The sequence below is a fragment of the Flavobacterium pectinovorum genome (assembly GCF_006438875.1).
In the GTDB taxonomy this organism is placed as follows: Bacteria; Bacteroidota; Bacteroidia; order Flavobacteriales; family Flavobacteriaceae; genus Flavobacterium; species Flavobacterium pectinovorum_A.
Genome location: NZ_RCZH01000010.1, coordinates 57,672 through 173,014, shown reverse-complemented (window position 1 = coordinate 173,014; position 115,343 = coordinate 57,672). Strand labels below are relative to the sequence as shown.

Sequence of the window (115,343 nt, the reverse complement as noted above, 5' to 3'; positions counted from 1 at the left end):
ATTAGAGGAATCGAAGAAGAACTTCATCCGCATGGTTATCAGGTTATTATCTGCCAGACTCATGAAGATCCAAAAAGAGAAAATGAAAATCTATATACCTTAATAGATGCCCAAGTAGACGGAATCATCATGTCAGTTACTGATGTGACTAACGAAAATGATGGTGCGTTTCATAATGTTTTACAGAAAAATGTTCCGTTAATCTTTTTTGACAGAAGCAAACATATTGAAGGTGTAAGTTCTGTAACGATTAATGATTTTAAAGGTGGATATATTACTACCAAACATTTAATTGATGAAGGTTGTAGATCTATTGCCCATTTCTCTGGAGATCAATCTCTTGAGATATTCAAAAATCGTTTTTTAGGATACAAACAAGCTTTATTGGATAACGGAATGACTTTCAAGGAAGAATATGTTATTCGTACTAAAAGTAGTGTTGATGCCGGAAAAGAAGCGATTGATACTTTATTAAAATTAGAAACGCCGCCTGACGCTCTGTTTTCTTCGAGTGATTTCGCAGCTTTAGGCGCTATTCAGGAATTAAAAGAAAGAAATATCAGTATTCCGAATGAGTTTTGTGTAGCGGGTTTCAGTAACGAGCCTTTTACAAAATTCATGGAATTATCCATAACTTCTGTAGATCAGTCTCCGCTTGAAATGGGTAAAATGTCAGCTCGTGTTTTCTTAGAACAAGTCGATAAAACCAATACAATCAAAATCGAAAAAAAGGTAGTTCTCGCTCCCGAATTACACATCCGTAAATCTTCGTCGCGAACTAACTTCTAATGTTTTTTCACCATATAAGTGATATAAGAAAATATAAGCTTTGTGTCTTTTTTGCCACAGATTTATGTATTGCCTTAAAAAAATAGCCACGAATTCACGAATGATTGCGCAAAATTGATTGGAATAATTCGTGAATTCGTGGCTAAAAAAACTTTTAATCTCCGGCAAAAAAATAAGCCCATTCTTAAATGAGCTTATATAACTTATATGGTAAACTTTTTATTTATGCGTAAACCTTTTACAATGAAACTCCTCGCTTCCAAGGGATAAAATCGTTTTGGTTTAGGATTGCAGCTTTGGTTTTAATGGTTCCGCTCGCAACATCTATTATAAATTCCAGCATTTCGTCTGCCATTTGATCGATTGTTTTTTCGCCTGTAATAATTCCTCCTGTATCGATATCGATAATATCCGACATTTTTTTAGCTAAATCAGAGTTGGACGAAATCTTCACAACTGGTGCAATTGGGTTTCCTGTTGGAGTTCCTAAACCTGTTGTAAACAAAACCATATTGGCTCCAGAACCAACCATTGCAGTTGTACATTCAACATCATTTCCTGGTGTACAAAGCAAGTTTAATCCCGGTTTTGTGATATATTCACCATAATCCGAAACACCTACAATTGGTGAAGTTCCACCTTTTTTTGCTGCTCCTGCAGATTTCATGGCATCTGTAATCAAACCATCTTTGATATTCCCCGGAGACGGATTCATATCAAATCCCGAACCAGCATCTACAACGGTTTTCTCGTACCATTTCATTAATTCAAGGAAACGCTCCCCTCCTTCATCTTCAACACAACGATTCACTAATTCCTGCTCTACTCCACATAATTCTGGGAATTCAGAAAGTATCGTAGTTCCGCCTAATGCAGCCAATAAATCTGAAGTTACACCCAATGTTGGGTTTGCCGAAATTCCGGAAAATCCATCAGATCCGCCACATTCTAAACCAATTTTTAGTTTAGACAATGGCGCAGGAGTTCTCTGTAATTCGTTTGCTTTTTTAATCGCTTCAAAAGTATCTTTTACAACGCTGCTCAACATGGCTTCAATAGTCCCAATTTGCTGCTGATCATAAATCAAAACAGGCTTTTTACTATTTGGATTTATCTCATCCATAGCATCTTTAAAGATCTGAATTTGAAGATTCTGACAACCTAAACTCAAAACTGTAGCTCCCGCAACATTCGGATTGTTTACATAACCAGCCAATAATTTAGCTAGACTATGCGAATCCTGACGAATTCCGCCACAACCACCTTGATGCGTGATGAATTTTACTTCGATATTATTGAATAAATTAGAATCATTAGAAGCTGCTTCATTACCAATACCACCACTTTCCGATTTTACCAAAGAACGAAGCAATAACTGGTAATCATTCTCTTTTGGTTTCATTAATTCCTTTTCGAAAATATCTTTCAGGATTTCGATATTTCTGTTTTCACAGAAAACCAGCGGAAAAAACAACCATACATTTTCAGTTCCAACTTGACCGTCTTCTCTATGATAGCCCAAGAAAGTTCTGTCTTTCCATTTATCAATATTAGGTGCCGTCCAGCCAATAGTTTCTGTTTTACCAGTTACTTTATCGCTTTCGTGTTTTACATTTGAAGTCGAAAGTAAACCTCCTTTTTCAATTCTGGCACTTGCTTTTCCTACCAAAACACCGTACATAATAATCCTGTCTCCTACATTAAAAGGAACCATTGCAATTTTATGTTTCATTTTCACATCAGTTTCGATAGTGATGTTTTCACTTTCAAAGTTAATTACTTCTCCAGCAGTTAGATTCACTAAAGCAACCGCTACATTATCAGTAGGATTAACTTTTATTAATTGTTTTTGAGTTGCCATAACTATAGTATGTGAGTTCTTTATTTTATTTGTTTTTCAAAATTAGCGAAGCCTTGCTCCAAGCCGTTTGCATCAATTTCTTCTAAGGCTTTTGCTATTGCATCTGTTAGTCCGGGAATTGCTGTTAAATCTTCATCCCAGAAATTTTTATTCTGCAAAGTGAGTCTGGCAATTTTATTATAATCATCAGATTTCCAAAGTCCGTCAAAGAAAGCTACAATATCTTCACTATCATTTATCGGTAGATTTTTGCCTTTCCATGTACCTTTATAAAAACGAATTAAACAGGCAAATGCAAATGTCAAATGAGCCGGAAGTTTATGATTAATATCAACATATCCTGTTAAACTTGGCAACACTCTTACTTTAAATTTAGATATTGAATTTAAAGCAATTGAAGACAATAAATGCTTGATAAACGGGTTTCTAAAACGGTCTAATATTTCTTCGGCGAAACTGGTTAATTCCGCTTTATCCATGTTTAAAGTTTCATTAATCTCTTCAAAAACAGCTTTATTTACAAATTCTCCTGTAAAAGTATTATCAACAGTTTCTTTAACGGTTTCATTTCCATAAAGCAATGAAAACGGTACCATTGCAGTATGCGCGCCATTCAGGATCCTAACTTTACGTGTACGATACGGCTGCATATCAGCTACTATTTTTACATCTAAATCTGTTTTTTCAAACGGAAGTTTGGCTTTCAATTTATCATCGCCTTCAATTACCCATAAAAAGAAACTTTCGGCACTTACAATCAAATCATCTTTATAATTTAACTGACTGTTATATTCTTCAATCTGATCTTTTGGATATCCCGGTACAATTCTGTCCACTAAAGTATTATGAAATGTACAATCATTTATCAACCAGGATTTAAACTCCGGTTCTAAATTCCAATCTGCACAATACTTCAAAACAATTTCCTTCAAAGTATCTGAGTTATAATTTATTAACTCACATGGAATAATCGTTAAAGCTTTTGATTTATCACCTTTAAAATGCTTAAATCTTTCATATAAAAGTACGGCTAATTTTGCAGGAAATGAAACCGGTGGCTGCATTGTTACGCGATCAGATTCAATATATTCTATTCCGGCTTCTGTTGTATTTGAAATTATAAAGGCCAATTCTTCTTCTTTGGCTAAAGCCAAAAAATCCTGAAAAGAAGCATAAGGATCAACTGCTTTTACAATATTGGTAATCAATTCTTTTTTCTGAATTTCCTCCCCTTTTTTTACCCCTTTCATGAATAAAGTGTACAAACCGTCCTGAGCATTGATCATATTGACCAAACCTTTGTCTATAGGCTGCACAACTGCAATTCCGGCATTAAAATCTGCTTTTTGATTTAATTTCTGAAATGCATATTCTACAAATGCTCTTAAAAAATTACCCTCGCCAAATTGTATTATTTTAATTGGAAGTTTCTTTGAAAATTCCGTGTTTGATCTGTTTATTTTTTCCATTATAATTTCTTTAAAGCGTTTTAAATAACCACAATAAATACCTTATTCGTTTTTCTATTAAAGGATTTTGAACTTGTAAAAGAAACATTACACTTGTTTATGATAAAATAGAAACTTGCTGTGAGGAATGACAAGCTTTATTTTGCAAGCGTAATGTTCAATTACAATCTCTAAAATCTAAAAAAAACGTAATTAAATAAGGAATTGGCATGATTACTCCTTATTTATTTTTAATATTATTTATGATGTCAAGAACCTGACTTACTTTCGTTTTTAATCCTTCAAAATCATTATTATCCAGAATATCTTTTGATATTAATTGCGACCCGATTCCAACGCAATATGCACCTGCATTAAACCATGAAGTCAAACTTTCTATCGTTGGCAAAACGCCGCCCGTAGGCATAATATTCGTCCACGGACAAGGACCTTTTATTGCTTTTATAAACTCTGGCCCATAAATATCTCCGGGAAATAATTTTACGACTTCACAACCCAATTCTTCGGCTCTGGCAATTTCTGTTAATGTTCCGCATCCCGGCGACCATAAAACTTTACGACGATTACAGGCAATTGCAATATCTTCTCTAAAAACCGGCGTTACGATAAAATTAGCTCCTAAACTCATATACAATGACGCTGCGGCAGCATCTGTAATCGAACCAACTCCCAGAATCATTCCCGGCAATTCAGCCAACGCATATTTGTTTAAAGCTCCAAAAACTTCATGAGCAAAATCTCCTCTGCTGGTAAATTCCATTAATCTGGCGCCTCCGTCATAACAGGCTTTTAATACTTTTTTGCTAATTTCTAAATCCGAATGAAAAAAGAGCGGAACCATTCCGTTTTCCTTCATTGTTAATGCCACTTCTATTCTTGAATATCTTGCCATATTATACCCGTTTTATTTATATTTTAGTCCAATGTCTTCCGGTATAATGCCGATGTAATATGAAAATAGTACAATGCAATTGGACTATATTGAATATACAATCGGTATTATATTAATTATCTTGATACTAATCCTGCCGAATTACCATCAATCATATTTTCAACTTCTTTTAAGGTTACCAAATTATAATCTCCTGCAATAGTGTGTTTTAAACAACAAGCCGCAACTGCAAAATCCAATGCTTTCTGCTTGTTATTTTGATATTCCAACAATCCGTAAATCAATCCTCCCATAAAGGCATCTCCACTTCCTACCCGATCTACCACGGGCGTAACTTCTTTTATTCCTGCATGATAAAGCATCTTTCCGTCAAACAAAACACCGCCAATTCTTTGGTGTGAAGCGCTTACAGAATAACGTAATGTAGTCGCAACGGTTTTCAAATTCGGAAGTAAATCAAACAGTTTTGAGTATAAAACAGGCAGTGATTTCTCATCCTGATAATTCGGATTTACTTTTGGGATTCCCAACATGAAATAGGCTGTATCAATATCTCCCAAAATAACAGTACTGTATTTCAACATTTCAGGCATTACATCACTTGGTGTTTTGCCGTATTGCCACAATTTTGATCTGTAATTCAAATCGCATGAAATAGTGATTCCTAGTTTATGAGCCACTTTTATAGCTTCTAAACAAGCCTCAGCAGCGGTTTCTGATATTGCAGGAGTAATTCCGCTCCAGTGAAACCAATTTGCGCCTTCCAAAACTTTTTCCCAATCAATATTTCCTTTTTCAATAGTTGCCATTGAACTGTGCGCACGATCATAAACGACATTACTTCCACGTGTTCCTGCACCGGTTTCCAGAAAATAGATTCCTAAACGTTCGCCTCCATAAATGATGTTTTTAGATTCAACGTTCATTTTTCGCATTTCTTTTAATGCCGAAATTCCAATTTCATTTTCAGGTAATCTTGTTACAAACTCTGCGTTTACACCGTAATTTGCCAAAGACACACAAACATTAAATTCGCCTCCTCCATAAGAAGCGTCAAATGCTGTAGATTGTGAAAAACGCAAATGCCTTTCTGTCGATAGGCGCAACATAATCTCGCCAAATGCAACTACTTTACTCATATTGTTTTATTATTTTTACCAGTAAAATTTTTCTTTTTCTACCATTAAGAAATTAAGAAAAATTAAGCTTGATGCTTTTTATTTTGCCACAGATTATCATGATTAAAAGATTTTAAGCCTCAGTACTAAAATCCCCTCTTCTATGTTCTATGTTCTTTCCTCTTTCTTCTTTCTTCTTAACTAAAATTTGAAATATTCTTTTGCGTTGTTGTAGGAGATATCCTGAACCATTTTTCCTATCCATTCCATGTCGGTTGGAAGTTCGCCGCGTTTGATTTCGTCTCCTAAAAGATTACATAAAATACGTCTGAAATATTCGTGTCTTGGGAATGATAAAAAGCTTCTTGAATCCGTTAGCATTCCAACAAAACAGCTAATTAATCCCATGTTTGAAAGGGCGTTTAATTGCTTTGTCATTCCGTCTTTCTGATCTAAAAACCACCATCCGGACCCAAACTGAACTTTTCCTCTAATGCTTCCATCATTGAAATTTCCAATCATGGTTGCCATCACTTCATTGTCAGCAGGATTTAAGTTATAAATGATTGTTTTCGTCAATTTATCTTTACTGTCTAATGCATTTAAAAAAGAAGATAATTTTTGTGCCTGCGGAAAATCACTAATAGAATCCCAACCTGTATCCGGTCCTAAAATCCTGTGCATACGCGCATTATTATTTCTTAAAGCTCCTAAATGAAATTGCTGTACCCATCCAAACTCATGATAAGTCTCTGATAAAACCAATAAAATTGCGCTCTGGAATTTCAGTCCTTCTTCTGGACTTATAGTTTGATTTTCTCTTTTCTTTTTAAAGATGGAATTGATTTCACTTTCTGTAAAGTTTTCAAAATAAATCTGATCTAAACCGTGATCACTTAATTTACAGCCATTTGAATGAAAAAATTCAATTCTGTTTCTTAACGCATTGCATAAATCTGAATACGTGTTAATTGCAATTCCGGACACATCCCCTAATGTGTCCAGATATGCATTATAACCATCATTAGAAATTAAGATGGCTTTATCAGGTCTGAAAGCCGTACTCATTTTAGTTCCAATTGGATTTTTTGCCAGTTTCTGGTGAAACTCTAAACTATCAATGGGATCTTCGGTGGTACAAACTACTTCAGCGTTTACTTTTTTAAGGAGGTTTTGTGTGCTGTAAGCTTCAGAGTTTATCTTTTCTGAAGTTTCGATATAGATTCTCTCTGCCGATTTTTCGTTCAATAAATCGTAGATATCAAAATAACGAGCCAATTCTAAGTGTGTCCAGTGATACAAAGGATTACGCATCGTGTATGGAACGGTTTTTCCCCAATTTAAGAACTTATCTTTATCAGAACCACTTCCGGTTATAAATTGCTCATTTACACCCAAAGTACGCATTGCGCGCCATTTGTAGTGATCTCCATTGATCCAAACCTGTGTTATATTGTCAAAAATTTTATCTTCGGCAATAAACTGAGGATTCAAATGATTGTGATAATCTATTATAGGCTGATTTTTAGAATAGTTATGATACAATTCTTCAGCAAATTTATTTTCAAGTAAAAAATTATCGTTTATGAAGGTTTGATTTGCGCTCATGTCTTTTTAATATAATTGAGATTATGCTTCGTTTGATGGTTTACCAATTGTTGCCAGGATTCCACCATCTACATATAAAATGTGACCGTTTACAAAGTCACTTGCTTTTGAAGATAAAAATATCGCTGCTCCCGCTAAATCACCCGGATCGCCCCACTTTGCAGCAGGAGTTCTACTGATAATGAAATCATTGAATGGATGTCCGTCAACTCGAATTGGTTTCGTTTGTTCCGTTGCAAAATATCCCGGGCCAATTCCGTTGATTTGTACGTTGTATTTTGCCCATTCTGTTGCCATGTTTTTGGTCAGCATTTTCAAGCCTCCTTTAGCTGCAGCATAAGCGCCAACCGTATTTCGTCCCAATTCGCTCATCATCGAACAGATATTGATGATTTTGCCTTGTCTTCTTTCGATCATTCCTTTGGCAACATGTTTTGAAACGATAAAAGGAGACACCAAATCAATGTCAATTACTTCTTTAAAATCAGCAACTTCCATTTCGATTAACGGAATTCTTTTGATAATTCCGGCGTTGTTAATCAGGATGGCAATGGGTCCAACTTCACTTTCAATTTTCTGAATAGCCGTAATTACTTCTTTTTCATCGGTTACATTAAATTTATAACCAACAGCTTTTATTCCTTCTTGTTTTAATTCGTTTACAGCATCATCAATTTTTTGCTGAGAAGAATTTCCGTTCACTATAATTGTTGCTCCGGCTTCGCCTAAACCTTTTGCCATTGCCAGTCCCAGTCCGTGTGTACTTCCTGTGATTAGGGCAATTTTTCCTTTTATATCAAATAAATCTATCATGATTCTTATCTTAAATCTGTGATTTTACAAACGTCCATATCTCCGTAGTCTAAGTTCTCACCTGCCATTCCCCAGATAAAAGTATAATTACTGGTTCCTGATCCTGAGTGAATTGACCACGGCGGAGAAATAACTGCCTGATGATTGTTCATCCAGATATGTCTGGTTTCCTGTGGTTGTCCCATAAAATGACAAACTGCTTGATTTTCCGGAATATCCAAATAGAAATAAACTTCCATACGACGATCGTGAACGTGTGCCGGCATGGTATTCCAAACACTTCCCGGTCTTAGTTCTGTCATTCCCATTTGTAATTGACAAGTTGTTACAACACTTCCAATAATCATTTGGTTAACTGTTCTGTGATTTGCCGTTTCCATAGCTCCAAGTTGTAGTTTATTGGCTTCAGCCAAACTCACTTTTACCGTTGGATACGTTGTATGTGCCGGTGCCGAATTAATATAAAATTTAGCAGGATTCTTGCTGTCATCGCTTTTGAAGACTACTTCTTTATTTCCGCTTCCGATATACAAAGCGTCTTTAAAACCTAGTTCAAAAGATTTTCCTTCGACAACAATAGAACCGCTTCCGCCAACATTGATAATTCCTATTTCTCTTCTTTCCAGAAAATAACTCGCTTTAAGCGGATCAATACTTTCTAATGTCAAATCGCCCTTTACAGGAACTGCAGATCCGGCAATATATCTATCGTAATGAGAATAGGTTAATACAATTTCATCTGCCTGCATTAAGTCATCAATTAAGAATTCAGATCTTAATTCCTGAGTATCGTATTTTTTTACAGCTTCGGGGCTTGACGCGTATCTTGAACTATATTTTGTCATAATTTTATTTTAATGTAATCGATTGCACAAAAGTAAATTATTATTTTAAAATACCTTTTAGATTCGTTATAAAAATTTGCGAAATCTTATAAATCCGTTATTGGTCTGTATTTAGGTACTAATGCTTTCATCACGCACCAACCAGTTAAGTAACAAACGGCGCAAATGGAGAAAATGATAAAGTATCCCGCTTCAATACCTTTAAAGCCCATGAAAGACATATTGGTTTCTTTGCTATAGTCGAATAACAAACCTGATCCTTTATTGATTATAGTAGAACCAACACCTCCGGCTAAACCGCCAATTCCGGTAATAGTTGCGATTGCTTTTTTAGGAAACATATCGCCTACTGTTGTAAAAATATTTGCCGACCAAGATTGATGTGCTGCAAGTGAAATACCAATAATAATTACTGGTAACCAATAGCTTATATATCCAAGTGGCTGTGCAAATAATGCTAATATTGGGAAAAACGCAAAAATCAACATCGCTCTCATTCTTCCTTCGTACGGATTCATTCCTTTTTTCTCCACAAAATAAGTGGGTAACCAACCTCCAATAATAGAGAGGAGTGTAATCAAATACAGCACGAATAATGGCAAAGCTGATTGGGTTGAATCCATTCCGTAAACCGAACTTAAATAGGCAGGTGTCCAGAATAAAAAGAACCACCAAACACCATCTGTCATGAATTTACCAAAAGCAAAAGCCCATGTTTGTTTGTATTTAAAACAATCTGCAAAGGATACTTTTGCATCTGTTTCAGGCACATATCCTACTAATTTACTATCTGCGATAACATCTTGTTGTATATATTCTAATTCAGCAGCTGAAACTTTTGAATGTTTTTCCGGTTTATCATACATAAAAACCCAAAATCCCATCCAGATAAAACCAAGCGCACCAATTATAATAAATGACATTTCCCAACCAAAAGATTTCGCAATAAAAGGAATTGATATTGGAGCTGCCAATGCGCCTACAGTAGCGCCGGCATTGAAAATACTAGTAGAAAAAGCTCTGTCTTTTTTAGGAAAATATTCTGCTGTTGTTTTGATCGCCGCAGGAAAATTTCCAGCTTCACCAATTGCCAAAACAAAACGGGCAAAAATGAACAATGTAACACTTACATTAATTACCAATCCGGTGTCTTTTATCAAATGAATAGCATCTTTAGCCACTTCAAAACCAATAAACCAATTTCCTGTAATATATCCTGCTGTTGCAATACCGCAAAATGCATGCAAACAAGCTCCGAAAGACCAAATCCCGATCGCCCAAAGAAATCCTTTTTTAGTATCTAACCAATCCACAAAGCGTCCCGCAAACAATAAAGAAACCGCATAAAATATAGAAAATAATGCTGTGATATTTCCATAATCATTATTTGTCCAATGAAATTCAGGTGCAATAAAATCGCTCCATGTCAAAGAAAGCACTTGTCTGTCTAAATAATTGATTGTGGTTGCAAAAAAAAGCAATGCGCAAATACTCCAACGGTACTTTCCTGTAGTTTTTTTAGTTTCGCTCATAATAACTGCATGTAATTGACTCATGGTACTGATTTATTATAAAATTTGTGGTTTTTGGTCTTTCAATTTCATTATTTCTTCAAAGAATAATTAAATCCATAGATTCAAATTCAATAAAAAAAGAAATAATGTAATCGATTGCACAAATATACTTTTAAATCTTTATATTCCAAATAATTTATATAAAAAATTAATTTAAGTCAATAAATAAACACATCACACAAAAAAATTAAACCATAATTACATATTAAACAATATATTTGTTAAATCGTATTTTTTATAAAAAACCATATTTATCCTTGAAAAACAGTGTTAAAAGCAAGTCTTTTGCAAGCTCTTTTTGATTTGTTTTTTAATATTCGAAAAATGAATTTATTTTTAAAGATTTTACAACTTAAATCAACTTTTATAAAGTAAATTACAACCCGATTGCAACAACCCTAAATACTTTTAAAATTGAAAAAATTAAAAAACCAATTATTCAAGAAAGCACTACTAATTCCGACACTGTTTTTAGCACTTATGAATTCTTTACAAGCACAAAATTTTCAACCAATACCACTTTGGGATAAAATTCCAGGAGAAATTGAAGATTTAAATTATCGGGAAAATGTTGGCCTAAACATTTCGAATGGAACAATAGAAAGCATTAGTTTGGTTAAAACTCCAACTTTAACTGTTTATCTTCCTAATAAAACAAAACCTAATGGAACCTCTGTAATTATTCTTCCAGGCGGAGGATATCAGCATTTGGCTTATGATAAAGAAGGAGTTAAAGTAGCTGAATGGTTTAATAGTTTAGGTATTACAGCATTTGTTTTAAAATATCGTTTACCAAGTGATTTAATCATGACAAACAAAAACATTGGACCATTACAAGATGCCCAGCAAGCAGTACGCTATGTACGCCAAAATGCTGCAAAATGGAATATTGATCCAAATAAAATTGGTGTTTTAGGATTCTCTGCAGGCGGACATTTGGCTTCGACTCTAGCAACTCACTATGACGATAAAGTGTACGAATCAACATTAAAAGTAAGTGCAAGACCAGATTTCTCTCTTTTGATTTATCCTGTAATTTCTATGCAAAATGACATTACCCATAAAGGTTCACAAACAAGTTTATTAGGCAATAATCCTTCACAGGAATTAATAGATTCTTTTTCTAATGAAAAAAAAGTAACCGCACAAACGCCGCCAACTTTCCTGATTCATGCTACAGATGATACGGTGGTTTTGCCCGAAAACAGTATTAACTATTACTTAGCGCTCAAAAAAAATGGAGTTTCGGCAGAAATGCATATTTACGAAAAAGGCGGACATGGTTTTGGTTTAGGCGTTAACGATAGCAGTAAATACTGGACCAGAGATTGCGAAGAATGGCTGAAAACTCATGGGTATAAAAATTAACATATAAATGATTTTGCCACTAATTTCGCGAATAAACACGAATTAAATTAGTGTAAATTGGTGGAATTCGTGGCAACAATTTTACACAAATAACAATCCATAAAATCATTTTATCCCGATAGCTATCGGGAGTGGCTAAAAACAAAAAAGGGTTTTTAGAATCAGTTAAAAAACCAAATCTAAAAACCCTATAAAAATTAGACAGTGTTGTACTCTTGCAAATTTATACAAACCTACCCACGATCAAATGAATACGCCCAATTTTCATTGTAATAAAAAAATTGTTTCTCCAAAAACAGTTTTAACCATAGAATCAATATGATGTTTAAAAAAGGCAAAAACATTATATCCTCTGATTTCTATACCACAAAGCTACAAGCTACTTTTATGACTTCATTACGGCTTTCCTCATTTTACTAAAAAAAATCACTTTTTTATCTCCTAAAAAATATAATCTATTGTTTGCGATTTAGTTAGGAATATTTTTTAACAAAAGTTTATTTTTTGTTGCACTATGCCGATGCTTCAGTACTTAGGTTCTAGGTTACTAAGACTTTAACCTATTGTTAATTTAAATTCCTAAGACTAACACGATAGCTATTAAGACCAAGATTTCTTGTTCCAGATTAAGTTGAAAACTATAACTTCTGAAATACATTTGCTAAATAAATTATATGTTCTTTTTAAGGTTGCTAAGATTTGTCGCAAAGATTTCTTGTTCTAGATTAAGTTGAAAACTATAATTTCTGAAATACATTTGTCAGGTAAATTAGTTTTTTTTAGTTACTGAGTGACTAAGTTACTAAGGCACTGAGTTTAAAAATCGACAAAAGCTCAGAATCTTAGAAACTAAATAAGAACTTATTCTAGATTAAGTTTAATTGGTTTTATAAATAATAAATTTGTCAAGTAAAATAGAAGTTCTGATAAGATCTAAAAAGATTAAAAACTTAGCGACTCAGTATCTTAGAAACTTAGAATCTTTTTTTTAAAGAACCTAAAAAATGAAAAAAATGAAAACATTTGAATTCTTAATACTCGGAAAAAACCAGCCTATTTTGGAGATCTTACTTAGATTGGTAAATGCATACGAAAATTGGAATGCAGTTGACTTTAGTGACGAAAAGCTGGCGGAAGAATATTTTCAAAATCACAAAATCGATATTGTTCTATTGAGTTCCGGAATCGAAGATCATGTCGAAAAAGAGTTTACCCTTTTCTGTTTAAAAGAACAACCCAATGTCGAAGTTATAGAACATTTTGGCGGCGGAAGCGGTTTACTAAAATCAGAAATCGAACACAGATTATATCTTAAAGGAAAAATTTAGGTACCCAAATTTTTCACATCAATGCCTTTTTATTAACACATTTACGAAGATCGCCTAATCGTTGACGATATATCGTTAAAATCACTATTGCCTTTTTTTAAAAAATCGTTTAAAATCAACGCCTTACAAACAAGGCACTGCTTTTGAACGCAATAAACTGAAAATCAAACTGAATACAAATTTTAAAAACCTTTTTAATAACAAACAAAATTACATTATCATGAAAAAATTAATCTTAACAGCAGTTTTAATAGTAGTAACATTTATTGGCTTTGCCCAAAAACCAAGCCCGGCATTATTAAGTCCAACAAACCATACTTTGGTTCTTATTGATTACGAAAGCCAAATGGCATTTGCCGTAGGAAGTACTCCAATTGACCAACTTCGCAACAATACCGCTTTGGTAGCCGGGGCTTCAAAAATATTTAATGTTCCCACAATTGTAACAACCGTAGCCGAAAAATCATTCAGCGGACCTGTTTTCCGCGAAATTGAAGAATTTTATCCACAAAAAACTTCAAATTATATTGACCGTACCTCAATGAATACCTGGGAAGATGCTCCTGCATACAAAGCCATCACTGGAAAAGGCAAAAAGAAAATCGTCTTTGGAGGTTTATGGACAAGCGTTTGTATCGTTGGACCAACATTATCAGCAATCAGTGAAGGTTATGATGTTTATGTAATCACCGATGCAAGTGCAGACGTTTCTAAAGAAGCGCATGAAATGGCGATAACTCGTATGGTTCAGGCAGGTGCTCACCCAATAACTTCATTGCAATATTTACTGGAATTACAACGCGATTGGGCACGTCAGGAAACTTATGTAGCCGTTACTGATCTTGCTAAGAAATATGGTGGTGCTTATGGCGTAGGTATTCAATATGCTCACGAAATGCTTAAACATTAATTATAAATTAAAAATTGAGAATTAAAAATTAAAAATCTGCTAAATCTGCGTGACAAAATTAAACACATAGAAACATTTTAATTTTTAATTCTCAATTTTTAATTAAATCTACCCAAAACCTTATAAACCCAAGATCATGAAACTAAAAACCATATTACCAGCATTACTTTTAATTCTCTCCCTTCCTATTTTTGCTCAAGGCAAAAGTGCCACACTTATCGTTCATCATGCTGTTATTCATACGCTTGACGACAAAAATACAATTGTCGAAGCTATGGCTGTTGCCGATGGAAAAATCCTGAAAATCGGAAAAAACAGCGATATTTTAAAATTAAAAAACAAAAACACAACTGTAATTGATGCCAAAGGAAAAGTGATCATTCCGGGAATATTTGATTCTCATATGCACATTATCCGTGGCGGAAGATTCTTTAATACCGAATTGCGCTGGGACGGCGTTCGTACTTTAAAAAGAGCTTTGGCTATGCTAAAAGAACAAGCACAAAGAACTCCAAAAGGACAATGGGTTCGCGTTGTAGGCGGATGGAATGCCTATCAGTTTGAAGAAAAAAGATTACCAACTTTAGCCGAAATAAACGAAGCTACAGGCGATGTTCCAACATTTGTCCTTCATTTATACGGTCACGCTTATTTGAATAAAGCCGGATTGGAAGCTTTAAAAATTGACGCCAATACTCCAAATCCAAATGGCGGACTTGTAGAAAAAGATGCCAACGGAAACCCAACCGGATTATTAGTGGCAGAACCAAATGCTTTTATTTTATACTCGACACTTTCTAAATTACCGGAATTAACTGCTGACGAAAAAATAAATTCGACTAAACAATTTATGACCGAAATGAATCGTCTTGGCGTAACAGCCATTATTGATGCCGGCGGTGGATTTCAAAACTTTCCTGGCGACTACGGCGTGACAAACGGTTTGTGCAAAGACGACGGACTTACGATTAGAATGCCGTATTATTTGTTTGCTCAAAAAGCAGGAAACGAATTGAATGACTATTCAAAATGGGTCAGCACGGTAGAAATTGGTGAAGGTTGCGACGATCACGACGAAAATAAAGTAGAATATCACGCACAAGGCGCGGGAGAAAATTTGGTAATGAGTGCCGGAGATTTCGAAAATTTTGATAAACCAAGACCAGAATTAAGTCCGGCAATGGAAGGTCAGTTAAAAGAAGTTTTATCTTTATTGGTTAAAAACAGATGGCCCTTTAGAATTCACGCAACTTATAATGAAAGCATTACCCGTTTTTTGAATGTTATCGAAGACATCAATAAAGAAACTCCACTAAAAGGACTTTTATGGTTTTTCGATCATGGAGAAACAGTTTCTGACGAAAATTTAAAACGTATCAAAGCTTTAAACGGAGGTTTGGCAATTCAGCATAGAATGGCGTATCAGGGAGAAAGTTTCATCAAAAGATATGGTAAAACCGCTGCTGCAAATACAGTTCCGCTAAAGAAAATCCTTGCAATGGGAATCAAAGTCGGAATGGGAACTGACGGAACTCGTGTTGCCAGTTACAATCCGTGGGTTGGTTTATATTGGTTAACTACAGGAAAAACTCTCGGCGGCATGAAATATATGGCTGACGAAAATATTCAGGACAGAACTATGGCGCTAAAGCTTTTTACTTACGGAAGTGCACAATTGATTAATTTAGAAAAAGATCGCGGAATGTTGACAGCAAATAAACTAGCTGATTTTGCCATACTTTCTGATGATTATTTCAACACTGCCGAAGAGAAAATCTTAAACATCGAATCAGAACTTACGGTTGTCAACGGAAAGGTAGTTTATGCAAATGATACTTTTAGAACATTTGCTGCACCAACTCCAAAAGCAATTCCGGATTGGAGCCCAGTAAATTATTTTGGTGGATATCAAAAAAACTAATTATTATGAAATCGCCACTAAATAGATTTTTGCGAAAGCAAAAACCATTAAATAAAAGGCGATAACATATAAGACCAATAACAAATAACTTTTACATATATGAAAACATTATTCCGATTATTGTTGCTTTTGGGAATTATTTTTTCTGCAAATGCACAACAAAAGCCAGTTTTTCAAAAGCTGCGATATGACGATGATTTGACTTATCTAAAGGATTCTACCAGAAATTGGTACGAGAAAATCAAGTATATTCCGTTAGGAAAAAATGACCATTATTACGCTACTATTGGCGGTGAAGCGAGATTACAATATACCTACACCGTAAATGACAAATGGGGCGATGATTCTGATGAAGGCGACGGTTATTTACTTTCCCGTTATCTGCTTCATGCGGATGTTCATTTGGGAATTTTCAGAACTTTTGTTGAATTGCAAAGCAGTTTAGCCAACAGTAAAATTGATCCAAGTCCTGTTGACGAAAATCAGTTGGACTTTCATCAGGCTTTTTTAGATATTGATTTTATAAAAAATCCAAACGAACGATTTACATTACGTTCCGGAAGACAGGAAATGTCGTATGGTTCGCAGCGTTTAATAGCTGTTCGTGAAGGACCAAACAGCCGACTTGCTTTTGACGCAGTAAAGCTATTTTATAAAAAAAACAACTGGCAAACTGATGCATTTTACACGCACCCAATTGCTAATAAAACAGGAACTTTTAATGATAATTTCAATGAGAATGCTCAATTCTGGGGAAGTTATACTGTAATTCATAAAGTGCCTTTTATTCAGAATATCGATTTCTATTATTTAGGTTTATGGAAAAGAAGGGCCGTTTTTAATGATGCTATTGGCGAAGAAAACAGACAATCTATTGGAACCAGAATCTGGAAAAATAAAGGAAGCTGGAAATATGATTTTGAAGGATTATACCAATTCGGAACCATAAATCAAAAAACAATTTCAGCCTGGACACTTTCTTCTTTTGCTTGTTATACTTTCGAAAATATAAAATTCAGTCCCGAAATCGGACTTAAAACAGAAATTATTTCAGGAGATAAACATTCAGATGACAATCATTTAGAAACCTTTAATCCCTTATATCCCAGAGGCGCTTATTTTGGATTGGTTGCTTTAATTGGTCCATCCAATTTAATTGATATTCATCCTTCTATTAATTTTACTTTAACTGAAAAATTAGGACTTGGATTTGATTATGATATTTTTTGGAGACAATCTTTAAGTGATGGTTTATACGCTCCAAATATGCAATTATTGTATTCAGGAAAAGATACGACAGAACGTTTTATAGGTTCTCAATTAATTGCAAATTTAGATTATACCGCAAATGATTTTCTATCATTCACATTAGAAACCGGCTGGTTTGATGCCGGAGCATTCTTAAAAGAAGTTGGTACAGGAAAAGATTATTTTTATGCAGCTTTGACAGCACAGTTTAAATTTTGATTTTAAAGAATCGCAGATTCGGTTTATTTTGTAGGGACGGATTTTAATCCGTCCATTATGCGCAAAGATTATTTTATGCAGCTTTGACAGCAGAATTTAAATTTTAGAAATCAATGAATTGAATCTTGAGCCTAATATTGATTAAAAAATCGCGCAAAGTCGCAAAGACGCCCAGTTTACATACATTTTCTTTGCGACTTTGCGACTTTGCGCGAGATTTTATTCGGCAATATTCCTTTAACTTAATGACATTGAGCTAAAGCTGGGAGGCTAGTCAATAAATCAAATACTCAAAAACTTGGCAAGTTTTTAATCACAATAAGTATAAAGAGCCTTAAGACGTACCGAGGCTTCGGGATCAATCCGTCCATTATGATTTATTTACAGAGATGGATTTTAATTTGCGTGCATCGATTAATAAGAAATTTATAGTATTTTTGAGATAACAAATTTAGACCAATACCTCAAAAATAAATTTCCGAACATGAAAAAAAGTATCCTTGTATTATTAGTCTGTTTCTCTTTTCAGATAGGAACCTCACAAAAAATATATTTTGATAAAAACAACTTTAAAGATAGCTTGACAGTTAGCAAAAGCATGCCTTTATTAGCAAAGAAATTACTGCCGATTTATAAAAACGATAATAAAGCTACTTTCTTAGACAGTTACGCAAGAATACAGTTTGTTGCAGGAGATTACAAAGCAATGCAGCAAACTTTGGTTACCTATTCACAAGAAATATTAGGCGATAGTATCGTGAATAGACCTTTGGGATTTATCTATAAAACATATGCCCGAACAATTACAAAAGAACCAAAATCAAAAACAGATTTTGAAAATATCTATACTTCTGAATTTTACAAATTATACAACAGTTTTGACGATGATGGAAAAACCTGGGCCGAAGGTTATTATGAAATAAAACTGGACGAAATAAAAAGCAATTACGAATCTAAATTAAAAACTGCTCAAACAAACGACAGTATTAGTATCGAAGATGCAGCCGTTTTATGCAGACAATATTCCCGTTATTTTATTTACAGTAAAACACTTTCTATCGCTAGCAAAATAATTGCAAAAATAGAATCTGACACTTACATTATTGATAAAAACATCATTATAACATTACCAAACGGAAGCACAGTTTCTGGTACGATGGTTAAAAATAAAAAGGTATCTGAGCCACAACCCGTGGTCATGAGGTATAATATTTATGCCGGAAATGAATTAAGTCAATGCAAAGAAATTGCCAATATGGGTTATGTTGGTTTTGTGGCAAATACAAGAGGTAAACGTCTAAGTAATGATCCAATTGAGCCTTATGAACATGATGGCAATGATGCTTATCATATTCTGGATTGGATCAGTAAGCAATCCTGGTGTAATGGCAAAATAGGTTTATACGGCGGAAGTTATCTGGGATTTGCGCAATGGAGTGCCATGAAGAAAGTACATCCTGCATTAAAAACAATTGTACCACAGGTTTCTGTTGGTGCGGGAATCGATTTTCCTATGCAAAATGGTATATTTATGAGCTATGCTTTAAGATGGATTCATTTTGTAGCTAATAATAAATTAACAGATTTCAACGATTTTCAAAACAGTAAAAAATGGGATGAAGTTTTTACTCAATATTATAAAACAGGCAGTAGTTTTAGAACTCTCGATCAAATAGAAGGCAATCCCTCTCCATTGTTTCAAAGATGGTTAGATCATCCTGCTTATGATAAATACTGGCAGGATATGACGCCTCAAAAAGAAGCTTTTGCCAACATCAATATTCCAATTTTGAGTACTACGGGATATTATGATGACGATCAGCTTGGTGCAATGTATTATTATAAGCAATATCAGAAATACAATAAAACAGATAATTATTATCTAATTATTGGACCTTATGATCACGGTGGATCACAAAGATCTCCAAAAAAAGAATTAGGGGGATATACCTTAGATGAGGCCGCTATTATTCCGATAAATACAATTGTTTTTCAATGGTTTGATTATATTTTAAAAGGCGCTAAACGTCCCGAGATTTTAAAGGATAAAGTAAACTTTGAAATCATGGGTAAAAACGAATGGAAAAGCGTTCCGTCATTAGATAAGATGCACAATCAGGATCTTACTTTTTATTTGGCGAATAACGATAAGAAATATTCGCTGCAAAAAACAGCACCTAAAAAAGTGACTTCTTTTGATCAGACAGTTGATTTTACAGATCGTTCAGAGATTAATATCTATAGTGATGATTCTGTAAATGGCTTCTCAAGTGTAATAGATTCTATTTTAAAGCCTGAAAAACAACTGTTAGTTTTTGAAAGTGATCCAATCTCAGAACCTTTAATTATTAGTGGTTCATTAAAAGCTTCTTTAAAAATAAGCATCAACAAAAAAGATATTGATATGCAGGTGCAGCTTTATGAAAAAACGGCGAATGGCAAATATTTTGCTTTAACCAACAATATACAAAGAGCGAGTCTTGCCAAAGACAGAACCAAAAGACAATTATTGACTCCGAACAAAATTGAAACAATCGACATTAATCAAACCTTTATTATTTCTAAAGAATTACAAAAAGGAAGCTCCATTGTAATCGTAATTGGCGCAAATAAAAATCCAAATTGGGAGGTTAATTATGGTTCCGGTAAAGATGTTAGTTCTGAAACAATTGCTGATGCCAAAGAACCTCTTAAAATAAAATGGTATACAAACAGTTCTATTACGCTTCCAATTTTAAAATTGTAATTAATGATGAACGATAAGAAAATAACTCGTGTATTCAAATTATTATTAGGATGCTTATTCATGATTTTTCTTTCATGGTTTTTTAGCTTTTTAGTAAGGTACTTTGATCTTTATAATAGTGATTTTGCTCATTTCATATATTATATATCTTATTTTGCAATTATTATATCTTTTTATTTAGGAATTATATTATTCCTTTTTTTAATCTATTTAGTAATAAGGAAATTCATTTCAAAAAAGACATAGATCCGGATCGGAGCAAAACTATTTTCTAAGCAAATCAATATAAAATGGAAAAGAAATATTCTATCGTGATTCATCCTTCTCAAGCTGTAATTGATTTGATCAAAGAAATGAAAGAATTTTTGGCGCTTAAGGTTGGTTGGTTTAACAGTAAAAATTCTGTGGCGCATATCACGATTTGCGAATTCAAAATTGAAGAATCTCAGATAGATAAATTCAAACAGAAAATCATTAAAATCTGCGATACATTTACGCCATTTCCAGTACATTTAGATCATTATGATTCTTATGACAACGGCGCTTTTTTTATTTCTCCAAATGAAGATTCTAAAATGAATCTAAAACCCATAATGAAAAAAACTCAGGACGCATTGCAGCTTCCAAACCTAATAAAAAGCAATGATCCTCATATTTCTATCGGACGAAAATTAACGCCCGAAAGTCTTAAAATAGCGAGCCATATGTTTACCACAATCGATATGGACTTTTTGTGTGATAATATTGTTTTAAGGGAATTTGATCCAATTAAAAAGCAGTTTTTTGTAATTGATACTTTTCCATTTGGCAGTAATCCTCAGCCTGAGCTTGTTCAGGGGAGTTTGTTTTAGTGATTTTGCCACGAAGACACTAAGGCGCAAAGTTTTTTTAATAAAGAACAATGCAAATAAACTTTGCGCCTTAGTGTCTTCGTGGCAAATAAATCAGCGTGAAAAATTTTTCGTATATTTGAATTTTACAATTTACTCTTATGAAATCACTAGATTCATTTTACGAAGAAATCACCCAAGGCTCAACTATTGAACCAAGTTCCTTATTACCCAACGACATTAAAAAAGAAATAGGTCACTTTAATGTTTTTGATATAAAAGAGCTTTATGAAAGACTAAAAGAAAAACCTAGTATGCCTTATGACCGACGAGCTTATTATAAAATAAGTTTGATAAAAGGGAATAACAGAGCCGAATATGCAGACAAAATAATAGAAATTGAAAAACAAGGACTTTTATTTGCAACTCCAAAAATCCCCTATAATTATTTGCCGCAAGACACCAATCAATCGGGACAATTTTGTGTGTTTACCAGTGAGTTTTTATCGAAAAACAAAAGCGGAATCGACTTAGATGAACTTCCAATTTTTGCTTCAGACGGATATCCGATTTTTCAGCTTACAGATGAAGAAGTTGCAGAAGTAGAATTGATTTTCAACAAAATACAAAAAGAAATCAACTCTGATTATATCTATAAATATGATTTGATTCGGAATTATGTTGCTGAGTTAATTCATTTTGGACAAAAATTACAACCTATAACAGCATTGTATTCTAAACATAATTCGGCTACGAGAGTTTCTTCTTTATTTGCTGAATTATTGGAAAGGCAATTCCCAATAGAATCACCAAACCAACGTTTAGAACTTAGAACTGCCAAAGATTTCGCCGAAAGATTATCAGTGCATGTCAATCATTTAAACAAAGTTTTAAAGGAAAACACTGGAAAAACAACTACAGAATTAATCACTAACCGATTAACAAACGAAGCCAAGATCCTTTTAAAACAAACGGATTGGAATATCTCTGAGATTGCTTTTTCATTGGGTTTTGAAGAATTGGCGCACTTTTCTAACTTCTTTAAAAAACAAACAACATTTACGCCTTTAGCTTTTCGTAGTTAATTTTAGATTGTAGACTTTAGATTGTAGACTTTAGATTATAGATTGTAGATTATAGACTTTTTAATTTGGTCCCGAAGCTTCGGGATTAATAATTGGAATTTAATTTCCCCTGGTTTGAATTTTACAAACTTCGGTTTGATATTTACAACTCTCCAACACTACTTTGCTCCTACCTTTGTTTAATCAATTTAAAAGATCAAAAAAGATGAACTTATCAAACAACAAAATTTTAATAACAGGTGGCGCAACCGGAATTGGACTTGGGTTTACCGAAAGATTTATACAAGAAAACAATACTGTAATTATTATTGGTCGACGTGAATCTGCTTTGGAAGAAGTAAAAGCAAAATTCCCAACTGTAATTACAAAAGTATGTGACTTAGCAGTTGAAGCTGAACGTGTAGCTCTTTATGATTGGATTACGGATAATCACAGCGATTTGAATGTTCTGGTAAACAACGCAGGAATTCAAAAATGGGTTTCGGTTAATGATCCGGGTTTCTATAAAAGCGCAAAAGAAGAAATCGCTACCAATATTGAAGCTCCAATACATTTAACTTCATTATTTATTCAGTTAAAATCGCTTACTACGGTAATGAATGTAACTTCGGGATTGGCATTTTCGCCTTTTGCCAAAGTTCCGGTTTACTCAGCTACAAAAGCATTTTTTCGTTCGTTTTCGATATCACTTCGCCATTTATTAAAAGAGAAAAATATTGAAGTAATCGAAATCATTCCGCCGGCATTAAATACAGATCTTGGAGGTGTTGGTTTACATGACGCACATCCAAGTGTGAGTGATTTTATCGTATCCATTTTCGAACAATTAAAGGATGGAAAAAACGAACTTACTTTTGGAACCAGCGAAACAAGACTTAACGCAAGTGTTCCGGAATTGAAAGCATCATTTGAGGCTTTACACGGAAACTAATAATTTTAAACACATAGAAACATAGATTTAATTAAAAATTGAGAATTAAAAATTAAAAATATTTAGAAATCATGATATTTCAAAAGATGTAATATATTTATTTTGAGTCAAATATCTTTAAATTTTTTTACTCTATGTTTCTATGTGTTTAATTTTCTCTCGCAGATTTTGCAGATTGAGCAGATTTTTAAATCTATTTAATCTTCTAATCTGTGGCAAAAATTTCCATACAATTAATAATAATTAAAAAATAAAAAATGGCAATAAACACAAAAATAGCTTTGGTTACAGGCGGTAGCAGAGGTTTAGGAAAAAATATGGCAATCGCAATTGCAAAAAAAGGAATAGATGTTATCATTACGTATAACAGTAAAAAAGACGAAGGTGACTCAGTTGTCAAAGAAATTGAAAGTTTAGGACAAAAAGCAGCTTCACTTCAATTGAATGTTGCAGATTCGGGAACATTTGACAGCTTTTTTGCAGGTGTTTCTGAAACTTTAAAAAATACTTTTAAAACTGATAAATTTGATTTTCTGGTGAATAATGCGGGAATCGGAATTCACAATTCTTTCATTGGAACAACTGAAGCTGAGTTTGATCAATTGACCAATATTCAATTTAAAGGACCTTTCTTTTTGACGCAAAAAGCACTAAACGTAATGAATGACGGCGGCGGAATTGTCAATATTTCAACTGGTTTGGCAAGATTTTCTTTCCCAGGTTATGCGGCTTATGCTTCTATGAAAGGCGCTATTGAAACATTGACTAAATATCAGGCAAAAGAATTGGGTGAAAGAAAAATCAGAGCAAATGTTGTGGCTCCGGGTGCAATCGAAACTGATTTTGGTGGTGGAGTTGTTCGTGACAATGAGCAATTAAACAAAAACTTAGCAGCATTAACTGCTTTAGGAAGAGTTGGTTTACCGGATGATATTGGTGGAGTTGTTGCCTTTTTATGCACCGAAGATGCCCGTTGGGTAAACGCACAAAGAATTGAAGTTTCCGGCGGAATGAATTTGTAATTCAATTCTATTCTCCATTAAAACGGAATTAAACCCGAAAGTTTTACCCTGAAATAGTTCAGAATAAAACTTTCGGGTTTTTTTATGCTTAATTAAAACGTTTCATAAAATATCACGGACTTGTAACAATTTAATCCTACAGGCGTCTTATCTTAAACTAATCAAAATATGAAACCAAAAAATTTTGAAACTTCTCCTCAATTTTATGCACGAATAGCAGGATTATTATATTTAATTATTATCCTAATAGGCCTGTTCGCTGAAGTCTTTGTTAGAAATAAATTAATTGTTTATGGAGATGCGACCGCCACGGCAAACAATATTATTCATTCTGAGTTTTTGTGGAGATTAGGTATTAGCGCCGATTTAATTATGCATATTTGTGATTTGCCGGTAATGATTATACTTTATTATCTCCTCAAACCTGTAAATAAAAAGCTTGCGCTCCTAAATTTATCTTTTAACTTGATACAAACAGCCGTTTTGGCTGCCAATAAATTAAATCTTCTGGCAGCTTTATTCTTCTTAGGAGATTCCGAATATTTAAAATCTTTCAGTCCTGATCAATTGCATACATTATCTTATCTTTCGATAAAATTGCATGGCTACGGGTTTGGAATTGGTTTGATCTTTTTTGGCTTTGTATGTTTAATTGAAGGATACTTAATTTATAAGTCCGGTTATTTTCCAAAAACGTTAGGCTTTCTAATGGTAATTGCTGGATTTTGTTACTTAATAAACAGTTTTGCTTCAATTGTGGCACCACAGTTTTCCAATTTTGTTTTATTGTTTCCTTGTATTATTGCAGAATTAAGCCTTACACTATGGCTTATTTTTAAAGGCGTAAATCTCACAAAGTGGAAGGAAAAATTAGTCGTTTCGTAATCGTTTCTGATAAAAAATAAATACATAATTAAAAATCAAAACCCGACAAGTTTAAATAAACAAGTCGGGTTTCTCATTTTCAAATATATTGAATTAGTAAGTCTTCTTAATCTTTTTGAACAATGACATCAAAACCGCCGTTTTTATCAAAAACAACATCATAAAATTTTGAGTCTTTTTCTATACCAACTTCATAAGTGGTTTTGTTTTTATCGTCTACCACTACAGCAATTTCGCGAATAGCTTTTGGCGGATAATTTTTCTTTAAATAACTTTGAGCTTTCTGCGGAAGCATGCTTAACGGAATCTGCGTTTCAAATGCTTTTAAAACTCCCAGATTATCATAAACTGCCAACGACTCTGTATTTTCATTTGTTTTGAACTTTCCTTCATATCTGATTTCATCATCATCATCGCCAACATATTTTAAGGTCCAAACGGCAACTTTTCCCGGATATTCCTTTTGAAAAGTAAATAAAACTTTTTCCGGTGGCGTAACTACAGTATTTGGAGCAATTTGACTTTGCGCTGTTAAAAGGTAACTGCAAAGAAAAATTAAAATTAAAAATGTTTTTTTCATAAATCCGATTTTTACATTAATAATACTTTCAATAAAATTACGTTTTTTTTAACAGGAAAAAAGAACTTTTAAAGAATAAGCTATTTTTTTAATCTATCAGACAGCTCTCTTTTATAAGTAATACCTATTGGAAGCTTCTCATTTTTAATAATTACAAAATCTTTTTCTGTGGTATCAATTTTATCCAATGCCACTATATATGATTTATGAATGCGCATAAAACTCTTTTCGGGCAGGCATTTTTCTAATTCACTTGTTGTAATCGATGCCAAATATGTTCTTTTTATGGTGTGTAACTTTACATAATTGCCAAAACTTTGGGCAAACAAAAGCTGATCTAATTCGATGTCCATAAAATAACCATCAACTTTGACGCTTACAGAATTTACAATTGCTTCTTCTGTTTTTGCTTTTACAGTTTCAGTAGCAAAAAAACGATCGACTGCTTTCAAAAATCTAGGAAAATAAATAGGCTTTAAAAGATAATCTATCACACCATAATCATAACTTTCAAGAGCATATTCAGAATAGGCTGTTGTTAGAATCGTTTTAGGATGCGTTGGAATAATCTTTAATAATTCCATTCCTGAAATCTCCGGCATATTGATATCCAAAAACATCAAATCGACTGGATTTTCACGTAAATAATCCATTGCTTCGATACCATTATAGCCCTGAAAAACCAACTCTAATTGCGGATTTTGCTTGATATAATTCGCCAACACATAATGTGCTGCCGGTTCATCATCTACAATTATACATTTTTTAGGTTCTTTCATTCTACAAACTTTTTCAATTGCAATTTCAAATCTACAATATAAGTATTTTTATCGTCCTGAATGTCTAGTTTGTAGTCTTTTCCGTAGATGAGATTCAAACGTTCTATGGTGTTTTTTAAACCTATTTTAGTCGAAACAACATCTGTTTTTTTAGTCGGAATTGAATTTACAAGATGAAGATGTAATTGTCCTTTTTCGACCGTAATAAAAATTCTGACATAACATTTTTCAATCGCGCAAGTTCCGTGTTTAAAGGCATTTTCGATAAAAGCAATCAGCAACATTGGCGAAACTTTATAAGCATTTTCGTTATCGATTTTGCAATCATAAGTGATTTCGCAGCGATACCCTACTCTTTCTTTTTCAAGTTGTACATAACTGTTTATAAACTCGAGTTCATCTTCCAGAGAAACACATTTTTTACTATTACTTTCCAATTGATACCGCATTAATTGCGAAACTTTCATGATCAAATCCGGCGTTCTGTCCGGAAATTCTAAACTAATTCCGTAAAGCGTATTAAAGGTATTGAATAAAAAATGAGGATTCAATTGTCCTTTCAAAGAATTCAGCTGCATTTCGTTGAATAATAACGTTTCTTCCGTTTTCTTTCTGTGAATTCTGTAGAATTTAAAAACAATTATAGGACTTAAAATACAAACTAAAGTCCCCAAAACACTTGCCAATTGATAAACATAACTTCGTTGATGTGAGTTTTGATACAGGCGACAATTGCTAAACATATCAAACTTTGTAATTTCATATAAAATCAAAGAAAAGACAAATACTCCAAAAAGGGTTAAGAATATATAAGTAAGGGGACGTTGGGTCTTGAAAAGAATCGGCAACAGAAAAAATCGATTAAATTGGGCATGCATGTATAAAATAAAGTAGAAAAATATGCCCATTAAAATGGATACAAAAGAACTAAATAACATCCAGTCATTTTTTAATGTATAGATTGTAAATGAAAAGGCAACAACGGCAATTTCCTGCCACCATTTGTTGTCCAATATGTTATCAAATTTTTTATTCATTTTTAAAACTTAAATAGTTTACAAATTAAGCACAAATTTTTAGTTTTTATTTCCATTAAATGACAAATTCAATTGGTCATTTATAACCGTATTACATCATTTAAGAAGGCTTTTATCCGCGTAAGAGAAATAATTTTGGGAGATCAAATTCATACCACTAATTTTATGTACTTCAAAAAAATTACTTTGTTAGTTTTCTTGATTTTTGCTTGTGGTAGTTATGCACAAACTTTGTCTTTAAAAGAAGCTATTAAAACAGGTTTGGAAAACTACGGTTCCATCAAAGCAAAAAGCAATTACACCAATGCATCGCGCGAAACGCTCAAACAATCCAAGCGTGATTATCTGCCAAATCTTAACTTATCGGCACAACAGGATTACGGAACCATCAACGGTCAAAATGGTGCTCTTTATGGTTTTAACGGTTTAGGAACTGCTTCTTCCGGACCTGCATTGCCGGACCAAAACTGGAACTCTGCCTTTGGTGCTTTGTATCTAGTCAACATGAACTGGGATTTTTTCACCTTTGGAAAGATACAGGAAAAAATCAATTTGGCTAAAATCGACGTTCGAACTAAAGAAAACGACTTAAAACAAGAACAATTTCAACAAGAAATTAGAATTTCTGCCGCTTACCTAAATTTATTGGCAAGCCAGCGTTTATTGATTTCCCAGGAAAAGAATTTAAGCCGTGCCGAAGTTTTCAAGAAAACTGCCGTAGCACGTGTTAAAAACGGATTATTGGCGGGTGTAGATTCTACTTTGGCTACAGCCGAAGTTTCTAAAGCCAAAATTGCCTTAAATCTGGCTAAAAATTTCGTCAAGGAACAAAACAACAAATTAGTTGATTTGATGGGCGTTGCACCTCAGGATTTTGCTACAGATACTTTATTTGTAAATCAAATCCCGAGAGAAATTTTGACAGGAATTGCTTCAGATAGCTTGCATCCATTACTTCAATATTATAAAACAAAGATTGATTACAGCAATCAGCAAACGAAATTATACAAACGTTTTTATTATCCTACAATGAGCGCTTTTGGAGTTTTGCAAACGCGTGCTTCAGGATTTAATAGCGATTATGTTACGGATCAAAATTCTTTCAATAGAAATTATTGGGATGGTGTAAATCCGGATCGTACCAATTATTTGGTTGGAATTGGAATTAGCTGGAACCTTACAACTCCGTTTAGAGCAAGCAAACAGGTAAGTGGTCAAAAATTTGTATCGCAAGGTTTACAAGAAGAATACAATCAGGTTGATAGAGAATTAAAGTCTCAATTGGCATTGGCTGATGATAAGATAAAAATCACGCTTGACAATTTTGCCGAAGCACCAATACAGGTTGATGCAGCAAAAAGAGCGTACATACAAAAATCAACTTTATACAAAAATGGTCTGACTGATTTAACAGATATTACTCAAACCTTATATACGCTAAATCGTGCCGAAATTGACCGTGATATTGTCAACAACAATGTATGGCAATCGTATTTGCTAAAAGTAGCCGCGACGGGCAATTTTGACTTATTTATAAATGAATTTTAATTATAGATCCTAATGAATTTAATACGTTTTGCACTCCGCAAACCCATCTCCATATTAGTATTGGTTGCGGGTCTATTTTTCTTCGGAATTAGTGCCATACAGGACATCAAGGTAGATATTCTTCCTAAAATGAACTTGCCGGTTATCTATATTGCGCATCCTTTTGGAGGTTATACGCCAGACCAGATGGAAGCTTATTTTGCTAAAAACTACGTCAACATTTTACCCTTTGCAAATGGTGTAAAATCTGTTGAAACCAAGAATATTCAAGGGTTAATGATTATGAAATTAACCTATTATGAGAATACAAATATGGCTCAGGCTGCGGCCGAATTAAGTTCACTTTCGAACAGAATTCAGGCGGCATTTCCTCCGGGAACACAGCCGCCGTTTATTATTCGTTTTGATGCTTCTTCATTGCCAATTGGACAATTGGTTTTGAGCAGTAAAATCAGATCAAATAATGAATTGCAGGATTTAGCCAACGTTTATGTTCGTGCTTCTTTTACTTCGATTCCCGGTTTACTTTCTCCGTCACCTTTCGGTGGAAGCCCAAGAACTATTGAGGTTAACGTAGATCCGGATTTATTGCGTTCACACAATATGACACCGGATCAAATTGTTGAAGCGATTCGTGTAAACAACCAAACGGCTCCATCCGGAAACGTGAGAATAGGCGATAAAAACTACATTACGCCAACAAATAATACAATTAAAGAAGTTAAGGATTTTGAAAATATTCCGTTGTTTAAAGGAAGCGTTCAAAACTTAAAATTAGGTGATGTTGCCACTGTAAAAGATGGTGCAGATATTACGGCTGGTTATGCTTTGGTAAACGGAAAACGTTCGGTTTATATTAGTATTGCAAAAGCCGGAGATGCTTCGACCTGGGATGTGGTTCAGAAATTAAAAGCAGAGCTTCCTAAAATTCAAAGTACATTACCGGAAGATGTAAAATTATCTTATGAATTTGACCAGTCGGTTTATGTAATTAACTCTGTAAAAAGTTTAATTACTGAAGGTATTATTGGAGCGGTTTTAACGGGATTAATGGTTTTACTTTTCCTTGGTGACAGACGTGCGGCTTTGATTGTAATCATGACCATTCCTATTTCTATTATTTCGGGAGTTTTATTCCTGAAATTATTTGGGCAAACAATCAACTTAATGTCTTTAAGCGGATTGGCTCTTGCAATTGGAATTTTGGTGGATGAAAGTACGGTAACAATCGAAAACATTCACCAGCATCTCGATATGGGCAAACCCAAGGCACTCGCCATTTGGGACGCTTGTCAGGAAATTGCTTTGCCTAAATTATTGATCTTACTTTGTATTTTGGCTGTATTTGCTCCGGCATTTACAATGGTTGGAATTCCGGGAGCGTTGTTCTTGCCTTTGGCCTTAGCGATTGGATTCTCAATGGTAATTTCGTTTTTACTTTCTCAGACTTTTGTTCCTGTTATGGCAAACTGGTTGATGAAAGGTCATGAAAAACACCAGCATGGACCGGAAATTACAGATGACGAAGCTGAATTTAATGATTGTGGATTAACTCCCGAATCTGAAAAAGATCTGATCACTCAGAAAAAAGCATATGTAGAAAAAGACGATACAAATAACAACGGAAAAATTGGTGCTTTTGAGAAATTCAGAATCCGTTTTATGCGAACTCTGGATCGATTGTTCCCTTATAAAAAAGCAGCTGGTTTAACGTATTTGGTCGTAATTACGCTTTTGGCGGTTGTCTTTCTAAATTTCATTGGAAAAGATGTTTTTCCAAAAGTAAATTCAAGTCAGTTTCAATTAAGAATGCGTGCTCCTGACGGAACTCGTCTGGAACGTACCGAAGAAAAAGCAATTGTAGTTTTGAAAGAATTGCAAAAAATGGTGGGTAAAGAACACATCGGAATATCTTCTGTATATGTTGGTCAACACCCGTCTTTATTCTCGATAAACCCAATTTATTTGTTCATGGCAGGTTCGCATGAAGCCGTATTTCAGGTGAGTTTAAAAGAATATCATACGGATATGGACGACTTTAAAGACGAATTTAGAGCCCGAATTAAAAAAGCCCTTCCGGATGTAAAAATTTCTTTTGAACCAATCGAACTTACCGATAAAGTTTTGAGTCAGGGATCCCCTACTCCAATCGAAGTTCGAATTGCTGGAAAAGACAAAAAACGAAATGAGCTTTACGCCAATCAAATTGTCGAGAAATTGAAGAAAATCGCTTATTTCAGAGATGTACAAATTGGTCAGCCAATTCATTATCCGGCAATGAATATTGATATCGACAGAACTCGCGCAGCCGAACTTGGCGTTGACATGAACGACATATCACGATCATTGGTGGCATCGACCTCATCGTCAAGATACACAGAGAAAAATACCTGGGTCGACGAAAGAGCAGGATTATCATATGCAGTTCAGGTTCAGGTTCCGCTGAATCAAATGAAAAGTAAAACAGATATTGGAGAAATTCCGGTATTAAAAAATTCACTTCGTCCGGTTTTAAGTGACGTTGCCAAAATTACACCGGGATTTGTTAGTGGCGAAAATGACAATTTAGGGGCTATGCCATACATTACCGTTACAGCCAACATTAGCCAGACCGATTTAGGTACGGCAGTAAAAGATGTGGATGCAACCATCAGTTCGTTGGGAGAATTACCTAGGGGGTTATTCATCACTCCAATCGGAATGAGTAAAGTATTGGTAGAAACATTAAGCAGTTTACAAGTAGGATTATTGGTTGCCATATTTGTAATCTTCTTAATGTTAGCCGCTAATTTCCAGTCGTTCAAAGTTTCGTTGGTAATTTTAACCACAGTTCCTGCGGTAGTTTTAGGAGCGTTATTAATGCTTACGATTACTGGTTCTACGCTAAACTTACAATCATATATGGGAATCATTATGTCAGTTGGGGTTTCGATTGCAAATGCCGTTTTATTGGTTACAAATGCCGAGCAATTACGTAAAAAGAACGGCAATGCATTAGAATCGGCACGTGAAGCTGCGGCTTTGCGTCTTCGTCCAATTATCATGACTTCTGTAGCGATGATTGCCGGAATGTTACCAATGGCAATTGGTCATGGCGAAGGTGGCGATCAGGTATCTCCGTTAGGTAGAGCCGTAATTGGTGGATTATTATTTTCGACCTTTGCAGTATTACTTATCTTGCCACTTATCTTTGCATGGGCACAAGAAAAAACAACAACACAATCTGTTTCTTTAGATCCTGAGGACGAAGAAAGCATCCATTATATCTCATCATTAAATCCAAAAAATGAAAAATAAAATACAATTTAGCGCGCTGATTTTCGCAGCACTATTTTTCCTTAACAGTTGTAATTCTAAAAAAGAAGAAGCTCCTGTTGCAGAACTTGAGCCTAAAACAGAAACAATTTCTTTAGAGAAAGAAAAACTGAGTACCCAATTGCGTTTACCTGCCGAAATAACAGGTTTTCAACAAGTAGATTTATATGCTAAAGTAAGCAGTTTTGTAAAATTACTGAAAGTAGATATTGGTACCAAAGTAAAAAAAGGACAGCTTTTGATCGTTCTTGAAGCACCGGAAATCAGCTCACAATTGGCTGCAGCCGAATCTAGATTGAAATCTATGGAAGCTATTTATGCGACAAGCAAAAGCACGTACAACCGTTTGTACGAAACAAGTAAAGTTGAAGGAACTATATCTAAAAATGATCTGGAAATGGCAAGCGGAAAGAAAAACTCAGATTACGCACAATACCAAGCTGCTGTTGCTGCCCACAAAGAAGTGTCAATTATAAGAGGTTATCTTGAAATTCGTGCTCCTTTTGATGGAGTTGTAGCGGCAAGAAATGTCAATTTAGGAACATTTGTTGGTCCGGCAGGAAAAGGTTCAGATTTGCCTTTATTGACCATTCAGCAACAAGACAAATTGCGTTTGGCAGTTTCTGTGCCGGAATTGTACACAGGATATTTGCACAATGGCGACGAAATGAGTTTTAATGTAAAATCATTACCTGAAAATTTTAAAGCTACAATTACCAGAATGTCCGGAGCGCTGGATTTAAAACTTCGTTCAGAGCGTGTAGAAATGGATGTTAAAAATACAAAAGGAGATTTATTGCCAGGAATGGTTGCCGAAGTGCTGCTGCCGCTTAACGCAAAAGACAGCACATTTGTAATCCCAAAATCCGCTTTGGTGAGTTCTGCCGAAGGTCTTTTTGTGATCAAAGTCGTAAACCACAAAGCAACAAGAGTTGATGTAAAAAAAGGCAGAGAAATCGATGATAAAATTGAAATCTTCGGTGATTTGAACCTTAAAGATAAACTGGTAAAAATTGCCAGTGAAGAAACTAAAGAAGGCGATATCATAAACGAATAACCTGCGTTTAGCTTTCGATAGGAGTTTACCAAAAACTGTACGCTTAATGCGGCATTCAAAAATCTGAAAAGATCAGAGAATGTAAATCAAATTTTCCTTTAAAGGACGGTACTTGATATAGTGCCGTCCTTTTTTTTTTGTTTTTGTATTCTCGAAGAAATATCTAAAAATCTTATTTTGAATTAATTAAGTCATTACTTGTAAAGATGCAATGCCGCAAAGTTTTCGTTGTCTTTTTCCAGTTACAAAAAGCTTAAATAACTCTTGCTTTAGCTGGAGATTCTATAAATGTTTTCAAAAAGGCTTTAGCCAACCTTAATTTTGAATTAAAACAGGTATTTATACTGATTTATGCATCATAAATTTTCAATATATTTGAATTATTATGCTTGTTAAATTTCAGGATATTGTTTTAAGTAATTTAGATAACGATAATTATAAATCTTAAACTTTTGCTTTTTTATCTTTATATTAAATTTATTTAGTAATTTCATATATATTTACAACTGTTATAAATATAAAATATGGCAAGAATTACTATTCCATCTCAAATTTTTCCTGGCTTTAAAACTTTATCCGAATTAAATGAAGGTCAATTAGAATCTTTAACAAAGTATATTTCAATACTTCCACTTGATATAGAATATGCTGAAGTTGCAAATAGAATTAATGAGATATTACAAATTACTACTGGTAAACAAATATTACAAACGTTCTTAAGTTTTAGAAATCTATCAGAGGAAAATGATCTGAAAAACGAAAAACTTGCTACAAATCTAACCGATTCATATCTAGAATTGAGTAGTGATCAAATGTCGCCTAAGAAAAAGCTTCTTTTAAAAACAAATTTACAATCGATACTAAATAATTATTCAGGAATTAAGGCTATAATATCGGCAAGAGAAGTTCTATCTGCGAATGGTAATAATATTGAGGAATTTAGTTTAAATTCTGACATACGATTAATTTTTAATGAAGCAGATGATAATAAAAAACGATCTGCAATTATATTCCATAGAATGCAGATTGAATACAGCAAAAATGATTCTTTAAAAGATATCTGTTTTTCTTTAGATATCGATGATCTTAAAAAGATTAAAATTGAAATTGAAAAAGCGATCAAAAATGATCGAATAATTCGAGATGACTATAAAGATATTTTAGAATTTATTTTTTAATTATGGCAACAAGTGAATTAAAAAAAATAAGGCATCCACATCTTGGTAATAGTGATATTACTACCATCCCTTTATTAGATATGGTTCAATTTCCTGATGTTAATATTGAAGGTTGGGGAGTATTGAAGTCTGAAAAGATAAGTGACGGTTGGCTTTCTATTCCTGTTTCACACTCACCAGCGCTAATAAGATTTAATACAGGTTACAATTTATTAGACGATATAGTTTACAGGAATGCACCTATAAAAACAATTGAAGGTAATTTTTTTGTTGATGATAGAATAACTAATATTTACGATTCTATTATTGAATCTCAAACACTATCAAAATATACTGACAATTGGGATGATGACGGTGCAATTGGTTTTAAGGAAATTATTTATAATAGAGCAATTACAATACTAGCTAAATACTCTGCTGATTTGCTTAATTCATATGACACGCCTATTTTATCTCCTGAAATTAATTTAGCTAGAGATGGATCTATCGATTTAGAATGGAGAGTAAATAAAAATATATTATTGATAAATGTCCTAAATATAGATGAGTTAAAAGCTGATTATTATGCCCATAATATATTAACCAATACAATAGTAAAAGGGAGTCTTAATAGTTTTGAGATTAATGACGTCCTGTCATTGTGGATGAAATGTTTAGTTTAATGTGGCCAAAAGAGAATATTACTGATTTGTGTAAAGTTAATGTACGTGTTGCAGATACTTTTATTTCCCCTAAGGACGATCTTCCAAGAGCAGCAGCATTTCTTAATACGCCAAAAGAAGGCACAAACTTATCATGCGATTGGTGTAAATATGCTACAGTTGAAATAAGTAAGAATATAATAAGTAAACAAAAAAAAGGTAACGGAGACTTTAAGAATCCGGACATTTTCAGATTCTGGAATATGAATGTAGGTAGAATTAGGAACGAAATTACACCAAATCAAAAAGTTTTACACGAACCATTATATAGTAGTCCAGAACCTGATGGGGCACCAAATAATAGATCACACTCAATAATTGAGGGGGAGAAATTTGATAATAATGCTGAATTTCGAGTTTTAATATTGCAGATTGGTGAATGGGCTGTCTAATAAAAAACTCTGACAAATAAATATAAAACAATTAATTATATGTATTTTGTAAAATTTTTCTTATAAATTTATTATAAATCATCATCACCCACCGCGCGGATCCTTTCGTGAGTTTTACTTATATTAAAGATAAACTTTTCCATACTTTATTATAATATCTAGTAATGTAATTCATTATTTTAGGATAAAAATAAGTTGATAATATAATTTATTTCTGTTCTACGAAATTCAAATAGGACTTGCCACACGAAAGGATTCGTGCGGTAGCAATGGATAAGTACCTTATTATTAATAAAAACCTCGACTTCTAAAAAAATCGAGGTTTCTTATTTATTCAAATTCCAAAGAAAAATCTATTCTTTATCCAAATAAGGATTCAAAACCTCAGCCAATTCATTAAGCCAATAAAAGCTGTTTTCTAAGTTGTCTATTTCGTTTTTAAGGGTTTCATTTTTCCTCATAACTTCTAAAGCGAGCAAATAATTTACTTGTCTTATTGCTTTAGCCATATCATTTGGATCGATTGTATGGTTGAAAAAATTCATAAGCCTTTTTTCGGCTTCTTTCGAAAGGGTGTTTGTATTCAAAACTTCCATTTGAGTGAATATAAAACCTATGTTGGTAAATTGTATGCGCTATTAAAAGCGTCTGTATTGTTTGTAATACAGCAACTACACCACAAGGGCAAATTTTATTTCGTCTTTAATGTGAAGATTTAAGAATTACAAATATAAAGAAAAATCTTATAATTAATAAACATTATCTCATCAATAAAATAAGTTCTTTTAATTTGTCATAATTCGTATTTTCGCTTGACTTGAATTAATCAATTTTACAATTAAAAAAACAAAATAACCTATGGGTAAAATTAAAATGATGGCCTTGTTAATGCTTTTCATTATCATAGCTGGATTTAAAATTGAAAATAGCAGTATAGAAGGTTTGAATATAGAATTTAGAAAGGTTTCTGAAGATTATGTAAGACCTGGTGTGCCAATGGGACCAATGGGATCAACGCCAATACTAGCAGCAGATGGCATGAAATTTGTCAAATTGAAACTTACTTTGCGAAACGATGGCGAAAAAGATTGCGTTTTTGATTTTGAAGATGTATACATTTCAACTGAACAAGATAGTTTATATAGATTCTTAAAGTTCCAAGCCTATTTTACAGATACTAAAACGAAAATCAAACCAAAAAAAGAAATTGATAGAATTGTATTATTTGAGTTTCCCGATAATGCCAAACCTAAAGAATTATTTATAGAAGATAAAAGATACCAAATTATTGAAAACAAGTAAAACTAAATATTACAATAAAAATTTTATGGCTGAAAATATTGTTGAGTGGCAAGAAAAGCGAAAAATTTATTTAGCTGTAGCCATAATTTCTTTTCTTATTGGCACATACTACTTTATCCAAGTAAATAGTAAAAACTACATCATAAAACCATCAGAGCTTCAAGTTTATGAAAATCTCATAATTTCGGCAGGACCTAAATTCAAAGAAACAAAAGGTAAACATAGCAGAAGATGGATAGAATTTCAATGTGTAAATAACAGAAGTACTTTCGAAATTGCAAGTTATGATTATAGATGCATTAAAGACGATGATATACTAAATGGAATAAAAGTTGGAGATACAATTTCAATTGCCGTTTTAAAAAATGATATAACAGATTTTGATACAGAAACTTCTTGTGAAATTCACTCGCTTATAAAAAACAATAAAGAGTATCTAGACATGCAATGTCGAAATAGGGAAGATAATAATGATGGGAAAATGGGATTTATAATTTTATTTGCAATCTTTATTATGACAGGAATAGTATATTCTTTCTCTAAAAAACCCATTTTTTTTGATCACGTTGATCCAAGAGTTCCAATTTTTATTGTTATAATAGTGCTTTATTTTATGCTACAATAAAATTAAATAAAGATAAATACTCCCTGATGACATCACTAAAAAAATAATACATTTATATCCATTTAAAAACCTAAAACCTGCGCAATAAACTATGGATATAATCCTGACTCTTTTTGGAATAATGATGTTTCTCATCACATTAGTGCCTTTTTTGGCAATTGCTTTTTTAATTTTTTATGTGATAAAAAGATCTACAAAAAAGAAATCTCCTGAATTTTTACGAAATGAAAAAGTAGAAATGGAGCGAAAAGTAAATGAAATAAAAAATGATATCGAAAGCTGGAAAAATTATACTCCACAAGACATCACTAATTATATGACATATTCATTTAGAAAATCAATGTCAAATACATTAACAGGAAAAATTTATTCCAGCGATAATTCGCCTATAATTGCTTTCCAGAGAATAGACAGAGGACTTTATGCCAATGCCAGAATAGTTGCAAGTACTACTGATTTTAAAATCTATATTGAATATAGTAACAATGAAAAACTATTCTTTTTTGATGATGTTTATTTAGGTAAAATAATAAATAATTCGGTTATAGTAAATCCGTTACACGTACAAATTGGAACTTGCAATCGAGACAACTCCTATAACCAAACTAATTATACAATAGAACTACATTCAAAAAAAATAGCTGAAATAAACAAAAATTCAGATCGAAAAACCATTGTAAAAAGCCAATATTATAAGCCCAGTAGATCTGGCAGCAATTTTAAAACTACACTGGATTCTAGAGAAGTCGAACCGTCTTTCGCTTTAGTAAATTCGATCGATACGGGCGATAGCGAAGAATTAAAATGGATAATTTCGATTGCGATATTTGAATCTATTTACTATGGATTTGATTTTACTTCATAAAAGTAAATAATCCACGATGCTCGTCAATTTAACCGAACTAAAAGTGATAAAGAAACGATATATGAAATTCCCATTTTTAATTTTGCTTTTAGTCTTTTTTAGTTGTGAAACTAAAACGAAAAGAGACGCTTCTAAAACAACTAAAACTGAAAACTCTGCACAAACAAAAACTATAATCGAAAGAAGAAAATTCTTTGTTGGAGACGTAAATAATGACAAAATAAATGACACGGCTTTTATATCTCTAAAGCGAAATAGTGAAACTGATGAAATTGAATGCAAGGAAAAAAACTGTTTAATAAATGTTACGTTTTCTAAAAATATTCCTGAAATAAGTTTTGACCAAAGTTTGGGTATTGTAGTAATGAAAACTGAGGATCTTAACAATGACAAAGCAAATGAAATAATCATTTTTTCCAGAACAAATGAAGGTTGGTGGAATAACATTTATGTTTGGACATTTAAAAACGGAAATTGGAAAGAAATTGCGAGAACAAAAGGATTTATTTCTGAAAACAAAGATTTTGAAAATAGAATTATAAAAGAAAAAAAACATTTTTATTTAATTGGCGAAAATCAATGGAAAGAAGATAAAAATGGGGAGTTTGAAAAAACGAAAGTAAGAATATAAAAAAATGAACTACAATTTCTAGATGGATAAACGATTAAACTTGTTTTGGCACGATTACTAACTCAATGTGAAAAACACAATACATTTGAGTTCCTATTCAAAATAGAATATTGGGGAATTCTATGGATGCCGTGGTTTATTTATATAGCCGATGAATCATTGAAATTTAGTGCAAATGATATTTCAGAAAATGACTTAAAAAGATTGATTAAAAACGGACATATTGAATTTATTGAAGAAATCGCACCAATTGACACTATAGATCTTGAAATTAAAAAATACAGAATAAAAAACCAAAACTAATACCTATAACATCAGAGTTGAGCAATAGACTTAATGAAAAAGTTGGTTTTTATATTTTGGATAATTTGGCAAATCCGAATAATGAGATTAGTTTAGTTCGAAACCCGCAGTAGTACCAGAACGTTGAAGGGCATTTAAAAAAAAATCAATTGGAAAAAACTGCTGAAAATATAAAAAAGCAATTGGAGTTTTGGCTCTTAAAATACTATTGTAAAGAAAAAAATGAGTTAAGTGGAAAAGAATTATTTACAATATTTGATTTAATTAGCCAAAAACAAAAAAATGAAATAATTAATTTATTAAAATTAAGAGAGAACGAATTACCAGTACTTTACCTTAAAATTTCTGAGGGAAAATCAATCATTAATACTACCGAAAGATTTATTAAATTGACAGATCAAGGAACAGAAGAAATCGAATACAAGAATTTTAAAGAACATAAAGGGTTTGACAGATTTATAATTAAAAAGCGATTGATTTCACGAAATATAACTGTAAAAACAAATGGTTACTTAAGTCCTTTTGCTCTAAAATTAAAAAATGATGAAATTATAGAATGGGAAATACCAACCGGAACTGCTGGTTTTGGATTTTGGAGTGTAACAAAAAAATGCGAACTTATTGGTCGAAAATATGACGTAATAAAATGAAAACGTATTACAACAGCGGTTTTAAAATCGAACGTTAAATATCTATAAAGTAAAAGGTATCTTAAATCATTTATAAGAAATAATAAATATACTTCACACAACAACTTTTACAAATTCTGGTGATAGCAATCTACAATTCAACTGCTAAAAGTTCTTTCCCTAAATTATGTAATGCATTTTCGATTTTCATGCGTTGCTCTGCTCTTGGGCTTCTATGTCCGGAAGCATAATGTTGTATTTGTTTTTGATTTATACCTGTAATACGTTCTAATGCGGAATTTGTAAATATTCCTTTGTAATAATTTAATAAGCTGGCAGTATCAAATTTATAAATCAACTCGTACTCTTTTTCAAGAAAAGCAGGCTTATTTTCTTGATTTAAATCTTGTAAAGTTTCAATACAATCTAATATATCTTGTTTACATTCCTGTACAGTAGTACCACCGCCTACAATTGCTTTTTCATTTTCGGCATATCCCCAAAAGCCATCTTCGTTTCTTTCGATGATAATTTTAATTTTTTTCATATTTTCTATTCTTTTAAAAGAAACTAAAGTCCCATCTCTTTTCTTAATTTTTGTTCTAATCCTTTTCCTATCTCTTTTGCTCCGTGATTGGGTATTACAACTTGCTTTCCATCCTTTTCATAAATTTCATGACTTCCTTTACCTTGTCTTAAAAATACCCATCCGTTTCTTACCGCTTCTCTAATAAATTCTCTTGACTTCATTTAAAACAACTTTACAAAGATAGTAAAATTACTATCTTTAAAATTTTAATATTCTAATTTTTTGAATTTAAAGGTAGTTTAAATAGATAGTAAAAGTAGGAAAATATTTATTTAATTTTACTATGGTAGTTTCGAAAAGTTTAATCAGAAAGAAAAAATCTATTCCTTATCCAAATAAGGATTCAAAATCTCAGCTAATTCGTTCAACCAATAAAAGCTGTTTTCTAAGTTGTCTATTTCGTTTTTAAGCGTTTCATGTTTTCTCATAACTCCAAAAGCAGAAACCAAATGCCCTAGCCCTGATGGGAGGGAAAATCCTTTTTCTTGCTCCTTTAGCAAGGAAAAGATTGGAAGGAACAGCAGGAAATAGCTCCAAATTAATATTCCAAAACATTTTAGTTTCGTAAGCCTTCTCCCGTCCCGAAGCTTCGGAATCCAAACAATCAGGATGACAAAAGGTTACATAAAACACTGTTCCTTAACAGCTTTAATAAAATATTTTTGAAAATAATTATCAAAATAATTGCGAAACCGAATAGCTGCACGTATATTTGCAACCGATTGGCTTCGTAATTAAAAACAGATATTATGAGACGAGACATTTTTCAGGCTATAGCAGACCCAACAAGGCGATCTATTATTACCTTGATTGCAATGCAGGCAATGACACCAAATGCCATTGCAGAGAACTTTAACAGTACCCGACAATCTGTTTCTAAACATCTTAAGGTACTTGTAGAATGTGACTTGATAAAACAAGAACAAAAAGGCAGAGAAATTTATTATTCACTTGAAATTGAAAAAATGAAAGAGATAGACAAATGGATGGAACAATTTAGAGCAATTTGGGAAACCAAATTTAATCAACTAGATAAATTACTATTAACACTTAAAGAACAGAAAAAATGAAAAACGATTTGCAATTTGATTTTACCGTTGACAAAGCCACGAAAACGGTATATATAACGAGAGAATTTGCTGCAGAACTTCCGCTGGTTTGGGATGCGTTTACCAAACCGGAACTTCTGGATCAATGGGTTGCACCAAAACCATGGTCATCTAAAACAAAATATCTGAATTTTGAAGTTGGAGGAAAAAGATTCTATGCCATGGTAAGTCCCGAAGGACTGGAACGCTGGTCGATTCAGGAATATACTTCGATTACGCCAAAGACTAATTTTAAATTGTATAATACTTTTGCTGACAAAGATGAAAATCGCGAATTGCCAGGTTCTGATTGGGATCATACTTTTAGCGAAGAAAATGGCATCACAAAAGTCTCCATCAGTATTTTTAATGAATCTCTGGAGCGCTTGGAGAAAATGATTGAAATGGGTTTCAAAGAAGGTTTTACAATGTCTATTGATAATCTTGAAAAGTTATTGGAAACGTTGTCTCAAAAATGATGAAATATAAGCAGATGAAATAATCTCGCAATCCCGATAACTATCGGGAGCAGAGAGCAAAATTTTGTTTTTTTACTATTGAAAACAGCCACAAAGTTTGTCATTCCGAGGAACGAGGAATCCCCGCAAGTAACTCGTCAATCTAGAGAAATACTTTGGGTCAGTTTCTTACGGGGATTCCTCGTTCCTCGGAATGACAAAAAATGAGAATAAAACTTGGCGTCTTGGCGAGATTACATTAATCATAATTGTATATCCACTTTCAACTTGAAACATTAAACCTGAAACAAAAAAATCCCTAAATTTGAAATAAACTTTGACTATAAATGATTGATATAAAAACATTTGATCAGGCAGCAGATTTAGAAAATCCAAGACGTGTTTTAAAATACGTTTTAGTTTTTTGCACTTCGGGTTCAACGACTATTTCTGTAGATGAAAATGAATTTATATTGACTAAAAACTCTGTTATTACAATTACTTCGGGACAGATTCATTATTTCCGGAACATTCAAAATGCTACTGGATTTATTTTGGAATTTACCTATGATTTCTTTTGCAAAGACGATACTGATATTGAATTGATTTTCCACAATGGTTTATTCTGTCATTTTGCAATGAACGAAATGATTTTGGTAGATAATCCTAAAGTTATTGTTCGGGAATTAGACGAAATCAAAAAAGAACTAATCGAAACTCCTTATCAATATCAGATTTCAATTCACAGCCGAATCGAATTAATCCTAATCGAAATCAATCGCACTAAAATTAATCGTGGCGACGAAATCTACAAACCTGATGCTGTATTTCTTCATTTTCTGGAAGCAGTCTTAAAAAATTTCGACAAGAATCTTTCGGTAAACGAAATTGCAAATCTCATTGGTACAACGGAAGCTAAACTAAACGAGCTTTCAAAACTACACACCAATAAAACAGCTCAAAACGTAATTTTCGGATTAATCATTTCTGAAGCAAAACGCCTGTTTACGTATGAGAAACTATCTGTGAAAGAAGTCGGTTATGCTTTAGGTTTTAACGATCCTTTTTATTTTTCAAACTTCTTTAAGAAACACACCAATATCTCTCCAAAATCTTATAAAGAAAAAGTAGTTCTTTCTTAATTACATGCTTTTTCCAAGATTCTCTATTCTTTAGCACGCCTACTTGCAACATCTTTGTATCTGTAATAATTACTAAAAATTAGTATATGAAAAGATATCAGGATTATGCCGTTTTGCTTTTGAGAATCGCCTTGGCAACAGGATTTTTATCTGCCGTTTCTAGTCGGTTAGGTCTATGGGGAAGTCAATCTTCTGGCTGGGAAAACTTTTTGGTTTATACCGGAAAAGTAAATTCATTTGTTCCCAAAAACTTTATTCCCACAATCGCAATTATAGCAACGATCGCCGAATCGGTTTTGGGTTTACTTCTATTCATCGGTTATCAAACAAAATTTGCATCGATCGGCGCCGCAATTCTCACTTTTGTATTTGCTCTTGCCATGACATATTCTTTTGGCATAAAAGATCCTTTGGATTATTCGGTATTTGTATTCTCTACGGCAGCTTTTCTTTTGTCGACTTTAGAAAAATACCGTTGGAGTTTAGATGAAATAATTTCGAAAAATAAAACAATTTAAAAATCAGAAAAAATGGAAAGACAAATCACAAAAAGCAGCGAATTAGATTGGAAACCACTTAAAGAAGAAGGTATCAAAACCGAAGGAATTTACGTTAAAATTCTACGTTTCGATGAAGCTACAAAAAGACCACCAACGTTTTTATTAAAATTCGATCCGGGAGCTTCGTATCCAAATCACATTCATCCTGCCGGAGAAGAAATCTACGTTCTCGAAGGCGAAGTACGCTCTGGAAAAGATGAACTAAACGCAGGGGATTATCTGTATATGCCACCAGGAAGTTCCCATTCTGTGTTTTCAAGAACGGGTTGTACTTTATTGTTTAATATTCCCGAAGAAGTGGTTATTTTGAAGTAATATTATTTGAATTAAAATATCCGTTGGGTCTAATTACTAATATTTTATTTAACACATAGAAACATAGATTTTCGATCCGTAAAAAAGAATCTAAAAAGAAACAAGTTTCTTACACATAGCTAAACTCTGTGCCTTTTAAAAAAGTGAAACACCTTTTTGAGCACACAAAAACTATCCTTCTATGTGTTAAAAAATAATTACACCCAACGAGTTAAAAATATTAAAGTCTTTAAGAACCAACGTTTTTAAAGACTTTAATGTTTTATTGATTTTTTATTCCTTTTCCTTTTAAAACTTAATCGCAATTTTACCAATTGTTTTACCGGATTCCAACAATTTATGCGCCTCTTTGAAGTTTGCAACTGTTAAACCATTCAGCGTTGTTTTTAAAGTCGACTGAATTGTACCGTTATCTAATAACGTAGCCAGTTTATTTAAAATATGATGTTGCTCAATCATGTCTTCCGTTTGAAACATTGATCGTGTAAACATTAATTCCCAATGAAAACTGGCACTTTTACCTTTTAATTGACGAAGATTTACACTTTCAACAGGATCACTAATAGAACCAATATGTCCCTGCGGTTTTATCAGCTCTACAAATGCGTCCCAATACTGATTTACATCGACAAAATCTAAAATAAAATCAACATGCTGAAAACCTGCATTACGAACTTCTTCTATTAAGTTTTTATGATTTACTACAAAATCGGCACCTTGTTCTTTACACCATTCGATAGATTCAGAACGTGAAGCTGTTGCAATTACTGTCAATCCCGCAACCTTTTTAGCCAATTGAATGGCGATCGATCCTACTCCGCCAGCTCCGCCAATTATCAAAATCGATTTCCCTTTGTCTTTTTCAGGATCAATACGAATTCTGTCAAATAATATTTCCCAAGCTGTTAAGCCTGTTAATGGCATTGCTGCAGCCTGCTCTACAGAAAGTGATTTTGGTTTTTTACCAACAATGCGTTCATCTATAGTTTGATATTCGGCATTACTGCCTTGCTTAGTAAGATCTCCGGCATAATAAACTTCGTCGCCAACTTTAAACAAACTTACTTTATCTCCAACCGCTTCTACTACTCCAACAGCATCCCAACCTATAATTTTTGGTGTTTCAAGAACAGTATCTTTAACACTATTCTGGCGTATTTTATAATCTACCGGATTAACAGAAACTGCTTCAATTTTAACTAATAAATCGTGTGGTCCCGGAATTGGTTTTGGAGTTTCAAATTCAATAAAACTATTTTCCTTTTCTATTGATAATGAGGTTTTAAATCCTATTGCTTTCATATTTTTTATCTTTTTATTTAAACTAATATCACAAAGGTACACACAAAGACAAGTCTTAGAATTGTACAAATACATCATGCTTTTGTACATTTTTATCGCTAATTGAGTTTATTAAATTTCGCTAAAATCATTTGCATCCAAACACCATCTTTAATACAACATTCAATTTTAACAGCGATTACCATATTTAAACCCTATTTTTGATATTCTTTTGGAACAATTTATTAAACAATTCATCTTTTAAAGTAAGGAATTAAATGTTTGAATAAATTATGAAACAACTATTGTAACCTGATATTTTTAAGTATGAATGTTCTACTCATTGAGGATGACAAACGCATTAGCGAATTTATTGTAAAGGGTTTAGAAGAAAACAATTTTACAGTACACCTTGCCGAAACTGGTGAGATTGCCCGAGAACTCATTCAGCACGATACCTGGGATATTATCTTAATGGATATTATGCTTCCGGGAATTGACGGCATTCAGCTGACAAAAATGATGCGTTTCAAAAAAATTCATACCCCAATATTAATGCTCAGCGCGCTCAGTGATACTGATGATAAAGTAAATGCACTGGATTCCGGTGCGGATGATTATTTGGTAAAGCCTTTTCATTTCAAGGAATTAATTTCGAGAGTGAATGCATTGACCCGCAGAACAAAATTTAATTATGATAAAGTCGAAACGGTATACACCTGCGGAAGTTTAACTATAAATCCTGAAGAACATAAAGTTGCAGAAAATAATCAATTGATAGATTTATCTCCGAGAGAATATAAATTGCTTTTATTTTTATTAGAAAATAGAAATAAAGTAATGTCGAGAACTCAGATCTTAAATGCTGTTTGGGGTATTAATTATGACAATAATACGAATGTTGTTGATGTATATATTTCTTATCTAAGAAACAAAATTGAGCAAAATCATAAATTTATCCACACCATAAAAGGAACGGGATATATGCTTAAAGAACAATCATGAAAATACGCAATAGGTTTACGTTAATATCTTCTTTCACTTTTAGCATTGTGTTTGTCATTGCTTCAATTATCACGTACTTTTCTTTCTACAGTTATTCTGAAAAGATCGTTTATAATGAACTTCAAAAAACGTGTTTGTTAACGGGAATTTTCTATTTGGAAAAAGATGAACTGCCACAAAATCAACATTTGATTATTGGTCAGCAATTTCGCGAAAATTCACTTGAAATCATCACGCGGGTTTACAATGCAAAAAACCAAATTGTATATGGCGAAAAAAAAACAGACCCAAATATAAACTCGGAAAGGCTCGATTACATTAGAAAAAACAGAAAACTAAATTTTAAATCTAATCATCACTTTTACTTTGGAAGTTTTTACCATGACAATCAGGGCGATTTTGTGGTTTTTGTAAAAAAGAACGATGTCGAATTTAAAACTATCACAAACAGATTGCTGATTATTATGATTCTGGTTTTAATCTCAGGATTAATTACAATCTATATTGTGAGCCGTTTACTTTCTAATCTTGCTTATAGTCCGATAAAAAACATTATCAATCAGGTTAACGAAATCGAAGCTTCGTCACTGGATCGCCATATCGTTTCTCCAAATACAAAAGATGATATTCAGGAATTAATAGAAACTTATAATAATTTGTTCAAACGACTTTCGGATACGTTTATCATTCAGAAAAACTTCATCAATTATGTTTCGCACGAATTCAAGACACCTTTAACAGCTATATCCGGCAACCTTGAGGTATTTGCCCAAAAAGACAGAACAAGTGCCGAATACAAAGAAATGTCGAAAAAAGTACTAGAAAACGTCTATCAAATCGAAGATACAATCAATACACTTATGGTTCTTTCGGGATTGAGAAATAATACGGAACTCAATGAAATTTTTAGAGTAGATGAACTGGTTTGGGATATTAACGATCAATTGCCTGAAGTTTATAAACTAAAAGATGCCCAGATACAAATCGTTATTGAAATTGTAAACGACAAACTGCTTTCGATAAAAGGAAACAGTAACGAAATAAAAATTGCCTTGTTTAATATTATAGAAAATGCGGCAAAATATTCGAATGGAAATCCTATAAAAATTAGCTTGTTGCAAAAAGACAATCAGCTTAAAATTGCCATAGAAGATCATGGAACTGGTATTAGTGAAGACGACTTAAAGTTCATTAAACAAACCTTTTACAGAGGCAAAAATGTAAATGATATAAAAGGAAGTGGTGTTGGACTTTCTTTGGCAAACATTATCTTCAAACAGAATAATATCGATTTTACAATTACTTCAAAAAAAGACGAGGGAACAACGGTAATACTATTATTTCCGCCACTCTAATCGTTTTCTAATGTACTTCCAACGCCTTTCTAACTTACATCAAATTAGGGTTTAATATGTCGCAAGTAGCTTTGCACCATATTAAAAACAACTTAATTTGAAACGTATAATCTTAACCCTTCTCGTTATTGTATCACACAAAAGTGTGGCACAAACTGCTGCAATAAACGATACAATTGTTCTTTCCCGAACACAGGCCGAGGCTTTATTTCTGGATAAGAATATTTCTCTTATTTCCGAAAAACTAAACATTGACATTGCCGATGCTCAGGTTATTCAGGCAAAATTATGGCCGAATCCTACGCTGACTATTGGTGAGATAAACCTTTGGCATAATGCTACAGCTTCAGAAGTTCCGGCTTTATGGGGCAATTTTGGAAAAACATCTCAGGTTACTGCCGAGCTTGAACAATTGATTCAGACGGCGGGAAAACGAAAAAAGATGATCGCGATGGAAAAAGTGAGCGTCGATATTGCCAAGGAATACTTTAAAACCTTTTTGCGTAATCTGAAAATCGAGTTTAGAGGTAATCTTACTGAATTGCAATATACTCAGGCACAAGAAGAAGTTTACAAAAAACAACTTTCTTCGATGCAAACCATGCTAAAAGGCTACAGCAATCAAGTGGCTCAGGGAAATATTGGCCGAGGCGAATATATTCGTCTTAAAGCTTCTGAACTACAATTCTTGAAAGAAATCGCCGATTTACGAAAAGAGAATAATTCTTTGCAAAAAGAACTTAAAGTTTTGATGAACCTGCCAGCGACAAGTTTTATCAAACTTACCGATGAAGGTTTTGTTCCTGACAATAAAAACATGGACAATATCAATTTAGGTAATCTTATGGCATCGGCTGTAGAAAACCGACCTGATATGAAAGTCATTAAACTGGGGAATGATTATAATGATAAGAAGTACAAATACGAAAAAGCAATGCGTACTCCAGATGTTACTCTTGGTGTGAGTTATGACCGTGGTGCTAGTACTATGAACGATTTTGTGGGTCTGGGATTCTCTCTGGATCTTCCTTTTTTTAGCAGAAATCAAGGAAATATTAAGGCTGCAAAAATTGCCATAGACCAAGGTAAATTATTGACCGAAGAGAAAACGATAAGCATACAAGCTGAAGTAATGCAGGCTTATGAAGATTTGATAGTTACCAAAAAATTGTATGACAATGTAGAAGCTAATTATGAAACAGATCTGGACAAACTTCCGGAAAGCTATCGTAAAAACTTCCTGCAGCGAAATACAAGCATGTTAGAATATCTTGATTTTGTAGATGCTTATTTAGACAACAAATCTATCCTGCTTAATTCAAAAAAAGACCTTAATAAAAATCTTGAAGAATTGCGTTACATCGCTGGTGAGGAAATTAATTAATCCTCATAATCCAGAATATTGCGCTATTTATTTTAAAATAATAACAAACATAATGAAGAAATTTATTTTACTCCCAATACTTGGGTTAATGCTCGTTTACGGATGTGGCAAAAAGGAAGAAATTAAAGCAACAAAAGACGAAAAGTTTTGTATTGATAAAGCTTTAAAACAAAAAATCACTATCGAGCCGATACAAAAACGTACTGTAACCGAATCTATAAATCTAACTGGAAATATTACCTATAACAACGATCATGTAGTACAATTTAATAGCCTTGTTGAAGGGATTATTACCAAAACTACCTTTTCATTGGGTGATTATGTCAAAAAAGGACAAGTTTTGGCAGAGATAAAAAGTACGGAACTAAACAGTATGCAATCTGAAAGTAGATCATTCCAATCTCAAATAGCAGTTGCGCAACGTAATCTGCAAGCTACAAAATCAATGTTTGATGATGGAATATCGTCACAAAAAGATTTGATGCAGGCGCAAAGTGAATTGGATGTTTTAAAATCCTCCCTTGAAAATGTAAAGGCAAATCTTGCCATGTTCAGCGCCAGCAGCGAAAGAGCTGTATTTCAGATAAAAGCGCCGACTGAAGGTTATATAGTAGCTAAAAATATTAGTCCCGGAATGCAAATAACGGATGGCAGCGATCCTCTTTTTACTATTTCGGATTTAAAAGAAATTTGGGTTCTGGTAAATGTATACACCAGTAATTTAAAAAACGTAACCGAAAATATGCTTGTAGATGTAACAACTCCGGCATATCCTGGCGAAATTTTTAAAGGAAAAATAACAAAACTAGCTAAAGTTTTTGATGCTGACGAACACGTTTTGAAAGCAAGAATTGTGATGGAAAACAAAAATCTAAAACTAAAACCCGGAATGACGGCAGACATCATTATTGATAAAAGTCTGGGTGGCGAAATATTAGTTGCTGTTCCTGCAAAAGCGGCGATTTTTGACAATAATCGTGATTATATTTTAATATATAAAGACGATTGTACTATTGAAACCCGAGAAATTAATCCAATCAAAAAGAATAACAACTGGATTTATTTTGATAAAGGAGTTAAAGAAGGTGAAATGGTTATTACTAAAAATCACTTGTTAATTCACGAACGATTAAAAAACTAATTATCCTTAAAAACGGATAAACACCATACAAGACATGAAAAAATTTGTACAAGGTCTGGTAGCTTTCTCGCTAAAAAACTCCCTTATAGTTTTTTTCCTGACAGCAGTATTACTAGTCGCCGGAATAGTCAGCTACATCCACACGCCCATTGAAGCGTTTCCTGATGTAACCAATACAAGAGCAAGAATCATAACGCAATGGCCCGGAAGAAGCGCCGAAGAAGTAGAGAAATTCATCACACTTCCGATTTCAAAACAAATGAACACGATTCCTAAAAAAGCTGAAGTACGTTCTATTTCGCTTTTCGGATTATCTGTTGTTACCGTATTATTTGATGATGATGTGGAGGATTTTTACGCACAGCAATATGCTTCAAATCGTCTTAGCGGACTGGATCTTCCAGAGGGAGCCGACGCAGAAATCGAGCCGCCATCCGGAGCAACAGGTGAGATATTCAGATACGTCATCAAAAGTGATTTACCTATTAAGGAAATAAAAGCCATTCAGGATTGGGTAATCGAAAGAGAATTAATTGCCGTTCCGGGTGTTGCCGATGTGGTAAGTTTTGGTGGTGAAGAAAAAATGTTCGAAATCAAGATTAATCCAACGCAATTAGAAAATTACAATCTGTCTGCATTAGATGTTTATGAAGCGGTTTCGAAAAGTAATATCAACGTTGGCGGAGATGTTATCCAGCGTGGCGATCAGGCATATGTGGTAAGAGGTGTTGGTTTAATTAATAAAGTCGAAGATATTGGTAATATTCTGATTGAAACCAAAGGGGCTGCACCAATATTGGTAAAACACGTTGCCGAAGTTTCAATATCGGCCAAACCAAGATTAGGACAAGTAGGTTTAGATGGCGATGATGATGTTGTAGAAGGTATTGTAGTAATGCTGCGCGGAGAAAATCCAGGTGAAGTTATTAAGAGACTAAAAGAACGTTTAACAGAAATTAATGAAAGAGTACTTCCTGATAATGTAAAAATAGTTCCGTTTATAGACCGTACCAAATTGGTAGATACAACAGTTAAAACCGTAACCAAAAACCTTGTAGAAGGTATATTACTGGTATCGCTAATTGTATTTATATTTCTTTACAACTGGAGAACATCTTTGATCGTAGCATCTGTTATTCCGCTTTCGTTTTTGTTTGCTATTATAATGTTGAGAATTCAGGGATTACCTGCAAACTTAATATCTATGGGAGCTCTGGATTTTGGATTGCTCCTCGAAGGAACACTGGTCATCGTAGAGCAGGTCTTTGTTTCACTCGAGAGGAAAGCTCATAAAGTGGGAATGGAACGCTTTAACAGCATGAGTAAAATGGGACTTATCAAGAAAAGTGTGGGTAGTGTAGCTACTTATATTTTCTTTGCTTTAATCATTTTAATTGTAGCATTAATGCCTATTTTCTCTTTCACTAAAGTGGAAGGAAAAATGTTCTCTCCCCTAGCCTTTACTTTAAGTTATGCGCTTTTAGGATCTCTGATTTTATCGCTTACTTATGTTCCGGCAATGTGTAAAGTGATGTTGACCAAAAATATTGTCGAGAGAGAGAATATGATTTCTCGTTTCTTTAGAGAAAACCTTTTTAAGCTTTTTAAATGGAGTACACGTCATCGTAAAACAACAATATATGCTTTACTTGCAGTTTGTTGCAGTTTGTTGCGCTAAGTTTGCTTTTTATGGTTCAGAATTTATTCCGAAGTTGAATGAAGGAGCAATTTACGTAAGAGCGACTTTACCTAACAGTATCAATCTTGATGAAGCTGTGAGGCTTACCAAAGAAATGAAAGGTAAAATAAGGAAATTTGAAGAAGTGAAATTTGTCCTGACGCAAACCGGAAGACCAAATGACGGAACAGATCCTACCGGATTTTTTAATATCGAATTACATATCGAATTAAAACATCAGGATGAATGGAAACGTAACATTAGTAAAGAAGAATTGATTGCCGAAATCAAGAAAGAACTCGATGTATATCCCGGAATTGGGTTTGGATTTAGTCAGCCTATTCAGGATAATGTCGAAGAATATGTTGCCGGTGTAAAAAGTCCGTTGGTGATTAAGATTTTCGGAAATGATCTTTTCCAATTGGAAGAAATGGCGGCTAAAGTGGCTAAGTCTATCAAAGATGTAAAAGGAATTGAAGATATTAATGTCTATAAAAATATCGGTTTACCCGAATTAAGGATTCAGCTTGACGACGAAAAAATGGCGCGTTATGCCATAACAACCGCCGATGCGCAAGCCGTAATCCGAATGACAATTGGAGGACAAGCCGCAACGAAGTTTTATGACGATGAAAAGGTCTTTGATATCACTTTACGTTTTGAAAAAGAATATCGTGATTCGAAAGAAAAAATTGAAGACATTCTTATTCCGACAATGAATGGTAAAAAAGTTCCACTGAAAGAGATTGCAACAGTAGAATATAAAACGGGTCCAACGTTCATCTATCGTGAAGGCAACAGCCGTTATATTGCCGTAGGTTTTAGTATTGAAGGACGAGATTTAGGAAGTACAATTGATGAAGCTCAGAAAAAAGTGGCTGCAGAAGTAAAACTTCCTAAAGAAAATGTAATGAAATGGGCCGGAGAATTTGAAAGCAAAGAAAGAGCTTCAAAACAATTAGCAATGATTGTTCCGGTTGTATTGATTTTGATTTTATGTCTGTTGTATTTCAATTTCGGTAATTTCAAAGATACAATGGTAGCAATAAGTGCAATGCCTTATGCCTTTATTGGTGGATTCTTATCGCTTTGGGTAACAGGAACCGTGTTTGGAATTTCGGCAGGAATTGGATTTATTATCCTGTTTGGGGTCAGCGCAATTGACAGTATTGTCCTCATTGGGATTATCAGGGAAAACATGCAAGCCGGAATGCATTTAAAAGATGCAATCTCAAACGGAATTTATAGCAGAATTCGTCCTATTGTGATGATTGCCTTAATGGGATCTCTCGGATTATTGCCCGCAGCATTATCAACCGGAATGGGTTCTGAAGTTCAAAAACCATTAGCCATCATGATCGTTGGCGGATTAATAACCTGTATGTTTTTATCCTTAACGGTTCTGCCACAAGTATTTTATTTGGTATACCGTAAAAAAGATAACGGTAATATAGATTCTTAATCATAATTAATTTTTTAATACACCTTTAGACATTCTGTTTAAAGGTGTATTTTTTATTGTGAGCAATTTAATAACAGCTTAGTATGAAATACATCTATTATTTTACGATAATTTCTTTGCTCTTAATTTCTTGTGAGTCCCCAAATCCTATCGAAGTAAAACAATTGGAATCTCTCGGAATCGTTAAAATTTCTCCGATATTAAAAGGTTCTCTTGAAAAAGATAGTGTTATTATATCTATACCCACAGAATTTGAAATAAAAATAAATTCCCCTTTCAGATATTTAACATGGCATTTTATAGGTGATAAAAAAAATTTATGGGATGATGCTTTTGACTATCAAATCTATGAAGCTACGCCACTATCTCAATTGGATATTTATGAAGTATTCAGTAAAAAAACTTTTCGAGTTATTAAAAAAGAAAGGAAGATTTTTATTTCCAAAAAAGCAGCATTAACATTACTCAAGAAATACAATAACGATAAATATTTTGAGAATTTAGAACTGGGAGAAACTATAAAACTGACTTCTTATGATAAATTTAAAAAAGGAAATAAGGTGATAATTGAGCATTTAAAAAGAAGCAATGATTCCATTAATTTTAGAGTGATGAAAGGAGATGGAAGCTTTTATTATTTACAGAAAAAAATCGTTTGGTAATTTACTAATTATTAATTCCTTTAAATAATTTCAAAAATAAAAATACCGTTATTAAAGTCCAAAAAATATAAATAAAACTTAAATTTTAAATTTCTTTTGAATATATGTAGTTAACTACGTAAATTTGTACACAGATTAGTTCTATGCATTGATACAAGCTAATTTTTAAAGCATTTAAAGTATATTATAAGTAAAGAAATGAAAAATAATACTCCTCAAAACACTTTCGAAAGTCAAATTAAAATTGAAAAAGTTGAAGATCAAAACCTAATTGAAACTGCATTTTCAATAAGAAGACAAGTATTTGTCGAAGAACAAAATGTTTCTCAAGAGAGAGAATCTCAGGATGATGATGAGGCAATTCATTATTTGGCGACCGTTAATGGCTTGCCTGCTGGAGCTGCCCGATATAGAAAAATGGAAAAAGGCGCTAAAATTGAAAGAATTGCAGTTTTAAATACCTTTCGAGGTCAACGAATTGGAGAAGCGATTTTGCAAAAAATATTAGAAGATTTAAAAAACGAAAGCAAGATTTATTTGTACGCACAAGTAATTGCAACTCAATTTTATATCAAAAACGGATTCAGACAAACTGATAATTATTTTCTGGATGCTGGAATTGAGCACGTGGAAATGGATTTTATAAAATAAGAATTAGAAAAAGCATTTCTTATTCTAAGCTCCGGCGGAGCATCATATTTATAGACAATATAAGATTTACGGCTAAAGCTCCAGCGGAGCGATATCAGTTTTATATCGAATGCAATATCTTAACCCGATGGGCAATGTCATTAAGTTAAGCTTTTAAAAAATAAAAAACATTGCAAATCAAATCCGTTTTTATCCGCGTTTTTACGGAGTAAATCTGTTTTATCCGCGTCAAAATTAGACGCTGATTTTACTGATTCGCTAAAGCGAAAACGCTGATATAATAAATACGTTATTCTTTTAAACTGGACTAAAGTCCAGCTCTGCAATATTTGTCATTCCTTCGGAATTTTGAAATTTATGTGGTGATTATTAAATGAATTCAAAAAGAGCCGTTGGCTCTAATAATATTGTAGGGTCGGATTTTAATTCGGTTTAACGCATGAATTTGTACGATACATATCTATTTTAAACCGCTATCTTTTATAATCATACATTATTTATAATTCTTTTGGAATATATGATTTTGTATTTTTTTGTTTTAAAATCTCATAAAAAATAGATTTTCTCGCCTAGCCCCGATGGAAATGGCATCCTTTTATGGCGGTCCCGAAGCCTCGGGATGCCATAAAAGATACAATGGACAGCGGGAAAAAGGGTCTTGAAACACGAAAATGATCTGCTCCTTAAAAAAAATATACTCGAAAAAGTCCTTATAAATAAAGGTTTTTGATGGCTTTTGACATTTGTCTATACAACAATAAGAAAATATTATGACAAAATTATTTCATAATCAGAAAAACCGCCATACATTTGCCTAACGGTGTTAAACAATTTAATACTTAAATAAAATGGCTAGTAAAGATCGTATTTTAAGACAAAAAGAAGAGACAAGAAGTAACATTCTTGAGGCTGCTTATGCTATCGTTAAAGAAGAAGGATGGCAAGGTCTGAGTATGAGAAAAATTGCTGACAAGATCGAATATACTGCTCCTATCATTTATGAATACTTCTCGAATAAGGAAGCGATTTTAAATGAACTAACTGGAAAAGGTTTTATTAAGTTAGCAAAAGAACTTCAGGAAGCTCGCGATAAATTTGAAAAACCGGAAGAACAATTAGAAGCTATGTGGATGGCGTATTGGGATTTTGCGTTTACTGATACCGAAATGTATCAGGTCATGTTTGGAGTGCAAATGAATTGTTGTCAGCAACAATGTTCTGCTCAGGAAAGGCCTTATAAACTATTCACTTCGGTAATTGCTGAAATTATGAAAAACAGCAATCCTACTGATGAAGTTATCAAACAAAAATATTTTACTTTTTTCTCTGTTATTCACGGTTTGATTGCGATTAACATCATCAACAAAAGTGAAATCATGGAAACTATCAACAATCAAATTCTAAAAGATGCGATTGGTGGAATTATAAAATCAATACAATAAAAAAAATTTCATTTTAACTTAACAGTGATAAATGATTTAATACATAATTTAGCAAAACTATTTTTTTACCACTTTACTTAACAGTGTTAGAAAATTTAATAGAGTAATATCGGAGTTTTTTTTCGATTTTACTTAACAGTGATAAATAATTTAATACCAATTACGAAATAGAATTCGAAAGCATCATTGTATGGTTTTTTGCACAATTCTACTTAACAACGTTAGATAATTTAATATAATTAAATATGAATGCCGAGAATATCCGAATACCACAAAATTTAAACAATAAGAATGTCCAACAAATTAAAACCAATACGAAAATGAAAAATGTAATTATAACCAGTTTTATTCTGGCACTTGTGCTAAGCAGTTGTGCAGATAAATCGCAAGCTCCAGCAGCTCCTGCGCCACCATTATTGCCAGTTTTAGCGATCACAAGCGAAAACACTACTACAGATGCTGAATATCCTGCTTCTATACAAGGGACAGTTGACGTTGAAATTCGCCCTCAGGTAAGCGGAAACCTTGAAAGAGTTTTTGTAGACGAAGGTGCTTATGTAACTAAAGGTCAAACTTTATTCAAAATAAACGAACGTCCTTTTCGTGAGCAATTAAATAATGCTTTGGCAAGTCTTCATGCTTATGAAGCTGCTTTGATTAACGCTCAATTAGAAGTTGATAAATTAACTCCGCTTGTACAAAACAAAGTAGTTTCTGATTATCAATTAAAAACGGCTAAAGCTTCTCAAAAAATTGCTGCTGCAAATATCGAACAAGCAAAAGCAATGGTAGGATCTGCCAAAATTAATTTAGGATATACAAATGTAACAGCCCCTGTTAGTGGTTACATTGGAAGATTGCCTAAAAAACAAGGAAGTTTAGTTTCTGCAACTGATGTTGAACCATTGACTAACTTATCTGATGTTCATGAAGTTTTTGCTTATTTCTCTTTAGGAGAAACAGATTTTATCAACTTTAAAGCGCAATATGCAGGAAATAGTATTGGTGATAAACTAAAAAAATTACCTCCTGTAACTTTAATCCTTGCAGACAATAACGCTTATCCTCAAACGGGAAAAATCGATATGGTAGACGGTCAATTTGATAAAACTACCGGAGCAATTACTTTAAGAGCAACTTTTCCTAATGCAGGCGGAACTTTACGTTCTGGAAACACAGGGAAAATTCGTTTAGGTCTTCAACATGACGATGCACTTTTAGTGCCACAATCTGCTACGGTTGAAATGCAGGATAAAGTTTTTGTTTTTACTGTAAACAAAGACAACAAGGTTAACAAAATGCCTATTACAGTTATTGGTAAAAGCGGTACAAACTATCTTATCAAAGATGGTGTAAAAACTGGTGACCAAATTGTATTAAGCGGTATTGATAAACTTCAGGAAGGACAGGTTATTCAACCTGAAAAAACATCACCTTCAAAAGTTGCCCAAATAATTACTAAAAAATAATTTTTACGAAAATGTTCAAAATATTTATACAAAGACCTGTACTGGCAACCGTTATTTCCATTTTATTGGTAATATTAGGTATACTTGGTCTTACGAAGTTGCCCTTACAACAGTTTCCTGATATTGCGCCGCCATCGGTTTTGGTTACGGCAGTTTATCCGGGAGCAAATGCAGAAACGGTTTTACGTTCTGTAGCACCATCACTGGAAGAATCTATAAACGGTGTTGAAAACATGACTTACATGAGTTCTACAGCCAGTAACGACGGATCTCTTGCTATTACCGTTTTCTTTAAATTAGGAACTAATGCAGATCAGGCGGCCGTTAACGTTCAGAACAGAGTTGCTCAGGCAACAAGTCAATTGCCTGCAGAGGTTGTACAACAAGGTGTAACGACTGCAAAACAACAAAACAGTTTTATCATGGCGATTGGTATGTATACCGATGATGAGTCAAAATATGATCAGACTTTTGTTGCCAATTATGCTCAGATCAATATTATTCCGGAGATCAAACGTATTCCGGGAGTTGGATCAGCAAGTATTTTTGGAGGTGTAAAAGACTACTCAATGCGTGTTTGGTTGAATCCAACACAAATGTCAACTTACAAAGTGACACCAAACGAAATCATGAGCGCAATTCAGGATAAGAGTTTGGAAGCTGCTCCGGGTAAATTTGGAGAAAGAAGTAAAGAGGTTTTTGAATACGTTATTAAATACAAAGGAAAATTAACCAAACCCGAAGAATATGAAAATATTGCTATACGTTCTAATGCTGATGGCTCAGTACTTCGCCTTAAAGATGTAGCCAGAGTAGAACTTGGTGCTTACTCCTACAACAGTTTAACACGTTTAAATGGTAAAAAAGGAGTTGTAATTGGTATCATTCAGTTAGCAGGTTCTAACTCAAATGATATTCAGGTTGCAATCAACAAATTGATGGTGAAAGCCTCAAAAGATTTCCCTAAAGGAATTAAACACAACATTTTCTATAGTACAAAAGTATCTCTGGATCAATCTATAGAACAAGTTGAGCATACTTTAATCGAAGCATTTATATTAGTATTTATTGTAGTATTTATATTCTTGCAGGATTTTAGATCAACATTAATCCCGGCTATTGCTGTACCTGTAGCAATTTTAGGAACGTTCTTCTTCATGCAGTTATTCGGATTCTCGATCAACCTTCTAACACTTTTCGCATTAATTCTGGCGATTGGTATTGTGGTAGATGATGCGATTGTGGTCGTCGAGGCGGTGCATGCGAAAATGGAGCATAAACACTTGTCTCCAAAAGTAGCAACCCATGAAGCAATGCACGAAATAACGGGTGCTATTATCTCGATTACGCTGGTAATGGCTGCTGTATTCCTGCCGGTTGGTTTTATGGAAGGCTCTACAGGAGTTTTCTATCGTCAGTTTGCCTTTACGATGGCAATTGCAATTGTAATTTCGGCAGTAAACGCATTAACTTTAAGTCCTGCACTTGCTGCATTATTCTTAAAAGACAATCACGCCGGAGAACACGGAGATATAGCTTATGAGAAAAAAGGATTTAAAGAAAAATTCTTTGCCGGATTCAATAACAGTTTTGATGCTTTAACCAACCGTTATGTTGGAGGTTTGAGATTCTTAATTCGTAACAAATGGGTTAGTTTAGGTGGATTAGCTTTAATTACTTTCGCAACAATTGTGATGGTTAAAACTACTCCTGCAGGATTTATCCCAACAGAAGATCAAGGATTTATTGCAATTGCAGTAAACACACCTTCAGGAACATCTCTTGACGGAACCCAAAAAGTAATGACTCAGGCAGAAAATACTTTAAGAGGTTTAGATGCATCACGATTTGTAACCGCAATTTCAGGTTTCAACTTGTTAACCAACTCGACAAGTCCATCTTCTGCAGTTGTTTTCGTATTGCTTAAGCCAAATGAAGAGCGTGGAGAAATCAAAGACATCAACAAAATTATGGCTGATGTTCAAGGAAAATTAGGAGCAATCACCGGAGGAAGTTTCTTCGTATTTAGTTTCCCAACCGTTCCGGGATTTAGTAACGTTGAAGCGTTAGATTTAGTTCTTCAGGATAAAACCGGAGGAAAACTGGATAAGTTTAGTGGAATTTCTCAAACTTTCATCGGAGAATTGATGAAACGTCCGGAGATTGCAGTAGCATTTACTTCTTTCAAAGCCGATTATCCTCAATTACAATTGGATATTAACGATGAGAAAGCAAACCAATTAGGCGTAAATGTAAAAGACATTTTACAAACCATGCAAACCTATTTTGGTAGTGCACAAGCATCCGACTTTAACAGATTTGGTAAATATTACCGAGTTGTTGTTCAGGCAGATATTGCTGACAGAGCAGATCCGTCATCAATTGACAGAGTTTTCGTGAAAAACAAAACAGGCGAAATGGTGCCAATAAATACTTTAGTAAAACTAAGCCGTATTTATGGTTCTGAAACCGCTTCGAGATACAACTTGTTTAATTCTATTTCGATTAATGCGATTCCAAAACCAGGATTTAGTTCCGGTGATGCCATCAAAGCAATTCAGGAAGTTGCAGCACAACAATTGCCTGCAGGTTATGGTTTTGAATTTTCAGGACAAACTCGTGAAGAGATTGCTTCCGGAGGTCAGTCAGCAACGATTTTCTTACTGTGTTTGATATTCGTCTATTTCTTACTTGCTGCACAGTATGAAAGTTACATCTTGCCATTGGCCGTAATCTTATCAATTCCTGCAGGTATTTTTGGAGTATTTGTTGCCATTGGATTAACAGGAATCGAAAACAACATTTATGTACAAGTTGCATTGGTAATGTTGATTGGACTGCTCGCCAAGAACGCAATTCTGATTGTCGAGTTCGCCGTCCAAAAACGAAAATCAGGTCAGGCATTAGTCAGAGCATCAATAGATGCTGCGAAACTACGTTTAAGACCAATTATTATGACGTCACTAGCTTTTGTTGTGGGATTAATCCCGATGATGAGCGCCACAGGACCATCAGCACAAGGTAACCACTCGATTAGTATTGGTGCCGCCGGAGGTATGATTTCAGGAGTAATTCTAGGGCTATTAATCATCCCGGTTTTATTCATCGTATTCCAACATTTACAAGAAAAGGTTTCTGGAAAACCAGTAGCCGTAATTCATAACGAAGAAGAAAAATAAAAATGGAAAATTATATAACGACAATCCTAATAGCCATCATTGCCGGCATTGGATACATATCCTATAAAATTTCAAGAGATCTTGAAAGCAGAAAAGATACTTGTACAGAAATTTAATGACAAAACATAAAATGAAAAATTATATAACCAAAATCGTGATGATCGCTATTTTGATCACCACAATAATATCCTGTAAGGTTTCGAAGGATATTGAAACTCCAAAAGATGCATTTCCTGAAAATTTCAGGAGTGCATCTGTTTCAAAAGATACGACCAGTATTGCTGATGTGGAGTGGAAAAACTTCTATACCGAAAAAGATATTATTCAATTGATCGATAGCGCCGTTGCAAGAAACAATGATTTGCAAATTGCTATTAAAAACATCGAAATTGCACAATACAGATTCACACAATCAAAATGGGGAAATGTTCCTCAGGTTAATCTGAATGTAACGGCAAGTACCAGCAATCCGTCTGATAATAGCTTTACAGGAAAAAATTTAAGTCAGGCTTTGGGCCAAAATCATATTGATGATTATTCTGCCGGAGCCTCACTTTCTTGGGAAGCGGACATTTGGGGGAAAATCAAAAATCAGAAAAAAGGAGCTTTTGCAGGTTATCTTCAATCAGAAGAAGTTAAGAAAGCGTTGCAAACAACTATTGTAGCCAATGTTTCTAAAGGATATTACAATCTTTTAATGTTGGACGCACAATTAGAAATTGCAAAACAAAACCTGCAACTGAATGATAGTACAACAAGTATCATCAAACTAAAATATGATGCCGGACAGGTAACTTCATTAGCGATTCAACAATCAGAAGCACAAAAATTAGTTTCAGCACAATTGATTCCTTTATTAGAACAAAACATTGCTATTCAGGAAAATGCTTTGAGCGTTTTGACAGGATCATTTCCAAATTCAAAAACAAGATCAATTCGTTTAAGTACACTTGAAGTTAAAAACAATAGTGCAATCGGAATTCCGTCTTCATTAGTAAGTAGAAGACCAGATGTAAAAAGTGCTGAATTAGCCCTTAAAGTAGCCAACGCAAACGTAGGAATCACAAAAGCTGATTTATACCCAGCACTAAGAATTACTGCTCAAGGCGGAGTAAATTCATTCGAAACCAGCAATTGGTTCAACATTCCGGCTTCATTGTTCGGAACTGTTGCAGGCGGTTTAACTCAGCCTTTACTAAACAATAAAAAAGTAAGAACGCAATACAATATTGCAGTTGCCGAAAGAGAAAAAGCAGTTTTAAGTTTCAGACAATCTGTTTTGGTTGCCGTTAGCGAAGTTTCTGATGCTTTGGTAAAAGTTGAAAAACTACAACAGCAAGAATCATTTTTGAAAGAACGTGTAAAAACGTTGCAACAAGCTATTAAAAATGCCAATTTGTTATTCAAAAATGGTATGGCTGAATATTTAGAAGTTCTTTCTGCGCAAGCAAATTTATTGCAAAGCGAGTTAGAATTAGCAGACATTAAAAGAGCACAACTTTCTGCCAATACCGAGTTATATCGCGCATTGGGCGGCGGTTGGAAATAATACCCGTTAATTATTTATTTTTTGAGATGAAAACGCTGTGAGACTTAGGTTTTGCAGCGTTTTTTTTATTTGCCACGAAGTCGCTAAGACACAAAGTTTTTAAAAATAATTCGTGAATTCGTGGCGATTAAACTCATAGATAATTTTACAGCCACGAATTCACGAATTACTTCAAAGCAATATTTTCAAAATTTACAACAATAATAATTTGCGTAAATTTGTGCAATTCGTGGCAAAAAAAAAATTCCGCCTTAGCGACTTTTCGGCAAAAAAACTTCAACAAAATGTCAATCAATCAAACCAAATATTTAAACGATTTAAAATTAAAATTCAAAAGCTATGCCCCTATTTCGCAAGCTTCCTGGCAATTAATAGAAAATATAGCTGAATTTCAATCCATAAAAAAAGGAGAAATACTTTTAAGAAACGAGCAAATTGCAAAAGAGATTCATTTTATAGCCAAAGGTGCTTTGCGAGCTTTTATAACGGATGCTGCCGGAAATATTTATAACAAAAATATCTTTCTCGAAGGAGATTTTGCAGGTTCAAAAGCTTCATTACTACAACAAGCTCCTTCAAATTTTACGATTGAAGCACTTGAAGATTCCATTTTGATTAATCTTAATTATAAAAAATACAGAGCATTAATTGACCAAAATAATGATCTGAAAAACTATTACATTGCCTATTTAGAAAAGAATTGGGTTATCGAAAAAGAACAACGCGAAATCTCCTTAGTAATGGAAAATGCAACCGAAAGATATCTACATCTTCTATCCAAACATCCGGATATTTCAGAAAGAATTCCGCTATTGCATATCGCATCGCATTTAGGAATTACACCAACGCAGTTAAGCCGCATCAGAAAAAATCTGGAAAAAGATTTGTAAATCAACATATGTAAAGGTTTCCCCTAAAAGCGAAACCTATCTTTGCCTTATATTCTCATAAATACTATCAAAATGAAAAATATAAACCTAATCGAAGACAATATAAACAATCTTACCGGTTTATGGAAAACCGTTGGCGCTCCTTTCCTATCCTATCATAAAAATAATACTTTCGAATACTGCAAAATCGAAAATTCAGGTTGGCCCAATAAATTATGGCTTCGCAAAGATATTTCTAAAAAAGATTTACCTGACATTATAAAAACCATGCAAACTAATTCAGGTTTAGTTTTACCCTATTGGAATATCTTCGGAACAAAATCTTATGAAATATTGGATGCTTATGGTTTTGAAATAAAAACCGAACAAGTCGCAATGGCATTGAAATTAGATCAAAAATTTACACTCGAAAACAATCTTAGTTTCAAAAGAGTTTCTACAGAACAAGATGCCAAAATATGGGCAGATTTATATCCGAATGCTTTTGGTTACGTGATTAGCAAAGAAATTCTGATTCACAATCATAAAGACGTTCACTTTTATTTGGTTTCTTTAGACAATCAGCCAATAGGGACATTTATGCTTTTTCAAACTCAGAATACTATCGGAATTCACGGCGTTGGCGTAATCCCTGAAATGCGAAGAAAAGGTTTTGCGGAAGAAATCATGAAATTTGCCCTTAATCTTTCTGTAGATTTAAATGCTGATTATGCTTTACTACAAGCCTCAGTAATGGGAAAAGATATTTATACCAGATTGGGTTTTGAAGATTTGTTTGTCATTAAGAATTATGTTTTGAAAGCGTAATTATGGCACGCGGATGACGCGGATTCGCTAAAGCGAAAACACGGATTAAAAACGGATTTTTTACTTGTTTTTTATTTATTCCCCTTTTTTTGTCATCCTGAGCGAAGTCGAAGGATCATTGGTTACTCACGTTGCGTGACTTCGACTTCGCTCAGTCTGACAACGAAAACTGAGACTGGAAACTGAGACTAAAAACTAAAAAACCAAACAATGTCCAAAATGCCCCTAAAATAGTCGTAAATAAGTCTTTTATCAGAAAAATAAGATTTGTAAGTTTGTAATACATTAACTAATAACCATTTAAAAACAACAAATCATGAAGAAAGCAAAAATTATTTTTTGGATTACTACAATTATCATTTTCCTATTCGAAGGTGTTATGCCGGCATTAACCTCACAAACAGAAATGGCAAAAGAAGGAATCAGACATTTGGGATATCCTGAATATTTTGGAAACGCCTTAGTCGTTTTTAAAATTTTGGGAGTTTTGATATTAGTAATTCCTTCAATTCCTAAAAACGTAAAAGAATGGGCTTATGCCGGATTTGGTTTCGATTTTATATTCGCATCAATCAGTCATTTTGCAGTTGACGGCGTTAATTTTCAGTCGTTTTTTCCATTAATCTTTTTAGTGATTTTGGCAATTTCGTATACATATTATCATAAAATTGAACGATATAAAAATATCGCTTTATAAACTTTTTGAGTAATGATAGAAGTTTTCAAAACAAATGTTCAGGAAGTTGAGCAATCTATTATGATTGTTGGAAAACTTCTTGAACATCTTCCAAATAGTGCAATCAATTTCGATTTAGATGATTGCGACAAAATCCTGCGAATCAATGCTGCTTCTATCAAAAACCAAAAAATAATAGAACTTCTGGATTCGTATGGTTATCATTGTGAGGTGCTTTTATAATCTTTCAAAAAGAACATAAACAACTGATTATCATAATTTTAAAATTTTATTGTATTTTTGAAATACTATCAATCTCAAATTTTATAAAATGAATTTACCCGCTAATCATCAAACTATAATGCCCTATTTAATCTTAAATGGTGCTTCGGAATTTATTGGTTTTACCCAAAAAGTATTCCATTCAGAAAAAACAACTGAAGTCTTAAATCAAGATGGAACTATCAGACACGCCGAAATTATCATTAACGGAAGTACAATTATGTGCACTGATGAAATTGAAGGCTGGACAAAACAGACTTCGAACTTATTTATTTATGTTCCGGATGTAGATAAAACGTATCAAAAAGCATTAGATAATGGCGCCACAAGTTTAATGGGTTTAAGCAATCAGGATTACGGCAGGACATGTGGTGTAACTGATCCTTTTGGAAATGTCTGGTGGATTACTTCTATTATTTAATAAGAAAACTAAAATTCAGTACTATGAAAACCGAATTAAAACAAGAAATTGAAACCACTTTCGGGCAATTATATCAGGCAATTTCTCTTTTTACGCAAAATGAAATTAATCTAATTCCGTTTGAAGGAAGCTGGACTGCCGGACAAGTTACGCGACATATTATAAAAGCGACAACAGGCTTTCATCAGATTTGTGATGGAAATACTAAAAAATTACATGCAGCTTTTGATGAAAAAGTTCCCATTATAAAAAAGATTTTTCTCGATTTCAATAGTAAATATAATTCTCCGGAATTTATCTATCCGGAAACTAAAGATTACGATAAAACGGAACTTCTTTCTACTCTTCAGAAAATAGAAAACGAGATGCTTGATATTGCTGAGAATTATGATTTAACACTGACTTGCATGGATTTTGAAATTCCCGGTATAGGAAATCTAACCATTTATGAGTTACTGACTTTTGGTATTTCTCATAGTAAAAGGCACACTCATCAATTACAAAACATTTATAAAGTCATCAACAAATGAGATCCAAAACCAAAACCATTTTACTTGCCGGACTCGTTGCCGGAACATTTGATATTATAGCCGCAATCTTCGTCTATTCTTTTATTCTGGATAAAACAACTGCAATAAAAATTCTTCAATCTATTGCCAGCGGAATCTTTAAAAAAGAAGCTTATTCTGGCGGATTACAAATGGCTTTGTATGGGCTTGGACTTCATTATTTGATTGCGCTATTGTTTGCGTGGTTTTATTTTACCATTTATCCCTATGTTCCATTGCTTAAAAAAAGCACTATTATTTCAGGACTTCTGTACGGCATTTTTGTCTGGATCATAATGAATCTTATTGTTTTGCCAATCGTATTTCCGATTTTACCAGAGAAACACTTCGATTTTCCGTTACTATTATCTATTACGATATTAATGCTCTGCATCGGTCTTCCGATTGCGTCTTTTACAAAAAAATATTATTCTCCTTTACAATAGTTATCAGTTTTCAGTTGCAGTATTCAGTCGCAGTATTCAGTCGCGGTTGAAACTTGAAACTTGAAATAAAAAAAGTCCCAGTTTCCCGTTCACAGCAAAAACTAAAAACTGAAAACTGAGACTAAATATTATAAAAATATTGCTAAACTTTTGTTCTTCCTGTTAGTAATGAAATAACAAATAATACCAAAAATATAAAGAATAAAACTTTTGCAATACTAGCGGCTCCGGCGGCAATTCCTCCAAAACCAAAAATTCCGGCTACTATAGCCAAAATTATAAATGTGACTGTCCAACGTAACATAATCTTAGATTTTAAATTTATAATAAAGACTTTCTAAAGTCTCATTTGTTTGCTAATCAAAGTTCTTTAAATCTTACAAAAAACTTTGACTCTAAACGTTAAACTTTTATCGCAATCAACTATAAATCAATTTTTTGGACTACTTTTATAATTCATCCAATTCGTTTCAAAATTCCCACATAAATGCATTTGAGTTAACTTTTTGATCGATTGGATTAATCGAACTTTAAGTGATAAAGTAATTTTAGATAATTAAAATTAGAGAAAGAGAAATAGTCCAAAAAATGACAAAATTGAATATTCTCCATGAACCTAAAAGACATATCAACTAAACTAAAACAATATCCCCATGAAAGCGATGTCAAATAAATCTAAAATAGTTTTTCTATCAACATTTCCTCCAACTCAATGTGGAATAGCAACTTATACGCAGGATACAATAAAAGGAATTACAGATGTTTTTGGTAAATCAATTACTTGTGAAATTTGTGAATTGGTAGATAAACCAAAAGCAAATCCAACTCAAGCCTATACTTTAAACACAAAAAATAAAGAAGAATATACTAAAGTTGCCCAACAAATCAATAAAGACAAATTGGTAAAATTGGTTCATATTCAGCATGAATTTGGTTTATTTGGCGGAAATTATGGAGACTATTTATTAGATTTTTTAAATGAAGTCAAAAAACCTCTTACCTATACTTTTCACAGTGTAATCCCAAACCCGAATGACGAACTGAAAACGTTTGTAAAATTGCTGCTTTCTTATAGCAATTCAGTTTTTGTTATGACAAATCAATCCAAAGAAATTTTGATGAGGGATTATGATATCAAAGATGAAATTATTACTTGTGTATCACACGGAACTCATATCGTAATTTATGAAACTCCGCAACAAGCAAAAGAGAAATTCGACATTCAGGATAGAAAAGTGCTTTCAACTTTTGGCCTCTTAGGCGAAGGAAAAAATATAGAAACCGGTTTATATGCATTGCCAAAAATTGTTGAGAATACGCCAAATGTACTTTATTTAATTATTGGAAAAACACATCCAAATTTAATAAAAGATGGCGTTGATGCTTACCGTGATAAATTGGAAGGAATTGTAAAAGAGTTAAAACTAGAAAATAATGTTCGTTTTATAAATCAATATTTGGATACAGATGAACTTTTGGATTACCTAAAAGCTACAGATATTTACCTGTTTACTTCTAAAGATCCTAATCAGGCGGTAAGCGGCACTTTTTCGTATGCAATGAGCTGCGCTTGTCCAATTGTTGCTTCAAAAATTCCGCATACACGAGAAGTTCTAACGCCTGATTCCGGAATTTTGGTTGATATTGGGAATGTGGACCAATTTTCTGAAGCAGCCATAAAATTACTTTCAGATGACAAGCTAAGAGAAGAAATGGGTATAAATGCCTTTAGAAAAACACGCGCTTCTTCTTGGGAAAATGCAGCAATAACACATATGAATACTTACAAAGAGCTTTTTGAAAGTCAATTAGAAGTAAAATATACATACCCTTCAATTCAATTGAAGCATATCAAAAAATTGACCACCGATTTGGGTATTATACAATTCAGTAAAATTTCGATTCCGGATCTTGATTCCGGATATACATTAGACGATAATGCACGCGCCTTAATTGCACTTTGTATGCATTATAAACTGACACAAGACAAAGACGATTTAGCTTACATATTGATTTATTTGGATTTTATTATACGCTGTCAACAGCCAAAAGGCAATTTTATCAATTATGTCGATCAGGAAAACCGCGAACATGTAGAGCAAAATGCCGAAGTAAACTTAGAAGATTCAAATGCGAGAGCAATTTGGGCTTTAGGAACAGTGGTTTCAAACGGCGATATTCTGCCGGAAGCTATCACAAAAAAAGCCACAAAATGTTTGCTGAATTCTTTAAAATGGGCCGAAAACATTCAATCTCCGCGTTCTATTGGTTTTGCAACAAAAGGTTTGTACTTGTATCACACCGCTATTCCTAACTTATACGTTGCCGCGATTATTAATAAACTGAATGCTAAATTGCTTTCTAATTATGAAATTCATGCGTCAAGTGATTGGAAATGGTTCGAAAACTATCTGACATACGGAAATGGTATCTTACCGGAATCAATGCTGTACGCTTATCTGACAACGAATAAACCTATCTATAAAAAAGTAGCGCTGGATTCTCTGGACTTTTTAATGTCGAAAATGTTTACCGATAAAAACTTTAAAGTAATTTCAAATAATGGATGGTTACACAAAGGTTCAGAAGCAAACGAATATGGAGAGCAGCCTATTGACGTTGCGTATACAATTCAGACTTTGAATTCATTTTATAATGCATTTGGAACACCCGAATATAAAAACAAAATGAAAATGGCTTTTAATTGGTTTCTCGGCAAAAATCACCTGGGACAAATTATGTACAATCCTGTAAGCGGAGGCGGTTATGACGGACTGGAAAAAGAGAATGTCAATTTAAATCAAGGCGCCGAATCTACAGTATGTTTTTTAACCGCCAGATTATTAATGGAAAACCTTAAAATATCTGAAATAAAAGTGATTCCGTTAATGAAAAACAGAAGCGATATCGCCATAAATTCATAACGAATCAAACGATAATAGACTGACCAAAATGCTATTAAACCCAGAAAATCCCTTTTTTATGAAAAGGGATTTTTTGTTTTTATTCCTAATATAATCTACAGAAAACCAATTCCCTCTCAAAGCATTTCTTTTACTCGTTTAAAAAAATAAGTCGTAAATAATTTGCCTATCTACTAATAGGTAGTATATTTGATAAAAAATTATTGCGATGACAACACGAGAAGTTATTATAGACAAAGCAGACCAATTTATCAGAGACAAAGGTTACAATGCTTTTAGTTTTAAAGATATCTCTAATGATATTGGTATTAAGACTGCATCAATTCACTATCATTTCCCTACCAAATCAGATCTTGGTGTAGCAACAATTAAGGAACATATTGCCAGATATGAAGGTTTAAAGCAAAATGTTGCCAATGCATCTCCTCTGACAAAACTTGAAGCTTTCTTAGCTGTTCATACGCAAATCAAATACGAAAATAAAGTTTGCATTGTTGGATCATTAGCAACAGATTTAAATACGCTGGATGAATCCATAAAAGACGAACTAAAAATCTTTGCTCAATTGATAATTGATTGGATAACCGAAATATTAACCGAAGGACTGGAGCAAAAAATATTCGATTTTCAAATGGCGCCAAGAACAAAAGCAATAATGATAATAACAAATATGGTTGCCATTGTACAACTATCAAGACTTACAGACCAGAATGATTTTGAACTTGTAAAACAAACAATATTAACAGAATTAAGACCGCAGAAGTAATGAAAAGAGTAGTAATAACAGGATTAGGAGCTGTAACGCCTATTGGAAATAATGTGTCGGAATACTGGCATTCATTAATTAACGGAGTTAGCGGAGCAGCGCCAATAACAAGATTTGACACTTCACAATTCAAAACCAAATTTGCCTGTGAGGTTAAAAATTTTGATCCTCAGGGTATTTTCGAAAAAAATGAAATTAGAAAATATGATCTGTTTACCCAATACGCAATGTATGTAACAGATGAAGCCATAAAAAATGCAAATATTGATTTTGAAACTTTAAACAAAGACAGAATTGGAGTGATATGGGGTTCTGGCGATGGAGGCGTTTCTACTTTTGAAGAACAAATTGGAGAATACAAATTAGGAAATGGAACACCTAGATTTAGTCCCTTTTTCATTCCAAAAAGGATTATAAATATTGCTTCAGGAGCAATTTCGATAAAATATGGGCTTCGCGGAATCAATTATACCACGGCTTCAGCCTGTTCAGCCAGTAATACAGCAATTATAGATGCCTTTAATTATATTCGTTGGGGAAAAGCAGACATGATTATTAGCGGTGGATCCGAAGCTTCAATTACAGAATCTTCTATTGGTGGTTTTAATGCCTCAAAAGCATTATCTACATTAAATGAGGATTGCGGCAAAGCATCACGTCCTTTTGACAGTACACGAGATGGATTTGTTTTGGGTGAAGGTGCCGGCGCTCTGATATTAGAAAGCTACGAACATGCAATAAAAAGGAATGCAGTAATTATAGCCGAAATTGTTGGTGGCGGTTTAGCCGCAGATGCCTACCACTTAACAGGAACACATCCCGATGGTGAAGGTGCCATACTTGGCATGCAGCTTGCTCTTGAAGAAGCCCAGATCACACCGGACAAGATCGATTATATAAATGCGCATGCAACCTCTACCCCAACGGGAGATTCAAGCGAACTTAAAGCGATGGAAAAAGTATTTGGCAGCAATCCGAATGCCAATATTAGTGCTACAAAATCAATGACCGGACATTTGCTGGGAGGCGCCGGAGCAATCGAAGCAATTGCCTGCATAAAAGCAATTCAGGAAAATATGGTACCACCAACTATAAATACACAAACCGTAGAACAAGATTTTGCAAACAAATTTAATCTGACACTTGAAAAAGCACAACCCAGAATTGTTAATTATGCCATGAGCAACACTTTTGGTTTTGGCGGACATATCGCCAGTTCTATTTTTAAAAAATTTACCGAGTGATTTAGTAATCATCACAAATCTATAATCAAAATCCCTTTCTCAAAGGGATTTTTTGTTTTCATACTACAACGTTTCAATCACAATCTTGTCATTTCGACCGAAGGGAGAAATCACACTCGGGAAGAACGCACTGTTGTCGAGCTACTTTATGTGATTTCTCTCTTCGGTCGAAATGACAAAAACAAAAAATATCGTAAACCAAAGAAACAACAATAATAAAAAAATCCGTACAAATCTGTTTAAATCCGTACCATCCGCGTGCCATCATTAAGCATGCAATAACCTCTACGATAAGGTATTGTCAATTTTTTAACATTTCCGTCCTAACGTCACTATATTTTAATTATTGTGCATCACAATGTTAATTATATAAACTTCCTAAAAAGTTGTGTAAGATTTTTTCCGCACTTCCAAAGTACATTTATACTTAACAATCAGAAGATATAAAACCATTTAAACAACTGGTTTTCAATCATTAGATTTAACTTAAAACATAACATTTTGATTTTCACTTTAAAAAATACATTCACAGAAATTGGAAGTGCAACCTTGTTTGCAAAGCAGTTTTTTAAGGAAGTTTTTATTCCTCCTTATGAGGCAAAAGAGTTCTTGAAACAATGTTATGTTATAGGTTATAAGTCGTTGCCTTTGGTGGCTATAACCGGCTTTATAATGGGTTTGGTGCTTACGCTTCAATCCAGACCAACGCTTGTTAAATTTGGAGCCGAATCGTGGTTGCCCGGAATGGTGGCTCTTTCTTTAATTAGAGAAATTGCGCCAGTAATTACAGCCTTGATTTGTGCCGGAAAAATTTCATCCGGAATTGGTGCCGAATTAGGTTCTATGAAAGTAACCGAACAAATTGATGCGATGGAAGTTTCAGCCATTAATCCTTATAACTATTTGGTTGTAACCAGAATTTTAGCCTGTACTATAATGGTGCCGATTTTAGTAATTTTTGCAGATGCAATTGGTATTATTGGCGGATATGTTGGAATTAATATTCATGGTGATGTAAACTTTTACCGCTATTTGACACAAATTCTGCAATCCCTTGAATTTCTGGATTTAATACCGGCTACGATTAAAACATTTTTCTTTGGATTTTTTATCGGAATGATTGGATGTTTTAAAGGATTTAATGCTTCTAATGGAACAGAAAGTGTAGGTAAAGCAGCAAACTCTGCCGTTGTAACCGCTTCTTTAACCATTTTTATTCTTGATATGGTCGCAGTTCAAATAACCGATTTATTCTTCTAAGATGATTAAGGAAAAAGAAAATACAGAACCTAAAAAAACAAAAGAGAAAAGCAAAACGCCAATCATTCAGATTAAAGATTTGCACAAGACTTTTGGTGTTGATAATGAAGTTTTAAAAGGTGTAAATCTTACCGTAAATCAAGGAGAAGATTTAGTGATTTTAGGACGCTCCGGCTCCGGAAAATCAGTAACGATAAAATGTATTGTGGGTTTAATAGTACCGGACAAAGGCGAAATAAAAGTTTTTGATGAAGATGTACTAAATCTGACCAAACCGGAACTAAATGAAATTAGGGTCCGAATTGGATTTTTGTTTCAAAGTGGTGCTTTGTACGATTCTATGTCAGTTAGAGAAAATCTGGCATTTACCTTAAAAAAACACAAACGGGAATTAACTGCCGAAGAAGTTGAAAATGAGGTTATCGAAGCTTTGGACAACGTAGGATTAAGTGATGCAATTGACAAAATGCCTTCTGAATTATCGGGCGGAATGCAGAAAAGAATTGGCTTAGCCAGAACTTTAATCCTTAAACCGGAAATCATTTTATACGACGAGCCAACAACAGGATTAGACACGATAACATCACGGGAAATAAGCGAATTGATTCTCGATATCAAACACAAACGCAAAACAACATCGATCATTATAACACATGATATGGCTTGCGCCAAATTGACGGCCGACCGAATCATGGTTCTCAAAGATGGAGTAATACACGCTGAAGGAACTTATGAAGAATTGGAAAAAGACGAAGACGAATGGGTACGCTCATTTTTTGAATAAAGCAAAATAAAAATTAGAAATCATGGATAAGCAATCTGGATATACTTGGAAATTAGGAATGTTTGTAACAGTAGGTTTACTGCTTTTTATTATGGCAGTTTATTTCATAGGAAAACAAAAAAATCTATTTGGGTCAACGTTTCACATCTCGTCACAATTTAAAACAGTTAGTGGTTTAGAAGTCGGAAATAATGTTCGATTTTCAGGAATCAACATCGGAACGGTTGAAGAAATCAAATTAATAAATGATTCTTCGGTTGTGGTATCGATGGTTATAAAAGATGAAGTTCGCGAATTTATTAAAACAGATGCCCGCGCAAGTATTGGTTCTGACGGATTAATGGGCGATAAAGTTTTGACCATTTCTCCCGGAGTAAAATCTAGAAAAGTCATTGAAAACAATGGTTCGATTGCTTCTATCAACGGAATAGAAATGAACGATATTATGAAAAGTGTCAAAAAGAGTGTTGATAATGTTGGCGTTATTTCTGATGAATTGGCAATTTTCAGTCATTCTATGAATAACGGAAATGGCGCTTTGGCAAGATTGGTTCGTGATGATAAAATGGCAAACAGCGTTTCGAATACGTTATCAAATTTAGAATCCGGAACCAAAGGTTTTAGTGATAATATGGAAGCTGCCAAAAGTAACTTTTTGTTTAGAGGATATTTCAAGAAAAAAGAGAAAGAAAAGGAAAAACAAAAAGAAGAAGCCAAAGAGAAAAAAGAGGAACAGCAAAAGGCTAAAGAAGAGAAAAAAGAAGAGAAAAAAGAAGAAAAAAAGGAAGAGAAACAAAAAGCTAAAGACGAAAAAGAACAAAAAGCCAAGGACGAAAAAGCAAAAGAAGAAGCACAAAAACAGCAAAAACAAAAAGAAGAAGACGCTAAAAAAGAAGCCGAAAAAACTAAATCATAATATGTGAAATGTCATTTGTGAATTGTGATATGATTTAGAATAATCCTTCGCTGAACTGATTACTTCAAAATTAAAAAGATCTCTATATGCCCGTATCTTATAAAAATATAGCCCTTAAAACGCTGAAAATAACCGGAATCACAGTTATTGGTATCTTGCTATTGCTATTTTTGATTCCGTTGTTATTTCCGGGAACAGTTGCTTCTGAAGTAAAGAAGATTGCCAATGAAAGATTAGATACCAAAATGGATTTTTCGAAATCAAGATTGTCTTTTTTTACGCATTTTCCTTCGCTAACAGTTTCGCTTGACGATTTATCACTTACCGGTTCAGCTCCATTTCGTAATGATACTTTACTAAAAGCAGAACAAGTTGCATTTGGAATTAACTTAAAAAGATTGATTTTTGACAATGAAGTAAAAATCAATAAACTCTATGTTTCCAAAGCTTTAATCAATATAATGGTCAACCAAAAAGGAGAAGCCAATTACAATATTTATGTTGCTCCTGAAGATCGTGACAAAAAACCAAACGATCCAAATGAACCGGAAGAAGGAACAGCAATTCGGTTAGAACGAATAGATCTTGAAGATTGCCATGTAAAATACAACGATCGTTCAGCCAAAATTTTGGTTGACGCAAAAGGTTTTAACTACGTTGGAAAAGGAAATCTGAGCGAAGATATTTTTGACTTAAATACAGATGCCCGAATCGATAATGTTGATTTTTATTATAACAGAACGGCATATCTTAGAAAAAAAGAAGTTCGTGCCGATTTGATTACGAGAATAAACACGCACGCACTTTCGTTTATTCTTCAAAAAAACGAATTAAGAATCAATAAATTACCGCTAAAATTTACTGGTTTATTTACCATTTTAAGAGATGGATATAAAATCAATATCAAAGCAGCATCTGAAAATACAACCGTAAAAGATTTATTATCTGTAATGCCTCCGGAGTATTTAACCTGGATGGACGAAACTGAAATTTCAGGAAATAGTGATTTGCTTTTTACTTTTAAAGGAGATTATAATGTTTCAAAAAATCTAAAACCGGATTTGGCTTTTAATCTAAAAATTGATAAAGGCGCTATAAATTATCAGAATGCCCCTGCTCCATTAACAGGTTTTCAGATGAATCTGAATGCGATTTTGCCTTCACTTGATATCGAAAAACTATTGATCAATCTTAAAACTTTTAAATTTAAGGTGGGCGAAAAAGATTATTTTACCGCTTATTTACATAGTAAAGGTTTTAATGAAATGACGGTCGATGCAAGCGTAAAAGGCGCATTGGATCTTGCCACTGTTGACGCCGCATTGGGTTTGAATACTATTGAATTGAAAGGAATCCTGAAAACAAATATTCAGGCAAAAGGTGTTTTTAGTACTTCAAAAAAACTATTTCCTAAAACTATTGGTGGAATTGCTTTGCGTAACGGCTGGTTAAAAACCGATTCTTATCCTAACCCCATTACTGATATTACTTTTATTGCCAATGTGCTGAACAAAGCCGGAACATTCAAAGATTTGATTGTTGCCGTTGCTCCCGCTTCATTTGTTTTTGAAGGAAATCCAATGTATGTAAACGCAGCTTTGTCTGACTTTAGTGATTTGGCTTATAATGCAAAAATAAAAGGCGCATTGAATGTTGGACGTATTTATCAGGTTTTCTCCAGAAAAGGACTTGATGTAACCGGTTATGCAAAAGCAGATCTTTCGCTGAAAGGAAAACAAAGTTACGCCACTAATGGACAATATGACAAACTGGATAATAAGGGCACAATTATATTAAAAAACATCAAAGCGACTTCTGAACTTTTTCCGAAATCATTCTTTATAAAACAAGGAAATTTCCGTTTTCAGAATGAGAAAATGTGGTTCGAAAAATTCGATGCTTCTTATGGAAAATCTGATTTTGCCATTAATGGATATTTACTAAATACTATTAATTATTTCTTGGAATCACACGGAACATTGAGCGGGAATTTTAACATGAAATCTAAACTGATTAATGTTGATGAATTTATGGCGCTTAAAAAAGGTGAAAATACAAATCGAAATCTTGACGTTGAATATGCCAAAGAAGATCATCCAAAAATGAGCGGCGTTGTGATTGTACCTAAAAACTTAAATGTTGCGCTTACCGCAAATGCTGATAAAGTAGAATATAACGGATTGGTTTTAAATAAACTAAACGGAAAAGTTGGTATTACTAAAGAAGGTTTTTATTTAGAAAATGCGACTTTTAATATTATCGATTGTCTATTGGGAATTGATGCAACTTATAAAGATGAATCACCGACATCGGCTCATTTTGATGCCCATTTTACAGCCAAAGATTTCAGCGTACAAAGAGCTTACAAAGAAATCCCGATGTTTCATGACATGGTTACTGTCGCCGAAAAAGCACAGGGAATTATCTCTGTTGATTATAAGGTAAAAGGTGATCTTAACGGAAATATGGGGCCAATTTATGAATCTCTGGAAGGCGGCGGAATATTAAACCTGCGGGATGTAAAAGTCAAAGGATTAAAATTATTTGATGGAATTAGTTCTAAAACCGGACAAAAAGGTTTGGACGATCCTAATCTGAAAGGAATCGAAATTAAATCATCTATAAATAATAATTTAATTCATATAGAACCATTCACCTTTAGTGTGGCAAGTTTTAGACCAACCATAAAAGGAACTACCAGTTTTGACGGACTTCTTGATTTAAGAATGCGATTAGGATTACCTCCTTTCGGAATTATTGGTTTTCCAATTGTTATTACCGGAACACATGTGGATCCAAAAATTAAAATATTTAGTAAAACAGGTCAAAAAATCGATGATGCCGTTTATGATGAAAAACATAATAAAGTGATTCGGGAAGAAAAAGTAAGCAAACAAAAAAGTTAAACTAAAATGAAAACTAAAAAAACAAAAAAAAGCAGTGCCTTCGAAAAATTCGCTACCAATGTTTCTAAAGCAGCCGGAAGCACGCCGGCTTTTATAGGCGCTTTTTTGATAGTAGTAGCGTGGGCAGCTTCTGGTCCTATTTTCGATTACTCAGAAACCTGGCAATTGGTAATCAATACCGGAACTACAATTATTACTTTTCTGATGGTTTTTTTGATCCAAAAAGCGCAAAATAAAGATTCACTGGCAATTCAATTGAAGTTAAACGAATTAGTTGCTTCTAATGAATTATCCAGCAATAGCCTGGTAGATATTGAAAATATGACGGAAGAAGAAATGATTATCGTTCAAAAATACTACCAAAGATTAAGTGAACTTGCCAAAAGAGATGAAAGTATAAGAACCTCACATTCTATCGCAGAAGCACACGAACAACACAGTCGCAAAGATAAAAACCGCAGTGAGCAAAAAACTATTCAGAAACCAGCAGTTAGAAAAACACCTAAAAAATGAAACTACGCTCTACAGAAACTTTCTGGCCTTTAAGAAACTCCATGTTAAACAGTTATCCTTCAATAACATCGGATATTGATACCGAAATTTTAATCATTGGCGGGGGAATAACAGGAGCATTAATCGCCTATAAATTAATTAGCGAAGGCAAAAAAATAGTACTCGTTGATCGTCGAGATGTCTGCAACGGAAGCACGGCTGCAAGTACCGCTTTACTTCAATATGAAATTGATGTAGCGTTGCACAAACTAATAGAATTAAGAGGATTAGACTGTGCTGTTGACAGTTATAAGAATGGAAAAAAAGCTATTTTCGATTTAAGAAATATCATTGATACCATAAAAAGTGAGTGTCAGTTTGAATTCAAAAAAAGCATTTATTTCACCTCCCTTAAAAAAGATATTCCGTTTTTGAAACGAGAATTTGAAACCCGAAAAAATTGCGGATTCGATGTGACGTGGTTAAGCAAATTTAATTTGAAAGAAATGGGATTAAATGCTTTGGCAGCAATCGAATCAAAAACTGCTGCAGTTATGGATCCTTATAAACTGGCACAAGATTTATTAGTGTATTGTCACGAGAAGAGAATGCAAATTTATGACCGCACAAATATTACCAATATTCAAAACCATAAGGAAAAATGCATTGCCCGTACGGAAAACAAATTTACCATTACGGCAGATCACATCATACATTGCAGTGGTTATGAAAGTATTGAAACTCTGACTGAAAAGGTAGTGGATCTAAAAAGTACTTATGTTATTGCCTCAGAAAATCTTCCTGAATTACCAGCAGCTTTTAAAAATGCCATATTCTGGAATACCTCAAATCCTTATCTGTATTTTAGGGCAATGGCAGATAACCGGATTATTATTGGCGGTGGCGATGAAGACTTTAGAGATGCTCAAAAACGCGATAAATTATTACCGAAAAAAGAACGGTATTTACTCAAGCAATTTCAAAGAAAATTTCCCCACATAAATTTCAAAATGGATTATTCCTGGGCGGGAACTTTTGGGGAAACAAAAGATGGTTTACCTTATTTTGGAAAACCGGATCCCAGAAAAAACGAACACTACGTTCTTGGTTTCGGAGGAAACGGAATCACATTTAGTGTTTTAGGAATGAATTCTATTCTTGATTCCATAAACGATAAGGAAAATCAGGATTTGGAGTACTACAGGTTTGGAAGATAAAAAAGCTTATTGCTTTTTTAAGGAACAAGGTAGCAAAGGTTCATAGGTGCAAAGTTATTAGCCTTTGAACCTTTGCTACTACGAACCTTTGTAACTTTGCGCCTCTGAACCTAAATTACCAACTCCATCTGAATATTGCAGCGTTTATAAGGCGTTGCCAAACCGAAGACTTTCTGAAAGCCGAGTTTATAGTATAAATTAATTGCCGGTTTTAAGATGGTGTTACTTTCCAGATATATTTTTTTTGCTCCGGCTTCTTTGGCGCCATTTACAATTGCCTGACCAAGCAAAAAGCCAATATTCTTGCCCTGCGCTTTTGGTGAAACCGCCATTTTTGCCATTTCAAAATCATAATGTGAATCTTTCATTTTTATTAAAGCGCAAACACCAACAGGTTCGTCGCGATATAAAGCCACGTAAATCTTGCCGCCTTTATTTAAGATATATTCCTCAGGATTATCCAAAGCCTTGTAGTCAGCTTCTTCCATTTCGAAATAAGTCGAAATCCATTCGACATTTAATTGTTTGAATGCATCAAGATATTGAGGTTCAAACGGTACAATTTTCACATTCTGGCTTTCACGTAACTTTTTTTGTTCATTTACTCGTTTAAACAAACTTTTCTGGTCCAGTAAAAATTCCCATTCTTCAAGCGCAGCCCAAAGATTATGACTTGATTCTGCAATTAAACCATCTACAGCTGCTTCCACATCTTTGAGTTGCTGTTCTAATTCTTTCGAAAATTCCTTTCCTTTTGTTGTCAAACCAACAATATTCCTGCGTTTGTCGTTGCTTTTCAAACTTTCTTCAACCAAGCCTCCAACGATCATTTCCTGAACAATCTTACTTACTGATGGTTGCGAATGTCCAATTTCGTTTGCGATTTCGGTAATGGTTATTTCCCTTTCTTCTATAAGTGTATAAAAAACCGGAAACCATTTTGGAATAAAATCCATGCCATACGACTCATATATTTTTGCAGCATCATCGGTTATGATTGCTGTCATTAAACGTAATCGGCTTCCTAAAGCCACTTTACCAACTTTATTAAAAAATTCCATATATAATTAATTACATAACCAGTTATGCAAATGTATGGAAAAATTATTTGTATCCAAATATTTTTTTAGGTTCAGAGGTACAAAGGTTCAAAGGAACAAAGGTTTCTTGCCGAGACGTATAGTTTACCTCAAAGATTGTCCTCCTGACAGAGGAAGGATCTCGGTAAGAAACTCCACAATCAAAATCGTCAATCCTTGTCGAGCTACTCGCGGAGATCCCAATGTCATTAAGTTAAGGAAAATCTATAATGCTACGGTGAAATTATCTCTCACAGAAGAAGCAAAAAAAAAATTTTTTCACGCAGATTTAGCAGATTTAGCAGATTTTTTTTAATCCTTAATCTGTGGCTTTAAAATAAAGAAGCTTAACTTAATGACATTGGCGAAGATCCGTCGTTCCTGGGGGATGACAAGATTGTGAATATTAAACACAAAAAAAAGACTCACAAATGTACGTCTATACAAGAAACCTTTGTCCCTTTGATCCTTTGCTACTTTGAACCTCGCTCTAAGCTGTAATCGCCAACGGATTCAAATTAAATTTATATTCTTTTGGGCTGCAGTTGAATTTTTGTTTGAAGATTTTAGAGAAATAACTTCTGCTGGTGAAACCAATGCAATAGACAATTTCAGAAATGTTCAAGTCTGAATTTCTAATCAGAATTTCGGCTTTTAGAACTCGCATATGTGTGATGTAGTCGTTTACGGTTCTATTGTGAATCATTTTAAAACCTTCTTGCAATTTATTTGGAGACAAACCTGCTTTTTTACTAAGTGATTTGATAGTGAAAGCTTCTTCGGGATTGGCTTTTATGGCTTCAGAAAGTTCTTTTATTTCTTCCATTTCTTTCAGAGTCAAACAATTTGTATCTTTTGATAAAGCGTTTAAATCGTCTGTATGTTGCTGAATTTCCATTGCCAGAATAATTCGTAAGATTCCTTCTTTTAGTAAATTTCTAACGATTCCGGTTTGTGTAACGGCGTTTAGTTGTTCTATTTTTTCGGCAATTTTCAAATTATAAGAACCTATATAAAAGAAATCCTGAACTGCATTATTTTCGAAAAAAGTTTCTTTGACTTTTTGGTTCAAAGAATATACGTCGTTTTGTTGCTCAGGTTCAGTCCCTACAATAATCAAAGTGAATTTTGTTTTCTTATCTTTTTCAAAAAACAAAACATTATCCTGACTTTCCTTTGAAGTAACAATCGCGGTTTGAAAAGTTTTGAATTTTCTCTCTTCGCCTGTAAACCCAAAACTATGCGACAAACTGCCTTTGGAACAATACGCAAAATAAATCGGCGAAGATTTAACGTTCAAAATATCCATGCGAACATTCGTAGAAAATGTCATATCAAATTGAACATATGATATATTATCATTGAAAGAAGCGCCAATAATAGATCCTTTGGCAAAATTATTATCCACTTCAAGTGTATATTCATCTAAATCATGAGTCACTTTTCCGTCAAAGTTCATATTTAATTCTTCAAAAATATTTTGAATTTTCTCTGTATTTATAGTAACTGTTTTCATTTTGTCTGGATTTAAAATTCTATAATGTCTTAATGGATTTTTGCTCAAGAAAGAGTATTCTTGCGTCGTAAAAATCATAATCCAAAGTTCGCCTTAACCTGTCCGAAAAATGTTATATAATTTTCTGCTTTTGTTTTATAATTACTTTTAAATGATTATTTTAACTCAAACAAAATATATCTTAATTCAAAAACATGAAGAGTTTCTCCTTTCAGCCCATAAGTAATAACGATGCTAACATTTTGATTCTGGGCACAATGCCTGGCACAAAGTCTTTAGAAATTAATCAGTATTACGGACACAGTCAAAATAATTTCTGGAAATTCATGTTTATAATTTTCGGGGAAGATTTCTCGACTGATTATGAAACAAAAAAAGCACTTTTGCAAAAAAACAAAATTGCTTTATGGGATGTTCTCCAATATTGCGATCGCGTTGGAAGTCTTGATAGTGCAATAAAAAACGAAATCGCAAATGATTTTGAAACGTTTTTAAAACAGCACCCCAATATAAAAACCATTTTGTTCAACGGACAAAAAGCGGCAGCTTTCTTCAAAAAATATGTTCACTTAGAAAAATCATATCATCTTATTACATTGCCTTCAACAAGTCCGGCAAATGCCAGTAAAACATTTCAGTCCAAACTAGACGAATGGAAGGTTATTTCCTCACTTTAAAAAAAGCTCAAAAGTTGAAATCATGTAACTTTTCCCATTTAAAATATAACAACAAACGTTCCTTCTTATCCTAATTTTACAACAACAAAATAAAAGCCAACAGAGTGAATTAAGCATGACAGAATGAGGCTTTTTGAATTATAGATATTACTAAGAAAACTGTAAAAAGTTTAATTATAAAGGAAACATTGGTTATGTTAGTTTATTTTTGGGAAAAGCTATTCTATTTTAGGGTAGCTTTGTTTTTTTAAGTACAAACCAAAAACAAAGTAATTATGAAAATTCAAACCTACTACAATCACATACGGTTTTACCCTCCACATCATTTTGTTTATTATCCACTGCTGTCTTTGTTTATAATTGCCAGCATTTATTTTGCAGTTACAACAAACGATACCCTTATCTGGTCCTTTATTAGTGTTGGTTTTGTGTTTTTATTCTGCCTGGCATTTATGTTGCGTCAGCATTATGCGCTCATTTTACAAAACCGAATAGTCAGATTAGAAATCCGCTACCGCTATTTTACCTTAACCGGAAAACGATTCGAAGAAATCGAATATAAATTAACCGACGATCAAATATTCGCCCTAAGATTTGCGCCGGACGATGAGTTTCTACCACTTCTTGAAGACGCCATAAAAAACAATCTACCAGGAGATTCCATAAAAAAAGCAATCGTACACTGGAAAGGAGATTATAATAGAGTTTAGTCTTGAGGTTCTGAGGTTCTGAGGTTCTGAGGTTCTGAGGTTCAAAGATTTTTCGTAGAGATGCACAGCAGTGCATCTAACTATAGTCTTTTCTATTTTATATTAAGTTAAGCTTTTTGGACGATAATTTTTCTCAAAATACCAAGGCATAAACACAATCTTGTCATTTCGACAGAGGAGAAATCTTCGCAAGTAACTCCGCAACGAGAATCCAATCTTTGTCGAGCTTCTCGCGAAGATTTCTCTCCCGAAGCCTCGGGATCGAAATGACAAAATCTTTGCGATTTTGCTATTTTTCAAGAGATTTATTTGCTTCACTATCAAGGATATTTTCCTTAACTTAATGACATTGAGTTCTATCCCTCATGCGATTAAATAAGATATTTTAGATTTTGTTCCATCGGAACATCTCATCGGTAGAAAAAAAATGCATCGAGAGAAACATCGTCCCGTAGGCAATGTCATTAAGTTAAGGGAATATTGCCGAATAAATCTCGCGCAAAGTCGCAGACTCGCAAAGAAAATGTATGTAAACTTGGCGGCTTTGCGACTTTGCGCGATTTTTTTTTCAGTCTTAATTATCTAAAAAAAGCTTAACTTAATGACATTGCCCGTAGGGACGTTTGAGAAATTGTAAACGTAATCAATATATGTTTTTAACAATTATTATTTATAAAATCAAACGTTCCTACGGAACGTAAAAAAATATCGTATTTATTTGGCTACCAATGAAATGTTCCGATGGAACAAAAAACAAATATTAATAGGTGTCTTAATAATCACAGTAAAATCCATTTATTTTCTAATAATAAAAGATAACGAATATCCGCAGACACAGTAGGACGGCGTCTCCGTATAGATTAACACACAAAGATTAGATACGCTGCTGTGCATCTCTACGTTAAAAACTTTGTCCCTTTGATCCTATAAGACGCACTGCTGTCCGTCTCTACGAAAAAAAAACTTTGTCTCTTTGAACCTTACTTAGTAATTTCAAAACCTTCCTTCACTATTTCGCTTTCCACTTTATCAATCAGCTTATTTGTTTTTCCGGTTAATCTTTTTTTCTTCCAATCCCCTTTAGCATAAATTGCGAGAGTAACTAAAGCCGTTATAACTGTTGAAACGGGAAAAGCCCACCAAATTCCAATTTTTCCAAGGGATGTATTATGAGATAAAATATAAGCCAGCGGAAATTGCAAAACCCATTGCGAAACCAATGTTAAAATCATTGGTAAAGTTGTATTACCAACAGCTCTAAAAACGCCCAATAAACACATTTGAAGTCCCAGAAATCCCCATGAAAGACACGTGATTCTTAAAAAAGTAGTTCCGCCTTCAATAACTGCGGGTTCGTTTGGCACGAAAAAAGCAATGAAATGCGGAGCGAAAGCATACGCTATTAAGCCAATTCCGGTTAGTAATCCGAAGCCTAAATAAGCGCCCAGTTTGGCAATTTTTCCCGCACGAAGAATATTTCCCGCTCCAATATTTTGTCCAACCAAAGTTGCGATTGCCATCGAAAGTCCCAAAGCCGGAATCATAATCAACTGAATCAAATTAGATCCTGCTCCATAAGAAGCGACCGTTGTGGTTCCAAAATGTACAATTAAAAATGTGATTGCCGTTAATCCAATCGCGCGCATCGATTGCTCAATCGAAGAAGGGAAACCAATTTTAAATGCTTTTCTGATATGTTTATAATCCGGTTTAAAATCTTTCAATTGCAGATGAATTCCGTGTTTCCCTCGGAACAAAATGGCAAAACCTATAATAATTGCCAGACTTTGAGTCGATAATGTTGCCAGAGCTGCTCCTTTTACTCCCATTGCGGGAATAAAATTCCATCCAAAAATAAACAAAGGATCTAAGGCGAAATTAAGAATAACAGTTCCTAACACAATGTATACCGGCAAAGTAACACGACCAACACCACGCATCACCGATTGAAATATCATGAAGCTAAAACTAAAAACCAATCCGATAAATGCAATTCGCATAAAGCCCAAAGCATTCGTGTAAACCTGTGGCGTTACTTTAAGTAAATACAAGAAATAAGGACTCAGGCAATACCCAATAATCGACAAAATGATTGAAGCCGTCACAACCATCAAAAGTGTTTGTGCTGCGACGTGATTAACCATTTCCTGCTGTCCTGCACCAAAGTATTGCGCAATCAAAATTGATCCTGCAATTGCCAAACCTGTTCCTAAAGCGATCATCAAAAAGATAACGGGCGTACTTACAGAAACTGCCGCAACGGCATCTCCGCCCAAACGTCCAACCCAAAAAGCATCTACTAATTGATACGCGGCCTGTAGTAAATTGGCAATCATAATTGGAACTGCTAATTTTAATAATGAAGAAAGTATCGGACCTTCTAATAATTCGTTTTTGTTCATGTTTTATAATATTTATATTTTTCTTGCCACAGATTAAAATGATTAAAATGATTCTTTAACCTGTGTCTTTTTGCCACAAATTCCACGAATTTTCACGAATATGCATTTAAATTATGCTCTGTGTACTTAAAAATTTGCAAAAATTCGTGGAATTCGTCGCGAACTCTTTTTTAATTCGTCGTGAACTTTTTTCAATAAACCTGTGAAAATCTGTTTAATCCGTAAAATCCGTGGGCTATTTTAAAGCGTATCTAATTTATCAGCATAACCTCTAATAGTTTCCAAAGCTTCTATTCTTTCTTTGGCTGAAAAAACAGAAAGAACCTCATCTTCTGCTTTCTTCATTAATAACCGAATACTTTTTGCTAAACTAATTCCTTCTTCAGTTAGACTCACAATATTCTTTCGTTTGTCGTCTTTGTCTTTTTGAACTTCAACCAAAGCTTTTTTTTCCAAAGCATTGATACTTCTTAAAATCGATGATTTATCCCGCATCGTCATATCTGAAAGTTCTCTTTGTGAAAGATTCTTGCGCTGTAAAATCATGATTAATGGCAATTGTTCTAATTGCAAATTAATTCCTGCTTCATTCATAAGCGCATTTGTATGACGAAAAATAGTCCGTTTCATTCGATGAATCTGAAAGAAAAAACTATCCGAAATTCCGTCTTTAAAAGCATTAAAATCTGTTATTGGTTTTTCCATGTCACAAAATTACAAAAAAGAGTGACATGTCAACTAATTTTAACAATTCACATAGTGAACTGATAGTCAGATTGTTTTATAAAATAATAAAATCAAAAAAATGAAATGAATGATTTTTTTTGTTAACTTTAAGTGTTAAAATTTTATACCAAAATTTAAAAATAAATCTTATGAAAAAAATATTTTCTTTATTGATTATTTCCCTTTTTTGGTTTTCGGCTCAAGCTCAAAATACTGCTGAAATTCCCGTTGAAACTACTTTACCAACCTTACAGAATAACGCATCAGAAAAACTTCAGGATTACGATGCAGGAGATTTACCGTGGCATGGACGACGCTTTAAGTTTAGCGCCGGAGTGTTTTTTCCTACTAATAACACACAAGTTGAAGTGGGAAGCAATAATGGCAATTTTGGAAAAGAGATCGATTTTGAAAAAGATCTTGGTTTTAAAAAAAGTACCACATCGTTTGCAGGTGCATTTGAATGGAGAATTTCAAGAAGATCAAGAATGGGTGCGGAATACTTTTATTTAAAAAGAACCTCAACAAAAACCCTTCAAAAAGAAATAGAATTTGGTGATCATACTTATCCGGTAAATGCCACAGTTTCTGCGTTCCTTGACAATGAAATTTATCGAATTACCTATGGATATGCTTTTATCTCAAAACCTAAATATGAAATTGGAGCACTTATTGGTGCACACATTATGCTGGCAGATGTTGGTTTAAAACTTGAAGGAGCTACAGCACAAATAGGCTATCACGATGACTTTGGTTTTACCGCTCCACTACCCGATCTTGGGCTTTGGGGAGAATTTGTTCTGGCAAAAAAATGGGGTCTTTATGTAAATACCAATTATTTTGCCATTAAAATAAATAATATTGACGGACGTATTTTGAGTTATAATTTATCTGTTTTATATAATGTCTACCAAAACTTAAGTCTAACAGCCGGTTACACTGGCTTAAACATTAGGGTCGACGCTGAAAAAGACAGATTAAACGGGTTCTTTAAATGGGGATATAATGGTCCAACGCTTACTGCAACGTATGCTTTTGGAAATCACGTTAAGTTTTATAAACATTAGAGGATTTAAATTCCAAATTTTAAAAAATTCCAAATTCCAATTTGACTAACGCAAGGTAATCCCTGTCTTGTCAATTTCGACGGAGGAGAAATCACACTAGCGAATCGACAAAGATTGTCGACATTTCTTTGCGGAGTTTCACGTGTGATTTCTCCTGCGTCGAAATGACAAAATTGGCGATTTTGCATGCGAAATTTCTCGTGCGATTTCTCCTGCGTCGAAGTGACAACTATTCTTTAAACAGATTAAATTAGCCTAGTTTGTCATTCTGAGGAACGAAGAATCTCACTTGTTACTCGGCAAAGATTAGCGATTTTGCATGCGTAAGATGGATTAAAATCCATCCCTACAATATATTTTGTTCCTCTGGAACTTCCTCACGGAAAAAGCCTTGCTTCTTCCTAAACTAAAATGAACTTATATCACTTACATGGTAGAACAAAAATAACAAACCCGATACCTTCTAAAAGATATCGGGTTCATTGCTCAAACTCAACTTAACTCAAAATAAACTTTACTAACTTATTTCTCGATTGGAGAGAATTTTATAGCTGTTCCTCCGCCAGCTGCCAATTTAATATCCAATATTGTTTTACTGTTCACTTTTTGTTTTGAAATCGCAACCGGATAAGGATTTGTTTTATAATTTGCTCCTGCTCCATCTGTATAAATTTCGGCTTCGTAATCTTTTCCTGCATCTAAGAAAGCCAAAGCTACTTTTAGATCTCTTGCATTGCTATTGGTAATAGATCCCAAATACCAATTTTTTTCTTCCCAGTCTTTGCGGGCAATTGTAGTGTATTCTCCTATTTTAGAATCCAAAACTTTGGTATCGGACCAATTGCAAGGCACTTCTTTTACAAACTCAAATTCAGGTTTCCCTTCATAATTTTCAGGTAAATCAGATGCCATTTGCAGCGGACTATAAATGATAACATACAATGCCAATTGGTTTGCCAGAGTGGTTTGTACTCTTGCTCCTGAAGGTGTTTTATAATCAAAATTAAAATTCCCCGGAGTGTAATCAAATGGTCCCGAAAGCATTCTTGTAAAAGGCAAAGTTGTTAAGTGTTCCGGAGTATTTCCGCCATCAACAGACCATGCATTGTATTCTTGTCCACGTCCGCCTTCTTGCGACATAAAGTTTGGATATGTTCTTTGTATTCCAGTTCCTTTTATAGGCTCGTGATTATCGATCATAATATGATATTTAGCTGCCGTTTCCATTACTTTTCTGTAATGACGTGCTCCGTATTGGCTGTCGTGCCATTCCTTTTTATCTAAATATTTATTTACATAACCCGTTTTTACCGTATTCACGCCCATTTTTTGATACAGTTTAAAAGCATCTTCCAATTGGTTTTCGTAATTTTTTGTAGCACCTGCCGTTTCATGATGTCCTATTAAACGAACATTTTTAATAGCAGCATATTTTGTAATCTCTTCTAAATTAAAATCGGGATATGCTTTAGTATAACTAAATGCAGATCCATCGGCAGTCCAGTCGCCGTCCCAGCCCTCGTTCCAGCCTTCCACCAGAACGCCGTCAAAATTGTTTTTCGCAGCAAAATCAATGTATTCTTTTGTATTCTTAGTCGTCGCCCCATGTTTTGGCCCTTGTCCCCAAGTATATTTCTCTAAGTGCATTCCCCACCAGATCCCAATATATTTTGAAGGTGTAATCCACGAAAGATCTTCAATTTTTGAAGGATCATTCAAATTCAGCATAATAGTCGAAGTTGCAACTTCTCCCGGAGTTTTACCCACAACAATAGTTCTCCAAGGTGTATTAAAAGGAGTTTCGGCATATACTTTTACACCGTCTGCCCAAGGCACTAATTCGCTTTTGTATTGTTTATTACTTGTTTTTAAAAGTGTCATTGAGGCAAAATCCGTCAAATTAGCTTCGTGAATTGCCACATACAATTTTTCCTTAGTTTCAAAAGTTGCAGGAGTATTGATCGTATCTGTTTTGCTCACTGCTGTTTTGCGATACGTGCTTTCGTAATAACTGTTTTCGCGGTGCACCGGAATCCACCAAACATCATTGTCTGATTTGAATGTGAATTGGGTGATTTCATTAGCGATTTTTACTTTTCCTAAATGTGGTTGTTTCGGGAAAAAGTATCTAAAACCAACTCCATCATCAAAAACTCTGAAAATAATATCTACTAAACGCTCTTCGCCTTTTGCTTCTTTCAAATGAATAATTAACTCGTTGTGATGATCTCTCACTTTTTTGAATTCTCCCCAAGGTTGTTCCCAAGTTTCATCTGACGTTTTTTCTTCGGTGGAAACCACTTCAAAACCTTCAGTCATTTTTGAGATTCCCTGAAATTCAAATCCCATCAAAGAAGGTTCTATTACCGATTTTCCACTAGACGTAAAACTGTATTCAGGCTGACCTGAAGCGGTTAATTCAAAAACTAATTCGGTGTTTTTTCCCGGAGAACTTATTCTATATGTTTTTTTAGTACCGGCACTGCAAGCGTAAATTAATATTGACGCGAAAGCAATTAGACAGTATCTATATTTTATGTTTTTCATTATTTAATTGTATTAATTACAACTCTTATTTAATTTCATTTATTAACTGTTTTGCTTTTGCGGGCTGCATTGAAACAAAGTAATTAAAAGCCTGATCTAATTTTTTCTGGGCATCGGCACTGCCTTTCTTTTCTACTCGCAGGTTATAAAGTTTACTGATATCCGGAAAAACCGTTTCGGTATTTTTTACGCCGGCAAATGTTTTTACTTTTTCGATATAACTATAGCCAAATTCTACTGTTGGTTCGAACATTGTTCCTTCTCCAAAGTCATTCCAGGTGATCAATTGCAGGTAGTTTAAGTTTGCATTTTTAGCCAAAGAAAGTGTTTCATCGAGTGTAGCTCCATTATTTGGTTCTATTGTCCAGCCAATTGCCGCTCCACCACCACCTTCGGCATAAAAATCTTTAAAACCGGGATAAGCACTTCCCATTGCAACAGAAAGTTTTGGTTTTGTATTGGTATAAAAATTGGTCAAATAAGTGCTGTTTTTAAATACCCAGGCATATTCGCCCGAAGCATTATCTCCAGCTTCTATTGATTGATCCCAAAGGGTTAAAAAAGTAGGTTTTGTAGTCAAGGTATTAAAAACGTTTGTCCACTCTGCGGGAGTTTGCAATATTATTGGACCAAAATTTAGCAACAATGGTTTTCCGTTTATTTTGATGTAATTTTTATCATCAAAATAGTTGTTTTGCATGTACGCCAAATCTGTTTTTGCGGCTGCGGTTACTGAGATTGCTTTTCCTGCATCTACTGCATTTTTAGTAACTCTGTCTTCGTACACAATCGCATATTCAAGACCAACTTTGTCCAACATTGCAATTAATTGCTCTGTGTTTTCTTTTACCATTCGGTAATCATTGACATCATATGTGCCGTACCAATCGATTAAGACGCCATCAATTCCAGAATATTTCATCAATAATAAATGATTTTCAATCACATTTTTATCGCCAGAATGGTATGGACCAATTAGTGGATAATAATAGGATGCGATTTCTCTGCGACCGTTTGCTCCTATAATGTTTGGATTTTTGTTTGCCATTGTCCAGTGATATCCCCATTTTTTATCGGCACTACTTTCATTGGTTTCAAACCAAGGCATATAATGAACGTAAATTTTGGTGCTATTTGTTTTTTCAATTGCAACTGGTTCAAATGTTTCTGGTTCTGTTGGTTTATCAGGGCTTTTATCATCGCTGCTGCTGCAACTTACGGCGACGAAAATGCTTATGATCCCAAAAAACAATAATGTGATATATCTTTTCATATTGAGATAATATTTGTTTTGTGATTATTGCGGTTAATTTTTTTTGCTTTTGATTTTAAAGTCTTTGTCCAAAATTATTTCACGCAGGTTTAAATTGATTTAAGCAGATTTTGCAGATTAGTTTTAACCTTATTTAATTTAAATCTGCTTAATCTGCCGAATCTGCTTGAAACAAAAATTCTTTACCATTAATTTTAAAGTCTTTGTCCAAAATTATTTCACGCAGATTTAAATTGATTTAAGCAGATTCTGCAGATTAGTTTTAACCTTATTTAATTTAAATCTGCTTAATCTGCCGAATCTGCGTGAAACAAAAATCTTTTTAATCTGTGGCTAAAAAATTATAAATATGTCAGCCTTCCACGACTAACCAACATGGAAGACTGACATTCTAGAACCTAATTTACAGGATAACCAGGATTCTGTTTCAGATTTTTATTTGTTGTCATAACCGTACTCGGAATTGGGAATATCGCTCTATACTTTTCAGTTGTCCCTTTTTCCCACCATGCATCAAAGAAAGTCCCAAAACGGATGTTATCTGTTCTTCTTCTTCCTTCAAATGTGAATTCCTTAAGCAATTCCTGATCGATAAAATGAAGATCTATCGTTGCAGGCATTTCCTCTCCGGCACGTGCTGTTACTTGTTGTAAAAATGGTTTTGCCAAATCAGGAGATCCTAAACGAACGTAACATTCGGCTTGCATCATTAAAATTTCAGCATAACGAATTAAAACAAAATCATGATCGCGTTCCCATTGTTCTCCGGCTTTCATTTCGTATTTTCCTAAACGAACTCCTTGGTTTTCTTTAGCGTCGGCTACACTTGTAACTTCTTCTGTATAGGTCAACGGTTCTCCATTATCCATCAAAATAACCTGTCCTGTTGCTACACTAATCTGATCGCCGGCAACCATACATTTCTTTCTTTTATCTTTATCTGCAAAGGCGGAGTAAACTCCCGGTTGTGCACACATTCCGTTTGCGCTCCACGGATAATCATTTCCTGATGCTGAGATTGTCAATTTATGAAGGTAATGACAAGACATTGAATTCATATAATTACCTACTGTTCCTGCTTTTGAATCGTAAGGAATAGCAAAAATAATCTCTGTTGATTTTTGATTTTCTGTAGCAAAATTGGCAAAGAAATCCGGTGTCAATGTATAACCTGTAATCTTCTGGCACATACTGATACAATCTTGCCAACGTGCTGTTCCTATAAAAGCTTCAGAGTTTAGATACAATCTCGCCAATATAGAATACGCCACATTTTTTGTCATTTTAGAATAAACCACGTTTCCGGTTAAATGCGGAATTGCATCTGTCAATTCTTTCTCAACAAAATCATATACTTGTTTTCTTGTCGAATTTGATGGTAAAGAAGTATCCTGAAAATCCGTCACGATTGGCACATTTCCAAATAAATCCAAAAGATTATAATAGTAATATGCTCTTAATGCTTTTAATTCGGCATAAATTGGAGCTTTCGCCGCATCTGTCAATGCCGATTTATCAACCTGATAAATGATCGAATTGATTTTAGCGATTCCGGTGTAATTGTAACGCCAAGCCGAAAGAATCAAACGATTGTCCGGTTTCCAGGTATGTTTTTGCGCATCCTGATATTGTCCGCCATCGTACCAGTTTGTACCTCTTGTTGGAATTGTAGCTTCATCTGAAACTGTTTCTTCAAGAAAGAATACATACTCAGAAGTTGGATAATTATTGGATATTCCGTCAGCAAATCCTCTTAATGAAGAATAGGCTCCACCAACTAATGCATCTACCTCTTTTGGAGTATTTCCAAAATTTCCATCTTCTACCTTATCATATAAATCCTCATTTAAATTGGTACATGATATCGTAAAAAGCATGCTAATGAATAGTGCTGCTGTTATTTTGATTTTCATTTTTTATATTTTTGAGTTAATTCGCTTAATTATTAAACGTGAAATTTAATCCTACAGAAATTGTCGTTGGTCTAGGATAATTATTGTATCTGTCAATTCCGGGAGCCGCTAATCCGGTTGTATCCATTGCTCCTGTTTGATTAATTCCGTCCTGAGCATTTAAACCAATTTCAGGATCTACACCTTTGTAACCTGTAATTACAAAAAGATTTTCTCCCATAAGATAAACTCTTAATTTTGAAGATTTTATTTTTAATGGCATCGTATAACCTACTGAAAGTGTCTGAAGTCTAAAGAATGAAGCATCTTCGATCCAGTAATCTGAATATTTTGGAGCAGATGTAATTCCTGTATTTAAGAAATTATCCGGCACGTTGAAAGTTGGCAATCTGTTAGGATCATTCAACATCATATTTGTAGCATTTAATGCTTTTTGTCCAAACATTCCGTATCCTGAAATACCAAGATCAAAATTTCCATACGTAAAATTCATTCCGATACCCATAGTCAATTTTGGCTGAATATTTCCTAAATCTGTTTTATCAGCATCTACTAAAGCACTTTCAGGAACTACAGTTCCCGCTGCATTATAGTACTGAATTTTACCCGTTGCATCAAGTCCCGCATTTCTGAATCCCCAGAAAGTTCCAACTGGATATCCTTCGGCAATAATTTGAGAATATTGTCCTGACATACCTGCTAATCCGTGTAATGATCCACTGTAGATTACGTCTGTTTTATAAGTAGGATTTGATAATTTTTCAATTTTTTGAACGTTGTGCCCTAATGTTAAATTAGCATTCCATGAAAATTTATCTCCTTTTATGATGTCTGCATTCAATGTAAGCTCAACTCCTTTATTAGACATTTCTCCTACGTTTGCCAACATTGTTCCTACTAAATAAGGAGGTTGTGGCACTTCGTAAGTATATAATAAATCGTCTGTGTTTTTAGAATAATATTCGAATGATCCTGTAATTCTATTGAATAAACTAAAATCTATACCAATATTCAATTGTTTTGTAGATTCCCATTTCAAATCAGGATTCGGGTTTTGTTTTGGAGAATAAGCCAAACTCCATGTTCCTGTTGCAGGATCGTAATAACTATCGTTTCCAACTCCTAAAATCGAAAGCGATTTGTATTCACCAATTCCATCCTGATTACCGGTAACTCCGTAACCAACTCTCACTTTCAAATTGTCTAACCAACCTTTTGTAGAACTCATAAATTCTTCGTTAGAAATTTTCCATGCCGCAGATGCAGATGGGAAAGTTCCCCATTTATTGTTTTCTCCAAAACGGCTTGAACCATCACGTCTTACTGTTGCAGTAAACAAATATTTGCTGTCATAAGAATAATTTGCACGTGCATAAAATGAAACTAAATTTGATTTTCCTTTATAAGAATAAACATCTCCTAAACGATAATTGTAACCTGCTCCTAAATTGTTGTAGCTAAAAGCATCTGTAACAAAACCGCTGCGCTGTGCTCCAAAACCTTCATAAATATTCTCTAAATACGAATATCCAGCAAGAGCTCCAATAGTGTGTTTGTCAATTACTTTGTTGTAATTTACATAAAGTTCTCCTTGTGCATTTGCATATTCTGCATACGTTTTTTGAGCATAACCATCTTCCGTTATACCTTCCATAACGGCGTAACTTGGTTTATAAGTACTTCCTTTTACTGCATTATGTTCGTATGAAATATTCCCTACAGCAGTAAAATCATTTAAGAACTTTACTTCTGTTTTAAAATATCCTAACAATCTGTGTCTTTCGTTATCAACCGTTCTGTTTGTTAAAATCTCAACAGGATTTTCGTAGATATTTCCGGCTACAGACGAAAACTTTCCATTAGAATCATATACCGGAATAGTTGGATTTAAATTATAAGTACGTTCAAAAACTCTATAATCTAATGGATGCCATTTGTCAACATTTGCAAATAAACCCATGTCAAATTTTACGTCTTTGTTATCCCCAAGATATTGGTAAGCACTTACGTTTCCGCTTAATCTTTCCAATCCTGTAGTTTTGATAACTCCTTCATTGTTCAGGTAAGAAAGTGACGTTCTAAAACCACTATCTGCTTTTCCTGAATTGATACTCAAAGTATGTGATTGCGAAATAGCGGTTTGCTCAATTGCTTTTTGCCAGTTTGTATTTCCGCCATAATCAATTGCGTCTTTGTTTCCGGTGCTGCGAACATATCCTCTCCATTGATTTGCTGATAAAAGATCTAAATTGTCTGTCACATAACCAATGCTTGATAAACCGCTGTAAACTACAGAAACACCTTTTGTTCCTGATTTTGTAGTAATGATAATTACTCCATTTGCTCCTCTTGATCCGTAGATGGCTGTCGCCGAAGCATCTTTTAATACGTCTACAGATTTAATATCTGATGGTTGAACCACATTGATATCAACACCCGCAATACCATCTACAACAATAAGCGGACTGTTACTTGCTGTAAGCGAAGTTCCTCCACGTAAACGTATTGTAGAACCCGCAGAAGGATCTCCTGAAGGACGAATTATACTTAATCCTGCAACTTTTCCCTGCAAAACCTGTTCTGTAGAAGAGATTGATCCTTTTACTAAATCATCCGCTTTAAGCGAAGAAATAGCTCCCGTTAAATCTGATTTCTTTTGAGTTCCATATCCCACAGAAACTACCTGAACCTCCGCAAGCTGATAACCATCGTTTTGTAAACGAACGTCTATATTTGCTTTTGTAGCTTCGGTAATTTGAACTTTTTGTGTGGTTGAACCAATAAAAGAAACTTCAATAGAACCTCCTACGGCTACATCCAGCACAAATTTTCCGTCAAAATCTGTTGTAGTGGCATTTCTCGTACCCGTCTCTATGATTGAAGCACCGGGCAACACATTTCCTGTGTTGTCATAAACGGTACCTGTTACATGCTTTTTTCCCTGAGCAAACATTCCTGCCGAAAGAAAAAGCATGAAAATCATGAATACCAGCGATTTAGTAGTCCACATTTGCTGTAGGACTATTTTTTTATTTTTACTATTCATATCTAGTTATTTATTATTTTTTTATCGGTCATATGTAATTCGCATAGCCATTATTCGTTTTATGACCAATTTTTGGATTATGCTCATTTCATTAGAATTGATGTTCTAATTTGATAGTGAATTATTTGTCTAAAGTTTTAAGAGGCATCGTCGTATCCGAAATCGTTTTGTCTTTATTGTCTTTTACCAAAACATGAATCTCAGTTAAATTCGCAATACCATTAAGTTCTGAAACCAAATTGACAAATCCTTTTATCTCAGCCGTTCCACCTGTAAATTCTCCGGTAATAATTTTACTTCCCGCAGTAATTGTGTAGATCAATTTGTTTACACCTGATTCATTATTTTTTCTTGACATACCAAGAAAATCTTTTTGACTGATTTGCAATGGAAAAAATCCAAAAACCGGCGCTGGTGGCGGTACATAAGCTCCTGCATACAAAACCTGATCCGGAGTTGTTGCTGCCCAATCGTCTTTTACCATCAGAAAAACTAAATTTTTCATCTCGTAACCGTCCGGAGCATTGTAATATGTTTTTGGAACCAAATCCATTTTATAAAAACCGTTTCCTAAATCTTTTAGCTTTGTTTTTTCTACAATATCCGGTAACCATGATTGATATTCTTGTTTAAGATCCCAATCGTTCAATCCGCTATGGATGTGCACACTTGAAGCACCGGCAAATCCCGGAATTAGATTAGCATTAAACAAAATACTTACTCCTTTATCAATAGTTGGTTTTGTTGGATAAGCTCTGATCAGCTCATTCGCAGTGTAAAATGATGAAAAATCAGTGTATGGCACATTCGCCACTTCGCTTTGTTTAGATCCGTTTTTGTTTTTTAAACGAAACCAAAATCCTGCGCTTGCTGCAATTTCATCCGGGGTTTTAGAAAAATACGTTGTTGGAGTCAAAGTAAAACTCCAAACTTTATCACCTTCATAATGTAATTTTGCAAAATCAGAAGAGTTTTCCCAGTTTCCTGCATCCGGTTCAGATGGTGACCACATCCAGAGATAAAGATCCTCGGTTTCTGCAAATGTGGTTCCTGAAAGATCAAAATACCAGGTTACCTTTTCATCATATTTGTACACTACCGGAAATGATGACATTGCACCTACAGCTCCCGCAGCTTCTTGCGCCTTCATAAAATTAGGAGCCATCAAAAGGGCAAGTAAAATTGTATATATAAATTTTTTCATATTACTTTTTAATTAATAACATTTAATTTGAATACATAAGACACGAACGGACTGCCTCCTGAAGAGTGTACCAATTGAAACTCCATTTCTCCACTTTTACCCGGAACGGAAGTCAATATAAGTTCATCAGTTTTTTGAGTTTTTTGAGCATCACTATACAAGTAGATTTTTGCAGGACCGTTTCCGGTTGTTTGTTGAAAGGCTGTGCTTAATTGCCAAAATCCTTTTGGAGCAAATAAGGCAGGAACATCGCCTGTCACTTCATAACTTGTTGGTACGTTTTTTTCGTCTACATTGAATTTGATTTTAAAATCTTCGTAGTTAAAATAGGTACTCAAGTTTTGTTCGTTTGGTTCAATCTTATTTGCCTTCGCAAATTCATCAACCATTTTCAAATTTGTTAATCCCCAGTTTCCGTTTACTTTCTCGTAAATGGTAATCGGATCAACGTAGCTCCCGTCATCTGTATTGTCACAGCCAATGGCAAATAGACACATAATAACAGCTAACCAATAAATACTTTTACATCTCATAAAATTGTGGTTTTTGTTAGTTTTTTATCCCTTTAAAAGGACAGCACGAAACTAGATGTTAAATAAATCTAAAAAAACTAATCTGTGAAAAATCAAGATGAAATTCGGATAAAATAAACACTACATAGTTAATAATCAATCGATTATGATTTTTCTATATTTACAAAAATCWAGGTATTGTATAGATGAAAAATGCATATAAATAATGGCAAAAATGACAATATGAAAATTAAATCATATTATTTTTTCACTATACATATATTTATTAGCTTTTTATTGTATAATTGCAAGTTATTAAACCACTTTTAACATTTCAAAACCATTTTAACGGACTTAACTTCCTTTTTAGATGCACTTTAGAAAGAAGTTACCTATTCTAAAAGTTGCTATTCATCAACTCTTAGACTAAATTTGAATTAAAAAACGAATTAACTCAAACTGAACTAAACAATTTACCCTAAACCAAACCAAACCATGCAAAGAATATTAATTCTATATTTTTTCATTGCGGGTTTTTCTCTAACTGCGAAAGAGACAAATCCTGTTCTAGAAGAATTAGATAGAGTACTGCTCAAAAAAGAGGTGTACTTAAAACAGAAGTATCATAAAATTGAAGCATTAAAAAGAAATGTTTCAAAATTTACGGTAAGTCAAAACAACGAGCAATTGTACAATACTTATATGTCACTATTTGAAGAGTATAAATCTTTTAAATATGACTCCGCTTATTATTATCTCGAAGAAGCCAAAATAAAAGCGATTGTTTTAAAAGACCCAAAATACCTGGCTAAAAGCCGAATTAAAGAAGGTTTTGTATTGCTTTCGTCCGGACTTTTTAAAGAAGCTATAGATACTCTGAATGTTATTGACGACAAAAAACTGGATCAGAAACATAAATTCGAATTTTATTCCATCAAAGCCCGCGCTTATTATGACCTCGCCGATTATAATCGCGATCAGCGTTTTAATATTCATTATGTACAGCAAGGAAATCACTATCTAAAAAAAGCACTGGAACTCATTGGCACTAATACTAACGAATATTGGGCCGCCGAAAGTTTAAAACGTTTAAAACAGCAGGATTGGCGTGGCGCCGAATTTGCGTTCAGCTATTGGATCAATAATTATGATTTACCACCGGATTATTACGGTATTGCAACCTCAAGTTTAGGTTATATTTATTCGGAAAGAGGATATACCAAAAAGGCCATTCAATATCTTGCCCTCGCTGCAATAGCTGATGTTAAAAATGCCACGAAAGAAACTGTTGCGCTAAGAAATCTTGCCAATGAACTCTTTAAAATGGGTTATCTCGACAAAGCCAACGAGTATATTAACATTGCCATGGATGATGCAACATTTTATAATGCAAGACATCGTAAAATTGAAATTTCGTCCATATTACCAATTATCGAAAAAGCGCAGCTGAATAATGTAAAAGACAAAAATGATAAGCTCGAAAAGATCATTATTCTGTTAACCATTCTAACGATAATTATCGTTTTGTTTTCGATAATTATTTTCAAACAATTAAAAGAAAGAAATAAAGCCCGAAAAATAATGGCTTCGTCTTATGCACAGCTTCAGGAAATGAATAGAAGTTTGAGTGAAGCCAATGCGATTAAGGAAGAATATATTACGTATTTTATCAAGGCAACTTCGGCTTTCATCAATAAGATAGATCATATTCAGAAAAGTACATTACATAAAATCATCACCAAGAAAACGGATGAAGTTATTGCGAGCTTGAAACGTTATAATGTAAAGGAAGAACGCGAGAATCTTTTCCATCAATTTGATGAAATTTTCCTGAAGTTATTCCCCACTTTTGTGACAGATTTCAATCATTTATTTCCAAATGATCACAAATGTATTGTCAAAAAAGGCGAACTTTTGAATACTGAACTTCGCATTTTTGCTTTATACCGATTAGGAATTCAGGACAGTAGTCAAATGGCAGAATTTCTGGAACTTTCTGTGGCTACAATCTACACGTACAAAACCAGAATCAAAAGCAAATCAGATTTTAAAGATACTTTTGAAGAGAAAATTATGGCGATTAAAACGATATAAATCAAAGTTTTTTCGCCACTAATTTCCACTAATTTCCACTAATTATTCTGTGTGATACTTCCTCAGATTGCATTTAATTATAAAAAATAATTAGTGAAATTCGTGAAATTCGTGGCTAACTTTTTTATTCTAAAGGCTCTAATTGAAGGATCACGTTTTGATATCTCTTTCCAAGAGAGAAAAGCTGTTCAACAAAAATCATAATTGCTAGCGGAACAAAGAAAAAGGTCTGCATATTTTCTTCGTATAAAAAATAAGTTGTAATGATAAAAATACGGGCATATTCCAGATAATACATCCACTTTCGCTGTTCTAACAAAGCACCACAATTGATTAAAGTAATCAGGATAATAGAAAGCACAAAAAGTTTATCCAGCATATTCAACAGATCAAAATAATAGGTAAAAATGGTTAAAACCAAAGTACACAACCCTAATTGAATATAGAGATAATTCCTAAACCTCAGTCTTTGATGCGGATTGGCTTTATCCTGCAAAAAACGCTTTTCTAATATAGGCCGAATATCCTGATCCATGTGCGCGGGACTTCCAAAAACGGCTTTCCATTTTTCCTTAAAACCTTTTGAGCGTTTCCATAATTCATAAATTTCGAAGTAATAATGAAAATGCTGCCATAAGAAACTATAGCTTTTTAGCGGATGCGTTAATCCATATTTTGGTCTTTCTTCTTCTTCCTGGAAAGTTCCAAAAATACGATCCCAAAAAGTAAACATATCGCCGTAATTTTTGTCTAAATATTTCTCATCAGATGCATGATGAATTCCATGAACTGAAGGCGTCACAAAAACATATTCCAGCCATTTTATTTTACCGATAAGCTGTGTATGTGTAAAAAAAGAATATGCACCGTGAACAATAAGCATTGTAATCACCATCGAAGGTTGAAAACCGGCAAAAGGCAAAACGCACCAAAATCCGGTTCGGACAATCGCCTGAAAAGTTGTAATTCTGGCGGCGGCCGTAAAATTAAATTCTTCGCTATGATGATGTACAATATGTGCTGCCCAGAAAAAATTGACTTCATGCCCCAATCTGTGATACCAATACCAGACAAAATCTGTTGCAAGAATTAGTGCGATCCACACAAAAACATTACTTGGAATATCAAAAATTCTATAATTGTCATAGATCAAATAATATAATTGATAGAAGCTTGCGGCTACAAATAAATTGATCAATCGCTCCGCAATACCAATGCTGATATTAGACACTGAGCTTTCGTAATTAAAAATTTCCGGTCTCTTTTTGCGCTGCGCTAATTTATATTCTAAAAATAAGAATAGAAAAAAAGCGGGCATTGCAAAAGCTAGAAAATTAATATGTTTCATTTTAAAAATTACTTTTTTGATTTATTTTACAAGTTTTGAAATCTATTTAACCTGTCCGCGCAATTATTTTTTAACGCATAGAGACATAGATTTTATGATTTTGAAAAAGGCGTTTCACTTACATTAACACATCCCGTCCCGAAGTTTCGGGATCGGGACTATGTGTGAGAAATGAGTTTCTTTTTGATTTACCTTTTTCAAAATCATAAAATCTATGTCTCTATGTGTTAAATATTTATTCCAATTCAACAAGTTTTAATTTTGTCTGTATTTTGGAGCTTCCAATGCTACTTCTTTTACAGATTGTGTATCGGCTACTTTTTGCAAAGCAATAACGTAAGCTGCAATACGCGGCGTAACATTATGTTTAAGTGCAATTCTAAAAACGGTTTCAAAACCTTTTTCAAGAATATCTTCCAGACGAGTATTAATTTGGTGAATTCTCCATGATTCCAAAAGCGAGTTTTGCAACCACTCAAAATACGAAACGGTTACTCCTCCTGCATTTGCCAAAATATCAGGAACCACCAAAACATTATTATCATGCAATATTTTATCAGCATCAGATGAAACGGGTCCGTTTGCACCTTCGACTATAATTTTGGCACGAATAGCATTGGCGTTCTTTTGCGTAATCACATCTTCTTTTGCCGCCGGAATTAATACATCAATATCCAAAAGCAATAATTCTTCATGTTTTATTGCAACAGAATTTGGATATCCCTTTATGCTTTTATTGTTTAGGTTGTAATACAGAATCAACTCTGGAATATTAAGTCCGTCAGGGTTGTAAAAAGCTTCAGAAACATCACTTACGGCAACAACTTTTAATCCTTTTTCGAATAAAAATAAAGCCGAATGCAATCCTACATTTCCAAATCCCTGAATGGCAACAGTTGATCTTGCCGGTCTTAGTCTTAATTTCTGAAGTGCCAATAACGTAATAATACTTACGCCTCTTCCTGTTGCTTCTACTCTACCCAATGAACCTCCGGAATGTAAATGTTTTCCGGTAACTACGGCGTGAATTGTTTTACCGTGTACCAATGAAAATTCATCCATTAACCAGCCCATTTCGTCAGGACCTGTTCCCATGTCCGGTGCGGGAACGTCTTTTTCAGGTCCAAAAATATCTGCTAATGCTTTTGTATAAGCTCTTGTAATTTTTTCTAATTCGGATTTAGAAAGTGTTCTTGGATCACAAATAATTCCGCCTTTTGCTCCTCCAAACGGAATTCCTGTTACTGCAGATTTCCAGGTCATCCAGGCTGCAAGCGCTTTTACTTCATCAAGATTTACGGCTAAATCATAACGGATTCCTCCTTTTGATGGTCCTAAAGCTGTATTGTGAATCACGCGATATCCTTCAAAATTTTGAATTGTCCCGTTGTCTAATGTAATGGCAAAATTAACTACGATTTGTTTTTCCGGTCGTTGTAATTTTTGCCTGATTGATTCATCAAGATTAAGAATATCCGCCGCGATATTAAAACGATCAATCATCGATTGAAAGGGATTCTGTTTTATAATTTCTGCACTCATAATATATATCTTTTAATTTGGGTTTGTGTGATTTAGATTTTTGTCCATTTTAAACACTTTCTGAACTGTTCTCAAAAAAGCATTTATTTTATCCATAATTACTGCATTCGACAACATGGAATTTTAATAAGACAACATTGCATCATTATATTGGTATTTCTATTTGATCTCATAATCCTTAATTTTTTAATAATTCTAAAAAAAGCCTTTCATGGTGCATGAAAGGCTAAAAAAAAAAAATAACTAACAAGTGTACTTTCTCTATTAACGCCATTTCATCACATGATTCATCATGCAGCACATCTTTGTGCTGCACATAAACGGGATGATATATAGACTACAGTTTTCCATTGTTATTGCAAATTTATAAATATATTTATAAATTCTATAGAATTAGTCGAGTTTATTTTACAAATAATAAAAACATAACATAAAAGAACCTGTAAATTAAGGTTTTATGTACTTTAAAAAATTAATTAAATTGCGAAATAACAATCAAAATAATAGAAATCAAGGCTAAAAAGATACCTAGAAAGTTAATTTTGGACAGTTTTTCTTTGAAGAAAAGTAATCCCACAAGACTTCCCAAGATAATAACTCCCATGTTCATTCCGGCAAAAACCGTCGATGGATTTTCGGCGAAAGCCTTATGTGCTTTTAAGTAAAATAGAATATTTCCAAAATTAAAAATTCCGACTAAACCTCCAAAAAGAATATTCTTAGGTTCTAATGTGACATTTTTAATTCCAATTTCATAAACACTAATAAGGATTGCAACGCCCAATGAAATACAAAAAACCACAAATAGCGAAGTCGTATAAGGCAAAGTAGTATATAATGCAATTTGTTTGAAAAGTATATCAATAACGCCAAAACCCACTAAAACCACAGCAGGATAAATCCATTTGTTTTCTACGTTTTCAGATTGTTTTCTTAGGATGAATAAAAGTGCCAGAAAACCAATTACAAGCCCGATTACTTTATAAGAGTTAAATTCTTCCTTAAAAATAAACCAAGCCGCCAGAATTGGGATAAATAAGGATAATCGTTGGGCTGCATCTATTTTTACGATTCCCATATGTTTTATAGAAGCTACTAAAAACAGAAAAACTACAGGCAATAAAACGCCAATCGCGATGTAAATATTCCAAGGTGCTTTCTCGTCAACTGTTGTTAGATCCGGACTAAATGTAAAATAACAAAGTGCTAATGCCAATACATAATTGAAAGTGACAATTTGAGTTGGATTTCCATTATACTTTCTGGTCATCTTGAAAATAACACCTACAATTACACTACAAAGAATACTTAAAACAAGAAACAACATAGGATTAATTTTTGACTGCAAAAATAGTATTTAAACTCCTTTAGTTTTATTTTTTGTTTCTTTTATTCCTGCCTTTTTAATTTCTAACAGTATAATTTTTCCCTTTTTATTTTTGATGAATTGCAATGTTGTATTATGATTGTCTGATCGAAAAAATTTCGTCTCAGATTCTGGCAACAACTCGATATTATAATCTACATAATACAATTTGTTATCTTTAGTTAGAATTTTAATATTTTCATAATCACCAATATATTGATTGTAAACTTGGGTATCAATAACTTTCTGAATGTGTTTGTAAGGAAGTTCAACTTCTTTACCAAAACATATTCCCGCTAAACCATAAGCGATATAATATGACTTTGACTGATTGTTGGATAAAACAGTAATGAAAACATGATCCTCTGTAAATTTATTTAATGAAGTCATTGCTCCAAAAAATCCGCCGTCATGCGCAATCAACTGATGATTTTGATTATAGAAAGGATTAATAACAACTCCAAAGCCAAAATTTTGCTTATTATATGATGTAAACATCTCTTTCTTTGATGCTTCTGATAATAAAATCTGGCTATCAAAAAGCGCTTTATTCCACAAATTTAAATCCTCAACTGTTGAATAAACGCCGTCATGTCCTAAATTAAAATTCCAGTTGATGTATGGATTTTTATTTAATTTATAATTGTCTAAATAATACAATTGCGTCATTTTATCGACTATTACATCATTGTTTGAAACACCGGAATTGTACATTTTTGCCTTATTAAATATGTTTTCCTTCAGAAATTCTGAATACGATTGTCCGGAAACTTTTTCGATAATTCTTCCCAATAAATAATAACCAATATTACTGTAAGCTGTACTTGTTCCAGGTTCGAACAAAAGAGGCTTTTTAGTTAAATAAGTATAAACGGAATCTTTATCGAGATTTGTTTTGGATAAATACAATTCGTCAAAATCCATTTGCAAACCTGAATTATGAGTCAGCATCATTTTTAAAGTGATTTTATCTCCTTTTGGAAAATCAGCAAAATATTTATTAAGAGGGTCTTGTAATGAAAGCTTTTTATTTTCGGCCAATTGTAAAATGGCAACAGCCGTAAATTGTTTTGAAACCGAAGCTAAACTGAATTTCGAATCTATTGTATTTTTTACCTTCCATTCGTAATTGGCAAAACCATATGCTTTTTTAAATACAACCGAATCGTTTTTAGAAACCAACACAGTACCACTAAAATCATTAATAGCAAACTGAGTGTCCATGTATTGTTCTAATTTAGTACTCAGTTCTTTTTGTGAATATACAAAAGTAAATACCAACAATGCAATTAGAGTTAACCTTGATTTCATGCTCTTATTTTGTACAATTAGTGATTATTTTATTAAGTGTTTTGTCAAGTAAGTCAATTTCTTGCATTGATAAACCTTCGAGTGCTGTTTGTCTGTTAGTTTTAATAACGGGTTGTATTAACTCGAGCGTTTTTAATCCTTTCTCCGTGATTTCAAGATTGAATTTTCTACGATCTTCTGCATGAATCGTTCGCGTTATATATTCTTTTTTAACCATTAATTCGATAATTCTGGTAATCGACGCATTGTCTTTAAAAACCAGATTTGCTAATTCGTTTTGAGCAATATTCTGATTTTCGCTTAATATAATTAACACCAAACCTTGATCTACAGTGATATCTTTTACAACTTTTTGAAATATTTTTTTGTGCCAGTTTTCTATATTCCTTTATGGCCTTTTCGATGGAATAGAAAGGAGTTCTGGTTGGATTTTCAAGTTTCATATTTTATTATTTGATACGAATATAATTGATATATCAATATAAATTATATTAATTCCTATTTTTTTTTAAATAAACTCGTTTAGATTTAAAACTTCGTAATTTACCGCAAAGTTCGCAAAGCTTTGTGTTTAATCAGCTTTGCGAACTTTGGGTTTGCTAAGCACGAACCAGAACAAAAAAACTTTGAGTGCTTTGCGGTAAAAATCTTTTCGATAACACTAATCACTTTTAAGCCAACCTGTAATACTCATTCTGGTATTTTGGGTAACCAAAACCTCATGAACTAATTCGTTACTTTTAAAGAAAACCGTTTTTCCCTGTGTGGGAGATATTTTCTGATTATTGTTTTCCTGATGAATCATCAGTTCTCCGCCATCAGCTTCTTGCCAATTACTATTAAGGTAACTAATCATCGAATATTTACGGCTTGGATTATTTTTGAACTGATCTAAGTGTTTGAGATAAAAATCGCCTTTTTCATATAAGGAATAATGAAATTCATAACCCGTAATTCCGGTGTAACAACTTTCATTCAAATACAATACAAAAGCGTCAATTTTATCAAAAAACTCATTTTCAAAGACATTATTATGCTTTTTGTCCAGCCAATATATAGAATCGCTTCTTATTGCGCCGTCATAGCTCAGTTTTTCAGAATTTCCGATTCCTGCAGCCTGCAATAGGCTTTTCTCATTTAAATCAAGTAAATTTTGCTTTAGATGATTGGCTAACTCCGGGCTCAGAAAATATTCTGCAATACCCACTTTATTTTCTATGTAAGAAGCAATTAAATCTTCAAAACTATTCTCCATTTTTATTTTAGGAAAACTGCAAATGCAGCCAACAGAGCAAGGTAGATGAAATTAAAATGGTAATGGGTTAATTTTCAATAAATAAAAATCGACAAGTATATAGATAATTGAAGATAGACAAAAGTTTACATTTAAAATCTTTGTCACAGTTTTTAAACTTTGACAAAGATAATTGCGCATAGAAAACCTGTTAGATTTTCTTGTCATCTCGATCCCGAGGCTTCGGACAATGTCATTAAGTTAAGGGAATATTGCCGAATAAATCTCGCGCAAAGTCGCAGAGTCGCAAAGAAAATGTATGTAAACTTGGCGGCTTAGCGACTTTGCGCGATTTTTTTCCAGTCTTAATTATTTAAAAAAAGCTTAACTTAATGACATTGGGCTTCGGGAGAGAGATCACGCGAATAACTCGACAAAGATTGGCAACTCAAGGGACGGAGTTTCTGGTGTGATCTCTCTCCCGAAGCCTCGGGATCGAGATGACAAACTACACGAAAATTTGAAATATTAAATAAATAAAAACCCGACAGATTTTAAAAATCCGTCGGGTTTTACATAGAAGGCGTTGAATTAATAATTAACCATTTACAATTTACAATTTACTAATATAACTTCCGTACATATCTTTAAACTGATGACCTTGTGCAAAGCGATCTTTGCTTAATTTTTTATATTCTACCAATCCCCATAAAATAAATTCTTTCATGAAATATTGGTCATTTTTATCCAATTGTGGCTGGTATTTCTTTAATAAAACATCTAATGGAGTTACTTCGTCTAAAATAGCTTTATAATCTGCATCTGAAGCATCGTCTAATAATTCGAAACCACTTTCGGCAAAAAACCATTCTATCAAATCTGAATATGGTGTTTTTTCTCCTGGTTTTTCTAGTTTTTCGATCTTAGGTAAAAGCGTTGGGAATAAAGTTCTGATTGCCGAGCCAATTAAATTCTGTGCAACCGCAGCGGCTCCCTCCTGCTCTCCTTCATAAACTAATTCTACTTTTCCGGTAATGGCAGGAATGATTCCGATAAAATCAGATAAACGTAAAGTGGTTTTGTCAATTCCCGCTTTTAAAGCACGGCGTTCTGCAGTACTCATTAAATTTTCAAAAGCTGTAATACTCATTCTCGCACTTACACCACTTTTATTGTCTATGTATTCGCTGTCACGAGCTTCAAAACTTATTTGCTCCAAAATATCTTTCGCCAAACTTGGTACGTAAACTAGTTTATGCTGGGTTTCATCCAGTTTTGCTTCTTGTTCTGTAATCGTTCTGGCAATTGCTACGCTTTCAGGATAATGTGTTAGGATCTGAGAACCTATTCTATCTTTTAAAGGCGTTACAATACTTCCGCGATTGGTATAATCTTCTGGGTTTGCTGTAAATATAAATTGCATATCCAACGGCATTCTCAACTTGAAACCTCTAATTTGAATATCTCCTTCCTGCAAAATATTGAATAATGCTACCTGAATTCTGGCTTGTAAATCCGGTAATTCATTAATTACAAAAATGGAACGGTTTGCTCTCGGAATCATTCCAAAATGTATTACGCGATCGTCTGCATATGACAATTTTAAATTTGCGGCTTTTATTGGGTCAACATCTCCAATTAAATCCGCAACGGTTACATCCGGTGTTGCCAGTTTCTCGAAGAAACGTTCGTTTCTGTGTAACCATGAAATTGGAGTTTCATCTCCTTTTTCGGCAATAATATCTTTGGCAAAACGTGAGATTGGATTTAATGGATCGTCATTAATCTCAGAATCGGTTACAAACGGAATATATTCATCTAATAATTCGACCATTTTACGTGCCAAACGTGTTTTTGCCTGACCACGAAGTCCTAATAAATTGATATTATGACGCGATAAAATAGCACGTTCCAATTCTGGAATTACCGTATTTTCGAAACCATGAACACCTTCAAAAACAGGTTTTCCTGATTTGATTTTCTCCCGAAGATTATTTCGTAATTCGTCCTTGATACTTATGCTTTTATATCCCGAGGCTTTTAATTGACCTAATGTTTTTATATTTTTTATTTCCATTTTTATTGAAATATGTGTTTTGTTATTTTAATTTGTTTTAATGACAAAGGATTGTGTCATTTCTTTGTCAAGACGCACTGCTGTGGGCCTCTACGATATGCGTTGTCAATATAATTTATTTGCAGAAAATATATTATACAATTCTTTGTGTTAGACGCACTGTTGTGCGCCTCTACGATATGCGTTATGAATAAAATTCATTTGTAAACATTTAAACCTTGCGGGAGACGCACTGCTGTGCACCTCTGCGATAAAACCTTTGAACCTCTGTCACTCTGAACCTTTGCCCCTATTTTAACGCACTCTCTTCTTCCTATTCGTTTCATAATCTTCAAAAATCATTTCGCCTAAACCTTTAAGTCCGGTATAAAATGCTTTTCCTTGATTTGCTTCTGTAAAATGATTGACAAAACGCTGCAAATACGGATCGTTTGCAATCATAAAGGTCGTTATTGGAATGTGTAATTTTCTGGCTTGTTGTGCCTGAGCATAACATTTATCAACGATGTATTCGTCAAGTCCGTTACTATTCATATAATAGGAACCATCACGCTCGCGAACGCAACTTGGTTTTCCGTCGGTAATCATGAAAATCTGTTTGTTGGTGTTTCGCTTTCTACGCAAAATATCCATTGCCAACTGTAGTCCTGCAACTGTATTAGTGTGATAAGGTCCCACTTGCAAATACGGCAAATCCTTAATTGGAATTACCCACGCATCGTTTCCAAAAACTAAAATATCAAGTGTGTCTTTTGGATAACGGGTTGTAATTAATTCGGCCAAAGCCATCGCCACTTTTTTGGCCGGAGTGATTCGATCTTCCCCGTACAGAATCATACTATGACTGATGTCAATCATCAAAACGGTACTCATTTGAGCTTTGTATTGTGTTTCTTCGACAACCAAATCATTTTCGGTCAGCATGAAACTTTCTACACCATTATTGATTTGGGCATTTCGTAAACTTTCTGTCAGCGAAATTCGTTCTAAACCATCTCCAAAATTAAATTCGCGGAATTCTCCTGTGTGTTCATCGCCATTTCCGGCATGTTTGGTTTTGTGATTTCCGTTTCCGGAACGCTTCAAATTACCAAAAATTTGATCTAAAGCTTGCTGCCTGATTGCACGTTCTGTTTTAGCAGTTATACCAAAACCTCCTGTTCCATCTTCTTTAACCTCGTCTTTTATGTAACCTTTCTTTTTTAAATCTTCGATAAAATCATCGATTGTGTAGTTCTCATCCGTCAGTTTATATTCTTTATCTAACTCCCGAAGCCAGTCTATAGCTTCATCAAAATCGCCCGAAGTATGGGTGATTAGCTCTTTGAAAATGCCAAAAAGTTTTTCAAACGGAGACTGAAATGGGGCTTCGTACGACTTAAAATAAAAACCTTTTTTAAATTCGTTTTTCATAATTCTAAAATTACGCTATTTTAGAATTATGAAAAAAGAAACGTTTATTAATTTTTAGTTAAAATATTGAAACAAAACCCGTTGAAATTACCTATAAATATGTGGATTATTCAAACTTTCCATCGACATAATACCAAGCATCATTTTCTATTTTAAAAGTAGAAAATTCGTAATGTGTCTGAGGTTGGTTATTTGTATCTAAAAAATAGGCTTTGAATTCAACTGTATTTTCAGTAAAACTTAAAATTTCCAGTTTTTGCCATTTATTACTTGTCGCCCACTTCAGAATCTCTTCTTTCGAATAAAATTGCCTTTCAGAAGCATGAGTGGTTTCTAATAGATAATCTGCATTATGACTTGCATAAGCCGAATATCTTGAACGCATCAAAGCCAGTGCTGTTGGTGCTTTTTGATTATTTTGAAGATACAATCCGCAGCAATTTTCAAACAATAAACCAGTGTCACAAAAACAGATTTTATTCTCCATCAACTTGCTCTTCGCCATTAATTTTTACGTGCAGCTGATTTAGCAGAACCTGATATCGGCTTATTTCTCTTAAATCTTCGTCCTCTTCTGCATGATCCAGCATTTCGTCTAAGGTCTCGTTTACTTCAAGCAATTTATTATTTGCTTCTCTGTCTTGTTTTGCAGCGATTAAATCAATAATTTCCTGTACACTTACTTTTAAATCTTCAAATTTCATATTTTCTTATATTTTTTCTGCCACGAATTTCACAAATGATCACTAATTTTTAATCTGTATTGAACACAAATTTTAAAAATTAATTCGTGTTAATTCGTGAAATTCGTGGCGAGCCTTTTTTAATTTTCTTCTTTTTTGTCTTCGTTGAACTTTTTTATGATCTCTTTTAGCTTTTCTTTACGTGCAATTTCAGCCTGTTTTACTTTGTTTTGGGCTTTGTGCAATTTGTCATTGTGCTTTTTGATGTTTCTTTCGTTGTTGCGTCCCATTATATTTCTCTTTTAATTTCGTCTAAAGTTTTCTCTGTGTAAATCAATTCCGTGATAATTTGCTTTCGTAAATCATCTATATCATCATAATCAAAATGTTTTGCCCAAGAAGTTAATTGCTGCAAGTTTCTTATTTGCTTAATCCTTTTTGTGGTTTCAAAACTGGTTCTTAGAATCGCTTTCTGATCGTAATCAGGATTTTTCTTATGCTGATAGGTTACGGCATTTTTAATAAAATCGGCTTCTATATAATAGAGCTTTTCTTCGGCATTATCAGGATAAAATTCGTTCCAGGCAGCAAAGCCGATTTTTGTTTTTGATGGAGTTTCCGGTTCCATTGCAACTAAACGCCATTTACTGTTGGCTAATCTTCCCCAATGATTCGAAACTCGGTACATTCCGGCCTCCGTATAATAATAGGTACTTCCGGCTTTGCTTTCAAACTGTTTCTTTAAACCTTCAATTTCATTTGAAAGTACTTCATTAAATACGCAAAAGGTATTTTTGAACGAATTAGGATGTGGCTTGAAGTTTTTTTGCATGTGCAAATATACTGAGATTGTCAAGAACTCCCTAAAACAAAGATAAATTGATTAACTTTGTACCTTCAATTTTAAAATAAAAAAGTCATGTCTAAAGATTCACAAGAAAAAATGTTGCAAAAAGGAGTTTACACCGGCATCATGGAAAAAGATGAAAACAATAATTATTTCTGTGGTCAATATCTTTTAGATTATAAAATGGCACATGCTAATCATGCTGTAGGTGATTTGATTACGATTAAATCTGTAATTGAAAACCCGAGTGATATCAGTTATGATAAATATCCAAAGAAATCAAAAAACTTCCATAAAGCAAATCAGAAACCTGAGGATAAATAGTTTTCAGTCGCAGTTCTCAGCTTCAATTGGGATGATCAAAAGCTTTAACCGCAAAGTTCACAAAGGTATTCGCAAAGTTCGCAAAGTTTTTATTGATAAAGCTTTGCGAACTTTGCGTTTTTATAAAGGTCACAAATACATAAAAATACTTTGTGTGCTTTGTGGTTAAATTTATTTCATGTTTAAAAACTGAATATCCTAATGAAAACTAATGCCCTAGCCCCGATAGAAGAGGAAATCCTTTTATGCTGGGGTTCAGCATAAAAGATTGGAACGGATAGCGGGAATAGCTCCTTATTATTTTTAAGTAAATAGAAAAACAATCTTTTGAGCGTTCACAATCAATATTTTACATTTTTTTCGAATATTTTTTCGATCAAAAGTAAAAAGTTAAAAAAAAGTGTACCTTTGCAAAAAATTTGTCTTTTGAACAATTAATTTCAATTTCAAACTAATAGACAAGTAGTTACCTTATTTATGAAAAAAATAGTTGAATACCGTAAGTTACTAAACGTAGAGAAAACTGCAGAGTTAAAAGATTTAAAAACCATTTATCGTAATGCGATGAAAGAAGCTCATCCTGATAAATTTCAAGGAGATGATGCTGGTTTAAAAGCTGCAGAAGAAAAAAGTAAAGCAATCATTGAGGCTTATCACTTTTTGGTAAGTATTAATCCTGAAACGATTAAGGCTAATTTACCTGAATATACTGAGACTATCGCAACTGCAACAATTACTGATTATAAATTTGTTGAAGGTCGTTTAATTATCGATTTCTCTAATGGAAGTGTTTACGAATACATCAGTGTTCCTAAAGCYACTTACGTGAAAATGGTAAATGCTGATTCTCCTGGAAGATTCGCAAAAAGACACATTTTGAACTCTTTTACGTGGAGAAAGAAAACAAATCAAGAATAGTTTTATACTATAATATACTTATAAGCATTCTGGCAACAGAGTGCTTTTTTTATGCTTAAAAATTAAAAAAAAGATAATTTAGATTCAAAATAATATTAAAAGCTTGAGTTTTAACTCGAAATAAGCTAGTAAACATGCTGATTACAGGCTAATTAGAGTAAAAAAAACTATAACAAAATTTTAGGTTACAAAATTCTGTAAGTTTTATATTTTTAGATACTTTTGTTGCACAAATCAATTAACTAATTATTTTATAAATGAAAAAAATACTTTTTTTACTTACCGCTTCTGTAGCGATTATGTCATGCAGCAAAGTTAAAGACGGAGAATATCTAATTACCGGAACAGCTAAAGGAATCGAAAACGGAAAAACTATCATTCTTCAAGGTCAGGATCCAACTACAAAAATGACAGTGGCTCTTGATACAGTAAAAGTTGAAAACGGAAAATTCGAAATAAAAGGAAAAGTAACTGAACCAGCTTTTCACGCATTAATTGTTCAGGGTTCTAATGCTCCACTTCCTTTCATCTTAGAAACAGGAGAAATTACTGTTGCAATTGATAAAGACAGTATCCATAAATCTAAAATTTCTGGTACTTATAACAATGATGAGTATGTGAAATTTAATGAAGACTTGACTAAAACTCAAAAAAGTTTAGTTGATTTTCAGAAAAAAAATACTCAGAAAATGCAAGCTGCTCAACAAGCGCAAGATACAGCAACTATCAATGGCTTGATGAAACAATACATGGAACTTCAAACAGAAGTACAGGCAAATTCTAAAAAGAAATATGTTGCTTATGCTGAAACTCACCCAAAATCATATATCTCAGCTTTGATTATTCAAAGTATGATTGCTGATCCAAGTGCTGATCTTAAAAAAACAGAAACTTTATACAACGCATTAGATGAGTCTGTAAAGAACACTACTCCTGGTAAAGAAATTAAAACTAAAATAGGTCAAGCAAAAATGCCTGCAGTTGGTGCGTCAGCTCCTCCGGTTGGCAGCGCTAAATGAAGATCAGATTTTTCAGCTCCTAATCCATCAGGAAAAGTAGTTTCGCTTAAGGAAAGCTTAGGTAAAGTAACTATCGTTGACTTTTGGGCTTCATGGTGTGGACCATGCAGAAAGGAAAATCCTAATGTTGTAGCGATCTATAAAGAGCTACATTCAAAAGGACTGAATATTGTTGGTGTTTCTTTAGATAAAGAAGCAGCAGCCTGGAAAGAAGCTATTGCAAAAGATGGTTTAAACTGGACTCAGGTTTCTAATCTTAAATTTTGGGAAGAACCAATTGCAGCGCAATACGGCGTTCAATCTATTCCTGCAACATTTATTCTTGATGCATCAGGAAAAGTAGTTGCCCAAGACTTAAGAGGTCCTGAATTAAGAGCAAAAATATTGGAGCTTTTAGCTAAATAATACCAATTTCAGAATAAAACAAAAAAATCTCCCTAGTGGAGATTTTTTTTGTTTTACACAATACCATACATTTTGAATGCAAAGTTCTATTTTTTTGAAATACTTATAAATTTCAAAATGATCTTGAAATAATTCGCGTAAAATTTACAAGAAATTCATCATCAAAACTGGTTTCTCAAGACTTAATAGTTTCAAAATTTAAAACACAAACAGAAGAAATACCTTAAGAATAATCCTATCTTTTAAAATAAATCAAAAAAAAGTTTCGATTGGTTCTTTTTTATTTTATTCAATTCCAACGAATTAAAAAATAACTTTAAAATAACTTAAAATTAAGTTGTTTTTTTGTTTGTAAACATGAAAAACGTTCCTATATTTGCAACCGCTTAGAACAACAAAGCGCACTAACGCTGAGATCGGGGAGATACTCAAGCGGCCAACGAGGGCAGACTGTAAATCTGCTGTGTAAACTTCGCAGGTTCGAATCCTGCTCTCCCCACAAAAAGGGTAAAAGAAGTAAAAAGGTCACTTTTTTAATCTTTTCAAAAACCCGCAAAAAACGTGGTAAAACCTGCAAATCCTAGGATTCGCAGGTTTTTTTGTTTTATACTGCTTTTCAAAATTTTTAAAACCGCTCAAAATTTCTATGGCAAAATCGTGGCAAAAAATCCATCAGAAAATTTTGCCACAGATTTGC

At 33.6% G+C, this 115,343-nt stretch carries 100 protein-coding genes, 1 tRNA gene and 2 pseudogenes (1 of these 103 only partly in view); 65 read left to right on the top strand and 38 right to left on the bottom strand.

The window, feature by feature from the left end; all coding sequences use genetic code 11:
- A protein-coding gene (locus EAH81_RS16185) for a LacI family DNA-binding transcriptional regulator (protein ID WP_140508963.1) crosses the window boundary here: on the top strand, positions 1 to 789 show its 3' portion. The gene continues 240 nt to the left of window position 1, outside the view; the window shows 789 of its 1,029 coding nt (coding positions 241-1,029); the start codon falls outside the window, past its left edge; it ends in the stop codon at positions 787 to 789.
- Positions 790 to 1,027: 238 nt separating this feature from the next.
- On the opposite strand, the gene EAH81_RS16180 is transcribed toward EAH81_RS16185, so the two are convergent.
- The 8 genes from EAH81_RS16180 to EAH81_RS16145 form a co-directional block, all read right to left on the bottom strand.
- Positions 1,028 to 2,650, bottom strand: coding sequence for a UxaA family hydrolase (locus EAH81_RS16180; RefSeq protein ID WP_140508961.1), 1,623 nt, complete (start codon positions 2,648 to 2,650; stop codon positions 1,028 to 1,030).
- Between the two features lie 20 nt (positions 2,651 to 2,670).
- Positions 2,671 to 4,119, bottom strand: a complete 1,449-nt coding sequence (locus EAH81_RS16175; protein ID WP_140508958.1) for a tagaturonate reductase — start codon at positions 4,117 to 4,119, stop codon at positions 2,671 to 2,673.
- A 220-nt stretch (positions 4,120 to 4,339) separates the two neighbouring features.
- Entirely contained in the window at positions 4,340 to 5,011 is a 672-nt protein-coding gene (locus tag EAH81_RS16170; RefSeq protein WP_140508956.1) for a bifunctional 4-hydroxy-2-oxoglutarate aldolase/2-dehydro-3-deoxy-phosphogluconate aldolase, read from the bottom strand.
- A gap of 116 nt (positions 5,012 to 5,127) precedes the next feature.
- Positions 5,128 to 6,150: a sugar kinase gene (locus EAH81_RS16165; protein ID WP_140508954.1), complete on the bottom strand. Its 1,023-nt coding sequence runs from the start codon at positions 6,148 to 6,150 to the stop codon at positions 5,128 to 5,130.
- 180 nt (positions 6,151 to 6,330) lie between these two features.
- The gene (gene uxaC / locus EAH81_RS16160; RefSeq protein ID WP_140508951.1) at positions 6,331 to 7,737 is read right to left on the bottom strand and encodes a glucuronate isomerase; all 1,407 of its coding nucleotides are present in this window, start codon (positions 7,735 to 7,737) and stop codon (positions 6,331 to 6,333) included.
- Between the two features lie 21 nt (positions 7,738 to 7,758).
- Positions 7,759 to 8,550 (bottom strand): gluconate 5-dehydrogenase, encoded by a 792-nt coding sequence (locus EAH81_RS16155; protein ID WP_140508949.1) that lies wholly within the window; start codon positions 8,548 to 8,550, stop codon positions 7,759 to 7,761.
- 5 nt (positions 8,551 to 8,555) lie between these two features.
- Positions 8,556 to 9,395, bottom strand: coding sequence for a 5-dehydro-4-deoxy-D-glucuronate isomerase (kduI, locus tag EAH81_RS16150; protein WP_140508946.1), 840 nt, complete (start codon positions 9,393 to 9,395; stop codon positions 8,556 to 8,558).
- A gap of 86 nt (positions 9,396 to 9,481) precedes the next feature.
- Positions 9,482 to 10,951 (bottom strand): MFS transporter, encoded by a 1,470-nt coding sequence (locus tag EAH81_RS16145; protein ID WP_140508943.1) that lies wholly within the window; start codon positions 10,949 to 10,951, stop codon positions 9,482 to 9,484.
- 432 nt (positions 10,952 to 11,383) lie between these two features.
- Between EAH81_RS16145 and EAH81_RS16140 the strand changes: the two genes are divergently transcribed.
- From EAH81_RS16140 to EAH81_RS16090, 11 genes are all read left to right on the top strand, one after another.
- Positions 11,384 to 12,337: an alpha/beta hydrolase gene (locus tag EAH81_RS16140; RefSeq protein WP_241676575.1), complete on the top strand. Its 954-nt coding sequence runs from the start codon at positions 11,384 to 11,386 to the stop codon at positions 12,335 to 12,337.
- A 1,013-nt stretch (positions 12,338 to 13,350) separates the two neighbouring features.
- On the top strand, positions 13,351 to 13,665 hold the full coding sequence (locus EAH81_RS16135; RefSeq protein WP_140508941.1) for a hypothetical protein: 315 nt from the start codon (positions 13,351 to 13,353) through the stop codon (positions 13,663 to 13,665).
- A 220-nt stretch (positions 13,666 to 13,885) separates the two neighbouring features.
- Positions 13,886 to 14,575, top strand: coding sequence for a hydrolase (locus EAH81_RS16130; protein WP_140508939.1), 690 nt, complete (start codon positions 13,886 to 13,888; stop codon positions 14,573 to 14,575).
- A gap of 136 nt (positions 14,576 to 14,711) precedes the next feature.
- The gene (locus tag EAH81_RS16125; protein ID WP_140508937.1) at positions 14,712 to 16,496 is read left to right on the top strand and encodes an amidohydrolase; all 1,785 of its coding nucleotides are present in this window, start codon (positions 14,712 to 14,714) and stop codon (positions 16,494 to 16,496) included.
- 99 nt (positions 16,497 to 16,595) lie between these two features.
- The gene (locus tag EAH81_RS16120) at positions 16,596 to 17,963 is read left to right on the top strand and encodes an alginate export family protein (protein ID WP_140508935.1); all 1,368 of its coding nucleotides are present in this window, start codon (positions 16,596 to 16,598) and stop codon (positions 17,961 to 17,963) included.
- A gap of 484 nt (positions 17,964 to 18,447) precedes the next feature.
- Entirely contained in the window at positions 18,448 to 20,709 is a 2,262-nt protein-coding gene (locus tag EAH81_RS16115) for a CocE/NonD family hydrolase (RefSeq protein WP_140508933.1), read from the top strand.
- 290 nt (positions 20,710 to 20,999) lie between these two features.
- On the top strand, positions 21,000 to 21,560 hold the full coding sequence (locus EAH81_RS16110; RefSeq protein WP_140508932.1) for a 2'-5' RNA ligase family protein: 561 nt from the start codon (positions 21,000 to 21,002) through the stop codon (positions 21,558 to 21,560).
- A 140-nt stretch (positions 21,561 to 21,700) separates the two neighbouring features.
- Complete coding sequence (locus tag EAH81_RS16105) at positions 21,701 to 22,624, top strand: helix-turn-helix domain-containing protein (protein WP_140508931.1); 924 nt, start codon at positions 21,701 to 21,703, stop codon at positions 22,622 to 22,624.
- Between the two features lie 205 nt (positions 22,625 to 22,829).
- A complete protein-coding gene (locus EAH81_RS16100; protein WP_140508930.1) occupies positions 22,830 to 23,555 on the top strand; it encodes an SDR family oxidoreductase in 726 nt (241 codons plus the stop codon).
- Positions 23,556 to 23,812: 257 nt separating this feature from the next.
- Positions 23,813 to 24,577: an SDR family NAD(P)-dependent oxidoreductase gene (locus tag EAH81_RS16095; RefSeq protein WP_140508929.1), complete on the top strand. Its 765-nt coding sequence runs from the start codon at positions 23,813 to 23,815 to the stop codon at positions 24,575 to 24,577.
- A gap of 168 nt (positions 24,578 to 24,745) precedes the next feature.
- Entirely contained in the window at positions 24,746 to 25,462 is a 717-nt protein-coding gene (locus EAH81_RS16090) for a DUF4386 domain-containing protein (protein WP_140508928.1), read from the top strand.
- Positions 25,463 to 25,568: 106 nt separating this feature from the next.
- On the opposite strand, the gene EAH81_RS16085 is transcribed toward EAH81_RS16090, so the two are convergent.
- The 3 genes from EAH81_RS16085 to EAH81_RS16075 form a co-directional block, all read right to left on the bottom strand.
- Positions 25,569 to 26,042 carry a PepSY domain-containing protein gene (locus EAH81_RS16085; RefSeq protein ID WP_140508927.1) on the bottom strand — a complete coding sequence of 158 codons (474 nt, stop codon included), beginning with the start codon at positions 26,040 to 26,042 and terminating at the stop codon, positions 25,569 to 25,571.
- 80 nt (positions 26,043 to 26,122) lie between these two features.
- Positions 26,123 to 26,821, bottom strand: a complete 699-nt coding sequence (locus tag EAH81_RS16080) for a LytR/AlgR family response regulator transcription factor (RefSeq protein ID WP_140508926.1) — start codon at positions 26,819 to 26,821, stop codon at positions 26,123 to 26,125.
- Positions 26,818 to 27,858 carry a sensor histidine kinase gene (locus EAH81_RS16075; protein ID WP_140508924.1) on the bottom strand — a complete coding sequence of 347 codons (1,041 nt, stop codon included), beginning with the start codon at positions 27,856 to 27,858 and terminating at the stop codon, positions 26,818 to 26,820. Before EAH81_RS16075 ends, EAH81_RS16080 begins: the two co-directional genes overlap by 4 nt.
- 165 nt (positions 27,859 to 28,023) lie before the next feature.
- Here EAH81_RS16075 and EAH81_RS16070 point away from each other — a divergent pair, with 165 nt between their 5' ends.
- The 6 genes from EAH81_RS16070 to EAH81_RS16045 all read left to right on the top strand — a co-directional run bounded on the left by EAH81_RS16070 (position 28,024) and on the right by EAH81_RS16045 (position 36,049).
- Positions 28,024 to 29,406, top strand: coding sequence for a TolC family protein (locus EAH81_RS16070; RefSeq protein WP_140508922.1), 1,383 nt, complete (start codon positions 28,024 to 28,026; stop codon positions 29,404 to 29,406).
- A gap of 12 nt (positions 29,407 to 29,418) precedes the next feature.
- Complete coding sequence (locus EAH81_RS16065) at positions 29,419 to 32,703, top strand: efflux RND transporter permease subunit (protein ID WP_140508920.1); 3,285 nt, start codon at positions 29,419 to 29,421, stop codon at positions 32,701 to 32,703.
- Positions 32,693 to 33,778, top strand: coding sequence for an efflux RND transporter periplasmic adaptor subunit (locus EAH81_RS16060; RefSeq protein ID WP_140508918.1), 1,086 nt, complete (start codon positions 32,693 to 32,695; stop codon positions 33,776 to 33,778). Before EAH81_RS16065 ends, EAH81_RS16060 begins: the two co-directional genes overlap by 11 nt.
- A gap of 524 nt (positions 33,779 to 34,302) precedes the next feature.
- Positions 34,303 to 34,956, top strand: a complete 654-nt coding sequence (locus EAH81_RS16055; RefSeq protein ID WP_140508916.1) for a hypothetical protein — start codon at positions 34,303 to 34,305, stop codon at positions 34,954 to 34,956.
- Between the two features lie 2 nt (positions 34,957 to 34,958).
- Positions 34,959 to 35,618 carry a hypothetical protein gene (locus EAH81_RS16050; RefSeq protein ID WP_140508914.1) on the top strand — a complete coding sequence of 220 codons (660 nt, stop codon included), beginning with the start codon at positions 34,959 to 34,961 and terminating at the stop codon, positions 35,616 to 35,618.
- Positions 35,618 to 36,049, top strand: a complete 432-nt coding sequence (locus tag EAH81_RS16045; RefSeq protein ID WP_140508912.1) for a hypothetical protein — start codon at positions 35,618 to 35,620, stop codon at positions 36,047 to 36,049. Before EAH81_RS16050 ends, EAH81_RS16045 begins: the two co-directional genes overlap by 1 nt.
- 353 nt (positions 36,050 to 36,402) lie before the next feature.
- Here EAH81_RS16045 and EAH81_RS16040 read toward each other — a convergent pair whose 3' ends face one another.
- Positions 36,403 to 36,636, bottom strand: coding sequence for a hypothetical protein (locus EAH81_RS16040; protein WP_140508909.1), 234 nt, complete (start codon positions 36,634 to 36,636; stop codon positions 36,403 to 36,405).
- Between the two features lie 271 nt (positions 36,637 to 36,907).
- On the opposite strand from EAH81_RS16040, the gene EAH81_RS16035 reads away from it, so the two are divergent.
- From EAH81_RS16035 to EAH81_RS16010, 6 genes are all read left to right on the top strand, one after another.
- The gene (locus EAH81_RS16035; RefSeq protein ID WP_140508907.1) at positions 36,908 to 37,351 is read left to right on the top strand and encodes a DUF4352 domain-containing protein; all 444 of its coding nucleotides are present in this window, start codon (positions 36,908 to 36,910) and stop codon (positions 37,349 to 37,351) included.
- Complete coding sequence (locus tag EAH81_RS16030; protein WP_206669087.1) at positions 37,338 to 37,976, top strand: hypothetical protein; 639 nt, start codon at positions 37,338 to 37,340, stop codon at positions 37,974 to 37,976. Before EAH81_RS16035 ends, EAH81_RS16030 begins: the two co-directional genes overlap by 14 nt.
- A 91-nt stretch (positions 37,977 to 38,067) precedes the next feature.
- Entirely contained in the window at positions 38,068 to 38,841 is a 774-nt protein-coding gene (locus EAH81_RS16025; protein WP_140508903.1) for a hypothetical protein, read from the top strand.
- Positions 38,842 to 38,902: 61 nt separating this feature from the next.
- Positions 38,903 to 39,472, top strand: coding sequence for a hypothetical protein (locus EAH81_RS16020; protein ID WP_140508901.1), 570 nt, complete (start codon positions 38,903 to 38,905; stop codon positions 39,470 to 39,472).
- A gap of 45 nt (positions 39,473 to 39,517) precedes the next feature.
- Positions 39,518 to 39,775 carry a hypothetical protein gene (locus EAH81_RS16015; RefSeq protein ID WP_140508899.1) on the top strand — a complete coding sequence of 86 codons (258 nt, stop codon included), beginning with the start codon at positions 39,518 to 39,520 and terminating at the stop codon, positions 39,773 to 39,775.
- Positions 39,776 to 39,924: 149 nt separating this feature from the next.
- Positions 39,925 to 40,425, top strand: coding sequence for a hypothetical protein (locus EAH81_RS16010; protein ID WP_140508897.1), 501 nt, complete (start codon positions 39,925 to 39,927; stop codon positions 40,423 to 40,425).
- A gap of 130 nt (positions 40,426 to 40,555) precedes the next feature.
- On the opposite strand, the gene EAH81_RS16005 is transcribed toward EAH81_RS16010, so the two are convergent.
- Complete coding sequence (locus tag EAH81_RS16005; protein WP_140508895.1) at positions 40,556 to 40,951, bottom strand: type II toxin-antitoxin system HicB family antitoxin; 396 nt, start codon at positions 40,949 to 40,951, stop codon at positions 40,556 to 40,558.
- A gap of 23 nt (positions 40,952 to 40,974) precedes the next feature.
- A complete protein-coding gene (locus EAH81_RS16000) occupies positions 40,975 to 41,154 on the bottom strand; it encodes a type II toxin-antitoxin system HicA family toxin (protein WP_140508893.1) in 180 nt (59 codons plus the stop codon).
- 588 nt (positions 41,155 to 41,742) lie between these two features.
- Here EAH81_RS16000 and EAH81_RS15990 point away from each other — a divergent pair.
- From EAH81_RS15990 to EAH81_RS15970, 5 genes are all read left to right on the top strand, one after another.
- The gene (locus EAH81_RS15990; protein ID WP_140508889.1) at positions 41,743 to 42,063 is read left to right on the top strand and encodes an ArsR/SmtB family transcription factor; all 321 of its coding nucleotides are present in this window, start codon (positions 41,743 to 41,745) and stop codon (positions 42,061 to 42,063) included.
- Positions 42,060 to 42,560, top strand: coding sequence for an SRPBCC domain-containing protein (locus tag EAH81_RS15985; protein ID WP_140508887.1), 501 nt, complete (start codon positions 42,060 to 42,062; stop codon positions 42,558 to 42,560). The genes EAH81_RS15990 and EAH81_RS15985 overlap by 4 nt, the downstream gene beginning before the upstream one ends.
- A 326-nt stretch (positions 42,561 to 42,886) precedes the next feature.
- Entirely contained in the window at positions 42,887 to 43,681 is a 795-nt protein-coding gene (locus tag EAH81_RS15980; RefSeq protein WP_140508885.1) for a helix-turn-helix domain-containing protein, read from the top strand.
- Positions 43,682 to 43,767: 86 nt separating this feature from the next.
- Positions 43,768 to 44,199, top strand: coding sequence for a DoxX family protein (locus tag EAH81_RS15975; RefSeq protein ID WP_140508882.1), 432 nt, complete (start codon positions 43,768 to 43,770; stop codon positions 44,197 to 44,199).
- Positions 44,200 to 44,211: 12 nt separating this feature from the next.
- Positions 44,212 to 44,556, top strand: coding sequence for a cupin domain-containing protein (locus EAH81_RS15970; RefSeq protein WP_140508880.1), 345 nt, complete (start codon positions 44,212 to 44,214; stop codon positions 44,554 to 44,556).
- A gap of 288 nt (positions 44,557 to 44,844) precedes the next feature.
- Here the strand turns inward: EAH81_RS15970 and EAH81_RS15965 are convergent, their stop codons facing one another.
- Positions 44,845 to 45,858 carry a zinc-binding alcohol dehydrogenase family protein gene (locus tag EAH81_RS15965; RefSeq protein WP_140508878.1) on the bottom strand — a complete coding sequence of 338 codons (1,014 nt, stop codon included), beginning with the start codon at positions 45,856 to 45,858 and terminating at the stop codon, positions 44,845 to 44,847.
- Between the two features lie 306 nt (positions 45,859 to 46,164).
- Here EAH81_RS15965 and EAH81_RS15960 point away from each other — a divergent pair, with 306 nt between their 5' ends.
- From EAH81_RS15960 to EAH81_RS15875, 18 genes and pseudogenes are all read left to right on the top strand, one after another.
- Entirely contained in the window at positions 46,165 to 46,842 is a 678-nt protein-coding gene (locus EAH81_RS15960) for a response regulator transcription factor (RefSeq protein ID WP_140508876.1), read from the top strand.
- Positions 46,839 to 48,197, top strand: coding sequence for a sensor histidine kinase (locus EAH81_RS15955; RefSeq protein ID WP_140508874.1), 1,359 nt, complete (start codon positions 46,839 to 46,841; stop codon positions 48,195 to 48,197). The genes EAH81_RS15960 and EAH81_RS15955 overlap by 4 nt, the downstream gene beginning before the upstream one ends.
- Positions 48,198 to 48,294: 97 nt before the next feature.
- The gene (locus EAH81_RS15950) at positions 48,295 to 49,581 is read left to right on the top strand and encodes a TolC family protein (RefSeq protein ID WP_140508872.1); all 1,287 of its coding nucleotides are present in this window, start codon (positions 48,295 to 48,297) and stop codon (positions 49,579 to 49,581) included.
- A gap of 52 nt (positions 49,582 to 49,633) precedes the next feature.
- Complete coding sequence (locus EAH81_RS15945) at positions 49,634 to 50,722, top strand: efflux RND transporter periplasmic adaptor subunit (RefSeq protein ID WP_140508870.1); 1,089 nt, start codon at positions 49,634 to 49,636, stop codon at positions 50,720 to 50,722.
- A 34-nt stretch (positions 50,723 to 50,756) separates the two neighbouring features.
- A pseudogene (locus EAH81_RS15940) lies at positions 50,757 to 53,862 on the top strand (efflux RND transporter permease subunit).
- Positions 53,863 to 53,945: 83 nt separating this feature from the next.
- Positions 53,946 to 54,524, top strand: a complete 579-nt coding sequence (locus EAH81_RS15935) for a hypothetical protein (protein WP_140508868.1) — start codon at positions 53,946 to 53,948, stop codon at positions 54,522 to 54,524.
- 198 nt (positions 54,525 to 54,722) lie between these two features.
- Positions 54,723 to 55,175 (top strand): GNAT family N-acetyltransferase, encoded by a 453-nt coding sequence (locus EAH81_RS15930; protein ID WP_140508866.1) that lies wholly within the window; start codon positions 54,723 to 54,725, stop codon positions 55,173 to 55,175.
- Between the two features lie 848 nt (positions 55,176 to 56,023).
- A complete protein-coding gene (locus EAH81_RS15925; protein ID WP_140508864.1) occupies positions 56,024 to 56,617 on the top strand; it encodes a TetR/AcrR family transcriptional regulator in 594 nt (197 codons plus the stop codon).
- A gap of 245 nt (positions 56,618 to 56,862) precedes the next feature.
- The gene (locus EAH81_RS15920; RefSeq protein ID WP_140508862.1) at positions 56,863 to 58,086 is read left to right on the top strand and encodes an efflux RND transporter periplasmic adaptor subunit; all 1,224 of its coding nucleotides are present in this window, start codon (positions 56,863 to 56,865) and stop codon (positions 58,084 to 58,086) included.
- A gap of 11 nt (positions 58,087 to 58,097) precedes the next feature.
- The gene (locus EAH81_RS15915; protein ID WP_140508860.1) at positions 58,098 to 61,265 is read left to right on the top strand and encodes an efflux RND transporter permease subunit; all 3,168 of its coding nucleotides are present in this window, start codon (positions 58,098 to 58,100) and stop codon (positions 61,263 to 61,265) included.
- A gap of 130 nt (positions 61,266 to 61,395) precedes the next feature.
- On the top strand, positions 61,396 to 62,814 hold the full coding sequence (locus tag EAH81_RS15910) for a TolC family protein (RefSeq protein ID WP_140508858.1): 1,419 nt from the start codon (positions 61,396 to 61,398) through the stop codon (positions 62,812 to 62,814).
- A gap of 284 nt (positions 62,815 to 63,098) precedes the next feature.
- On the top strand, positions 63,099 to 63,704 hold the full coding sequence (locus EAH81_RS15905) for a Crp/Fnr family transcriptional regulator (protein ID WP_140508856.1): 606 nt from the start codon (positions 63,099 to 63,101) through the stop codon (positions 63,702 to 63,704).
- 72 nt (positions 63,705 to 63,776) lie between these two features.
- Entirely contained in the window at positions 63,777 to 64,511 is a 735-nt protein-coding gene (locus EAH81_RS15900; protein ID WP_140508854.1) for a GNAT family N-acetyltransferase, read from the top strand.
- A gap of 316 nt (positions 64,512 to 64,827) precedes the next feature.
- Positions 64,828 to 65,208, top strand: a complete 381-nt coding sequence (locus tag EAH81_RS15895; protein WP_140508852.1) for a DoxX family protein — start codon at positions 64,828 to 64,830, stop codon at positions 65,206 to 65,208.
- Positions 65,209 to 65,220: 12 nt separating this feature from the next.
- The gene (locus EAH81_RS15890) at positions 65,221 to 65,430 is read left to right on the top strand and encodes a hypothetical protein (protein ID WP_140508850.1); all 210 of its coding nucleotides are present in this window, start codon (positions 65,221 to 65,223) and stop codon (positions 65,428 to 65,430) included.
- 88 nt (positions 65,431 to 65,518) lie between these two features.
- Positions 65,519 to 65,890, top strand: coding sequence for a VOC family protein (locus EAH81_RS15885; protein WP_140508848.1), 372 nt, complete (start codon positions 65,519 to 65,521; stop codon positions 65,888 to 65,890).
- A gap of 23 nt (positions 65,891 to 65,913) precedes the next feature.
- A complete protein-coding gene (locus tag EAH81_RS15880) occupies positions 65,914 to 66,420 on the top strand; it encodes a DinB family protein (protein WP_140508846.1) in 507 nt (168 codons plus the stop codon).
- Positions 66,417 to 66,884, top strand: a complete 468-nt coding sequence (locus tag EAH81_RS15875; RefSeq protein ID WP_140508844.1) for a DUF1440 domain-containing protein — start codon at positions 66,417 to 66,419, stop codon at positions 66,882 to 66,884. The genes EAH81_RS15880 and EAH81_RS15875 overlap by 4 nt, the downstream gene beginning before the upstream one ends.
- A gap of 142 nt (positions 66,885 to 67,026) precedes the next feature.
- Here the strand turns inward: EAH81_RS15875 and EAH81_RS15870 are convergent, their stop codons facing one another.
- Positions 67,027 to 67,188 (bottom strand): DUF1328 domain-containing protein, encoded by a 162-nt coding sequence (locus tag EAH81_RS15870; protein WP_140508842.1) that lies wholly within the window; start codon positions 67,186 to 67,188, stop codon positions 67,027 to 67,029.
- A gap of 349 nt (positions 67,189 to 67,537) precedes the next feature.
- Between EAH81_RS15870 and EAH81_RS15865 the strand changes: the two genes are divergently transcribed.
- The 9 genes from EAH81_RS15865 to EAH81_RS15825 all read left to right on the top strand — a co-directional run bounded on the left by EAH81_RS15865 (position 67,538) and on the right by EAH81_RS15825 (position 79,393).
- Positions 67,538 to 69,808 (top strand): glycosyltransferase, encoded by a 2,271-nt coding sequence (locus tag EAH81_RS15865; protein ID WP_140508840.1) that lies wholly within the window; start codon positions 67,538 to 67,540, stop codon positions 69,806 to 69,808.
- Between the two features lie 208 nt (positions 69,809 to 70,016).
- Positions 70,017 to 70,574: a TetR/AcrR family transcriptional regulator gene (locus tag EAH81_RS15860; RefSeq protein ID WP_140508838.1), complete on the top strand. Its 558-nt coding sequence runs from the start codon at positions 70,017 to 70,019 to the stop codon at positions 70,572 to 70,574.
- Positions 70,574 to 71,818 (top strand): beta-ketoacyl-ACP synthase II, encoded by a 1,245-nt coding sequence (gene fabF / locus EAH81_RS15855; RefSeq protein ID WP_140508836.1) that lies wholly within the window; start codon positions 70,574 to 70,576, stop codon positions 71,816 to 71,818. The genes EAH81_RS15860 and fabF overlap by 1 nt, the downstream gene beginning before the upstream one ends.
- A 501-nt stretch (positions 71,819 to 72,319) precedes the next feature.
- Positions 72,320 to 73,078 carry an MlaE family ABC transporter permease gene (locus EAH81_RS15850; protein ID WP_140508834.1) on the top strand — a complete coding sequence of 253 codons (759 nt, stop codon included), beginning with the start codon at positions 72,320 to 72,322 and terminating at the stop codon, positions 73,076 to 73,078.
- 1 nt (position 73,079) lies between these two features.
- Positions 73,080 to 73,862: an ABC transporter ATP-binding protein gene (locus tag EAH81_RS15845; RefSeq protein ID WP_140508832.1), complete on the top strand. Its 783-nt coding sequence runs from the start codon at positions 73,080 to 73,082 to the stop codon at positions 73,860 to 73,862.
- A gap of 22 nt (positions 73,863 to 73,884) precedes the next feature.
- Positions 73,885 to 74,778, top strand: coding sequence for an MlaD family protein (locus EAH81_RS15840; protein ID WP_140508830.1), 894 nt, complete (start codon positions 73,885 to 73,887; stop codon positions 74,776 to 74,778).
- An 86-nt stretch (positions 74,779 to 74,864) separates the two neighbouring features.
- On the top strand, positions 74,865 to 77,684 hold the full coding sequence (locus EAH81_RS15835; protein WP_140508828.1) for an AsmA family protein: 2,820 nt from the start codon (positions 74,865 to 74,867) through the stop codon (positions 77,682 to 77,684).
- Positions 77,685 to 77,690: 6 nt separating this feature from the next.
- On the top strand, positions 77,691 to 78,197 hold the full coding sequence (locus tag EAH81_RS15830) for a low affinity iron permease family protein (RefSeq protein WP_140508826.1): 507 nt from the start codon (positions 77,691 to 77,693) through the stop codon (positions 78,195 to 78,197).
- Positions 78,194 to 79,393, top strand: a complete 1,200-nt coding sequence (locus EAH81_RS15825) for an NAD(P)/FAD-dependent oxidoreductase (protein WP_140508824.1) — start codon at positions 78,194 to 78,196, stop codon at positions 79,391 to 79,393. The genes EAH81_RS15830 and EAH81_RS15825 overlap by 4 nt, the downstream gene beginning before the upstream one ends.
- 110 nt (positions 79,394 to 79,503) lie before the next feature.
- On the opposite strand, the gene EAH81_RS15820 is transcribed toward EAH81_RS15825, so the two are convergent.
- The gene (locus EAH81_RS15820; protein ID WP_140508821.1) at positions 79,504 to 80,454 is read right to left on the bottom strand and encodes a helix-turn-helix domain-containing GNAT family N-acetyltransferase; all 951 of its coding nucleotides are present in this window, start codon (positions 80,452 to 80,454) and stop codon (positions 79,504 to 79,506) included.
- Positions 80,455 to 80,962: 508 nt separating this feature from the next.
- Positions 80,963 to 81,988, bottom strand: a complete 1,026-nt coding sequence (locus EAH81_RS15815; protein ID WP_140508818.1) for a helix-turn-helix domain-containing protein — start codon at positions 81,986 to 81,988, stop codon at positions 80,963 to 80,965.
- A 194-nt stretch (positions 81,989 to 82,182) separates the two neighbouring features.
- On the opposite strand from EAH81_RS15815, the gene EAH81_RS15810 reads away from it, so the two are divergent.
- Both EAH81_RS15810 and EAH81_RS15805 read left to right on the top strand, forming a co-directional pair.
- Positions 82,183 to 82,665 (top strand): DNA-deoxyinosine glycosylase, encoded by a 483-nt coding sequence (locus EAH81_RS15810; RefSeq protein ID WP_140508815.1) that lies wholly within the window; start codon positions 82,183 to 82,185, stop codon positions 82,663 to 82,665.
- A 275-nt stretch (positions 82,666 to 82,940) separates the two neighbouring features.
- Entirely contained in the window at positions 82,941 to 83,375 is a 435-nt protein-coding gene (locus tag EAH81_RS15805) for a DUF6526 family protein (protein ID WP_140508813.1), read from the top strand.
- Between the two features lie 980 nt (positions 83,376 to 84,355).
- Here the strand turns inward: EAH81_RS15805 and EAH81_RS15800 are convergent.
- Positions 84,356 to 85,777: an MATE family efflux transporter gene (locus EAH81_RS15800; RefSeq protein WP_140508811.1), complete on the bottom strand. Its 1,422-nt coding sequence runs from the start codon at positions 85,775 to 85,777 to the stop codon at positions 84,356 to 84,358.
- Between the two features lie 240 nt (positions 85,778 to 86,017).
- Positions 86,018 to 86,482: a MarR family winged helix-turn-helix transcriptional regulator gene (locus EAH81_RS15795; RefSeq protein ID WP_140508808.1), complete on the bottom strand. Its 465-nt coding sequence runs from the start codon at positions 86,480 to 86,482 to the stop codon at positions 86,018 to 86,020.
- A 170-nt stretch (positions 86,483 to 86,652) separates the two neighbouring features.
- Here EAH81_RS15795 and EAH81_RS15790 point away from each other — a divergent pair, with 170 nt between their 5' ends.
- Positions 86,653 to 87,570 carry a hypothetical protein gene (locus tag EAH81_RS15790; RefSeq protein ID WP_140508806.1) on the top strand — a complete coding sequence of 306 codons (918 nt, stop codon included), beginning with the start codon at positions 86,653 to 86,655 and terminating at the stop codon, positions 87,568 to 87,570.
- A 522-nt stretch (positions 87,571 to 88,092) separates the two neighbouring features.
- On the opposite strand, the gene EAH81_RS15785 is transcribed toward EAH81_RS15790, so the two are convergent.
- The 6 genes from EAH81_RS15785 to EAH81_RS15760 form a co-directional block, all read right to left on the bottom strand.
- Positions 88,093 to 90,117 carry a glycoside hydrolase family 97 protein gene (locus tag EAH81_RS15785; protein ID WP_140508803.1) on the bottom strand — a complete coding sequence of 675 codons (2,025 nt, stop codon included), beginning with the start codon at positions 90,115 to 90,117 and terminating at the stop codon, positions 88,093 to 88,095.
- Positions 90,118 to 90,142: 25 nt separating this feature from the next.
- Entirely contained in the window at positions 90,143 to 91,390 is a 1,248-nt protein-coding gene (locus EAH81_RS15780; protein WP_140508801.1) for a glycoside hydrolase family 71/99-like protein, read from the bottom strand.
- Between the two features lie 398 nt (positions 91,391 to 91,788).
- A complete protein-coding gene (locus EAH81_RS15775) occupies positions 91,789 to 93,303 on the bottom strand; it encodes a RagB/SusD family nutrient uptake outer membrane protein (RefSeq protein ID WP_140508799.1) in 1,515 nt (504 codons plus the stop codon).
- Between the two features lie 25 nt (positions 93,304 to 93,328).
- Entirely contained in the window at positions 93,329 to 96,349 is a 3,021-nt protein-coding gene (locus EAH81_RS15770; RefSeq protein WP_194150828.1) for a SusC/RagA family TonB-linked outer membrane protein, read from the bottom strand.
- A 121-nt stretch (positions 96,350 to 96,470) separates the two neighbouring features.
- The gene (locus EAH81_RS15765) at positions 96,471 to 97,553 is read right to left on the bottom strand and encodes a hypothetical protein (protein ID WP_140508796.1); all 1,083 of its coding nucleotides are present in this window, start codon (positions 97,551 to 97,553) and stop codon (positions 96,471 to 96,473) included.
- A gap of 8 nt (positions 97,554 to 97,561) precedes the next feature.
- Positions 97,562 to 98,086 (bottom strand): DUF5004 domain-containing protein, encoded by a 525-nt coding sequence (locus tag EAH81_RS15760; RefSeq protein WP_140508793.1) that lies wholly within the window; start codon positions 98,084 to 98,086, stop codon positions 97,562 to 97,564.
- Positions 98,087 to 98,560: 474 nt separating this feature from the next.
- Between EAH81_RS15760 and EAH81_RS15755 the strand changes: the two genes are divergently transcribed.
- A complete protein-coding gene (locus EAH81_RS15755) occupies positions 98,561 to 100,159 on the top strand; it encodes a DUF6377 domain-containing protein (RefSeq protein ID WP_140508791.1) in 1,599 nt (532 codons plus the stop codon).
- A 124-nt stretch (positions 100,160 to 100,283) separates the two neighbouring features.
- Here EAH81_RS15755 and EAH81_RS15750 read toward each other — a convergent pair whose 3' ends face one another.
- The 12 genes from EAH81_RS15750 to EAH81_RS15700 all read right to left on the bottom strand — a co-directional run bounded on the left by EAH81_RS15750 (position 100,284) and on the right by EAH81_RS15700 (position 111,965).
- The gene (locus tag EAH81_RS15750) at positions 100,284 to 101,507 is read right to left on the bottom strand and encodes a sterol desaturase family protein (RefSeq protein WP_140508789.1); all 1,224 of its coding nucleotides are present in this window, start codon (positions 101,505 to 101,507) and stop codon (positions 100,284 to 100,286) included.
- A gap of 255 nt (positions 101,508 to 101,762) precedes the next feature.
- Entirely contained in the window at positions 101,763 to 103,049 is a 1,287-nt protein-coding gene (locus EAH81_RS15745) for a Glu/Leu/Phe/Val family dehydrogenase (protein WP_194150827.1), read from the bottom strand.
- Positions 103,050 to 103,521: 472 nt separating this feature from the next.
- A complete protein-coding gene (locus EAH81_RS15740) occupies positions 103,522 to 104,376 on the bottom strand; it encodes an EamA family transporter (RefSeq protein ID WP_140508786.1) in 855 nt (284 codons plus the stop codon).
- Positions 104,377 to 104,406: 30 nt separating this feature from the next.
- Entirely contained in the window at positions 104,407 to 105,726 is a 1,320-nt protein-coding gene (locus tag EAH81_RS15735) for a serine hydrolase domain-containing protein (RefSeq protein WP_140508784.1), read from the bottom strand.
- Positions 105,727 to 105,730: 4 nt separating this feature from the next.
- The gene (locus EAH81_RS15730) at positions 105,731 to 106,087 is read right to left on the bottom strand and encodes a MarR family winged helix-turn-helix transcriptional regulator (RefSeq protein ID WP_410501109.1); all 357 of its coding nucleotides are present in this window, start codon (positions 106,085 to 106,087) and stop codon (positions 105,731 to 105,733) included.
- A 300-nt stretch (positions 106,088 to 106,387) separates the two neighbouring features.
- A complete protein-coding gene (locus tag EAH81_RS15725; protein WP_140508779.1) occupies positions 106,388 to 106,981 on the bottom strand; it encodes a 2OG-Fe(II) oxygenase in 594 nt (197 codons plus the stop codon).
- A 592-nt stretch (positions 106,982 to 107,573) separates the two neighbouring features.
- Positions 107,574 to 109,037 (bottom strand): AAA family ATPase, encoded by a 1,464-nt coding sequence (locus tag EAH81_RS15720; RefSeq protein ID WP_140508777.1) that lies wholly within the window; start codon positions 109,035 to 109,037, stop codon positions 107,574 to 107,576.
- A 294-nt stretch (positions 109,038 to 109,331) separates the two neighbouring features.
- Complete coding sequence (locus tag EAH81_RS15715; protein ID WP_140508774.1) at positions 109,332 to 110,450, bottom strand: vWA domain-containing protein; 1,119 nt, start codon at positions 110,448 to 110,450, stop codon at positions 109,332 to 109,334.
- Positions 110,451 to 110,556: 106 nt separating this feature from the next.
- Positions 110,557 to 110,955, bottom strand: a complete 399-nt coding sequence (locus tag EAH81_RS15710; protein WP_241676574.1) for a YchJ family protein — start codon at positions 110,953 to 110,955, stop codon at positions 110,557 to 110,559.
- Complete coding sequence (locus EAH81_RS15705; RefSeq protein WP_140508772.1) at positions 110,927 to 111,154, bottom strand: hypothetical protein; 228 nt, start codon at positions 111,152 to 111,154, stop codon at positions 110,927 to 110,929. The genes EAH81_RS15710 and EAH81_RS15705 overlap by 29 nt, the downstream gene beginning before the upstream one ends.
- Positions 111,155 to 111,273: 119 nt before the next feature.
- Entirely contained in the window at positions 111,274 to 111,423 is a 150-nt protein-coding gene (locus EAH81_RS27640) for a hypothetical protein (protein WP_165593062.1), read from the bottom strand.
- Complete coding sequence (locus EAH81_RS15700; RefSeq protein ID WP_140508770.1) at positions 111,423 to 111,965, bottom strand: hypothetical protein; 543 nt, start codon at positions 111,963 to 111,965, stop codon at positions 111,423 to 111,425. Before EAH81_RS15700 ends, EAH81_RS27640 begins: the two co-directional genes overlap by 1 nt.
- 87 nt (positions 111,966 to 112,052) lie before the next feature.
- On the opposite strand from EAH81_RS15700, the gene EAH81_RS15695 reads away from it, so the two are divergent.
- The 5 genes and pseudogenes from EAH81_RS15695 to EAH81_RS15675 all read left to right on the top strand — a co-directional run bounded on the left by EAH81_RS15695 (position 112,053) and on the right by EAH81_RS15675 (position 115,145).
- Entirely contained in the window at positions 112,053 to 112,304 is a 252-nt protein-coding gene (locus EAH81_RS15695) for a hypothetical protein (RefSeq protein WP_140508768.1), read from the top strand.
- Between the two features lie 477 nt (positions 112,305 to 112,781).
- Complete coding sequence (locus tag EAH81_RS15690; RefSeq protein WP_089351660.1) at positions 112,782 to 113,222, top strand: KTSC domain-containing protein; 441 nt, start codon at positions 112,782 to 112,784, stop codon at positions 113,220 to 113,222.
- 257 nt (positions 113,223 to 113,479) lie between these two features.
- Positions 113,480 to 114,241: a DUF4369 domain-containing protein gene (locus EAH81_RS15685; RefSeq protein ID WP_140508766.1), complete on the top strand. Its 762-nt coding sequence runs from the start codon at positions 113,480 to 113,482 to the stop codon at positions 114,239 to 114,241.
- 18 nt (positions 114,242 to 114,259) lie between these two features.
- Positions 114,260 to 114,646 (top strand): annotated as a pseudogene (locus EAH81_RS15680) (peroxiredoxin family protein); the annotation flags it as partial.
- A gap of 418 nt (positions 114,647 to 115,064) precedes the next feature.
- Positions 115,065 to 115,145 (top strand) — tRNA-Tyr (locus tag EAH81_RS15675).
- The last annotated feature ends 198 nt before the right edge of the window (positions 115,146 to 115,343 follow it).

Excerpts from the sequence above, each read along its gene's own strand:
- EAH81_RS15825 (WP_140508824.1), top strand. The coding sequence starts at position 78,194 with ATGAAACTACGCTCTACAGAAACTTTCTGGCCTTTAAGAAACTCCATG.
- EAH81_RS15720 (WP_140508777.1), bottom strand. The coding sequence starts at position 109,037 with ATGGAAATAAAAAATATAAAAACATTAGGTCAATTAAAAGCCTCGGGA.
- EAH81_RS16100 (WP_140508930.1), top strand. The coding sequence starts at position 22,830 with ATGAACTTATCAAACAACAAAATTTTAATAACAGGTGGCGCAACCGGA.
- EAH81_RS15945 (WP_140508870.1), top strand. The coding sequence starts at position 49,634 with ATGAAGAAATTTATTTTACTCCCAATACTTGGGTTAATGCTCGTTTAC.
- EAH81_RS15875 (WP_140508844.1), top strand. The coding sequence starts at position 66,417 with ATGAGATCCAAAACCAAAACCATTTTACTTGCCGGACTCGTTGCCGGA.
- EAH81_RS15885 (WP_140508848.1), top strand. The coding sequence starts at position 65,519 with ATGAATTTACCCGCTAATCATCAAACTATAATGCCCTATTTAATCTTA.
- EAH81_RS15810 (WP_140508815.1), top strand. The coding sequence starts at position 82,183 with ATGAAGAGTTTCTCCTTTCAGCCCATAAGTAATAACGATGCTAACATT.
- EAH81_RS16105 (WP_140508931.1), top strand. The coding sequence starts at position 21,701 with ATGAAATCACTAGATTCATTTTACGAAGAAATCACCCAAGGCTCAACT.
- EAH81_RS15830 (WP_140508826.1), top strand. The coding sequence starts at position 77,691 with ATGAAAACTAAAAAAACAAAAAAAAGCAGTGCCTTCGAAAAATTCGCT.
- EAH81_RS15725 (WP_140508779.1), bottom strand. The coding sequence starts at position 106,981 with ATGGAGAATAGTTTTGAAGATTTAATTGCTTCTTACATAGAAAATAAA.
- EAH81_RS16095 (WP_140508929.1), top strand. The coding sequence starts at position 23,813 with ATGGCAATAAACACAAAAATAGCTTTGGTTACAGGCGGTAGCAGAGGT.
- EAH81_RS15910 (WP_140508858.1), top strand. The coding sequence starts at position 61,396 with ATGAAAAATTATATAACCAAAATCGTGATGATCGCTATTTTGATCACC.
- EAH81_RS15775 (WP_140508799.1), bottom strand. The coding sequence starts at position 93,303 with ATGAAAATCAAAATAACAGCAGCACTATTCATTAGCATGCTTTTTACG.
- EAH81_RS15920 (WP_140508862.1), top strand. The coding sequence starts at position 56,863 with ATGAATGCCGAGAATATCCGAATACCACAAAATTTAAACAATAAGAAT.
- EAH81_RS15685 (WP_140508766.1), top strand. The coding sequence starts at position 113,480 with ATGAAAAAAATACTTTTTTTACTTACCGCTTCTGTAGCGATTATGTCA.
- EAH81_RS16050 (WP_140508914.1), top strand. The coding sequence starts at position 34,959 with ATGGCAACAAGTGAATTAAAAAAAATAAGGCATCCACATCTTGGTAAT.
- EAH81_RS16135 (WP_140508941.1), top strand. The coding sequence starts at position 13,351 with ATGAAAACATTTGAATTCTTAATACTCGGAAAAAACCAGCCTATTTTG.
- EAH81_RS16125 (WP_140508937.1), top strand. The coding sequence starts at position 14,712 with ATGAAACTAAAAACCATATTACCAGCATTACTTTTAATTCTCTCCCTT.
- EAH81_RS15865 (WP_140508840.1), top strand. The coding sequence starts at position 67,538 with ATGAAAGCGATGTCAAATAAATCTAAAATAGTTTTTCTATCAACATTT.
- EAH81_RS16130 (WP_140508939.1), top strand. The coding sequence starts at position 13,886 with ATGAAAAAATTAATCTTAACAGCAGTTTTAATAGTAGTAACATTTATT.
- EAH81_RS16175 (WP_140508958.1), bottom strand. The coding sequence starts at position 4,119 with ATGGAAAAAATAAACAGATCAAACACGGAATTTTCAAAGAAACTTCCA.
- EAH81_RS15835 (WP_140508828.1), top strand. The coding sequence starts at position 74,865 with ATGCCCGTATCTTATAAAAATATAGCCCTTAAAACGCTGAAAATAACC.
- EAH81_RS15715 (WP_140508774.1), bottom strand. The coding sequence starts at position 110,450 with ATGAAAAACGAATTTAAAAAAGGTTTTTATTTTAAGTCGTACGAAGCC.
- EAH81_RS16165 (WP_140508954.1), bottom strand. The coding sequence starts at position 6,150 with ATGAGTAAAGTAGTTGCATTTGGCGAGATTATGTTGCGCCTATCGACA.
- EAH81_RS27640 (WP_165593062.1), bottom strand. The coding sequence starts at position 111,423 with ATGGGACGCAACAACGAAAGAAACATCAAAAAGCACAATGACAAATTG.
- EAH81_RS15820 (WP_140508821.1), bottom strand. The coding sequence starts at position 80,454 with ATGGAATTTTTTAATAAAGTTGGTAAAGTGGCTTTAGGAAGCCGATTA.
- EAH81_RS15860 (WP_140508838.1), top strand. The coding sequence starts at position 70,017 with ATGACAACACGAGAAGTTATTATAGACAAAGCAGACCAATTTATCAGA.
- EAH81_RS15990 (WP_140508889.1), top strand. The coding sequence starts at position 41,743 with ATGAGACGAGACATTTTTCAGGCTATAGCAGACCCAACAAGGCGATCT.
- EAH81_RS15750 (WP_140508789.1), bottom strand. The coding sequence starts at position 101,507 with ATGAAACATATTAATTTTCTAGCTTTTGCAATGCCCGCTTTTTTTCTA.
- kduI (WP_140508946.1), bottom strand. The coding sequence starts at position 9,395 with ATGACAAAATATAGTTCAAGATACGCGTCAAGCCCCGAAGCTGTAAAA.
- EAH81_RS15705 (WP_140508772.1), bottom strand. The coding sequence starts at position 111,154 with ATGAAATTTGAAGATTTAAAAGTAAGTGTACAGGAAATTATTGATTTA.
- EAH81_RS15955 (WP_140508874.1), top strand. The coding sequence starts at position 46,839 with ATGAAAATACGCAATAGGTTTACGTTAATATCTTCTTTCACTTTTAGC.
- EAH81_RS16035 (WP_140508907.1), top strand. The coding sequence starts at position 36,908 with ATGGGTAAAATTAAAATGATGGCCTTGTTAATGCTTTTCATTATCATA.
- uxaC (WP_140508951.1), bottom strand. The coding sequence starts at position 7,737 with ATGAGCGCAAATCAAACCTTCATAAACGATAATTTTTTACTTGAAAAT.
- EAH81_RS15930 (WP_140508866.1), top strand. The coding sequence starts at position 54,723 with ATGAAAAATAATACTCCTCAAAACACTTTCGAAAGTCAAATTAAAATT.
- EAH81_RS15935 (WP_140508868.1), top strand. The coding sequence starts at position 53,946 with ATGAAATACATCTATTATTTTACGATAATTTCTTTGCTCTTAATTTCT.
- fabF (WP_140508836.1), top strand. The coding sequence starts at position 70,574 with ATGAAAAGAGTAGTAATAACAGGATTAGGAGCTGTAACGCCTATTGGA.
- EAH81_RS15965 (WP_140508878.1), bottom strand. The coding sequence starts at position 45,858 with ATGAAAGCAATAGGATTTAAAACCTCATTATCAATAGAAAAGGAAAAT.
- EAH81_RS15890 (WP_140508850.1), top strand. The coding sequence starts at position 65,221 with ATGATAGAAGTTTTCAAAACAAATGTTCAGGAAGTTGAGCAATCTATT.
- EAH81_RS15770 (WP_194150828.1), bottom strand. The coding sequence starts at position 96,349 with ATGAATAGTAAAAATAAAAAAATAGTCCTACAGCAAATGTGGACTACT.
- EAH81_RS16075 (WP_140508924.1), bottom strand. The coding sequence starts at position 27,858 with ATGAATAAAAAATTTGATAACATATTGGACAACAAATGGTGGCAGGAA.
- EAH81_RS15915 (WP_140508860.1), top strand. The coding sequence starts at position 58,098 with ATGTTCAAAATATTTATACAAAGACCTGTACTGGCAACCGTTATTTCC.
- EAH81_RS15735 (WP_140508784.1), bottom strand. The coding sequence starts at position 105,726 with ATGAAATCAAGGTTAACTCTAATTGCATTGTTGGTATTTACTTTTGTA.
- EAH81_RS16005 (WP_140508895.1), bottom strand. The coding sequence starts at position 40,951 with ATGAAAAAAATTAAAATTATCATCGAAAGAAACGAAGATGGCTTTTGG.
- EAH81_RS15745 (WP_194150827.1), bottom strand. The coding sequence starts at position 103,049 with ATGAGTGCAGAAATTATAAAACAGAATCCCTTTCAATCGATGATTGAT.
- EAH81_RS16020 (WP_140508901.1), top strand. The coding sequence starts at position 38,903 with ATGAAATTCCCATTTTTAATTTTGCTTTTAGTCTTTTTTAGTTGTGAA.
- EAH81_RS16110 (WP_140508932.1), top strand. The coding sequence starts at position 21,000 with ATGGAAAAGAAATATTCTATCGTGATTCATCCTTCTCAAGCTGTAATT.
- EAH81_RS16070 (WP_140508922.1), top strand. The coding sequence starts at position 28,024 with ATGTACTTCAAAAAAATTACTTTGTTAGTTTTCTTGATTTTTGCTTGT.
- EAH81_RS16085 (WP_140508927.1), bottom strand. The coding sequence starts at position 26,042 with ATGAAAAAAACATTTTTAATTTTAATTTTTCTTTGCAGTTACCTTTTA.
- EAH81_RS15785 (WP_140508803.1), bottom strand. The coding sequence starts at position 90,117 with ATGAAAAACATAAAATATAGATACTGTCTAATTGCTTTCGCGTCAATA.
- EAH81_RS15845 (WP_140508832.1), top strand. The coding sequence starts at position 73,080 with ATGATTAAGGAAAAAGAAAATACAGAACCTAAAAAAACAAAAGAGAAA.
- EAH81_RS15900 (WP_140508854.1), top strand. The coding sequence starts at position 63,777 with ATGAAAAATATAAACCTAATCGAAGACAATATAAACAATCTTACCGGT.
- EAH81_RS15760 (WP_140508793.1), bottom strand. The coding sequence starts at position 98,086 with ATGAGATGTAAAAGTATTTATTGGTTAGCTGTTATTATGTGTCTATTT.
- EAH81_RS16065 (WP_140508920.1), top strand. The coding sequence starts at position 29,419 with ATGAATTTAATACGTTTTGCACTCCGCAAACCCATCTCCATATTAGTA.
- EAH81_RS15980 (WP_140508885.1), top strand. The coding sequence starts at position 42,887 with ATGATTGATATAAAAACATTTGATCAGGCAGCAGATTTAGAAAATCCA.
- EAH81_RS15805 (WP_140508813.1), top strand. The coding sequence starts at position 82,941 with ATGAAAATTCAAACCTACTACAATCACATACGGTTTTACCCTCCACAT.
- EAH81_RS16000 (WP_140508893.1), bottom strand. The coding sequence starts at position 41,154 with ATGAAGTCAAGAGAATTTATTAGAGAAGCGGTAAGAAACGGATGGGTA.
- EAH81_RS15795 (WP_140508808.1), bottom strand. The coding sequence starts at position 86,482 with ATGGAAAAACCAATAACAGATTTTAATGCTTTTAAAGACGGAATTTCG.
- EAH81_RS15975 (WP_140508882.1), top strand. The coding sequence starts at position 43,768 with ATGAAAAGATATCAGGATTATGCCGTTTTGCTTTTGAGAATCGCCTTG.
- EAH81_RS15985 (WP_140508887.1), top strand. The coding sequence starts at position 42,060 with ATGAAAAACGATTTGCAATTTGATTTTACCGTTGACAAAGCCACGAAA.
- EAH81_RS16080 (WP_140508926.1), bottom strand. The coding sequence starts at position 26,821 with ATGAAAGAACCTAAAAAATGTATAATTGTAGATGATGAACCGGCAGCA.
- EAH81_RS15870 (WP_140508842.1), bottom strand. The coding sequence starts at position 67,188 with ATGTTACGTTGGACAGTCACATTTATAATTTTGGCTATAGTAGCCGGA.
- EAH81_RS15710 (WP_241676574.1), bottom strand. The coding sequence starts at position 110,955 with ATGGCGAAGAGCAAGTTGATGGAGAATAAAATCTGTTTTTGTGACACT.
- EAH81_RS16045 (WP_140508912.1), top strand. The coding sequence starts at position 35,618 with ATGTGGCCAAAAGAGAATATTACTGATTTGTGTAAAGTTAATGTACGT.
- EAH81_RS15970 (WP_140508880.1), top strand. The coding sequence starts at position 44,212 with ATGGAAAGACAAATCACAAAAAGCAGCGAATTAGATTGGAAACCACTT.
- EAH81_RS16145 (WP_140508943.1), bottom strand. The coding sequence starts at position 10,951 with ATGAGTCAATTACATGCAGTTATTATGAGCGAAACTAAAAAAACTACA.
- EAH81_RS16115 (WP_140508933.1), top strand. The coding sequence starts at position 18,448 with ATGAAAAAAAGTATCCTTGTATTATTAGTCTGTTTCTCTTTTCAGATA.
- EAH81_RS15695 (WP_140508768.1), top strand. The coding sequence starts at position 112,053 with ATGTCTAAAGATTCACAAGAAAAAATGTTGCAAAAAGGAGTTTACACC.
- EAH81_RS15815 (WP_140508818.1), bottom strand. The coding sequence starts at position 81,988 with ATGAAAACAGTTACTATAAATACAGAGAAAATTCAAAATATTTTTGAA.
- EAH81_RS16025 (WP_140508903.1), top strand. The coding sequence starts at position 38,068 with ATGGATATAATCCTGACTCTTTTTGGAATAATGATGTTTCTCATCACA.
- EAH81_RS16170 (WP_140508956.1), bottom strand. The coding sequence starts at position 5,011 with ATGGCAAGATATTCAAGAATAGAAGTGGCATTAACAATGAAGGAAAAC.
- EAH81_RS15895 (WP_140508852.1), top strand. The coding sequence starts at position 64,828 with ATGAAGAAAGCAAAAATTATTTTTTGGATTACTACAATTATCATTTTC.
- EAH81_RS16055 (WP_140508916.1), top strand. The coding sequence starts at position 34,303 with ATGGCAAGAATTACTATTCCATCTCAAATTTTTCCTGGCTTTAAAACT.
- EAH81_RS16155 (WP_140508949.1), bottom strand. The coding sequence starts at position 8,550 with ATGATAGATTTATTTGATATAAAAGGAAAAATTGCCCTAATCACAGGA.
- EAH81_RS15800 (WP_140508811.1), bottom strand. The coding sequence starts at position 85,777 with ATGAACAAAAACGAATTATTAGAAGGTCCGATACTTTCTTCATTATTA.
- EAH81_RS16120 (WP_140508935.1), top strand. The coding sequence starts at position 16,596 with ATGAAAACATTATTCCGATTATTGTTGCTTTTGGGAATTATTTTTTCT.
- EAH81_RS16180 (WP_140508961.1), bottom strand. The coding sequence starts at position 2,650 with ATGGCAACTCAAAAACAATTAATAAAAGTTAATCCTACTGATAATGTA.
- EAH81_RS15740 (WP_140508786.1), bottom strand. The coding sequence starts at position 104,376 with ATGTTGTTTCTTGTTTTAAGTATTCTTTGTAGTGTAATTGTAGGTGTT.
- EAH81_RS15765 (WP_140508796.1), bottom strand. The coding sequence starts at position 97,553 with ATGAAAAAATTTATATATACAATTTTACTTGCCCTTTTGATGGCTCCT.
- EAH81_RS15780 (WP_140508801.1), bottom strand. The coding sequence starts at position 91,390 with ATGAAAAGATATATCACATTATTGTTTTTTGGGATCATAAGCATTTTC.
- EAH81_RS15905 (WP_140508856.1), top strand. The coding sequence starts at position 63,099 with ATGTCAATCAATCAAACCAAATATTTAAACGATTTAAAATTAAAATTC.
- EAH81_RS16060 (WP_140508918.1), top strand. The coding sequence starts at position 32,693 with ATGAAAAATAAAATACAATTTAGCGCGCTGATTTTCGCAGCACTATTT.
- EAH81_RS16090 (WP_140508928.1), top strand. The coding sequence starts at position 24,746 with ATGAAACCAAAAAATTTTGAAACTTCTCCTCAATTTTATGCACGAATA.
- EAH81_RS15840 (WP_140508830.1), top strand. The coding sequence starts at position 73,885 with ATGGATAAGCAATCTGGATATACTTGGAAATTAGGAATGTTTGTAACA.
- EAH81_RS15925 (WP_140508864.1), top strand. The coding sequence starts at position 56,024 with ATGGCTAGTAAAGATCGTATTTTAAGACAAAAAGAAGAGACAAGAAGT.
- EAH81_RS15960 (WP_140508876.1), top strand. The coding sequence starts at position 46,165 with ATGAATGTTCTACTCATTGAGGATGACAAACGCATTAGCGAATTTATT.
- EAH81_RS15880 (WP_140508846.1), top strand. The coding sequence starts at position 65,914 with ATGAAAACCGAATTAAAACAAGAAATTGAAACCACTTTCGGGCAATTA.
- EAH81_RS15755 (WP_140508791.1), top strand. The coding sequence starts at position 98,561 with ATGCAAAGAATATTAATTCTATATTTTTTCATTGCGGGTTTTTCTCTA.
- EAH81_RS15700 (WP_140508770.1), bottom strand. The coding sequence starts at position 111,965 with ATGCAAAAAAACTTCAAGCCACATCCTAATTCGTTCAAAAATACCTTT.
- EAH81_RS15790 (WP_140508806.1), top strand. The coding sequence starts at position 86,653 with ATGAAAAAAATATTTTCTTTATTGATTATTTCCCTTTTTTGGTTTTCG.